This window comes from Streptomyces sp. NPDC090798 (assembly GCF_044768965.1).
GTDB lineage: Bacteria > Actinomycetota > Actinomycetes > Streptomycetales > Streptomycetaceae > Streptomyces.
This window is the reverse complement of the sequence record NZ_JBIVXA010000005.1, coordinates 57,867-173,209: the sequence shown is the minus strand read 5'-3', so window position 1 is coordinate 173,209 and position 115,343 is coordinate 57,867. Positions and strand designations below refer to the sequence as shown.

General features: G+C 70.6%; 82 protein-coding genes and 2 pseudogenes. 46 read left to right on the top strand and 38 right to left on the bottom strand.

The window, feature by feature from the left end; translation table 11 throughout:
- The first annotated feature begins 4 nt into the window (after positions 1-4).
- Entirely contained in the window at positions 5-823 is an 819-nt protein-coding gene (locus ACIQTP_RS13270) for a rhomboid family intramembrane serine protease (RefSeq protein ID WP_402038459.1), read from the top strand.
- A 40-nt stretch (positions 824-863) separates the two neighbouring features.
- Here the strand turns inward: ACIQTP_RS13270 and hemE are convergent, their stop codons facing one another.
- On the bottom strand, positions 864-1,934 hold the full coding sequence (gene hemE, locus ACIQTP_RS13265) for a uroporphyrinogen decarboxylase (RefSeq protein ID WP_402038462.1): 1,071 nt from the start codon (positions 1,932-1,934) through the stop codon (positions 864-866).
- A gap of 204 nt (positions 1,935-2,138) precedes the next feature.
- Here hemE and ACIQTP_RS13260 point away from each other — a divergent pair, with 204 nt between their 5' ends.
- The 3 genes from ACIQTP_RS13260 (at position 2,139) to ACIQTP_RS13250 (ending at position 5,164) form a co-directional block, all read left to right on the top strand.
- Complete coding sequence (locus tag ACIQTP_RS13260; protein ID WP_384917887.1) at positions 2,139-2,765, top strand: DUF3000 domain-containing protein; 627 nt, start codon at positions 2,139-2,141, stop codon at positions 2,763-2,765.
- 336 nt (positions 2,766-3,101) lie between these two features.
- Positions 3,102-3,764: a response regulator transcription factor gene (locus tag ACIQTP_RS13255; RefSeq protein ID WP_054234007.1), complete on the top strand. Its 663-nt coding sequence runs from the start codon at positions 3,102-3,104 to the stop codon at positions 3,762-3,764.
- Positions 3,765-3,886: 122 nt separating this feature from the next.
- Complete coding sequence (locus ACIQTP_RS13250) at positions 3,887-5,164, top strand: ribonuclease D (RefSeq protein ID WP_403399326.1); 1,278 nt, start codon at positions 3,887-3,889, stop codon at positions 5,162-5,164.
- Positions 5,165-5,259: 95 nt separating this feature from the next.
- Here the strand turns inward: ACIQTP_RS13250 and ACIQTP_RS13245 are convergent.
- Positions 5,260-5,346 (bottom strand): annotated as a pseudogene (locus ACIQTP_RS13245) (carbohydrate ABC transporter permease); the annotation flags it as partial.
- Between the two features lie 171 nt (positions 5,347-5,517).
- Here ACIQTP_RS13245 and ACIQTP_RS13240 point away from each other — a divergent pair.
- On the top strand, positions 5,518-6,744 hold the full coding sequence (locus ACIQTP_RS13240) for a thiolase family protein (RefSeq protein WP_402038467.1): 1,227 nt from the start codon (positions 5,518-5,520) through the stop codon (positions 6,742-6,744).
- The gene (locus ACIQTP_RS13235; RefSeq protein ID WP_403399323.1) at positions 6,741-8,867 is read left to right on the top strand and encodes a 3-hydroxyacyl-CoA dehydrogenase NAD-binding domain-containing protein; all 2,127 of its coding nucleotides are present in this window, start codon (positions 6,741-6,743) and stop codon (positions 8,865-8,867) included. The genes ACIQTP_RS13240 and ACIQTP_RS13235 overlap by 4 nt, the downstream gene beginning before the upstream one ends.
- Positions 8,868-9,506: 639 nt before the next feature.
- Here the strand turns inward: ACIQTP_RS13235 and ACIQTP_RS13230 are convergent.
- The gene (locus ACIQTP_RS13230) at positions 9,507-10,523 is read right to left on the bottom strand and encodes a hypothetical protein (protein ID WP_403399320.1); all 1,017 of its coding nucleotides are present in this window, start codon (positions 10,521-10,523) and stop codon (positions 9,507-9,509) included.
- A gap of 196 nt (positions 10,524-10,719) precedes the next feature.
- On the opposite strand from ACIQTP_RS13230, the gene ACIQTP_RS13225 reads away from it, so the two are divergent.
- Positions 10,720-11,094 carry an NTP pyrophosphohydrolase gene (locus ACIQTP_RS13225; RefSeq protein WP_403399318.1) on the top strand — a complete coding sequence of 125 codons (375 nt, stop codon included), beginning with the start codon at positions 10,720-10,722 and terminating at the stop codon, positions 11,092-11,094.
- 90 nt (positions 11,095-11,184) lie between these two features.
- Here the strand turns inward: ACIQTP_RS13225 and ACIQTP_RS13220 are convergent, their stop codons facing one another.
- The 10 genes from ACIQTP_RS13220 to ngcE all read right to left on the bottom strand — a co-directional run bounded on the left by ACIQTP_RS13220 (position 11,185) and on the right by ngcE (position 25,037).
- The gene (locus ACIQTP_RS13220; protein ID WP_403399317.1) at positions 11,185-12,651 is read right to left on the bottom strand and encodes an ArnT family glycosyltransferase; all 1,467 of its coding nucleotides are present in this window, start codon (positions 12,649-12,651) and stop codon (positions 11,185-11,187) included.
- 69 nt (positions 12,652-12,720) lie between these two features.
- Positions 12,721-14,241 carry an amino acid permease gene (locus ACIQTP_RS13215; RefSeq protein WP_403399315.1) on the bottom strand — a complete coding sequence of 507 codons (1,521 nt, stop codon included), beginning with the start codon at positions 14,239-14,241 and terminating at the stop codon, positions 12,721-12,723.
- 153 nt (positions 14,242-14,394) lie between these two features.
- A complete protein-coding gene (gene dxs / locus ACIQTP_RS13210; protein WP_403399313.1) occupies positions 14,395-16,326 on the bottom strand; it encodes a 1-deoxy-D-xylulose-5-phosphate synthase in 1,932 nt (643 codons plus the stop codon).
- Positions 16,327-16,466: 140 nt separating this feature from the next.
- A complete protein-coding gene (locus tag ACIQTP_RS13205; RefSeq protein WP_402038481.1) occupies positions 16,467-17,759 on the bottom strand; it encodes a sugar ABC transporter permease in 1,293 nt (430 codons plus the stop codon).
- Positions 17,756-18,547 (bottom strand): ATP-binding cassette domain-containing protein, encoded by a 792-nt coding sequence (locus ACIQTP_RS13200; protein WP_060899984.1) that lies wholly within the window; start codon positions 18,545-18,547, stop codon positions 17,756-17,758. Before ACIQTP_RS13200 ends, ACIQTP_RS13205 begins: the two co-directional genes overlap by 4 nt.
- A 200-nt stretch (positions 18,548-18,747) precedes the next feature.
- On the bottom strand, positions 18,748-19,845 hold the full coding sequence (locus tag ACIQTP_RS13195) for a substrate-binding domain-containing protein (RefSeq protein ID WP_403399823.1): 1,098 nt from the start codon (positions 19,843-19,845) through the stop codon (positions 18,748-18,750).
- Between the two features lie 133 nt (positions 19,846-19,978).
- Complete coding sequence (locus tag ACIQTP_RS13190) at positions 19,979-21,178, bottom strand: ROK family transcriptional regulator (RefSeq protein WP_402038484.1); 1,200 nt, start codon at positions 21,176-21,178, stop codon at positions 19,979-19,981.
- Between the two features lie 502 nt (positions 21,179-21,680).
- Complete coding sequence (locus ACIQTP_RS13185; RefSeq protein ID WP_403399309.1) at positions 21,681-22,601, bottom strand: carbohydrate ABC transporter permease; 921 nt, start codon at positions 22,599-22,601, stop codon at positions 21,681-21,683.
- A gap of 1 nt (position 22,602) precedes the next feature.
- Complete coding sequence (locus tag ACIQTP_RS13180; protein WP_402038488.1) at positions 22,603-23,526, bottom strand: carbohydrate ABC transporter permease; 924 nt, start codon at positions 23,524-23,526, stop codon at positions 22,603-22,605.
- Between the two features lie 59 nt (positions 23,527-23,585).
- The gene (ngcE, locus tag ACIQTP_RS13175) at positions 23,586-25,037 is read right to left on the bottom strand and encodes an N-acetylglucosamine/diacetylchitobiose ABC transporter substrate-binding protein (RefSeq protein ID WP_403399306.1); all 1,452 of its coding nucleotides are present in this window, start codon (positions 25,035-25,037) and stop codon (positions 23,586-23,588) included.
- 549 nt (positions 25,038-25,586) lie between these two features.
- On the opposite strand from ngcE, the gene ACIQTP_RS13170 reads away from it, so the two are divergent.
- Positions 25,587-29,348 (top strand): GH92 family glycosyl hydrolase, encoded by a 3,762-nt coding sequence (locus ACIQTP_RS13170; protein ID WP_403399304.1) that lies wholly within the window; start codon positions 25,587-25,589, stop codon positions 29,346-29,348.
- Positions 29,349-29,379: 31 nt separating this feature from the next.
- Here the strand turns inward: ACIQTP_RS13170 and ACIQTP_RS13165 are convergent, their stop codons facing one another.
- The 5 genes and pseudogenes from ACIQTP_RS13165 to acnA form a co-directional block, all read right to left on the bottom strand.
- A complete protein-coding gene (locus ACIQTP_RS13165) occupies positions 29,380-29,589 on the bottom strand; it encodes a hypothetical protein (RefSeq protein WP_403399302.1) in 210 nt (69 codons plus the stop codon).
- 292 nt (positions 29,590-29,881) lie between these two features.
- Complete coding sequence (locus ACIQTP_RS13160; RefSeq protein WP_403399300.1) at positions 29,882-33,208, bottom strand: GH92 family glycosyl hydrolase; 3,327 nt, start codon at positions 33,206-33,208, stop codon at positions 29,882-29,884.
- A 474-nt stretch (positions 33,209-33,682) separates the two neighbouring features.
- Entirely contained in the window at positions 33,683-35,245 is a 1,563-nt protein-coding gene (locus ACIQTP_RS13155; RefSeq protein ID WP_403399298.1) for an ATP-binding protein, read from the bottom strand.
- A gap of 65 nt (positions 35,246-35,310) precedes the next feature.
- Positions 35,311-35,634, bottom strand: a pseudogene (locus ACIQTP_RS13150) (response regulator); the annotation flags it as partial.
- A 557-nt stretch (positions 35,635-36,191) separates the two neighbouring features.
- Positions 36,192-38,906, bottom strand: coding sequence for an aconitate hydratase AcnA (gene acnA, locus ACIQTP_RS13145; RefSeq protein ID WP_403399296.1), 2,715 nt, complete (start codon positions 38,904-38,906; stop codon positions 36,192-36,194).
- Positions 38,907-39,207: 301 nt separating this feature from the next.
- On the opposite strand from acnA, the gene ACIQTP_RS13140 reads away from it, so the two are divergent.
- The 3 genes from ACIQTP_RS13140 (at position 39,208) to ACIQTP_RS13130 (ending at position 42,039) form a co-directional block, all read left to right on the top strand.
- Entirely contained in the window at positions 39,208-40,068 is an 861-nt protein-coding gene (locus tag ACIQTP_RS13140; RefSeq protein ID WP_403399295.1) for a helix-turn-helix transcriptional regulator, read from the top strand.
- Between the two features lie 118 nt (positions 40,069-40,186).
- Positions 40,187-40,384, top strand: a complete 198-nt coding sequence (locus ACIQTP_RS13135) for a DUF4236 domain-containing protein (protein ID WP_355307679.1) — start codon at positions 40,187-40,189, stop codon at positions 40,382-40,384.
- A 125-nt stretch (positions 40,385-40,509) separates the two neighbouring features.
- Complete coding sequence (locus ACIQTP_RS13130; RefSeq protein ID WP_101401238.1) at positions 40,510-42,039, top strand: UDP-N-acetylglucosamine 1-carboxyvinyltransferase; 1,530 nt, start codon at positions 40,510-40,512, stop codon at positions 42,037-42,039.
- A 36-nt stretch (positions 42,040-42,075) separates the two neighbouring features.
- Here the strand turns inward: ACIQTP_RS13130 and ACIQTP_RS13125 are convergent, their stop codons facing one another.
- Entirely contained in the window at positions 42,076-42,522 is a 447-nt protein-coding gene (locus ACIQTP_RS13125; RefSeq protein WP_403399291.1) for a DUF6299 family protein, read from the bottom strand.
- A 290-nt stretch (positions 42,523-42,812) separates the two neighbouring features.
- Between ACIQTP_RS13125 and ACIQTP_RS13120 the strand changes: the two genes are divergently transcribed.
- Positions 42,813-43,007, top strand: coding sequence for a DUF5999 family protein (locus tag ACIQTP_RS13120; protein ID WP_095852133.1), 195 nt, complete (start codon positions 42,813-42,815; stop codon positions 43,005-43,007).
- Positions 43,008-43,016: 9 nt separating this feature from the next.
- On the opposite strand, the gene ACIQTP_RS13115 is transcribed toward ACIQTP_RS13120, so the two are convergent.
- A complete protein-coding gene (locus tag ACIQTP_RS13115) occupies positions 43,017-43,415 on the bottom strand; it encodes a RidA family protein (protein ID WP_389599874.1) in 399 nt (132 codons plus the stop codon).
- 22 nt (positions 43,416-43,437) lie between these two features.
- Positions 43,438-44,763 carry an acyl-CoA dehydrogenase family protein gene (locus ACIQTP_RS13110; protein ID WP_403399288.1) on the bottom strand — a complete coding sequence of 442 codons (1,326 nt, stop codon included), beginning with the start codon at positions 44,761-44,763 and terminating at the stop codon, positions 43,438-43,440.
- Positions 44,764-44,940: 177 nt separating this feature from the next.
- On the opposite strand from ACIQTP_RS13110, the gene ACIQTP_RS13105 reads away from it, so the two are divergent.
- Positions 44,941-46,623: an AMP-binding protein gene (locus ACIQTP_RS13105; RefSeq protein WP_403399286.1), complete on the top strand. Its 1,683-nt coding sequence runs from the start codon at positions 44,941-44,943 to the stop codon at positions 46,621-46,623.
- Between the two features lie 15 nt (positions 46,624-46,638).
- The gene (locus ACIQTP_RS13100; protein WP_403399284.1) at positions 46,639-47,460 is read left to right on the top strand and encodes a PaaX family transcriptional regulator C-terminal domain-containing protein; all 822 of its coding nucleotides are present in this window, start codon (positions 46,639-46,641) and stop codon (positions 47,458-47,460) included.
- A gap of 54 nt (positions 47,461-47,514) precedes the next feature.
- On the opposite strand, the gene ACIQTP_RS13095 is transcribed toward ACIQTP_RS13100, so the two are convergent.
- Both ACIQTP_RS13095 and ACIQTP_RS13090 read right to left on the bottom strand, forming a co-directional pair.
- The gene (locus ACIQTP_RS13095) at positions 47,515-49,824 is read right to left on the bottom strand and encodes a bifunctional salicylyl-CoA 5-hydroxylase/oxidoreductase (RefSeq protein WP_403399282.1); all 2,310 of its coding nucleotides are present in this window, start codon (positions 49,822-49,824) and stop codon (positions 47,515-47,517) included.
- Positions 49,809-50,636 carry an enoyl-CoA hydratase family protein gene (locus ACIQTP_RS13090; protein WP_403399280.1) on the bottom strand — a complete coding sequence of 276 codons (828 nt, stop codon included), beginning with the start codon at positions 50,634-50,636 and terminating at the stop codon, positions 49,809-49,811. The genes ACIQTP_RS13095 and ACIQTP_RS13090 overlap by 16 nt, the downstream gene beginning before the upstream one ends.
- Positions 50,637-50,982: 346 nt before the next feature.
- Here ACIQTP_RS13090 and ACIQTP_RS13085 point away from each other — a divergent pair, with 346 nt between their 5' ends.
- Positions 50,983-51,435 (top strand): ATP-binding protein, encoded by a 453-nt coding sequence (locus ACIQTP_RS13085; protein WP_403399278.1) that lies wholly within the window; start codon positions 50,983-50,985, stop codon positions 51,433-51,435.
- On the opposite strand, the gene ACIQTP_RS13080 is transcribed toward ACIQTP_RS13085, so the two are convergent.
- The 3 genes from ACIQTP_RS13080 to ACIQTP_RS13070 form a co-directional block, all read right to left on the bottom strand.
- On the bottom strand, positions 51,395-52,882 hold the full coding sequence (locus tag ACIQTP_RS13080; RefSeq protein WP_403399276.1) for an amino acid permease: 1,488 nt from the start codon (positions 52,880-52,882) through the stop codon (positions 51,395-51,397). The two genes, ACIQTP_RS13085 and ACIQTP_RS13080, sit on opposite strands and share 41 nt — an antisense overlap.
- A 112-nt stretch (positions 52,883-52,994) precedes the next feature.
- Complete coding sequence (gene argF / locus ACIQTP_RS13075) at positions 52,995-54,029, bottom strand: ornithine carbamoyltransferase (protein ID WP_403399274.1); 1,035 nt, start codon at positions 54,027-54,029, stop codon at positions 52,995-52,997.
- A 166-nt stretch (positions 54,030-54,195) separates the two neighbouring features.
- A complete protein-coding gene (locus ACIQTP_RS13070) occupies positions 54,196-55,425 on the bottom strand; it encodes an arginine deiminase (RefSeq protein ID WP_402038525.1) in 1,230 nt (409 codons plus the stop codon).
- Positions 55,426-55,593: 168 nt separating this feature from the next.
- Here ACIQTP_RS13070 and ACIQTP_RS13065 point away from each other — a divergent pair, with 168 nt between their 5' ends.
- Positions 55,594-56,643, top strand: a complete 1,050-nt coding sequence (locus tag ACIQTP_RS13065; protein WP_403399272.1) for an SPFH domain-containing protein — start codon at positions 55,594-55,596, stop codon at positions 56,641-56,643.
- On the top strand, positions 56,640-57,533 hold the full coding sequence (locus ACIQTP_RS13060; protein ID WP_403399269.1) for a hypothetical protein: 894 nt from the start codon (positions 56,640-56,642) through the stop codon (positions 57,531-57,533). The genes ACIQTP_RS13065 and ACIQTP_RS13060 overlap by 4 nt, the downstream gene beginning before the upstream one ends.
- 80 nt (positions 57,534-57,613) lie before the next feature.
- On the opposite strand, the gene ACIQTP_RS13055 is transcribed toward ACIQTP_RS13060, so the two are convergent.
- Both ACIQTP_RS13055 and ACIQTP_RS13050 read right to left on the bottom strand, forming a co-directional pair.
- Positions 57,614-60,163 carry a polynucleotide kinase-phosphatase gene (locus tag ACIQTP_RS13055; RefSeq protein ID WP_403399266.1) on the bottom strand — a complete coding sequence of 850 codons (2,550 nt, stop codon included), beginning with the start codon at positions 60,161-60,163 and terminating at the stop codon, positions 57,614-57,616.
- Positions 60,160-61,641, bottom strand: coding sequence for a 3' terminal RNA ribose 2'-O-methyltransferase Hen1 (locus tag ACIQTP_RS13050; protein WP_403399264.1), 1,482 nt, complete (start codon positions 61,639-61,641; stop codon positions 60,160-60,162). Before ACIQTP_RS13050 ends, ACIQTP_RS13055 begins: the two co-directional genes overlap by 4 nt.
- Positions 61,642-61,940: 299 nt before the next feature.
- Between ACIQTP_RS13050 and ACIQTP_RS13045 the strand changes: the two genes are divergently transcribed.
- Positions 61,941-62,864 carry an LLM class F420-dependent oxidoreductase gene (locus tag ACIQTP_RS13045; protein ID WP_402038537.1) on the top strand — a complete coding sequence of 308 codons (924 nt, stop codon included), beginning with the start codon at positions 61,941-61,943 and terminating at the stop codon, positions 62,862-62,864.
- A 162-nt stretch (positions 62,865-63,026) separates the two neighbouring features.
- On the opposite strand, the gene ACIQTP_RS13040 is transcribed toward ACIQTP_RS13045, so the two are convergent.
- From ACIQTP_RS13040 to ACIQTP_RS13025, 4 genes are all read right to left on the bottom strand, one after another.
- A complete protein-coding gene (locus ACIQTP_RS13040) occupies positions 63,027-63,503 on the bottom strand; it encodes a DUF6099 family protein (RefSeq protein WP_402038539.1) in 477 nt (158 codons plus the stop codon).
- A gap of 263 nt (positions 63,504-63,766) precedes the next feature.
- The gene (locus ACIQTP_RS13035) at positions 63,767-64,105 is read right to left on the bottom strand and encodes a nucleotide pyrophosphohydrolase (protein WP_075030563.1); all 339 of its coding nucleotides are present in this window, start codon (positions 64,103-64,105) and stop codon (positions 63,767-63,769) included.
- The gene (locus tag ACIQTP_RS13030) at positions 64,102-65,259 is read right to left on the bottom strand and encodes an ATP-binding protein (protein WP_403399262.1); all 1,158 of its coding nucleotides are present in this window, start codon (positions 65,257-65,259) and stop codon (positions 64,102-64,104) included. The genes ACIQTP_RS13035 and ACIQTP_RS13030 overlap by 4 nt, the downstream gene beginning before the upstream one ends.
- 123 nt (positions 65,260-65,382) lie before the next feature.
- Entirely contained in the window at positions 65,383-65,772 is a 390-nt protein-coding gene (locus ACIQTP_RS13025) for a cell division protein SepF (protein WP_054234050.1), read from the bottom strand.
- Between the two features lie 193 nt (positions 65,773-65,965).
- Here ACIQTP_RS13025 and ACIQTP_RS13020 point away from each other — a divergent pair, with 193 nt between their 5' ends.
- The 4 genes from ACIQTP_RS13020 (at position 65,966) to ACIQTP_RS13005 (ending at position 74,890) form a co-directional block, all read left to right on the top strand.
- On the top strand, positions 65,966-70,054 hold the full coding sequence (locus tag ACIQTP_RS13020) for a molybdopterin-dependent oxidoreductase (protein WP_403399259.1): 4,089 nt from the start codon (positions 65,966-65,968) through the stop codon (positions 70,052-70,054).
- Positions 70,055-70,179: 125 nt separating this feature from the next.
- A complete protein-coding gene (locus tag ACIQTP_RS13015) occupies positions 70,180-70,599 on the top strand; it encodes a molybdopterin-binding protein (RefSeq protein WP_403399257.1) in 420 nt (139 codons plus the stop codon).
- Between the two features lie 178 nt (positions 70,600-70,777).
- Positions 70,778-72,493, top strand: coding sequence for a hypothetical protein (locus ACIQTP_RS13010; protein ID WP_403399820.1), 1,716 nt, complete (start codon positions 70,778-70,780; stop codon positions 72,491-72,493).
- A gap of 186 nt (positions 72,494-72,679) precedes the next feature.
- A complete protein-coding gene (locus ACIQTP_RS13005; protein ID WP_403399254.1) occupies positions 72,680-74,890 on the top strand; it encodes an MMPL family transporter in 2,211 nt (736 codons plus the stop codon).
- Positions 74,891-74,960: 70 nt separating this feature from the next.
- On the opposite strand, the gene ACIQTP_RS13000 is transcribed toward ACIQTP_RS13005, so the two are convergent.
- Positions 74,961-75,683: a hypothetical protein gene (locus tag ACIQTP_RS13000; RefSeq protein WP_403399252.1), complete on the bottom strand. Its 723-nt coding sequence runs from the start codon at positions 75,681-75,683 to the stop codon at positions 74,961-74,963.
- Positions 75,684-75,752: 69 nt separating this feature from the next.
- Entirely contained in the window at positions 75,753-77,219 is a 1,467-nt protein-coding gene (locus ACIQTP_RS12995; RefSeq protein ID WP_403399250.1) for a WGR domain-containing protein, read from the bottom strand.
- A 732-nt stretch (positions 77,220-77,951) separates the two neighbouring features.
- Between ACIQTP_RS12995 and ACIQTP_RS12990 the strand changes: the two genes are divergently transcribed.
- From ACIQTP_RS12990 to ACIQTP_RS12890, 21 genes are all read left to right on the top strand, one after another.
- A complete protein-coding gene (locus tag ACIQTP_RS12990; RefSeq protein WP_403399248.1) occupies positions 77,952-79,430 on the top strand; it encodes a sugar transferase in 1,479 nt (492 codons plus the stop codon).
- A 73-nt stretch (positions 79,431-79,503) separates the two neighbouring features.
- On the top strand, positions 79,504-80,832 hold the full coding sequence (locus ACIQTP_RS12985; protein WP_403399246.1) for a nucleotide sugar dehydrogenase: 1,329 nt from the start codon (positions 79,504-79,506) through the stop codon (positions 80,830-80,832).
- Entirely contained in the window at positions 80,783-82,087 is a 1,305-nt protein-coding gene (locus ACIQTP_RS12980) for a glycosyltransferase family 4 protein (protein WP_403399244.1), read from the top strand. Before ACIQTP_RS12985 ends, ACIQTP_RS12980 begins: the two co-directional genes overlap by 50 nt.
- Complete coding sequence (locus ACIQTP_RS12975; protein WP_403399242.1) at positions 82,084-83,451, top strand: Wzz/FepE/Etk N-terminal domain-containing protein; 1,368 nt, start codon at positions 82,084-82,086, stop codon at positions 83,449-83,451. The genes ACIQTP_RS12980 and ACIQTP_RS12975 overlap by 4 nt, the downstream gene beginning before the upstream one ends.
- The gene (locus tag ACIQTP_RS12970) at positions 83,448-84,968 is read left to right on the top strand and encodes a Wzz/FepE/Etk N-terminal domain-containing protein (RefSeq protein WP_403399240.1); all 1,521 of its coding nucleotides are present in this window, start codon (positions 83,448-83,450) and stop codon (positions 84,966-84,968) included. The genes ACIQTP_RS12975 and ACIQTP_RS12970 overlap by 4 nt, the downstream gene beginning before the upstream one ends.
- A gap of 2 nt (positions 84,969-84,970) precedes the next feature.
- Positions 84,971-86,899 carry an asparagine synthase (glutamine-hydrolyzing) gene (asnB, locus tag ACIQTP_RS12965; protein ID WP_403399239.1) on the top strand — a complete coding sequence of 643 codons (1,929 nt, stop codon included), beginning with the start codon at positions 84,971-84,973 and terminating at the stop codon, positions 86,897-86,899.
- Between the two features lie 25 nt (positions 86,900-86,924).
- Entirely contained in the window at positions 86,925-89,120 is a 2,196-nt protein-coding gene (locus ACIQTP_RS12960) for a bi-domain-containing oxidoreductase (RefSeq protein ID WP_403399236.1), read from the top strand.
- Positions 89,117-91,093, top strand: a complete 1,977-nt coding sequence (locus ACIQTP_RS12955) for an alginate lyase family protein (protein WP_403399234.1) — start codon at positions 89,117-89,119, stop codon at positions 91,091-91,093. The genes ACIQTP_RS12960 and ACIQTP_RS12955 overlap by 4 nt, the downstream gene beginning before the upstream one ends.
- Before the next feature lie 8 nt (positions 91,094-91,101).
- On the top strand, positions 91,102-92,622 hold the full coding sequence (locus tag ACIQTP_RS12950) for a right-handed parallel beta-helix repeat-containing protein (protein WP_403399233.1): 1,521 nt from the start codon (positions 91,102-91,104) through the stop codon (positions 92,620-92,622).
- 1 nt (position 92,623) lies between these two features.
- Positions 92,624-93,856 (top strand): O-antigen ligase domain-containing protein, encoded by a 1,233-nt coding sequence (locus tag ACIQTP_RS12945; RefSeq protein WP_403399230.1) that lies wholly within the window; start codon positions 92,624-92,626, stop codon positions 93,854-93,856.
- A 2-nt stretch (positions 93,857-93,858) separates the two neighbouring features.
- Positions 93,859-95,100 (top strand): glycosyltransferase, encoded by a 1,242-nt coding sequence (locus ACIQTP_RS12940; RefSeq protein WP_403399227.1) that lies wholly within the window; start codon positions 93,859-93,861, stop codon positions 95,098-95,100.
- On the top strand, positions 95,097-96,332 hold the full coding sequence (locus ACIQTP_RS12935) for a class I SAM-dependent methyltransferase (RefSeq protein ID WP_403399225.1): 1,236 nt from the start codon (positions 95,097-95,099) through the stop codon (positions 96,330-96,332). The genes ACIQTP_RS12940 and ACIQTP_RS12935 overlap by 4 nt, the downstream gene beginning before the upstream one ends.
- Positions 96,329-97,156: a glucose-1-phosphate cytidylyltransferase gene (locus ACIQTP_RS12930; protein ID WP_402038583.1), complete on the top strand. Its 828-nt coding sequence runs from the start codon at positions 96,329-96,331 to the stop codon at positions 97,154-97,156. The genes ACIQTP_RS12935 and ACIQTP_RS12930 overlap by 4 nt, the downstream gene beginning before the upstream one ends.
- Positions 97,153-97,800, top strand: a complete 648-nt coding sequence (locus ACIQTP_RS12925) for a PIG-L deacetylase family protein (protein WP_403399222.1) — start codon at positions 97,153-97,155, stop codon at positions 97,798-97,800. The genes ACIQTP_RS12930 and ACIQTP_RS12925 overlap by 4 nt, the downstream gene beginning before the upstream one ends.
- Before the next feature lie 3 nt (positions 97,801-97,803).
- Positions 97,804-98,829 carry an NAD-dependent epimerase/dehydratase family protein gene (locus ACIQTP_RS12920; protein WP_403399221.1) on the top strand — a complete coding sequence of 342 codons (1,026 nt, stop codon included), beginning with the start codon at positions 97,804-97,806 and terminating at the stop codon, positions 98,827-98,829.
- Entirely contained in the window at positions 98,817-100,100 is a 1,284-nt protein-coding gene (locus tag ACIQTP_RS12915) for a DUF4910 domain-containing protein (protein WP_403399219.1), read from the top strand. The genes ACIQTP_RS12920 and ACIQTP_RS12915 overlap by 13 nt, the downstream gene beginning before the upstream one ends.
- Positions 100,097-101,404, top strand: a complete 1,308-nt coding sequence (locus tag ACIQTP_RS12910; RefSeq protein ID WP_403399217.1) for a hypothetical protein — start codon at positions 100,097-100,099, stop codon at positions 101,402-101,404. Before ACIQTP_RS12915 ends, ACIQTP_RS12910 begins: the two co-directional genes overlap by 4 nt.
- The gene (locus ACIQTP_RS12905) at positions 101,401-102,348 is read left to right on the top strand and encodes a glycosyltransferase family 2 protein (protein WP_403399214.1); all 948 of its coding nucleotides are present in this window, start codon (positions 101,401-101,403) and stop codon (positions 102,346-102,348) included. Before ACIQTP_RS12910 ends, ACIQTP_RS12905 begins: the two co-directional genes overlap by 4 nt.
- Entirely contained in the window at positions 102,345-103,592 is a 1,248-nt protein-coding gene (locus ACIQTP_RS12900) for a polysaccharide pyruvyl transferase family protein (RefSeq protein WP_403399213.1), read from the top strand. The genes ACIQTP_RS12905 and ACIQTP_RS12900 overlap by 4 nt, the downstream gene beginning before the upstream one ends.
- A complete protein-coding gene (gene rfbC / locus ACIQTP_RS12895) occupies positions 103,589-104,140 on the top strand; it encodes a dTDP-4-dehydrorhamnose 3,5-epimerase (protein WP_403399211.1) in 552 nt (183 codons plus the stop codon). Before ACIQTP_RS12900 ends, rfbC begins: the two co-directional genes overlap by 4 nt.
- A 7-nt stretch (positions 104,141-104,147) precedes the next feature.
- Entirely contained in the window at positions 104,148-105,482 is a 1,335-nt protein-coding gene (locus ACIQTP_RS12890) for a glutamate-1-semialdehyde 2,1-aminomutase (protein ID WP_403399209.1), read from the top strand.
- An 8-nt stretch (positions 105,483-105,490) separates the two neighbouring features.
- On the opposite strand, the gene ACIQTP_RS12885 is transcribed toward ACIQTP_RS12890, so the two are convergent.
- Positions 105,491-106,174: a phosphatase PAP2 family protein gene (locus tag ACIQTP_RS12885; protein ID WP_403399207.1), complete on the bottom strand. Its 684-nt coding sequence runs from the start codon at positions 106,172-106,174 to the stop codon at positions 105,491-105,493.
- Positions 106,175-107,251: 1,077 nt separating this feature from the next.
- Here ACIQTP_RS12885 and ACIQTP_RS12880 point away from each other — a divergent pair.
- Entirely contained in the window at positions 107,252-108,991 is a 1,740-nt protein-coding gene (locus ACIQTP_RS12880; RefSeq protein ID WP_403399205.1) for a SpoIIE family protein phosphatase, read from the top strand.
- A gap of 134 nt (positions 108,992-109,125) precedes the next feature.
- On the opposite strand, the gene ACIQTP_RS12875 is transcribed toward ACIQTP_RS12880, so the two are convergent.
- From ACIQTP_RS12875 to ACIQTP_RS12865, 3 genes are all read right to left on the bottom strand, one after another.
- Complete coding sequence (locus ACIQTP_RS12875; protein WP_403399203.1) at positions 109,126-109,329, bottom strand: hypothetical protein; 204 nt, start codon at positions 109,327-109,329, stop codon at positions 109,126-109,128.
- Between the two features lie 555 nt (positions 109,330-109,884).
- Positions 109,885-111,213 carry a class I SAM-dependent RNA methyltransferase gene (locus ACIQTP_RS12870; RefSeq protein ID WP_403399200.1) on the bottom strand — a complete coding sequence of 443 codons (1,329 nt, stop codon included), beginning with the start codon at positions 111,211-111,213 and terminating at the stop codon, positions 109,885-109,887.
- Positions 111,214-111,376: 163 nt separating this feature from the next.
- Positions 111,377-113,428, bottom strand: a complete 2,052-nt coding sequence (locus ACIQTP_RS12865) for an APC family permease (RefSeq protein WP_403399198.1) — start codon at positions 113,426-113,428, stop codon at positions 111,377-111,379.
- A gap of 381 nt (positions 113,429-113,809) precedes the next feature.
- Between ACIQTP_RS12865 and ACIQTP_RS12860 the strand changes: the two genes are divergently transcribed.
- Both ACIQTP_RS12860 and ACIQTP_RS12855 read left to right on the top strand, forming a co-directional pair.
- The gene (locus tag ACIQTP_RS12860) at positions 113,810-114,481 is read left to right on the top strand and encodes a TrkA family potassium uptake protein (protein WP_054237133.1); all 672 of its coding nucleotides are present in this window, start codon (positions 113,810-113,812) and stop codon (positions 114,479-114,481) included.
- The gene (locus tag ACIQTP_RS12855; RefSeq protein WP_054237132.1) at positions 114,481-115,158 is read left to right on the top strand and encodes a TrkA family potassium uptake protein; all 678 of its coding nucleotides are present in this window, start codon (positions 114,481-114,483) and stop codon (positions 115,156-115,158) included. The genes ACIQTP_RS12860 and ACIQTP_RS12855 overlap by 1 nt, the downstream gene beginning before the upstream one ends.
- The last annotated feature ends 185 nt before the right edge of the window (positions 115,159-115,343 follow it).

The window sequence follows — 115,343 nt, the reverse complement described above, 5'->3', positions numbered from 1 at the left end:
CCTCGTGGTCATCCCCGTCCATGACGTGAACCCGGTGCGCCGCACGCCCTATGTGACGTACGCGCTGATCGCCGCCAATGTTCTGGTGTTCCTCTACACGCCCGGCCTCGCGGGATCGGTGGCGGGTGACAGCGGGCTCTCCCAGCTGTGTCATCTGCACGCGTTCCTGGAGCACTACGCCGCGGTGCCGCAGGAGTTGGTCCACCATCAGTTGCCCCGCCTGGTCCCGACCGGCGACGTCGGCGTCGGGGCAGGAGGCCCCGGGTGTCTGGTCGGGCCGCCGGCGTACGACAAGTCGCCGCCGCTCTCGGTCCTCACCGCGATGTTCCTGCACGGCAGCTGGCTGCATCTGCTCGGCAACATGCTCTTCCTGCTGATCTTCGGCAACAACATCGAGGACCGCCTCGGCCATGTGCGGTTCGCGGTGTTCTACGTGGCGTGCGGCTACGCGGCGGCGTACGGCTTCGCGTACCTCAACGCCGACTCGACCGACCCGCTGATCGGCGCCTCCGGAGCGATCGCCGGAGTCCTCGGCGCCTATCTGGTGCTCTATCCGAAGGCCAGGGTCTGGGTGCTCGTCCCGTTCCTGGTCTTCCTGCCGCTGCGGCTGCCCGCATGGCTGGTGCTGGGCTTCTGGTTCGGGTTGCAGGCGGTGTACTCGTCCGGCGGCGGCGTCTCCACCGCCGGAACCGTGGCGTACGAGGCCCACGTGGTCGGCTTCCTCGTGGGGATGCTGCTGGCCTGGCCGCTGCGCCCGGGCACCCCGCCGCCGCCGGAACCGCGCAGCCTGCTGTTCGGCAGACAGGCGCGGCACAGCTGGTGAGGCGCGCGGCGCTGAGCGGTGCGGCGGCCCCCGTACGAGGTCAGCGCGCGGTCTGCTGGTGGACGTGCTCCACGAGGCGGGTCAGCGCGTCCGGGTCGGTGCTCGGCAGGACGCCGTGGCCCAGGTTGAAGACGTGGCCCTCGAGACCGGCGGCGGCGTCCAGCACCTCGCGGGTCTTGGCCTCCACGGCCTCGGTGGTGGAGAAGAGGACGGCGGGGTCGAGGTTGCCCTGGAGCGCCTTGCCGGGGCCGACACGGCGTGCGGCCTCGTCGAGCGGGACGCGCCAGTCGACGCCGACGACGTCCGCGCCCGCCTCGCCGATGAGGCCGAGCAGCTCGCCGGTGCCGACGCCGAAGTGGATGCGCGGCACGCCGTACCCGGCCACGGACTCGAAGACCTTGGTGGACGCGGGCATCACCGAGCGCCGGTAGTCGGCGGGTGCCAGGGCGCCGACCCAGGAGTCGAAGAGCTGAACGGCGCTCGCGCCCGCCTCGATCTGCACCTTCAGGAAGGCGGAGGTGATCTCGGCGAGACGGTCGAGCAGGTCGGCCCACAGCTGCGGGTCGCCGTACATGAGCGCCTTGGTGTGCTCGTGGTTCTTGGACGGACCGCCCTCCACGAGGTAACTCGCGAGGGTGAAAGGCGCGCCCGCGAAACCGATGAGCGGGGTCTCGCCGAGCTCGGCCGTCAGGAGCTTGATCGCCTCGGTGACGTACCAGACGTCCTCAGGGGTCAGATCGCGCAGCTGGGCCAGGTCGGCACGGGTGCGGATCGGGTTCTCGACGACCGGGCCGACGCCCGGCTTGATGTCGAGGTCGATGCCGATGGCCTTCAGCGGGACGACGATGTCGCTGTAGTAGATCGCCGCGTCCACGTTGTGCCGGCGTACGGGCTGGAGGGTGATCTCGGCGACCAGCTCGGGCCGCATGCAGGAGTCCAGCATGGCGATGCCCTCGCGCACCTTGAGGTACTCGGGCAGCGAGCGACCGGCCTGCCGCATGAACCACACCGGCGTGTGCGGCACGGGCTCGCGCCTACACGCCTTCAGGAAGGCGGACTCGTACGTGGCTGTCGGCGGCTGGCCCGTGGCGGGGCGGTCATTGGCACTCACGACGGAAAGTCTCGCACGCCCCGCCGACGCACAGGTGCCGGGCTCCGGCGCCCGGAGTGGAGCGCTCCCGCCTGCGCGTTCACGCGGCGCGATCCGGACAGTGGTCCGGCGCACGGGTGTCTCTCCCTGCGCGCGGGCTCCGTTCCCCTTAATCTTCCCCGCATGGCTGCGGCTCAGGGACGACTGTCGGACGGCGCTGGCGAAATGGACGATGCCAAGGAGGGGGACCGGGATGCGAGGGAGACGGCTCCGCCGCCCTTCCGGGCTGCCGTCGACGCATTGAGGGCCGCGCGGCTGCGGCCCGAGATCGAGATCGATCCGACGCGCCCGCCACAGCGCCTTGCCCCCTACGCCTACGCGCTGGAGGCCGCGGTCGTCGCCGACGACGAGGACCTGGCGGACGGCCGGCTCATCCTGCTGCACGACCCGGCGGGGCACGACGCCTGGCAGGGCTCCTTCCGGCTGGTGACGCTGGTCCGCGCGGAGCTGGAGCCGGAGATGGCGGCCGATCCGCTGCTCCCCGACGTCTCCTGGTCGTGGCTGACCGGCGCGCTGCAGGCCCGCGGTCTGTCGTACGGCGAACCGAGCGGCACCGTCACCCGGGCGAGCTCGCACTACTTCGGGGGGCTGTCCGAGCGCCCCTCCGCGTCCCAGATCGAGATCCGGGCCTCCTGGACGCCTCGTGAGGGCCTGGGCGGCGTACCGGACACGGCCACGCACCTCGCCGCCTGGTGCGATCTGCTCTGCCAGATCGCGGGCCTGCCCCCGGCGGGGCCGGGCGACGGCTCGGTGGTGACCCTCCCGCAGCGCCGGGGGCCGCAGTCCCGCTGAACGCCCTTCTTGCGTTTCTCCGTCTTCCGGGGCGCCCGTGTCCTGTCGAACGGGCGCCCTTTTCGAGCTCGCGGAACGCCGCGCCCTTTGCCGAGTTCCTTGCCGAGGTTTTGTCGATACGGCCACTTTCAGCCGTGTCGCGACATGGAACGACTCGGTTCGATCTTCGGATGATCGATCGCGTGTCCGAATTGCACGGATTGTTACTCACCAAATCGTGATCATTCTCTAAAGGCGGACGGGTTTGATGCCGAAGACGTCTGTGACCTTGAAAGCACGGTTCGCCCCGGCTTCATCCCCACAGCCGGTCCCCGTCCCGCACCCCCAGGAGGCCTGGTGTCCGTTCTCCTCGAGCAGCCCGCAAGCCTGGTCGCCTACCGCCCGAACAAGCCGACCGCCATGGTGGTCGTGGCCGACCCACGGGTCCGATCCACCGTCACCCGCCACCTCTGGGCGCTCGGAGTGCGCGACGTCATCGAGGCGTCGTCCGTCGCGGAGGCCCGTCCCCGAATCGGCAACCCGCGCGACATCTGTGTCGCCGACGTCCACCTGCCCGACGGCAGCGGGCTCACCCTGCTGTCCGAGACCCGAGCCGCGGGCTGGCCCAACGGCCTCGCCCTCTCCGCCGCCGACGACATCGGCGCCGTGCGCAACGCCCTCGCGGGCGGCGTCAAGGGCTATGTCGTCACCGGCACCCGTACGAACGTCGGGCTCCCCACCCGACCCGGTGTCGCGCCCATCGGCTCGGCCGCCGCCCGTATGCACCGCCGCCCCCCGGGTGCCCCGAGCCACCCGGGCGGCTACCGCGAGCTCTCCGGCCGTGAGGTCGAGGTGCTCCGGCTCGTCGCCGAGGGCCAGTCGAACAAGGCCATCGGCGTCTCCATGGGCCTGTCCGCGCTGACCGTCAAGAGCCACCTCGCCCGCATCGCCCGCAAGCTCGGCACGGGCGACCGCGCCGGGATGGTGGCGGTCGCCCTGCGGACGGGGATCATCCACTGAAACGGGGGCACACCCCCACCGGACCGGAACTTTCACCGACCTGACTGGTTTACGACCCTCCTGCGCCCGTCGACGGAACGTTCCGTCGGCGGGCGTAGTCCATACACAGATACCCTTGACAGGTGACCGACGCCCAAGAGACCGCAGCAGACAGCTCACTGCGAACCACCGGAGGCGGCCCTCCGGACGACGTCGAATCGGCGCCGATCCCTTTGCTTGAGCCCCGAGAGGGCATTCCGCCCGTCGTCGCCGACGAGACCTCGCTCGCCGAGGTGATCGCGGCCTTCGCCGCCGGCTCCGGCCCCGTGGCCGTGGACGCCGAACGCGCGTCCGGGTACCGATACGGCCAGCGCGCCTATCTGGTGCAGCTGCGCCGCGAGGGTGCCGGCAGCGCGCTGATCGACCCCGTCGCCTGTCCCGACCTCTCCGGGCTCGGCGAGGCCATCTCCGGCGTCGAGTGGGTGCTGCACGCCGCCACCCAGGACCTGCCGTGTCTGCGGGAGATAGGCATGGTGCCGACGCGGCTCTTCGACACCGAGCTGGCCGGACGCCTGGCCGGGTTCCCCCGAGTGGGCCTGGGCGCGATGGTCGAGAGCGTGCTCGGCTTCGTCCTGGAGAAGGGGCACTCCGCGGTCGACTGGTCCACGCGCCCTCTCCCGGAGCCGTGGCTGCGCTACGCCGCGCTCGACGTGGAACTGCTCGTCGACCTGCGCGACGCCCTGGAGAAGGAGCTCGACCGGCAGGGCAAGCTGGACTGGGCCCGGCAGGAGTTCGACGCGATCGCGCAGGCCGAGCCCGCGCCGCCGCGCAAGGACCCCTGGCGCCGTACGTCCGGGATGCACAAGGTGCGCCGCCGTCGGCAGATGGCGGTCGTACGGGAGCTGTGGGAGACCCGGGACCGGATCGCCCAGCGCCGGGACATCTCGCCGGGCAAGGTACTGGGGGACGGGGCCATCGTGGAGGCCGCGCTCTCCCTTCCGGCCAACGTGCACGCGCTTGCCGCGCTGAACGGGTTCGGGCACCGGATGGGGCGGCGCCAGCTGGAGCAGTGGCAGGCCGCCGTGGACCGCGCGAAGGCGGTGCCGGACGCCGAGCTGCCGCAGCCGGGGCAGCCCGTCACCGGGCCTCCGCCCCCGCGCGCCTGGGCCGACAAGGACCCGGCCGCCGCCGCCCGGCTCTCCGCGGCGCGGGCCGCCGTGTCGGCGCTGGCCGAGCAGCTCAACATGCCGCAGGAGAACCTGATCACTCCGGACACGGTGCGGCGGGTGTGCTGGGAGCCGCCGGCCGGTGCCGACACCCAGTCGGTTTCGGCTGCCCTCGCGGGGTACGGGGCTCGGGCGTGGCAGGTGGAGCTGGTCACACCGGTCCTGGTGGAGGCGCTGGCCGTCAAGGGCGCCTAGTCGCCGTACGAGGTTCCGACGTACGGCGACCGCGGGTTGTTCTGGGTTGCTCGCGCAGTTCCCCGCGCCCCTTTCGGGGCGCGGTTTCGTCTCCCGTGCGCTCCGAAGGGGCCCTTGAAGCGAAAGGGCGACGTCGAGATCACGCCAAGATCCGCGGACGGCATGGGGAGGAATGGGACCCAAGGAGTGAGGGGCCGGGCGCTCCTGCACAGCCTCGTTCCTGTGTGACGTTCGCCGCTCCCGTCGTCGGGGGTGGGCAGGTTGGTTACTCGCAAGTAGCATGAGGGGTGAGCGCGCGCTCAGGGCGTGTGCGTCGCGCAGCAGTGCCATCCCGCATCTGGAGGAGAGCCATCGTGCCTCGTACCGTCAGGGACGTCGTCTTCGTCGACGGCGTCCGCACCCCGTTCGGCAAGGCGGGCCCGAAGGGCATCTACCACGAGACCCGCGCCGACGACCTCGTCGTGAAGGCCATCCGGGAGCTGCTGCGCCGCAACCCGGGCCTCGACCCGAAGAAGATCGACGAGGTCGCCATCGCCGCGACCACGCAGATCGGCGACCAGGGTCTGACGCTGGGCCGCACGGCGGGCATCCTCGCCGGTCTCCCCCAGTCGGTCCCCGGCTACTCCATCGACCGCATGTGCGCGGGCGCGCTGACCGCCGTCACCACCACCGCGGGCTCCATCGCCTTCGGTGCGTACGACGCGGTCATCGCCGGTGGTGTCGAGCACATGGGCCGCCACCCGATGGGCGAGGGCGTGGACCCGAACCCGCGGTTCGTCAGCGAGAAGCTGGTCGACGAGTCCGCCCTGTTCATGGGCATGACCGCCGAGAACCTGCACGACCGCTACCCGCACATCACCAAGCAGCGCGCCGACGAGTACGCCGTGCGTTCGCAGGAGAAGGCCGCCAAGGCGTACGCCGACGGCAAGATCCAGCAGGACCTGGTGCCGATCTCGGTGCGCAACACCAACGCGGAGGTCGGTGAGACCGGCTGGGGCCTGGTCACCGCCGACGAGCCGATGCGTCCGGGCACCACGCTGGAGAACCTGGCCGGACTCAAGACGCCGTTCCGCGTCCACGGCCGGGTCACCGCCGGTAACGCCGCCGGTCTGAACGACGGTGCGACCGCGTCGATCATCGCGAGCGAGGACTTCGCCCGCGAGAACAACCTGCCGGTGAAGATGCGGCTCGTCTCGTACGCCTTCGCGGGCGTCGAGCCCGAGGTGATGGGCTACGGCCCGATCCCGGCGACCGAGAAGGCCCTCGCCAAGGCCGGTCTGTCGATCGAGGACATCAACCTCTTCGAGGTCAACGAGGCCTTCGCCGTCCAGGTCCTTGCGTTCCTGGACCACTACGGCATCGCGGACGACGACGCGCGCGTCAACCAGTACGGCGGCGCGATCGCCTTCGGCCACCCGCTGGCCTCCTCCGGCGTCCGTCTGATGACGCAGCTGGCCCGCCAGTTCGAGGAGCAGCCGGAGGTCCGTTACGGCCTCACCACCATGTGCGTCGGCTTCGGCATGGGCGCCACGGTGATCTGGGAGAACCCGCACCACAAGGACGCCGGAGGCAACAAGTGAGCACCGCTGAACTCCTGAAGGGTGCGGCCGAGCTGTTCCCCGACGAGGTCGTGACGTCCGCGCACGTACGCCACCTCGACCTGCCGTTCGGCGCCGGGCGCTTCGCGCTCATCACGCTGGACAACGGCTTCGACCACACCAAGCCGACGACCTTCGGCCCGGCGTCGCTGGCGAACCTCAACACCGCCATCGACCAGGTGGAGGCGGAGGCCGCGGCCGGCCAGATCGTCGGTGTCGGCGTCACCGGCAAGCCGTTCATCTTCGCGGTCGGCGCCGACCTCAAGGGCGTCGAGCTGCTGAAGAAGCACGACGACGCGCTCGCCATCGGCAAGGGCGGCCACGAGGTGTTCAAGCGCCTCGCGGGCATCGCGGTCCCGACCTTCGCGTACTACAACGGCGCGGCGATGGGCGGTGGCGTCGAGGTCGGTCTGCACTGCCAGTACCGCACGGTGTCGAAGGCCATCGCGGCCTTCTCCCTCCCCGAGGTCTTCCTCGGTCTGGTCCCGGGCTGGGGCGGCTGCACGCTGCTCCCGAACCTGATCGGCGCCGACAAGGCCGTCTCGGTCATCATCGAGAACTCGCTGAACCAGAACAAGCAGCTCAAGGGCAAGCAGGTCTTCGACCTCGGCATCGCCGACGCCATCTTCGAAGGCGCCGACTTCCTGGAGCAGTCGCTGCTCTGGACCGCGTCCGTCCTCAAGGGCGACATCGCGGTCGAGCGTCCCGAGATCGACCGCGGCGAGGCCTGGGACCAGGCCGTCGCCAAGGGCCGGTTCATCGCCGACAGCAAGGTGCACGGGGCGGCTCCGGCCGCGTACCGCGCCCTCGACATCATCGAGGCGGCCAAGGACGGCGACCTCCAGAAGGGCTACGACGCCGAGGACATCGCCCTCGCCGACCTGATCATGGGCGGCGAACTGCGTTCCGGAATCTACGCCTTCAACCTGGTCCAGAAGCGCGGCAAGCGCCCCGCGGGCGCCCCGGACAAGAACCTGGCCCGTCCGGTCACCAAGGTGGGCGTCGTGGGCGCGGGCCTGATGGCCTCGCAGCTCGCGCTCCTGTTCCTGCGCCGCCTCGAAGTGCCCGTCGTGCTGACGGACATCGACCAGGAGCGCGTCGACAAGGGTGTGGGCTACGTCCACGCCGAGATCGACAAGCTGCTGAGCAAGCGCCGCGTCAACCAGGACAAGGCCAACCGGCTGAAGGCCCTGGTCACCGGTGTCCTGGACAAGGCCGAGGGCTTCGCCGACGCCGACTTCATCATCGAGGCCGTCTTCGAGGAGATCGGCGTCAAGCAGCAGGTGTTCGCGGAGGTCGAGGCGGTCGCCCCGGCGCACGCGATCCTCGCGACGAACACGTCCTCGCTGTCGGTGACGGAGATGGCGTCGAAGCTGAAGAACCCCGAGCGGGTCGTGGGCTTCCACTTCTTCAACCCGGTCGCGATCCTGCCGCTCCTTGAGATCGTGCGCGGTGAGCAGACGGACGACGCCTCGCTCGCCACGGCGTTCGCCGTCGCCAAGAAGCTGAAGAAGACCGCGGTGCTGGTGAAGGACGCCCCGGCGTTCGTCGTCAACCGCATCCTCACCCGCTTCATGGGCGAGATCCAGAACGTCATCGACGAGGGCACGCCGGTCGAGGTCGCGGAGAAGGCGGTGGAGCCGCTGGGTCTGCCGATGTCTCCGCTGGTCCTGCTCGAACTGGTCGGCCCCGCGATCGGTCTGCACGTCTCGGAGACCCTCAACCGGGCCTTCCCGGACCGCTTCACGGTCTCCCCGAACCTCGCGGCCGTCGTCAAGGCGGGCAAGCGCGGCTTCTACGTGTACGACTCCGGGAAGCCGGAGCTGGACCCCGAGGTCGCCGCGCTCCTGAAGCAGGGCGCTGTCGTCCTCTCCGAGGAGCAGGTGCGCGCCCGTGTCCTGGACGCGGTCGCCCAGGAGATCGGTCTGATGCTCGACGAGGGTGTCGTCGCCGAGGCCCAGGACATCGACCTCTGCCTGATCACCGGTGCCGGCTGGCCCTTCCACCTGGGCGGTATCACTCCGTACCTGGACCGTGAGGGCGTCTCCGAGCGAGTGACCGGCAAGCGGTTCCTGGAGGTTGGGGTGGCCTCCGTCCCCGCGTAGGCGCTCCGCTCTGTCTCCCGGGTGCCCTGTATGCCGACGTGGCGTACGGGGCACCCGGCGTTTGCTTGCCCCGACGTCTCTCGCCCCCGCCGCCCCTACCCCCGTCCCATCCTCAACCTGAGGGCTCCGCCCCCAGCCCCCCATCGGCCTGAACAGCCTCGTCCTCAAACGCCGGACAGGCTAAAAACGCAAACCGTCACCGACAAGACCAGAGGCAGGCGGGGAATCGGGGCGAAGCCCCACCCAAGGGGCGCGAGGAACTGCGCAACCAGCCCCCACCGGCCCGCAGCCAAGCGCCCAGAGGCAGGCGGAAAATCGGGGCGAAGCCCCACCCAGGGGCGCGAGGAACTGCGCGACCAACCCCCACCGGCCCGCAGCCAAGCGACCAGAGGCAGGCGGGGAATCGGGGCGAAGCCCCACCCAGGGGCGCGAGGAACTGCGCGACCAACCCCCACCCGCCCGCAGCCAAGCGACCAGAGGTGGGCGGGGAATCGGGGCGAAGCCCCGTCCAGGGGCGCGAGGAACTGCGCGATCAGCCCCCACCGGCCCGCAGCCAAGGAACCCACCTGGGGGTCCGGGGGCGGAGCCACCGGGTTCGGGAGGGGACGGGTAGGGGCGGCGGGGGCGAGAAACCGGCCGTCACACCGGGCGCCACGCCTCCAACGCCAAGCCCGGTTCATCCTTGCGTCGGGTGAGGAGAAGCTCCCCGCCGCCCGGGGCCAGGGTCACCGCCACCACACGCCCGTCCTCGTCCTCGGCAAGAGACACCTCGGCCCCGACGGGAAGCCCAGGACCCGACTCGGTCCACCACGCCCCCGCCGACTCCTGCTCGGTGGGATACGCGGCGAAGACGACGCGACCACTCGCCGACCGCTGGGCGAGCAACGTGCAGTCGAAGCCGTCGAGTTCGCAGCGGACGGCGGAGACGGGCCCGGGTCCGGCCGAGGCGAGCAGGGACGCGGGCTTGGTGCCCGGGCGCCACGCGCACACGTCACCCGCCTCGTCGGTGAAGAAGAGGGTGGTGGAGGAGGGGGAGGTGGCGAGGGCACGAAGGGTGCCGGGGCGTACCGGTGTCTCGAGGGACTCCTGGAGCACCGGCTGCTTGCCCGGCTCCTCCTGGCGCCAGTGCGCGATCCCGTCGGGCACGGCCGCGTACAGCTCCACGAGCCCTGACTCCCCCGTCACGGCCGCCAGATCCTCCCGTACGTCACTGCCCTTGAGGTCGCGCCACGGATCCCAGCCGCCCTTCTCCTTCTGGGCGACCATGCTGACCCCGCCGCCCTTGTTGCGCACAAAGACGTGGGCACGCCCCTGCGCGTCGACCGCGACGGCCGGCGTACCGGTTCGGTCACCCGTCTTGTCGGGGTGCCCGATCGAGTGCCAGTCGAGCGCGGCGAGCCGCGGCCGGAAGTGCGTGGTGTGGACGAGCCCGGACTCGCCGGGCACGGTGGGGCGCCAGGAGACGAGATGGGCGTAGCCGTCGGCGCCCTGGCCGACGGCGAGGACGGGGTGCAGGCGCTGGTCGCCGCCGATCGTGCGCGGTGGGTCCCAGGGGCCGCCGGGTCCGCGCTCCGCCCGGCAGTGCACGGCGGTGCCCGACAGCAGGTACACACTGAGCCTGCCGTCGCGACCGCGTCTGAGCCATTCGCCGTTCACCGGTTCACTCTAATCCGGGGCCCGGCCGTCATCGCCAGGGGCCCAGGGGGCTGCCCGCAGCGACACGACGGGGCGGCCACGGGTGCCCCGGTGGGCCACGAGGAGGGCGCCCGGGCGCGGCACGCTGCCCCGTCACAGGGTGGACGTCTCGTGTTCAATCGGATGCTCACACGGCTGTTCATGCGACGCTGGTCGGATGACCGACCAGCCTCTGCTCGTGATCATCGACGCCGCCAACGTCGTCGGCTCCGTCCCCGACGGCTGGTGGCGCGACCGCCGGGGTGCCGCGGAGCGGCTGCGGGACCGGCTCGCCCGGGACGGACTGCCCGGGCACGAGGGTCCGGTGGAGCTGGTCCTCGTGGTGGAGGGCGCGGCCAAGGGCGTGGAGTCCGTCCCCGGTGTAAGGGTCGTGGAGGCACCCGGCAGCGGCGACGACCGCATCGTGGAGCTGGTGGCCGAGGCGGGTGACCGCCCCGTGCTGGTCGTCACCGCGGACCGTGAACTGCGGCGCAGGGTGGCCGAGTTGGGCGCGGAGGTGGCGGGCCCGCGGACGGTACGGGGGCCGTCCTGAGCGGGCGCGCGACTCGTGGGCCGGGGCAGGCCGGCGGGTGAGCAGGTGCGCGGGTGGGGCGAGCCCAGGTGTGCGGCACCGGCCCCGGGGTCAGTCCGGCGGCCCCGTACGGGCGTACAGCACCGCCCCGTCCACCGTGCCCGCCTCCTCGTACCCCGCGGCCAGCAGCCGGCGCAGCGAGCGGACCCGGTCGGGGGCGTACGGCTTGCCCCGGGAGTCGTCGACGACGAGGGCAGGTGGGTGGGCCGCCAGCTCAGCGCGGAACACCGGCCAGGCGCCCTCGACGGCGTACTTCTCGCCGACCTGGGGACCGTCGCGGCCCCCGCTGTAGTTGGTGAGGAGCCCGGCGGTCAGATAGCGGCTGGCGGGGGTCCGGTTCGCCAGCCAGTACGTCTCCGGGTGTATGCCCCAGACGAGAACGCGGTCCCCGGGATCCGTACGGTGGTCCAGGGCGGCGGCGAGGCGCTGGGCGTGCCCGAGTTCGGGGCGTGGCGCGAGCAGGCCCCAGGCCAGGAACAGCGCGCAGCAGCAGACCGAGACGAGGACGGCGGTCACCAGGCGGTCGCGGGGCAGGACCTGGAGTGCGGCCGTCGCCAACAGGGCCACGGACGGGATGAGTTGCAGGTAGTAGTGGCCGAAGAAGTGGAAGCCGACCAGGACCGCCACCGCCGACGAGCCGAACCACAGCCAGAGTTCGCCCGCGCCGGTGCGGGCCACGCGCAGCGCCCGCAGGATCGGCGGGATCAGGCCCGCGCAGGCCGCCGCGAGGATCCCCGTGTTGGTCAACCCGCGTGACAGGACGTGGAGTTCGGAGCCGGTGAAGGAGACGTAGGAGCCCGAACCGGTGACCGTCCAGAACAGGAAGCCCGCCGGGGAGGTGAGCAGCGCCGCGCCGAGGACCGGGGCGACCGCGCCGACTCCGAGCCGCAGCAGGCCCCTTCGGGCCGTCGTCTCCTGTCGCCACAGCATCCAGAGCACCGGCACGAGCACCACCCCGCCGGTCTGCTTGGTCAGGAAGGAGCAGGCCACGGCCGCCCCCGCGGCGCCCCAGCGGCGCCGGTCGGCGCACCACATCGCGGCGGTCGTGCAGGGCAGTATGAAGATCTCGAAGGTCGCCGCCTGCGCGTCCTCGGGGTTGAGCCCGATCGAGACCAGCACGTACAGCACCCCGGCCGTGCGCCCGGCCGGATCGCCCCAGCGACGCCGGGCCAGCGAGGCGAGCAGCACGGCGGTCGACAGCTGGGCCACGATCGCGAGGGCCCGCACCGACGTCAGCGAACCGGAGCCGAACACCGCGAACGCGGCCTCGTACAGCCACGGCACGAGCGGCGGCTTGCGGTCCACGACGGTCTCGTACAGCTCTCCCCCGCCCGCCAGTATCCGCGCCTGTACGGCGAGATAGCCCTCGTCGGGGTTCCACAGCGGCCGTACGAAGGAGGGGGCCCGGGTGAGACAGACGAGCACCCCGAGGACGGGCAGCAGGCGTCTCCAGTAGCCGGGGCCCGGCATCCGTGACGCGGCTACGGAGCGTGGTGTTTCCAGGAGCCCGGCGAGCATACGGTGCACGCTATCCGGCCCAGCGGTCCGAAGCGGGACATACGGGGCCGGGGCATCAATAGAGGCCGATCACCGGGTGTTGGGGCGCGGCGGGTGCACCGCGGCCTCGGCCGTCTCCTCGCGCCGCACGAGACGGCTGTGCGAGCGGCCGTACAGGAAGTAGACGACGAAGCCGATCACCATCCAGATCGCGAACCGCAGCCAGGTCTCGGCGGGCAGGTTGAGCATCAGCCAGAGCGAGGCGAGGACGGAGACGATCGGGACGAACGGGACCAGCGGGGTGCGGAAGGAGCGGTTCAGGTCGGGGCGGGTGTGGCGGAGGATGACGACGCCGATCGCGACGACGACGAAGGCGAAGAGCGTACCGATGTTGACCAGTTCGGCCAGTTCGCTGAGGCTGGTGAAACCCGCGACGATCGCGATGATCACGCCGAGCAGGATGGTCGGCCGGTGCGGGGTGCGGAACCTCGGGTGGACCCGGGAGAAGAACCGCGGCAGCAGTCCGTCCCGGCTCATCGCGAAGAAGACCCGGGTCTGGCCGAGCAGCAGGATCATGCAGACCGTGGTCAGACCGATGGCGGCGCCGAAGCTGATGACGCCCGCGTACCAGGGGTGCCCGGTCGCCTTGAAGGCGTCGGCGAGCGGGGCGTCGATGGACAGCCGGTCGTACCTCTCCATGCCCGTGACGACGATCGACACGGCCACGTAGAGAGCGGTGCAGATGAAGAGCGAGCCCAGGATGCCGCGCGGCATGTCCCGCTGCGGGTTCTTGGTCTCCTCGGCGGCCGTCGCCACCACGTCGAAGCCGATGAAGGCGAAGAAGACGACGGAGGCGGCGGTGAAGATGCCCATCACGCCGAAGTTGGTGGGTGTGTAGCCGAACATGAGCTGGACGAGCGGGGCCTTGAGATTGCTGCCCGCCTCCTGGGCCTGCTCCTTGGGGATGAAGGGCTTGTAGTTGTCGCCCACGATGAAGAAGGCGCCCGCGATGATCACGATCATCACGACGGTGACCTTGATGGCGACGACGACCGTGGTGACGCGGGCGGAGAGCTTCACCCCGACGACCAGGATGGCCGTGAGCACCAGCACCAGCGCCGCGGCGAGGATGTCGAAGCCGAACCCGGAAGACCCCTCACGCCCGCTGAGATAGTCCGGCAGATGCCAGCCCACGTTGTCCAGGAGCGAGCGCACGTACCCCGACCAGCCGACGGCCACCACCGCCGTACCGAGCGCGAACTCCAGCACCAGGTCCCAGCCGATGATCCAGGCGGGCAGCTCACCGAGCGAGGCGTACGCGAAGGTGTAGGCGGACCCCGCCACCGGGACCGTGGACGCGAACTCCGCGTAGCAGAGCGCCGCCAGGGCGCAGACGACACCCGCGACGACGAACGCCAGCGAGACCGCGGGGCCCGCGTTCTCCTTGGCGACCTTGCCGGTGAGGACGAAGATGCCGGTGCCGATGATGACACCGACGCCGAAGACGGTGAGATCCAGAGCCGACAGCGACTTCTTGAGTGCGTGCTCCGGCTCCTCAGTGTCCAAGATCGACTGTTCGACCTTCTTCGTCCTGAAGAGGCTGCTGCTCACTGGCCTACCTCCACGCTTGGTGTCCTCGACATGATCGAGGGGGCGTGTACCGCGCATGCCCGGGTGCGGTCGAGTTCACGCAAATGGGCCGGTTTCGCCACCCGTGCGGGGTGGCCAAACCGGCCCAATGGACCTGCGTTCGATCGTGGTACGTCAGTCGCGGGCGGGCTCCACGGAGTCCACCGCCTGCGCGGCGGCCCCGGGGAAGCGGCCGTCGAGCTTGGAGACGAGGCCGGTGACCTGACGGGCGATGTCCGGTGCGGTCAGACCGATCTCCGCCATGACCTCGGCGCGCGAGGCGTGGTCGAGGAAGCGCGGCGGGATGCCGAAGTCGCGCAGCGGGACGTCGACGCCCGCGTCGCGCAGGGCCTGCGCGATCGTCGAGCCGACGCCGCCGACCCGGGAGTTGTCCTCGACGGTGACGACCACGCGGTGCTGCTCGGCGAGCGGGGCCATGGCCTCGTCGACCGGCTTGACCCAGCGCGGGTCGACGACCGTCGTGGAGATGCCCTGCTGGTCGAGGAGGCCGGCGATCTCCAGGCACATCGGCGCGAGGGCGCCGACGGAGACGAGGAGCACGTCGGGCGCGTCGGTGCCCGGCTCGCGCAGCACGTCCATGCCGCCGATCCGGCCCACCGCGGGCACGGCCGGGCCGACCGCACCCTTGGAGAAGCGGACCACGGTCGGCGCGTCGGTCACGTCGACGGCCTCGCGCAGCTGGGCGCGGACCTGGTCGGCGTCACGCGGTGCGGCGAGCCTGAGGCCCGGCACGACCTGAAGGATCGACATGTCCCACATGCCGTTGTGCGAGGCGCCGTCGGTACCGGTGACGCCCGCGCGGTCCAGCACGAACGTCACACCGCACTTGTGCAGGGCCACGTCCATCAGGACCTGGTCGAAGGCACGGTTGAGGAAGGTCGCGTAGACGGCGAAGACGGGGTGCAGTCCGCCGGTCGCCAGGCCCGCCGCCGACACGGCTCCGTGCTGCTCCGCGATGCCGACGTCGTACACCCGTTTGGGGAAGGCCTTGGCGAACTTGTCGAGGCCGACCGGCTGGAGCATCGCGGCCGTGATGGCGACCACGTCCTTGCGCTCCTGGCCGAGCTTGACCATCTCCTCGCCGAAGACGGAGGTCCAGTCGGCGCCGGACGAGGCGATCGGCAGACCCGTGTCGGGATGGATCTTGCCGACGGCGTGGAAGCGGTCCGCCTCGTCCTGCAGGGCGGGCTGGTAGCCGCGGCCCTTCTCGGTGAGGCAGTGCACGATGACCGGGCCGCCGAAGCGCTTGGCGCGGGCCAGCGCCGACTCCAGGGCCTCGATGTCGTGACCGTCGATCGGGCCGACGTACTTCAGGCCCAGGTCCTCGAACATGCCCTGGGGGGCGATGAAGTCCTTGAGGCCCTTCTTGGCGCCGTGCAGGGTCTCGTAGAGCGGCCTGCCGACGACCGGCGTGCGCTCCAGGAGGTCCTTCCCACGGGCGAGGAAGCGCTCGTAGCCGTCCGTGGTGCGCAGGGTCGCCAGGTGGTTCGCGAGGCCGCCGATCGTGGGGGCGTACGAACGCTCGTTGTCGTTGACGACGATGACCAGGTGGCGGTCCTTGGCGTCCGCGATGTTGTTGAGCGCCTCCCAGGCCATGCCGCCGGTGAGCGCGCCGTCACCGATGACGGCGACCACGTGGTCGTTCCTGTCGAGCACCTCGTTGGCCTTCGCCAGACCGTCGGCCCAGCCGAGGACCGTGGAGGCGTGCGAGTTCTCGATCACGTCGTGCTCGGACTCGGCCTGCGAGGGGTAGCCGGACAGGCCGCCCTTCATCTTCAGCTTCGAGAAGTCCTGACGGCCGGTGAGCAGCTTGTGGACGTAGGACTGGTGACCGGTGTCCCACAGCACCCTGTCCTTCGGCGACTCGAAGACGCGGTGCAGGGCGATGGTGAGCTCCACGACACCGAGATTGGGGCCGAGGTGGCCGCCTGTCTTGGAGACCGCGTCGACGAGAAAGGTCCTGATCTCCCCGGCCAGCTGGTCCAGCTGCTCCAGGCTGAGCCGGTCCAGATCGCGCGGTCCCCTGATGCGGGTCAGCAGCGGCACCCGTGCCTCCTTGCAGTAGAGCTGTTCGAGCTTTGCCGGGCCTGTCGAGTCTAATGTTCCGCCCGGACATGACTGTGCCCGGCACCGCCATTGGCACCGGGCACAGGTTCAAAGGGGGTGGGGCAGCGCCCCGGCGACCGCTACGCGCGACCGGCCGTCTTCTGCGTCTTGCGGGTGACGGCGTCGATGACGACCGTGGCGAGAAGCACACCACCGGTGATCATGTACTGGATCGGCGAGGCGATGCCCTGCAGCGCCAGACCGTACTGGATGGACACGATCACCAGCACACCCAGCAGCGCGTTCCACGTACGACCGCGACCACCGAAGAGGCTGGTGCCACCGATGACCGCCGCGGCGATCGCGTTCATCAGGAGGTCACCCGCGCCCGCGCCCTGGTTGGCGGAGGCGATCTTCGAGGCGATGAACAGACCACCGATGGCGGCGAACGTACCGGAGATCGCGAAGACCGAGATCCGGACCATCTCCACGTTGATACCGGCACGCCGGGAGGCCTCGACACTGCCACCGAGCGCGAAGATCTTCCGGCCGTACGCGGTCCGGCGCAGCACGAAGTCCGTGATCAGCAGCACCGCGATGAAGATCACCACGGCCAGCGGAAGGCCCTTGTACTGGTTGTAGGTGATCGCCACGGCGAAGGCGAGGATCGCCAGCAGCGCGGTGCGCAGGATGGTCTCGCTCAGCGGCCGGGACGGCACACCCGCGGCCTCGCGGCGCTTGTTGCCGTAGAAGGAGCTGAGGAAGAACACCGCGGTGACACCGATGGCGAGCACGTAGGCGGCGGCGACATCGGTGAAGTAGTAGCTGGTCAGCTTGGCGACGAGGCCGTTGCTGTCCAGGTTGATGGTGCCGTTGCTGCCCAGGATCTGGAGCATGAAGCCGTTCCAGAACAGCAGACCCGCCAGGGTGACGGCGAAGGCCGGCACACCGATGCGCGCGAACACGAAGCCATGGATCGCGCCCGCGACCGTGCCCGTGAGGATGGCCAGCACGAAGGCCAGATACTCGTTCATCCCGTGCGTGACGTTCAGCACCGCGAACGCGGCGCCGGCGACGCCGGAGACCGAACCGACCGACAGGTCGATCTCACCGAGCAGCAGCACGAAGACGATGCCGACGGCGATCATGCCCGTGCCGACCATGGCGACGGAGATGTCGGACAGGTTGCCCGCGGTGAGGAAGTTGGAGTTCAGGCTCTGGAAGATGATCCAGATGATGACCAGGCCGAGGACGACCGGGATGGAACCCAGGTCACCGGCCTTCATCTTGCGCTTGAACTCCGAGGCGTAGCCCGCGAAGCCCTGCTCGCGCACGAGGAGCCGGGGGTCGACCGCGGTGACCGCCGCGGCGGCCGCCTCGGGGTTCTCCACGACGTGGTCCTCGGGGGTCTCGGAGGTCTTGTCGATGCTCACTTCTGAGCCTCCCCATTGCTGCGCGCCGCACGACGGGTCACGGCGTTCTCCGTGGCGCCCGTGATGGCGGAGATGATCTCTTCCTGCGAGGTCGACTTGACCTCGAAGATGCCGTTGTTGCGCCCGAGGCGCAGGACGGCGACCTTGTCGGCCACGGCCTTCACATCGGCCATGTTGTGGCTGATGAGGATGACCGCGTGACCGCGCTCGCGCAGCCGCTCGACCAGGTCGAGCACCTGGGCGGTCTGCTCGACACCGAGGGCCGCGGTGGGCTCGTCGAGGATGACGAGCTTGGGCTCGCCGAGCATCGATCGGGCGATCGCCACGGTCTGGCGCTGACCGCCGGAGAGCGAGGCGATCGGGATGCGGACGCTGGGGATACGGATGGACAGCGTGTCCAGCAGCTCGCGGGAGCGGCGCTCCATCTCGACCTCGTCCAGGATGCCGCGCTTCTTCAGCTCCCGGCCCAGGTAGAGGTTGCCGACGACGTCGATGTTGTCGCACAGCGCCAGGTCCTGGTACACGGTCGCGATACCGAGACCCTGGGCGTCCTGCGGCTTGTTGATGTGGACGGCCTTGCCGTCCCACTCGATGGCGCCCTCATCGATGGGGTGCACGCCGGCGATCGTCTTCACCAGCGTGGACTTTCCGGCGCCGTTGTCGCCCACCAGGGCGACCACTTCACCGGCGTGGACCTCAAGCTCGACATCGGTGAGCGCCTGGACGGCACCGAATCGCTTGGAGACCCCGCGCAACGCCAGGACAGGCGTAGCGGACACGTGAACCATCTCCTTCGCCGCCTGACCCGGCGGGAGGTTGTGCAGAAGTTTGTGGAGGGGTGTTCCGTCCGGCGCCCCGCCCTAGCTTTGCGGGGCTGATGGATGCGGGGCGCCGGAGGGGTTTCGATGACGCAAGTCCCGTACGGAAATTCAAGAACGAATTCCCGTACGTGGATAGAGACTTGCGGCGGCTACTTCAGTTGCTCGGACTACTTGATGCCGAGCGCGTCGCACTTGGCCTTGTAGGCGCTCGTGCAGATGTCGCTGACCGTGTAGACGCCGTCCTTGATGACGGTGTCGTTGATGTTGGCCTTGGTCAGCGAGACGACCGGGACGATGACCGAGGGGATCGCCTTGTCGGTCGGGCTGTCGACCTTGTCCTTGGCGACGGTGTCGAGCGACTTGCCCTGGGCGAGCGCGACAGCCATCTCGGCGGCGGCGTCGGCCTCGGGGGCGTACGGCTTGTAGACGCTCATGAACTGCTCACCGGCGATGATGCGCTGCACACCCGCGAGCTCGGCGTCCTGGCCGGTGACCGGGACGGAGATGCCCGCGGCCTTCAGGGCGGTGATGATACCGCCGGCCATGCCGTCGTTGGCGGAGTAGACGCCGACGATGTTCTTCTTGCCGAGGGCGGAGATGGCGCCCTCCATGTTGGCGTTGGCGTTCTCCGGCTTCCAGTCCTTGGTGTCGTACTCCTTGCCGACGTTCACCTTGCCGTCGAGAACGGAGTGGGCACCGGCCTTGAACTGGGCGGCGTTCGGGTCGGTGGAGGACCCGTTCATCATCACGATCTTGCCGGACTTGGCCTTGGAGCCGAGCGCGGTGAGAAGGGCCTGACCCTGGGTCTTGCCGACGGTCGTGTTGTCGAACGACGTGTAGCCGCTGATCGGACCCTGCGCGAGACGGTCGTAGGCGACGACGGGGATGCCGGCGTCCTTGGCCTTCTGGACCGAGTTCTTGATGGCCGCGGAGTCCACAGCGTCGACGATGAGGACGTCCACCTTGTTGGTGATCATCGTGTCGACCTGCTGGTTCTGCGTGCTGGCGTCCTGCTTGGCGTTGGCGTAGACGACCTCGCCCTTGTTGTTCGTAAGCTCCTTGACCTTCTTCTCGATCAGAGGCTTGTCGAACTTCTCGTAACGCGCGGTCTGGTTCTCGGGAAGGAGCAGGCCGACCTTGATCGCGTCGCCCTTCTTGGCGGAGCTGGAGCTGTCGCTCTTGCCACCGGACTCCTTGGCACTGCCACAAGCAGCCAGCGAAACGGCCATCGCACCAGCGGCAACGGCAAACGCGGCACGACGCATACGCGTGTTCACTCTTGAAACCTCCCTGACGAGGCCGCGTCGTTGCGGCCGAGGTGGCTGGAAGTCAACTCGGCCACGCGAGCGACGTCAAGAAGTAAATACTTAACGAGATGGCAACGGTGCCATGCGTTCTCTAAGTGAAGGCAGGGGTGGCTGTAGACAGCGATCCGTCCAAAAGGGTCGAATCGCCCATCTCGCTGAGCGCGAGAGCAAGGGCTCCGAGCACCTCCGCACGGCCGCCAAGTGCCCCTGGCAGCACCGAGAGTTGCCGTGCGGCACTGGGAATCGCGTACCGGCCGACCGACTCCCTGATGGGCCCGAGAACGAGCTCACCGGCCTCGGCGAGGTCGCCGCCGAGGACCACCCGACTCGGGTTGAGCAGGTTGCAGAGATTGGCAACCCCGCTTCCGATGTGACGCCCGACATCGGCGATCACCCGACGACAGCCCGGATCGCCCTCCCGGGCCAGCCTGACGACGCCTTCCATGGTCAGGTCCGTGCCATGACTGGACTGCAGAAGCGGCAGCACATAGCGCGCCGCCGCGAAGGTCTCCAGGCAGCCCCGATTGCCACAGCGGCAGACGGGGCCGGATTCATCGAGAGTGATATGCCCGATCTCACCCGCGGTGCCGCCAGGCCCGCGGTAGATCTTGCCGTCGATCACCAGCCCGGCGCCGACACCGCTCGCGACCTTGATGTAGGCCAGATCCTTGACCCCGCGCCCACTGCCCCAGACCAGCTCGCCGAGCGCGCCCAGGTTGGCGTCGTTGTCCACGTACACGGGCACGCCGAGCCGCCCCCGCAGCTCCTCGGCGGGCTTCGCGCCGGTCCAGCCCGGCAGGATCGCGGTGGACCCCAGGGTCCCGGATTCCACGTCGATGGGGCCGGGCACGCCGAGCCCCACGCCCGCGATCTTGGACCGATCCACCCCGGTCGCCGCGATCAGGCGGCTGACCAGCTCTTCCGCCCGGTCGAAGCCCTGTGCGGCGCTCGCGTCCACGTCCAGCGGCTCGGACTCCTCGGCCAGCACCTGGTGGGCGAGGTTCCCGACCGCGACGCGCAGATGCGTATGGCCGAAGTCGACGCCGATGACGATGCCGGCGTCACCGCTCAGGGACACGCTGCGAGCCCTGCGGCCACCCGCCGAAGTGGGGGTGACCTCGACCGTTCCGCCGTCCTTGAGCTCTCGGACGATATTGGAAACGGTCGCGGCGGAGAGGCCCGTCGTCCTCGCGATCTCCGCCTGCGTGAGCGAACCGGCAAGGCGCACCGCACGTACGACGCGCTCCAGATTGGCTCGGTGCAGCGACGACTGCGACCCCGGAGTCTCCACGACGACCTCCCGCGTACGAGGCCGCCACGATGAGGCCCCGCCTATGTCCAACTAGTGAACTCTAAGCTGAGCTGTTTGGGTTACCTCCCGTCAAGAGGTTGAGCTGCATCCGGCGCGGATGAGCACACGTGTGCGGGACAGACTGGGCCGTAGATCCTTCTATGGCCCAGGTCACACCCAGACTGATTACAAGTTGTCGCCGTCCCCCGGACCTACAAGATCAAGACCACGGCGCCGCCCCGCCGGGCGCGGCTCCCGCGGAATCCCTTCGGGCGGGTGGAGCCGTTTATCGGGGACCGGGGAATGCGGGACCGAATGGGCGGGACCCGGTGGGCTGGATCGGATATGTGGAGCCGAATGCGCGGGACCGGGTACGTGCGATCCCCTCCGCGGATTCGGAGGGGATCACGTGCCTTCGGAGGGGATCACGTGCCATTCGGAAGAGATCACGTGCTCCGGGGAGTTCTCGGCGTCGACGGCTTCGGCCGTTACCTCCCCCGGCCTACTTGAGAGCCCCCGCCGTCAGCCCCTGGACCACCTGTCGCTGGAAGATGATGTACGCGGCCAGCACGGGGAGCATGGCCATCACCAGGCCCGCGAAGAGGCCCGACCAGTCGCCCTTGTAGCCCTGGCTGGTCGCCAGCTCGACGAGGCCTTGGGAGAGGACCTTCTTGTCCGGATCGGTGTTCAGCACCGTCGGGAGCATGTACTGGTTCCACTGGCCCAGGAAGTTGAAGATCCCGACGCTGATCAGACCCGGCTTGGCCATCGGCAGCATGATCTGGAAGAAGGTCCGGGTGTGCGAGGCGCCGTCGACGAACGCCGCCTCGGCGATCGAGGTCGGCAGCGTCCTGAAGAACGAGGTCAGGAAGAAGACCGTGAACGGCAGCGAGTAGGCGATGTAGACGAGGATCAGACCCGGCAGCGTGTTCAGCAGACTCATGTTGTTCAGGACGTAGAACAACGGCACCAGGGCCAGCATGATCGGGAAACTCATTCCTCCGACGAAGAGGAAGTAAATGAAACGGTTGCCCGGGAACTCGAATCGGGCGAGGACGTACGCCGCCATCGAGCCGAGCACGAGCGTACCGACCAGCGAGAATCCCACCACGATGAGCGTGTTGCCGAAGTAGTCGCTCATGTGCGCCTGCGACCACGCGCGCGACCAGTTGTCGAAGTGCAGTTTGTCCGGCAGCGACCAGGGCGAGCTGAAAATGGAGTCGTCGTCCTTGAAAGACGTCATCACCGCCCACAGCAGGGGCAGTACGACCATGATCGCCCAGATGATGAGAATGCCGTGCGAGAAGGCGTTGAGGACGCCGCCCTCACTGCTCTTCGCCTTCTGCGGCGGCGCCTTCTCCTTCGCCACCTGAGGACGGTCCTCGACCGGTTCCACGGGCGGCGGGGTGTCAGTGGTCTTCATGCTAGAACTCCAACCGCTCGCGCCGGCCCAGTCGCATCACGATCGCCGCGAACAGCAGCGTGACGATGAGGAGCGCGACACCGATCGTGGTGGCGTAGGCGGCGTTCGCGTCGCGGAACGCCGATTGGTACACGTACAGCGGAAGGACCGTGGTCGAGTAGTCGGGGCCGCCGGGACCCACGGTCATGATCTGCACGGCGGCGAACGCCTCGGCGCCGAGCGCCAGGATCCCCATGTACACCCAGCCGGACTGCACGGTGTCCCAGAGCAGCGGAAGGGTGATCTTGAAGAAGGTGGTGGCGCGGCTCGCGCCGTCGAGCAGCGCGGCCTCGTAGAAGTCCTTCGGAATCGACGCCATGCCCGCCGAGAACAGCACGACGAAGAACCCGACCGTGCTCCACAGCAGCACCGCCATCACACACCACAGGGCGAGGCTCGGGTCGCCCAGCCAGTCCGGCTGGACACTGCCGAGACCGATGGCCTTCAACGTCCCGTTGATCACACCGTCGTTGGGGTTGTAGGCGAATTGGAAAAGCAGGGAGACGATCGCGATCGACAGCACCTGCGGGAAGAAGTAGGCGATTTTGTAGAAACCCGAACCGCGCACTCCGGTGATGGCGGCGCCCTTTCGGCGCCGCCCACCGACATTGAGCATGAAGGCGAAGAAGAGCGCGAGGCCCAGCGTCACCAGCGGCAGCAGCAACGCGAACACCAGGCTGTGCTGCAACGACTTCCAGAAGATGTCGTCGTGCAGCATTCTGGTGTAGTTGGCGAAACCGACCATCTTGAAGTCGGGGCTCAGACCGGTCCAGTCCGTGAACGAGTAGTAGATGGCCTGGACGAAGGGCCAGATCACGAAGATCGCGTACAACGCCAAGGGGGCCACCAAGAACCCCACAATGAACCGGTACTTGCCGTGTTGCATGGTTACCGACCCCGATCGTTTCGCGGATGCCACCGCCGGCGACGCGTGGACACGCGCCGCTACTGGTGCTTGTAGTGCTTGATGGACTGGTCCTTGGCCGCCGCGTCCGCGTAGCCCTGGATCTTCTTGATGGCCTCGGCCGGGGTCAGCCGCCCTGCCATCATCTCGCCGAGACCGGCGACACCGATCTGCTCCTTCTGCAGCTTCACGTACCAGTCCTGCAGCCGCGGGTTGACCACGTTGGTCCCGGCCTTCTCCAGGGCCGCGACACCGGACTTGAGGCCCGGGGTCAGGGTGATGCCGTCGGTGCCGCCGTTGAAGGCGGTCAGCGACTTCACCTGGCTGGTGAAGTTCTTCGAGGAGGCCTCACTGAGCATGATGCGCAGCTGCTCCATGCCTCCCTCGGGGTTGTTCGCCTTGGCGGGCACGATGAACGGCTCGCCGCCGGAAGCCCAGATGGTGCCGAACGGCATCTTGTCGGAGCTGTCCAGGCCGGTCGGGCCGCTGACGGCCAGGTTGAAGTCCTTCGGGATGACGTTCGCGGACTCGTTCTCCACCCAGGAACCGTTCGGGATGAAGAGCGCCTTGCCCTTGGCCCAGGCGGTCTGCGACTGGATGTGGTCGATGCCCGGGGTGCCCTGAAGGATGTAGCCCTTCTTGTAGAGCTCGTAGTACGCCTCGAACGCCGACTTGACGGCCGGGTCCTTCCAGGCGTTGGGCTCCAGGTTGTCGATCTTGTCGAGAACCTCCCGGCCACCGATCTTGGCGATGAAGGGGTAGAGCGAGAACGGCAGGTAGTACGGGTACTTGCCCGCGTACGTCCAGCCGGCGATGCCCTTCTTCTTCGCCTTCTCGCACAGCGCGAGCATCGCGTCCCAGGTCTCGGGGTACGTCGCGTCGAGCTTGTCGAGGGCGGTCTGCGAGTACCAGACTCCGTAGACGGTGTAGGCGTAGTACATGATCCAGACCGGCGCGCCGTCGAACTGGCCCATCTCGACGATGCCGGGGCGCAGCGTGTCGCGGACCTTCTTCGACGGGTCGTCGACGGACGGCGCGTCGAGGAGCGGGGTCAGGTCGGTGAGCTGCTTCTTGCCGACGAGCACGCCCATGTCCATCTGCTGGGCGCCGGAGTTGTCGATCAGGTCCGGCGGGGTGCCGCCGTTGAACTTGGGCTGCAGTTCGGACTGGATCTTCTGGGTCGCATGGAAGTTGACCTTGGCCTTGGGGTACGCCGTCTTGTACTGGGCGTTGGCGTCGGTCGCGTACTTCGTACCGAATCCGCCGTCGAAGATGACGACGGCGAGCGGGGCCGTCTCGTTGACGCCCAGCGGATTCTTCGTGGTCTTCTTGCCGGCCTTGGCCTTGTCACCGGAACCGCTGTCGCTGCTCGCACAAGCGGACAAAAAGCTCATCGTCGGTACGGAAATCAGGCCGAGCGCCGCGGACCGCTTGATCAGGTCACGGCGGCCGACACCCTCGGTGTTGCTGTTCTCGGCGGAAGTGGATCCCATGCTCAAGTCCTCGCCTTCTCCAGGACTCAGGCGGTGAACCGGATCCTCCCCGGCACCGCGGTTAGGTCAAGCTGGGGTCGTGCGTGAGGGATTCAGTCGGTCAACGCGGCGATCCCTGCCCGTCACACTGGCCGCCGACGCCCGATTCCCCCCGGGACGTGCCTGCCCGCGGCCGTCGAACGGCTGGGCGGGTGCCGACAGGTATAGTCCACTTCCCGCCAGCGGAGCAAGATCGAAAGCGGGTTTGCCCGCGGGTCTTTTCCGAGTTGAGACCTCGCGGAAATATGGGGCGTCCGCGACTTCCCCGGGGGAAGATCGACAGGGCGTCAATCTCCCACCATGGGAGTAATGCGCAGCTCGTCGCACGGTATTACCTCGAGCGCCACATCCAACACCCTTGACACCACTGACAACTTGACTCCCTACTGGTCCTTGCGCAGCAAATCTGACAACGTTGTCCAGGGCCAGGGAGGGTGCTTGCGCATGCAGGACAGAGCTCGGTACAGACGGAGTTCTTCGGCTCGGCTCAGATGGAGTTCGTCGACGATAATGGGGGTGGTAGCGCTTTCTCTGGTAGTTGCCTCGCAGGGCACCGCGATTGCCCTTCCGGCCCAAACGGCGTCCACCGATCGCGAGTTCGCCTCCTCGTTCGAATCAGGCGATCCGGCACCGACCTGGCTCAACACGGTGGACACCGGAGCAGACGGGGCAAAGCGCGCGTCGGGTGTCGACGGCGGCTACAGCACCGGAATTCCCGGCAATGTCACCGACCACGTCACGGACGTCGGCGCGAGCGGCGAGAACACCGGTGCGGGCGAGGTGAAGGAGAACCTCGTCGACGGTGAGTCGAGCACCAAGTGGCTGACCTTCGAGCCGACCGGCTGGGCGGAGTTCGACTTCGACGCCCCGGTCAAGGTGGTCACGTACGCGCTGACGTCGGCCAACGACCACGACGAGCGTGACCCCCGGGACTGGACCCTCCAGGGCTCCACGGACGGCAAGGACTGGAAGACCCTCGACACCCGTTCCGGCGAGTCCTTCGGCGAACGGTTCCAGACGAAGTCGTACGACATCGCGAGCCCCGTCGAGTACCAGCACTTCCGGCTCGACGTCACCAAGAACAACGGCGGCGACATCCTCCAGCTCGCCGACGTCCAGTTCTCGACGGGCCAGAGCGACGACCCGACGCCCAAGGACATGCTCTCGCTGGTGGACCGGGGCCCGAGCGGCTCCCCCACCGCGAAGGCCGGCGCGGGCTTCACGGGCAAGCGGGCCCTGCGCTACGCCGGTACGCACAAGGCGGACGGCCGGGCGTACTCGTACAACAAGGTCTTCGACGTGAACGTGGGCGTCGGGCGCGACACCGAGCTGTCGTACCGGATCTTCCCGTCGATGGCGGACGGCGACCGGGACTACGACGCCACGAACGTGTCGGTGGACCTGGCGTTCACGGACGGCACCTATCTGAGTGACCTGAACGCGGTCGACCAGCACGGGTTCGCGCTGACGCCGCAGGGGCAGGGCGCGGCCAAGGTGCTGTACGTCAACCAGTGGAACAACGTCGCCTCGCGGATCGGTTCGGTCGCGGCCGGGAAGACCGTCGACCGGATACTCCTCGCGTACGACTCCCCCAAGGGCCCGGCGAAGTTCCGCGGCTGGCTGGACGACGTGGCACTGAAGACCGTGGCTCCCGAGAAGCCCAAGGCGCATCTGGCCGACTACGCGCTGACGACCCGCGGCACCAACTCCAGCGGGGGCTTCTCGCGCGGCAACAACTTCCCGGCGACGGCCCTCCCCCACGGCTTCAACTTCTGGACGCCGGTGACCAACGCGGGCTCATTGAGCTGGCTGTACGACTACGCGCGCGCGAACAACGCGGACAACCTGCCGACCATCGAGGCGTTCAGCGCGAGCCACGAGCCGAGCCCCTGGATGGGTGACCGGCAGACCTTCCAGGTGATGCCCTCGGCCGCCTCGGGCACCCCGGACACCGGCCGCACCGCCCGCGCGCTCGCGTTCCGGCACGAGAACGAGACCGCGCGCCCGTACTACTACGGGGTGACCTTCGAGAACGGTCTCAAGGCGGAGATGGCGCCCACCGACCATGCCGCGGCCCTGCGCTTCACCTATCCGGGTGAGGACGCGAGCGTGCTCTTCGACAACGTGACCGAGCAGGCGGGTCTCACGCTGGACAAGGACAACGGGATCGTCACCGGGTTCTCGGACGTGAAGTCCGGGCTGTCGACGGGTGCGACCCGGCTCTTCGTCTACGGGGTGTTCGACGCGCCGGTGACGGACGGCGGCTCGTCCGGCGTCAAGGGGTACCTGAAGTTCAAGCCCGGCGCCGACCACACCGTCACCCTGCGCCTGGCGACCTCCCTCATCAGCATCGACCAGGCCAAGGACAACCTGCGCCAGGAGATCCCCGACGGCACGTCGTTCGGGACGGTCAAGGAGCGGGCGCGCAAGACGTGGGACAAGCTGTTCGGCAAGGTCGAGGTCGAGGGCGCCACGCCGGACCAGCTGACCACGCTGTACTCCAGCATGTACCGGCTGTACCTGTACCCCAACTCCGGCTTCGAGAAGGTCGGTTCGAAGTACCAGTACGCCTCGCCGTTCTCCGCGATGCCCGGTCCTGACACCCCCACCCACACCGGCGCGAAGATCGTCGACGGCAAGGTGTACGTCAACAACGGCTTCTGGGACACCTATCGGACGACCTGGCCGGCGTACTCCTTCCTGACACCCTCTCAGGCGGGCGAGATGGTCGACGGGTTCGTTCAGCAGTACAAGGACGGTGGCTGGACCTCACGCTGGTCCTCCCCCGGGTACGCCGACCTGATGACCGGCACCTCCTCGGACGTGGCGTTCGCGGACGCGTACGTCAAGGGTGTGAACTTCGACGCGGAGGCGGCGTACGACGCCGCCCTCAAGAACGCGACCGTCGTCCCGCCGGCCTCCGGCGTGGGCCGCAAGGGCATGTCGACGTCCCCCTTCCTCGGCTACACCAGCACCGACACCGGCGAGGGCCTGTCGTGGGCCATGGAGGGATACGTCAACGACTACGGCATCGCCGAGATGGGCCAGGCCCTCTACAAGAAGACCGGCAAGAAGCGCTACAAGGAGGAGTCCGCGTACTTCCTCAACCGGGCCCAGGACTATGTGAACCTCTTCGACTCGAAGGCCGGGTTCTTCCAGGGCCGCGACGCGAAGGGCGACTGGCGCCTCGACTCCTCGAAGTACGACCCGCGTGTGTGGGGCTACGACTACACCGAGACGAACGGCTGGGGGTACGCCTTCACCGCGCCGCAGGACTCGCGGGGCCTCGCCAACCTGTACGGCGGCCGGAGCGGGCTGGCGCAGAAGCTCGACGCGTACTTCGCCACCCCCGAGACGGCCTCGCCGGACTTCGTGGGCTCCTACGGCGGGGTCATCCACGAGATGACCGAGGCGCGCGACGTACGGATGGGCATGTACGGGCACTCCAACCAGGTGGCCCACCACGTGAACTACATGTACGACGCGGCGGGTCAGCCCTGGAAGACGCAGAAGAACGTCCGCGAGGTCCTCTCCCGCCTCTACACCGGCAGCGAGATCGGACAGGGCTACCACGGCGACGAGGACAACGGCGAGCAGTCCGCCTGGTACCTGTTCTCCTCGCTCGGCTTCTACCCTCTGGTGATGGGCAGCGGCGAATACGCCATCGGCTCCCCGCTGTTCACCAAGGCGACCGTGCACCTGGAGAACGGCGAGGACCTGGTCGTCAAGGCGCCGAAGAACAGCGCGAAGAACGTGTACGTGCAGGGCGTGAGGTTCAACGGCAAGCGCTGGACGTCGACTTCACTTCCCCACTCGCTCATCTCCCGTGGTGGCGTGCTGGAGTTCGACATGGGTTCCAAGCCGTCGTCGTGGGGCACGGGCAAGGACGCGGCGCCCGTGTCGATCACCGAGGACGACAAGGTGCCCACGCCCCGCGCGGACGTGCTCAAGGGTGACGGCGCGCTCTTCGACAACACCTCGGCGACGGACGCCACGGTGACCTCGGTCGACCTGCCGACGTCCGCCGCGGCCAAGGGGGTTCAGTACACCCTGACCTCGTCCTCGGACCACACCAAGGCTCCGGGCGGCTGGGTCCTGCAGGGCTCCTCCGACGGCACCACGTGGACCGACCTCGACAAGCGCTCCGGCGAGTCCTTCACCTGGGACAAGCAGACCCGGGTGTTCTCGGTCGCGCATCCGGGCTCGTACGCGCACTACCGCCTGGTCCTCGACAACGAGGCGACGCTCGCGGAGGTGGAACTGCTGGGCTGACACCCTCACCTGAGCGGGGCGGGCGCGGAGGTCACTCTCCGCGCCCGCCCTGCTGTGCGGCCGGGGCTCGGCCGGCCTCGGGCAGCGTGTGGAACTCACTCGGGTCGCCTGCGAGGGAAGCCTTGACGCCGGCGCTCCACTCGTCGGCCAGGACCTCGAAACGGCCTGCCTCGACACCGTCGAGGGCGGCACGGACGACGTCAGCGGGGTCGGTCTTCTCGCCGTCGTAGTGCGCCATCATGTCGGTGTCCGCGGACTCCAGGTGCAGGCCGGTGACCTGGGTCCCCTGGCCGTACAGTTCGAGGCGGACGGCGTTGGTCAGACTCCAGTCGGCGGCCTTCGCGGCGCCGCGGCTGAGACCGACGCCGGGTCGGTGATGTCCAGCCGCAGCACCTCCACACCGGGGAGGTCGACGGCCTCGCCCGGACCCGGGACAAGCTCGACGGCATCATCACCCTGGCCGACGCGTCCGCCCGTGCGGGCCGGCCCTGCCTCCGCTGACGAGCGACAGGACCGGCCCTCCTGCGAAGGTCTCAGCTCACCGCGAGGGTGAACACGTGCAGGTCGGCGTCGTCCGGCAGCTTCACGCTCCTGACGGTCTTGCCGGACGGGGCCTGGAAGGGCTTGGTGGCGAAGACGTACGTCGCCACCGGGTCCTTGTCGGCGCCCGCGACATTGCGGTACGCGGTCCTGGCGACGATCTCGTTGCCGTACTGGACGGTGCCGCCTCCGCCGCCGACGGTCCAGTCGGTGAAGGAGAGGTCGACGGAGTCCGTGCTGCCGTCGGTGTAGGTGACGGTCGCGTGGGTCTGCTGGTTGCCGTTGACCGCGCTGCCGATGAAGGACAACCGGTCGGCAGGGTGGGCGAGTTCGATGGTCTGGGCGGTCGCCGAGGCGTTGTCGGGACGGCCGGCGGGCGAGTCGGGCCAGGTGTAGGTGAGGCCGTCCACGGTGCCCTGGGCGCCGGGGGTCAGGCCTCCGGCGGCGAGGGCCTGACGGGAGTAGCTCCAGCCGCCGCCGTCGTAGTCGGCCTCGTCGTGGTCGCCGGTGTCGTCGGAGACGCCGGTGTTGTTGTAGGCGGCCAGGAGGGAGCCGGGCGCCGCGACGGTCAGGGCGACCGGCTGCTCGTACGAGGTGGCGGCCGACGTCACGGTGACCTTGACGTCGTAGAAGCCCTGCTGTGCGGTGTCACCGGCGGACAGGGTGATCTGCTGGGAGCCGTCGGTCACGGTGCCCTCGGCGGGGGTCGCGGTCACACCGGCCGGGGTGTCCACCTTGAAGCGGACCTCGGGGCCGGTGCCGCCGCTCAGCGCGAGGGCACGGATGTCGAGCTTCGTGCTGCCGCCGGGTGCGAGCGTCGCCGTGGTCGGGCCGACACCGATCTGGTACGGCTGCTCGCCCTCGCGGAAGGACGGCGGGGCCGCCGCCGGGTCACTGCCCCAGGCGCGGTTCGGGGTACCGGAGAGGGTGTAGTCGAGCGTGCCGCCGTCGCGGACGAAGGAGGCGGGCAGCCAAGGGCGGTCGCTGGTGCGGCCGTTGACCTTCAGTGACTGCACGTACGGGGCGTCGGCGGCGGCGCCGTTCGCCCGGATCTCGATGTCGTTGCCGTCGGGCCGGTTGATCTCCACCCGTGTGAACAGCGGCGAGGCGAGGACGAGTTCGGCGCGGGAGGGAACCTGCGGATACATGCCGAGCGCGGAGAAGACGTACCAGGACGACATCTCCCCGAGGTCGTCGTTCCCGGGGATGCCACCCGGCTGGGTGGACCACAGTCCGTTCATCGCGGCGCGGACGGTCTCCTGCGTCTTGTAGGGCGCGCCCGCGTAGGCGTACAGGTAGGGCACGTTGATCGACGGCTCGTTGTCCAGCTCCGACTTGTCGCCGCCACTGCCCGAGAAGGCCCAGCTGCCGTCGGCGTTGTGGAAGAAGGTGTCGAGGCGGTCGAGTGCCTTGTCCCGGCCGCCCATCGCGGCGAAGAGCCCGGCCGGGTTGTGCTGCACCATCCAGGTGTACTGGGCGGCCGTACCCTCCACGAATCCGTTGCCGGTCGCCGGGGTGAAGCCGGTGACCCAGCTGCCGTCCGCCTTCCGGTTGGCGACGTAGCCACCGCTCGGGTCGGCGGCGATGTTGAAGTTGTTCTGCCACCACTGGGAGCGCTGGGCGAAGTCGGCGGCCGTCTGCTTCTTGCCCGCCGCCGTGGCGAGTTGGGAGAGCGCGAAGTCCGCGCCGGACATCTCGAGGGTCTCGGCGGCGCCGCCCCAGGCGTTGGACACGGACGGCATGTAGTGCTGCTTGAGGTACTTGTCCAGCGACGGCCGCTGCCCGACGGACAGGACCGGCTTGCCCGAGGAGGAGAGGTCACCCTCGGTCGGTACCGTCGCCGCCTTGACCAGCGAGTCCAGCGCGCCGCGCAGGTCGAAGTCGGTGCCCCCGAAGGCCCGGATGCCGGCGAGCGCGGTCGGGGACGGGTCGCCGTTCATGACATGGGTGCCGCTCGCGCCGTGCAGCCAGCGGTCCCAGACGCCGCCGTTCTGCCGGGCTAGTTCGAGCAGCGACTGCGCGATGTCGGAGCCGGTGTCCGGGCTGAGCAGGGTCAGCAGCTGGACCTGGGAGCGGTAGACGTCCCAGCCGGAGAAGGTGCCGTACTGGGCCCGGTGACCGCGGCTGACGACATGGACCTTGTCGTCGGAGCCCCGGTATCTGCGGTCGGCGTCACTGATGACGTTCGGGTGCAGGAGGGCGTGGTAGAGGGCGGTGTAGAAGGTGGTGCGGTCGGTGTCGCTGCCGCCGCCGACCCTGATCGCGCCGAGCTGGTCGCGCCAGGCCCGGTGGGCGGCGTCCTGGACCGAGGCGAAGGAGCGGGACGGCGGGTTCTCGGCCGCGAGGTTGGCGGCGGCCCCCGCCTGGCTGACGTACGAGATGCCGACCTTGACGTTCACGGGGTCGGCGCCGGGCTCGAACTCCACGTAGCCGCCCGCGCCCTTGCCCGCGACGGGACGGCCACCGCTCGCGAAACCACCGGTGCCGCCGCTCGCCTCCGTGGACCCGGGGCTCAGCCTGTCGTCCTGCCAGGTGCCGGTCGACTTGAAGTCGCGGTCGAAGCGGGCGGTGAAGTAGAGCGTGTAGTAGGCGCGTTGGCCCTCGGGGTCGAGGTAGCCGCAGAAGTTCCCGGAGGTGACGGAGCCGGAGACCGTACGGGTCGCCGGGTCGATCTTCAGGGTCGAATCCGTCGACCCGACCTCGGAGCCGGAGCTGCGGACCAGCAGTGAGGCGGGCTTGTCGGCGGGGAAGGTGAAGCGGCCCGAGCCGGTGCGCGCGGTCGCGGTGAGGTCGGCGGTGACGCCGGAGGCGAGGCCGACCTTGTAGTGGCCGGGCTCGGCGGTCTCGTCGGTGTGCGCGAAGTCGGCCGCGTACACCGCGTCCTTGGTGTCGCTCGCCGGGGAGGACGTGACCTCACCGGCGTACGGGAAGAAGGGGATGTCACCACTGCCGCCCGCGCAGCCCGTGCCGGACATGTGGGTGAGGCTGAAGCCCCTGATGCGGGTGGCGTCGTACTGGTAACCGCCGGGCGCGGCCGTACGGGTCGCGTCGCCGCGGGTGTTCTCGGGGCTCCAGGAGAGCATGCCGAAGGGCACGACGGCGCCGGGGAAGACGTTGCCGCCGTTCTTGGTGCCGATGAGCGGGTCGACGTAGGTGGTGGGGTCCTGGACGACGCGGCCCTGGGGGCGTGCCTGAACATCCCCAGGGCGGCCCGGGTCCGGTGGTGCGGCGGTGGCGGCTGCCGCGGGGGTGACGGCGGGGGTGATCCCGGCGGCCGCCAGGACGACGGCGAGCAGGACGGATGACGGACGGAAACGCATGACGCGGCCCCTCCTCCTTCGGACGGGTCGCGCACCACAGGTCGCACAAGCCGCAGGGACAGTAACGTGCGCCACGGGTACCACGGAAGACCGCGTGCCGCCCCGCTGACGCGCTCGGCGCACACCCCTATGGCGCAACGCGCCCCCCACTGGCCTCTCAACTCGCTTGACATCGTTGTCGGTTGAGGCGGTAGAGTCATGTACAGACCATCCGACAACGTTGTCGCACGCCTCGGTCGTCACAAGCCACGCACCATCCCGGGCAGCACCCCCCCTCGCCCGCCCGGGCTCGCGGACCGGGTGAGTTCCACACCACCCACCCGGTCCGCCCAGAGCCGGTCGGCCGACCTGACAGGGAAGGGCGGTCGCGGGATCACCGCCGGAGCCCGAGACGACGTGGCCGAAGATCGTGTCAACCATTCGGTTGACCGTCAGGGCGGGCGCGCAGGGCGCCGGGAAGCAGGTCGCTGCGGCTCAGGCCGACGCGGGTGCGGGAGCGGGTACCGGAGCGGACGCCGGGTCCGGGGTCCTGGCGCCTTCGGCCGGGGGCAGTTCGAGCGTGAACTCCGTACGGCCCGGGGCGCTTTCCACGCGGATGCGACCGCCGTGGGCGACGGTGACCGCCTCGACGATGGCGAGTCCGAGGCCGGAGCCGCCCTCCGCGGGGCCGCCGCGGGCGCGCGAGACATCGCCGCGTGTGAAGCGTTCGAAGACCGACGGGAGCAGTTGCTGCGGGATGCCGGGACCGTCGTCGCGGACGCGGATCACGCAGGCCGCTTCCGTGGCCTCCACCGAGGCGACCACGGTCGTGCCAACGGGTGTGTGCACACGGGCGTTGGCCAACAGGTTGGCCACCACCTGCCGCAGCCGTGCCTCGTCGCCGACGACCAGGGCCGGGGTGTCCAGCAGCAGCGCCAGCTGCCAGTTGTGGGTGTCCCCGGCGGCCCGCGCGTCCCACACCGCCTCGGCGACCAGTGCCGCGAGATCCACCTCGGCCGCGTGCAGCGGCCGGCCCTCGTCCAGCCGCGCGAGCAGCAGCAGGTCCTCGACGAGGCCGGTCATCCGGGCCGACTCGGCGGAGACCCGGCGCCAGGCCAGGGTCGGTTCGATCCGCTCGGAGCCACGGTTCATCAGTTCCGCGTACCCGGAGATGGACGCGAGAGGCGTACGCAGTTCATGGCTGGCGTCGGCGAGGAAGCGGCGCATGCGCTCCTCGCTGCGGCGCGTCTCCTCCTCGCCGCGCCGGCGTTCGGCGAGCGAGGACTCCACGTGGTCGATCATGCGGTTGAGGGCGGCACCGACCTGGCCGGCCTCGCTGGCGGGGTCCGTGTCGCGTTCGGGGACGCGGGTCAGGGCGGTGACCTCGCCGTGCCCCAGCGGGGAGCGGGAGACCTCGACGGCGGCGGCGACGACCCGTCCCAGGGGGCGCAGTTGGCGCCGTATGACGACCGCGCAGACGCAGCCCGCGGCGGTGAGGCCGACGGCGGTCACCACGCCCTCGACCGCGACCAGCCGACCGATCATGTCCTGTACGTCACCCATGGGGAGCCCGGTGAGCACGGGGACGCCGTCGCCGCCGAGGGCGGTCACACGGTAGCTGCCGAGACCCGGGACGGTACGGGTGTGCAGGGAGCCGTCGGTGGTGATGCCGTCGAGGGCGGCGCGCTGGACGGCGGTGAGGGTCTGCCGGCCGCCGTCGTGGGTGACGACCGCGGCGGCGAGGATGTCCCCGTCCTCGTCGGACCGGGCGGCGAGCGTGCCGACGGCCTGTCCCCGTTCGTTGAGGAACCCCAGGTCCGTGTCGTCGCCGCTGCGGCGCTGGAGGCCGTCCTGGCCGCGCTCGGCGGCGTCGGTGACGCGCTGGTCCAAGTTGCCGAGCAGGTAGGAGCGTTGGGCGAAGACGGTGGTGAGGGCCATCGCGGCGCAGACGGCGACGATGGTGGCGCCGATGAAGAGCAGCAGCCGCGTGCGCAGCGAACACCCGGCCCGCGCCGTGCGTCGGGAGCGTGCGGGGAGCCGGGTCCGTCGCAGGCTCATCTCCCGTCCTCCACGGGGCGGATCGCGTACCCCACCCCGCGCACGGTGTGGATCAGATCGAACTCCAGGACGTCCTCCTCCGGTGAGAAGGGCTTGGTCACGTGGTCGTCGGCGCCCGCGGACAGGCCGTCGACGCGGTGCTCCGGCGCGTCGCGCGCCGTCAGCATGAGGACGGGCAGTCTCGGATTCTCGTAGCGCAGCCGGCGCAGCACCTGGATTTGGTCGAGGTCGGGCAGCATCCCGTCGAGCACGACCGCGTGCGGGGCGCAGCTCCGGGCGGCGCGCGGCGCGCTGTGCCCGTCGGCGACCGGGCAGGGCCCCCGGCCCGCCTCGGTGACGGCCACGGACAGCGGTTCGGTGGGTGCGGGTTCGTCGTCGACGATCAGCACGCGAACACGGTCGCCGGGGGTCCGCTCGCCACGGAGGCGGTCCCCACGGATCCGCTCGCCACGGAGGCGGTCCCCACGGATCCGCTCGCCACGGAGGCGGTCCCCGAGGGCGTATTCGCCACTGTCCCGTCCGACACGGGAGCGCTCGCCACGGAGGCGGTCCCCGCGAACGTACTCGCCACCGTCACGCTCGCGGGCGCCGCGAGCGCGCTCGGGGCGGGCGCCGTCACCGAGGGCACGCTCGCCGGGGACGGGCTCGCCGGAGACGCGTGTGGCGCGGAGACGTTCGCTTCGGGTGCCAGACATATGACGATCCTGTCCCCGTTCGCTGGGAGAACCCTGTGCTCCGACTTTGCCGCAGCCGTGCGAAGGGCCCGCGCGGGAGGACCCGGCGGTCCTCAACCCCCGTGACCGAAGGGGCATTGACACGCCCCGGCCACAGGAATCCCTTGAGCCCCGCATGCGAAGGGCCGCACCCCTCCGAAGACTTGAGCCCCGCATGCGAAGGGCCGCACCCCTCCGAAGAGGAGTGCGGCCCGGCCGCCGTACCGGATCGCCTACTTGCGGATCAGGTTGCGCAGCACGTACTGCATGATGCCGCCGTTGCGGTAGTAGTCCGCCTCGCCGGGGGTGTCGATGCGGACGACCGCGTCGAACTCGACGCCGGTGTCGGTGGTGACCTTCACCGTGCGCGGGGTGGTGCCGTTGTTGAGCTCCTCGACGCCGGTGAAGGAGAAGGTCTCCTCGCCGGTGAGGCCGAGAGTCTCGGCGGTGGCGCCCTCCGGGAACTGGAGCGGCAGGACGCCCATGCCGATGAGGTTCGAGCGGTGGATGCGCTCGTACGACTCGGCGATGACGGCCTTGACACCGAGGAGCGCGGTGCCCTTGGCGGCCCAGTCGCGGGACGAGCCGGAGCCGTACTCCTTGCCGGCCAGGATGACCAGCGGGGTGCCCTGCTCGATGTAGTTGCGCGAGGCGTCGTAGATGAACGCGACGGGCGCGCCCTCGACGGTGAAGTCGCGGGTGTAGCCGCCCTCGGTGCCCGGCGCGATCTGGTTGCGCAGGCGGATGTTGGCGAACGTGCCGCGGATCATGACCTCGTGGTTGCCTCGGCGCGAGCCGTAGGAGTTGAAGTCACGACGCTCCACACCGTGCTCGGTGAGGTACTTGCCGGCCGGGGTGTCGGCCTTGATGGCGCCGGCCGGGGAGATGTGGTCGGTGGTGACGGAGTCGCCCAGCTTGGCGAGCACACGGGCACCGGCGATGTCGGTGACCGGGGACGGCTCGTGCGCCATGCCCTCGAAGTACGGGGGCTTGCGGACGTAGGTGGACTGCGGGTCCCACTCGAAGGTGTTGCCGGTCGGGATCGGCAGCGCCTGCCACTGGGCGTCACCCGCGAAGACGTCCTGGTAGGACTTGTTGAACATGTCCTCGCCGATGGCGTTCGCCACGACGTCGTTGACCTCGGCCTCGGAGGGCCAGATGTCGGCCAGGTAGACCGGCTTGCCGTCCTGGTCGATGCCCAGCGCGTCCTTGGTGATGTCCACCTTCATGGAACCCGCGAGGGCGTACGCGACGACCAGCGGCGGGGAGGCCAGGTAGTTCATCTTGACGTCGGGGTTGATGCGGCCCTCGAAGTTCCGGTTGCCGGAGAGGACCGAGGTGACGGCGAGGTCGTGGTCGTTGACGGCCTTGGAGACCTCCTCCGGCAGCGGGCCGGAGTTGCCGATGCAGGTGGTGCAGCCGTAGCCGACGAGGTTGAAGCCGACCTTGTCGAGGTAGGGGGTGAGCCCCGCCTTGTCGAAGTAGTCGGTGACGACCTTGGAGCCCGGGGCGAGGGTGGTCTTGACCCACGGCTTGCGGGTCAGGCCCTTCTCGACCGCCTTCTTGGCCACCAGCGCGGCGGCGACCATGACGTACGGGTTCGAGGTGTTGGTGCAGGAGGTGATGGCCGCGACCGTCACCGCACCGTGGTCGATCTCGTAGGTCGAGCCGTCGGGGGCGGTGACCGTGGTCGGACGGGTCGGTACGCCGTTGGCGGTGGCCGGGGAGTCGGAGGCCGGGAAGGACTCCTTGCCCGCCTCGTCGTCCTCGTCGACGTAGTTGCGCACGTCCTGCGCGAACTGCTGCGCGGCGTTGGCCAGGACGATCCGGTCCTGCGGGCGCTTCGGGCCGGCGATCGACGGGACGACCGTCGAGAGGTCCAGCTCCAGCTTCTCGGAGAAGTCGGGCTCGGCGGCCGGGTCGAGCCAGAGGCCCTGCTCCTTGGCGTACGCCTCGACGAGCGCGAGCTGCTGCTCGCTGCGGCCGGTCAGCTTGAGGTACTTGATCGTTTCTGCGTCGATCGGGAAGATCGCGGCCGTCGAGCCGAACTCCGGCGACATGTTGCCGATGGTGGCGCGGTTGGCCAGCGAGGTGGCGGCGACGCCCTCGCCGTAGAACTCGACGAACTTGCCGACGACGCCGTGCTTGCGCAGCATCTCGGTGATCGTGAGCACGAGGTCGGTGGCGGTGGTGCCCGGGGTGAGCTCACCGGTCAGCTTGAAGCCGACGACGCGCGGGATGAGCATGGAGACCGGCTGGCCGAGCATCGCGGCCTCGGCCTCGATGCCGCCGACGCCCCAGCCGAGCACACCGAGGCCGTTGACCATGGTGGTGTGCGAGTCGGTGCCGACGAGCGTGTCGGGGTACGCCTGGCCGTTGCGGACCATGACCGTGCGCGCCAGGTGCTCGATGTTCACCTGGTGGACGATGCCGGTGCCCGGCGGGACGACCTTGAACTCGTCGAAGGCGGTCTGGCCCCAGCGCAGGAACTGGTAGCGCTCCTTGTTGCGGCCGTACTCCAGCTCGACGTTCTGCGCGAACGCGTCGTTCGTGCCGAACTTGTCGGCGATGACGGAGTGGTCGATGACCAGCTCGGCCGGGGCCAGCGGGTTGATCTTCGCCGGGTCGCCGCCGAGCTCCTTGACGGCCTCACGCATGGTGGCGAGGTCGACGACACAGGGCACGCCGGTGAAGTCCTGCATGATCACGCGGGCGGGCGTGAACTGGATCTCCTGGCTGGGCTGCGCCTGGGAGTCCCAGTTGCCGATGGACCGGATGTGGTCGGCGGTGATGTTCGCGCCGTCCTCGGTGCGGAGCAGGTTCTCCAGCAGCACCTTCAGGCTGTACGGAAGGCGAGCCGAGCCTTCCACCTTGTCCAGCCGGAAGATCTCGTACGACTCGTCGCCCACCTGCAGCGTGCTGCGGGCGTCGAAGCTGTTCGCCGACACGACAGTCTCCTTCATTGATGTGCGCGTTCCCACCGCATCCTGCCGCCACGACGTCCTGGCCGATCCGCTAAGGTAAGGCTAAGTTAGGTAGCCCTTACCGCCAGATCCGATGACGGCGTGCGGCGCCGGTGCGCCTCGGCAGATATCTCGATGTCGAGATAACTCTAGTACATGGGCGCCCACTGGTCATGCCCGGCATGCTGTCGGCCTGCCGTCGGCCCCTTCGCCGCGCCCGTGAGGTGCGCCTTCCTGGCACTGCCAGTACCAGGCACGGACGGGCGGACCGGTGCACAGTGGGGAGATGGCGAGTACGGAGTTCGGGCGGAGGGTCCGGCGCTGGCGGGAGCGGGTCTCCCCCGAGGCGGCCGGGCTCCCCGTCGGTGGACACCGCCGCGCGGCCGGACTGCGCCGCGAGGAGCTGGCGCTGCTGGCCGGGATCTCGGTCGACTACGTCACCCGCCTCGAACAGGGCCGGGCGAGCAACCCCTCGGAGCAGATCGTCGAGGCGCTCGGCCGGGCGCTGCGGCTGTCCGGCGCCGAGCGCGAACACCTCTTCCATCTCGCCGGGCTGGTCCCGCCGGGACGCGGCACGGTGCCCGCCCACATCACTCCCGGCGTGCACCGGATGCTGGACCGGCTGACCGGAACGCCCGTCGCGGTCTTCGACGCGGCGTGGAACCTGCTGCTGGCCAACCCGCTATACGCGGCCCTGATGGGTGACCCGTCCGGGTGGCGCGGCAACGAGCGCAACGCGGTGTGGCGCAACCTCGTGGGCCCGGGCACCCACGTCCGCCACACCCCCGAGGCCCGGCGCGAGTTCGAGACCACCGTCGTCGCCGACCTGCGCGCGACCGCGCGCAGGTATCCGGCGGACCAGCGGCTGCGGCGCCTGGTCGAGGAGTTGCGCGCGAACAGCGACCGGTTCGCCGAGCTGTGGGAGTCCGAGGCCGTGGGCCACCACGAAACCTCGCGCAAGACCGTAGACCATCCACAGCTGGGTCCCCTGACCCTCGACTGCGACGTGCTCAGCGTCGCGGGCAGCGACCTGCGCATCATGGTCTACACGGCGGAGCCGGGGACGCGGGACGCCGATCAGGTCGCCCTCCTCGGGGTCATCGGCACCCAGACGCTCGTGGAGCGCGGGGCGGCCGAACGAGGCTGAACGCGCCGGGAGTTCACAGGCAACCATCGCCCGCTTCGGGGTACTGGGAACGGGACGCGCCGCAGTCGGCGCCGCGAAACGACCGGAATGCCGTGAACTGCCCCAAGGGGGACCAGCCATGCCTCTCACGTTCCGCAAGAGCTTCCGCATCCTTCCCGGGGTGCGGCTGAACATCAACCGGCGCTCGTGGTCGATCACCACGGGCGGACGGCACGGGCCGCACCACACCCGCAGCAGCACCGGACGCCGCACCACGTCGATGGATCTGCCGGGCCCCTTCGGCTGGCGGCGCACGACGCGTCGGCGGGAGCGCTGACCGAGGTCGCCGAGCCGCCACGGCACCGCACCCGAACTCCCCTGTGGGTGCGGTGTGCCGTAGCCCACTACTCGGACGGGTGCGCTCCGTTTCTCTTTATCTCACATCAGATATACGGTCGCGCCATGGCAGACGACTACCTCGTACGCATCGGCAAGCTCATCCGTGACGCCCGGCAGCACCGAGGCTGGACACAGTCGCAGCTCGCCGAGGCGCTCGGCACAAGTCAGAGCGCCGTCAATCGCATCGAACGCGGCAACCAAAACATCAGCCTTGAGATGATCGCCCGAATCGGTGAAGCCCTGGACAGCGAAATCGTCTCCCTGGGCTACGCGGGTCCGATGCATCTGCGCGTGGTCGGCGGACGTCGTCTGTCCGGCTCGATCGATGTCAAGACCAGTAAGAACGCGTGTGTCGCGCTGCTGTGCGCGACGCTCCTGAACAAGGGACGCACGGTGCTGCGCCGGGTGGCCCGGATCGAAGAGGTCTACCGCCTTCTGGAGGTACTCGGTTCGATCGGCGTCCGCACCCGCTGGATCAACGACGGGGTCGACCTCGAGATCGTGCCCCCGAGTGAGCTGGACATGGAGGCGATCGACGCCGAGGCCGCCCGCCGGACGCGGTCCATCATCATGTTCCTCGGTCCGCTGCTGCACCGTATGGACACCTTCAGGCTGCCGTACGCGGGCGGTTGCGACCTCGGCACCAGGACCATCGAACCGCACATGATCGCGCTGCGGCGGTTCGGGCTCGACATCGCCGCCACCGAGGGGCTCTACCACGCCCAGGTCGACCGCGCCGTCTCCCCCGGCCGCCCCATCGTGCTGACCGAGCGCGGGGACACCGTCACCGAGAACGCGCTGCTCGCCGCCGCCCGCCACGACGGCGTGACCGTGATCCGCAACGCCTCCTCCAACTACATGGTCCAGGACCTGTGCTTCTTCCTGGAGGCACTCGGCGTACGGGTGGAGGGCATCGGCACGACCACGCTCACCGTGCACGGCGTGCCGAACATCGACGTGGACGTGGACTACTCGCCCTCCGAGGACCCGGTCGAGGCGATGAGCCTGCTCGCCGCCGCGGTGGTCACCGAGTCGGAGCTGACGGTGCGCCGGGTGCCGATCGAGTTCCTGGAGATCGAGCTCGCGGTACTGGAGGAGATGGGCCTCGACCACGACCGCACGCCGGAGTACTTCGCCGACAACGGCCGTACGCGGCTGGTGGACCTGACCGTACGGCCCTCCAAGCTGGAGGCGCCGATCGACAAGATCCACCCGATGCCGTTCCCGGGCCTGAACATCGACAACGTGCCGTTCTTCGCGGCCATCGCGGCCTCCGCGCAGGGCAAGACCCTCATCCACGACTGGGTCTACGACAACCGGGCCATCTACCTGACCGACCTCAACCGGCTCGGCGGCCGGCTGCAACTGCTCGACCCGCACCGCGTCCTGGTCGAGGGCCCGACCCGCTGGCGCGCCGCCGAGATGATGTGCCCGCCCGCACTGCGGCCCGCCGTGGTCGTGCTGCTGGCGATGATGGCGGCCGACGGCACGTCCGTGCTGCGCAACGTGTACGTCATCAACCGCGGCTACGAGGACCTGGCCGAGCGGCTCAACTCGATCGGGGCGCAGATCGAGACGTTCCGGGACATCTAAGTCTGCTGGAACGTGGACGGCTGGAACGTGGACGGTTCAGCCCTCCATGAGGGTGATGTCCTGCTGCCGCATCGCGTGGAACAGCGGCAGCGGCAGACCGCCCAGGGCGGGGCTCAGTTCCATCAGGGTGGCCTCGACATGGGCGGCGCCCGGTGCGAGGGTGCCGGGTGTGCGCTTCTCCGAGTTGGTCCAGCGGTGCTCCGCGCCGTCGCAGACCGCCGCGGTGCCGCCGATGCCGTGGCGGATGTGGGGGTCGCGCTGCGACACCGACGAGGAGACGAGCACCGGCCCCGTACCGCTCAGACAGCGGTAGGTGCCGGAGAGGGTGACGGTCCCGTCGGCGGCGAGGTGCCCGGTCGGGTCGACGGTGACCGTCTCGGACGGGGCCGACAGGGTGCCGACGGACACGGCGACGGCGGACGGGGCGAACAGCAGCAGGAGTGCGGCGCCGGTGGCCGCACCGATGACCTGGCGCAAGGGCATGAGGTACCTCCCGGAACGTGGGGGGCTCCACAGGTACCGGGCGCACGGGCCCAAGGCAGTGATCCTCACCCCTTTGGTGGCGAGTCCGGTACGCGGCGAGTCCGGTACGCGGCGGGTCCGGTCCGTCGTGGGTCGGGTCCGTGCGTCATGGGAACGTTCGAGAGTTGTCCGCGTGTTGTCACGCTTCTCGACCGGCGGTTCCGATGAGTTCGCCACGGGAGCATGGTCTTACGTATGCGAGGCGGCCACAGTGCCGTCGACACTCATCGCATCCGACGTGGAGGTGCGTCATGTGTTCCCACCAAACTCTGTGCCCGTCCGCGGACTCCAACGCTCCGCACATCGTGTCGGCCCACCCCGAGCAGGGCTGGAGCCTGCTGTGCAACGGCGCGATCGTCTTCGACGACAGCGGTGAACTGCTCCCCGACGGCAGCGTGGTCGCTCCGCACCGGGTGTTCGCCGAGCGGCTGGCCGTCGCCGCCTAGGGCGGGGTGCTACGGCAGCACCGCGAAACCGTCGAGTTCGACCAGCGCCTGTTCGTCCCAGAGGCGGGCGGCGCCGACGACGGCCATCGCGGGATAGTCCCGGCCCGCCAACCGCCGCCAGACGCGGCCGAGTTCGGGGGCCCGGGCACGGTAGTCCGCGACATCGGTGGCGTAGACCGTGACCCGCGCGAGGTCGGCCGGGGTTCCCCCCGCGGCCCGCAAGGCCGTCAGCAGATTGGTCAGCGCCTTCTCGAACTGCTCCGGGAGGGTCTCGCCGACCACCTTCCCGTCCGTGTCCAGCGCGGTCTGGCCCGCCAGGAAGACCACGCGGGAGCCGGTGGCGACGACGGCGTGCGAGAAGCCGGTGGGCGGGGAGAGCTCGGGCGGGTTGACGCGCTCGGTGCTCACGGGACCTCCAGGCTCTCGACGCTCACGGGGCCTCCACCGACGCGTACAGCTCCTTGGCGATGACCGCCCGCTGGACCTCGCTGGCGCCTTCGTAGATACGGGGCGCGCGGACCTCCCGGTAGAGGTGTTCGAGGAGATGGCCGCGGCGCAGGGCACGGGCGCCGTGCAGCTGGACCGCCGCGTCGACCACGTACTGGGCCGTCTCGGTCGCCAGTAGCTTCGCCATCGCCGCGCGCCGTGGCACGTCCGGGGCCCCTTCGTCGTACGCCGCCGCCGCCGCGTAGACCATCAGGCGGGCCGCCTCCGTACGCAGCGCCATCTCGGCGACCTGGTGGGCCACCGTCTGCAGGTCCTTCAGCCTGCCGCCGAACGCCTCACGCGCGGCCGTGTGCGTGAGCGTCGCCGCGAGGGCCGCCCCCGCCATGCCGACCGCGAAGGCGCCCACGCTCGGACGGAAGAGGTTGAGGGTGTGCATCGCGACCCGGAAACCGCGGTCGGGCTCACCGAGCACGTCGTCCGCCGTCACCGGTACGGCGTCGAAGGCGAGGGCGCCGATGGGGTGCGGGGAGAGCATGTCGAGCGGGGTGCCGGTGAGGCCCGGCCGGTCGGCGGGCACCAGGAAGGCGGTGACGCCACGGGCTCCGGCGCCCGGGGTGGTCCGCGCGAACACGGTGTAGAAGTCGGCCTCGGGCGCGTTGGAGATCCAGCACTTCTCCCCACTGAGCCGCCAGCGCCCCCAGCCGTCACGTTCGGCGACGGGTGAGTCCTGCGGCTCGGCGCCGGGCGATGCCCGGCGCTCGGCAGCCGGCCGGACTCGAGGCTGGGCCACGTGCGGGGAACCGGGCTCCGCGGGCGCGGCTCCAGGGGCTGCGGATGAGGCTTCACGGGCCGCGGGCGAGGCTCCGGGGCGCGCCGATGAGGAACCGGACGCCCGCGGGCCGTCCCGGTCCGCGCGGAGCGCCAGCGCCGCCGCGTCCGAGCCCGCGCCCGGCTCGCTGAGCGCGAACGCGGCCACCGCGCTCCCGTCCGCGACCCGGGGCAGCCAGCGCTCGCGCTGCGCCCGGGTGCCGTACGCGTGCACCGGATGCGCGCCGAGGCCCTGCAGGGCGAGCGCGGTCTCGGCCTCGGTGCAGCCGTGCGCCAAAGACTCCCGCATCAGGCACAGATCCAGCGCGCCCGAGGTGAACAGGCGGGCGAGCAGCCCGAGCCGGCCCAACTCGGCGACAAGTTCACGGTTGACGTGACCCGGCTCGCCCTTCTCCGCCAGCGGGCGCAACCGCTCCTCGGCCAGCGCGCGCAGCTCGGCACACCAGGCGGTCTGTGCCGGATCGAGCGAGAATGCGGTCATTGCCGGTTCCCTCTCCGCCGTCGGACTGCGGAACCCCAGGCTATCGCGGGACGTTGACTGTCGTCACCAACACGATACGCTCCTTGTGCGAGCCGAGAGCACTGAGAGCTGAGCACCGAGAGCCACGAGCTGCGAGCCGAGCGCTGCGAGCCCACCACGACAAGGGGGCGATCCTCCATGGACGGCGACACCCTGGAGCCGACGACCTCGGCCCACGTCGACACCTTCGCCCGCGACCACCTCCCGCCCCCCGAGCAGTGGCCCGAGTTCCTCTTCGACCAGCCCGAGCTGCACTACCCCGAACGGCTGAACTGCGCCGCCGAACTCCTCGGCGACAAGCCACCGCAGCGCCCCGCCTTCCGCACGCCCTCCGGCGACCTGTGGACGTACGGGCACCTCCTCGCCCGGGTGGACCGGATCGCCCACGTCCTGACCACCGAGCTGGGCGTCGTGCCCGGCAACCGGGTGCTGCTGCGCGGGCCCACCACGCCCTGGCTCGCCGCGTGCTGGCTGGCGGTCCTGAAGGCGGGAGCGGTCGCCGTCACGGTGCTCGCCCAGCAGCGCCCGCACGAGCTGACCACCATGTGCGCCATCGCCCACGTCACCCACGCGCTGTGCGACGTACGGTCGGTCGACGACCTGGCGAAGGCGGAGATCCCGGGGCTGCGGATCACGACGTACGGCGGGGACGCGCCCGACGACCTGCTGCTGCGCATCACGGGCGCCCCGGACGAGCCGTTCACGGCGGTCGACACGGCCGCCGACGATGTCGCGCTGATCGCGTTCACCTCCGGCACCACCGGCCGCCCCAAGGGCTGTGCGCACTTCCACCGCGATGTGCTGGCCATAGCGGACACCTTCTCGAAGCATGTGCTGCGGCCGCACGAGGACGACGTCTTCACCGGCAGTCCCCCGCTGGGCTTCACGTTCGGGCTCGGCGGCCTCGTCGTCTTCCCGATGCGCGCAGGCGCCTGCTCCCTGCTGCTCGAACAGGCAGGCCCCAAGCAGCTGTTGCCCGCGATCACCGAGCACCGCGTCTCCGTGCTGTTCACCGCGCCGACCGCCTACCGGGCGATGCTGGCGGAGCTGGACGAGCACGACACGACCTCGCTGCGGCGCTGTGTCTCCGCGGGCGAGAACCTGCCCGCCGCGACCTGGCGGGCCTGGCACAGCCGCACCGGGCTGCGCATCATCAACGGCATCGGCGCCACCGAACTGCTGCACATCTTCATCTCCGCGGCCGACGAGCACATCCGCCCCGGGACGACGGGCGTCCCCGTACCGGGCTGGCAGGCGCGGGTGGTCGACGCCGAGGGGGCGCCGGTGCCGGACGGCGAGCCCGGACTGCTCGCGGTGCGCGGCCCGGTCGGCTGCCGCTATCTCGCCGACCCCCGGCAGCGGGAGTACGTGCGCGGCGGCTGGAACATCACCGGCGACACCTATGTGCGCGACCCCGACGGCTACTTCCGGTATGTCGCCCGCGCCGACGACATGATCGTCTCGGCGGGGTACAACATCGCCGGGCCCGAGGTCGAGGACGCCCTGCTGCGCCACCCGGACGTGGTCGAGACGGCCGTCGTGGGGCGGCCCGACGAGGCACGCGGGCAGGTCGTGGTGGCGTACGCGGTCCTCAGGGAGGGGGCGCGCAAGGACACCGAGGCGCTGCGCGCCTTCCTCAGGTCCGAGCTGGCGCCGTACAAATGCCCCCGCGAGTTCGTCTTCCTCGACGCGCTGCCGCGCACGGCGACGGGAAAGCTGCAACGCTTCCGGCTGCGTACGGACGTCCCGTCGGCGAGCGGGGAGACCCCGTCGGCGCCCGCGCCGGAGGGTGAGTTGTCCGCCGGCAGCGGTCCCAAGTGATCTTCGCGCACTAGAGTGATCAACGTGTCAGAGCAGCACGCCCCCCGGTCCCTCATCGTCACGTTCTACGGCGCGTACGGCCGTTTCATGTCCGGCCCCGTGCCGGTGGCCGAGTTGATCCGGCTCCTCGCCGCGGTCGGCGTCGACGCGCCCTCCGTACGCTCGTCGGTGTCCCGTCTCAAGCGCCGCGGACTGCTCGAACCGGCCCGTACGGCGGTGGGCGGCGCGGGGTACGCGCTGTCGCCGGACGCCCGTCAGCTGCTGGAGGACGGCGACCGGCGGGTGTACGCGACGGCGCCTCCCGAGGACGAGGGCTGGGTGCTCGCCGTCTTCTCCGTGCCGGAGTCCGAGCGGCAGAAGCGGCACGTACTGCGCTCACGCCTCGCCGGTCTCGGCTTCGGGACGGCGGCCCCCGGCGTCTGGCTCGCCCCCGCGCGGCTCTACGAGGAGACCCGGCACACCTTGGCGCGGCTGCGGCTCGACCCTTACGTGGAGCTGTTCCGCGGGGAACACCTGGGCTTCGCGGCGACGGCGGACGCGGTCGCGCGCTGGTGGGACCTGGCGGCGATCGCCAAGCAGCACGAGGCCTTCCTCGACCAGCACGCGACCGTGCTGCGCGACTGGCGGCGGCGCGCGGACACCCCTCCCGAGGAGGCGTACCGCGACTATCTGCTCGCCCTGGACACCTGGCGCCACCTCCCGTACGCCGACCCGGGGCTGCCCGCCGCGCTGCTGCCCGAGGACTGGCCGGGCGCCCGCTCGGCCGCCGTGTTCCGGGCGCTGCACGAGCGGCTGCGGGACACGGGGGCGACCTTCACCGAACCCACCGACGTGTGAGCGCCCAGGACGCCCAAGCAGCCCAAGACGCACAGGACCGCCCTTCGGCCGCTCTCAAGACCCCAGTGAGAGGCGGGGTTTGGGGGCGTCGGTGCGTCCGGTCTGCGGGCGGCGGCTGCCCGCGCGGTAGGGCCCCGGCCAGGCGGCGCCCGGACCCTCGTACCCCTGCTCGGCCGCCGCGTGCAGCGTCCAGTGCGGGTCGTAGAGATGCGGGCGGGCGAGTGCGCACAGGTCCGTACGCCCGGCCAGGATCAGGGAGTTGACGTCGTCCCACGAGGAGATCGCGCCGACGGCGATCACGGGGAGGCCGGTCTCGTGGCGGATCCGGTCGGCGAACGGGGTCTGGTACGAGCGGCCGTACTCGGGCTGTTCGTCGGCGACCACCTGCCCGGTCGACACATCGACCGCGTCGGCGCCGTGCGCCGCGAAGGCCCGGGCGATCGCCACGCCCTCGTCCCCGGTGTTGCCGCCCTCGGCCCAGTCGGTGGCGGAGATGCGGACGGTCATGGGCCGCTCCTCCGGCCACACGGCCCGTACGGCGTCGAAGACCTCCAGCGGGAAGCGCAGTCTGCGTTCCAGCGAGCCGCCGTAGGCGTCGGTGCGCCGGTTGGTGAGCGGTGAGAGGAAGCCGGAGAGCAGGTAGCCGTGGGCGCAGTGCAGTTCGAGGAGGTCGAAGCCGCAGCGGGCGGCACGCCAGGCGGCGGCCGCGAACTGCTCGCGGATGTCCGTGAGTTGGGCGCGGGACAGCTGCCGGGGGGTCTGGCTGCGCGGTCCGTACGGGATCGGGGAGGCGGCCACGAGCGGCCAGTTGCCCTCCTCCAGGGGCTCGTCGATGCCCTCCCACATCAGCTTCGTGGAGCCCTTGCGGCCGGAGTGGCCGAGCTGGAGGCCGATCGCGGTGCCGGGTGCCTGGGCGTGCACGAAGCGGATGATCCGCCGCCAGGACTCGGCCTGCCGGTGGGAGTAGAGGCCCGCGCAGCCGGGTGTGATGCGGCCCTCGGCGCTCACGCACACCATCTCGGTCATCACCAGGCCCGCGCCGCCCAGCGCCCGTGCGCCCAGGTGGACGAGATGGAAGTCGCCGGGGACGCCGTCCACGGCCGAGTACATGTCCATCGGTGAGACCACGACCCGGTTGCGCAGGGTCAGACCGCGCAGCCGGAACGGGGTGAACATCGGCGGTGTGCCGGGCGGGCAGCCGAACTCGCGCTCGACCGCCGCCGTGAAGTGCGCGTCGCGCAGCCGCAGGTTGTCGTGCGTGACGCGGCGGCTGCGGGTGAGGAGGTTGAAGGCGAACTGGCGGGCGGGCTGGTGGAGATACAGCCCCAGGTTCTCGAACCACTCCAGGCTGGCCCGCGCGGCCCGCTGGGTGGACGCGACGACGGGGCGCCGCTCCTCCTCGTACGCGGCGAGCGCCTCGTCGAGGGTGGGCCGCTCCTCCAGGCAGGCGGCCAGCGCGAGCGCGTCCTCGACGGCGAGCTTGGTGCCGGAGCCGATGGAGAAGTGGGCGGTGTGCGCGGCGTCGCCGAGGAGGACCAGGTTGCCGTGCGACCAGCGTTCGTTGACCACCGTACGGAAGGTGGTCCACGTCGACTTGTTGGACCGCAGCTGCCGCCCGCCGAGCGCGTCGGTGAAGATCTTGCCGCAGGCCTCGACGGACTCCTGTTCGTCGAGGTCCGCGAAACCGGCCGCCCGCCACACCTCTTCGCGCATCTCGACGATGACGGTGGAGGCGTCGGCCGCGTAGGGATAGCCGTGCAGCTGCATCACGCCGTGCTCGGTCTCGGCGATCTCGAAGCGGAAGGAGTCGAAGGCGAAGTCGGCCGCGAGCCAGATGTAGCGGCACCGGTGCTCCTCGACCGACGGTCCGAACACCTCCGCGTACGCCGCCCGGGTCGGGCTGTGCACCCCGTCGGCGGCGACGACCAGGTCGTACGCCGCCATCAGTTCGGCGACCGGCGGGGCCTCGGCCCGGAAGCGCAGCTCGACGCCGAGCGAGCGGCAGCGCTCGTGCAGGATCTCCAGGAGCCGGCGCCGGCCGAGCGCCGCGAAGCCGTGGCCTCCGGAGGTGTTGCGCACGCCCCGGTGCACGACGTCGATGTCGTCCCAGCGCACGAACTCGTCCTGGAGCGCCGCGTACACGACCGGGTCGGCGTGCTCGATCCCGCCGAGCGTCTCGTCGGAGAGCACGACACCGAAGCCGAAGGTGTCGTCGGGGGCGTTGCGCTCCCAGACGGTGACCTCGCGGTCCGGATCGAGGCGCTTGAGAAGCGCGGCGGCGTACAGCCCGCCGGGACCGCCGCCGATGACGGCGACGCGCACGGACGCGCACGGCCGGGCCGGCACGGCTATCGCCCCCGCCACTTCGGCGCGCGCTTCTCCGTGAACGCCGCATGGAACTCGGCGTAGTCCTCGCCGGTCATCAGGAGGGCCTGGGTCGAGGCGTCGAGCTCGACGGAGGCGGCGAGTGGCATGTCCAGTTCGGCGGTGAGCAGGCCCTTGGTCTGGGCGTACGCGAGGGCCGGGCCCTCGGCCAGGCGGCGGGCCAGCCGCTGGGCGGCCTCGTCCGCGCTGCCCTCGTCGGCCAGCTCGCTGATCAGGCCGATCCGCTCGGCCTCGGGCGCGCGCACCGGTTCGCCGAGCATCAGCAGCCGGGTCGCGTGGCCGAGCCCGACGACCCTGGGCAGCAGATAGGCGGCGCCCATGTCGCCGCCGGACAGTCCGACGCGGGTGAAGAGGAAGGCGAACCGGGCGCTCGGGTCGGCCACCCGGAAGTCGGCGGCCAGGGCAAGGACGGCTCCGGCGCCCGCCGCGACCCCGTGCACCGCCGCGATCACCGGGAACGGGCACTCCCGTACGGCCCGCACGACCTGTCCGGTCATCCGGTTGAAGTCCAGGAGCTGGGCGGTGTCCATGGACAGGGTCGCGCCGATGATCTCGTCGACGTCGCCGCCGGAGCAGAAGCCGCGTCCCTCCCCCGCCAGCACCAGCGCCCGTACCGCCCGCTCACGGGAGAGCTCGGCGAGCAGATCACGCAGGTCGGCGTAGGCGCCGAAGGTGAGGGCGTTGAGTTTCTCGGGGCGGGCCAGGGTGACCGTGGCGACTCCGTCGGCGACCTCGCACCTCAGATGCTGCCAGTCGGAGGTGCGGGCGGCGGAGCCGGTGAAGGGACTCATGACGGGCGGCCTCCTCGGACGGGGGCGGCGGTCCGCGCCCCAGGGCGCTGGACAGCGGTCGTCGTTACTCCACGAAGTTATCACCAGTCTGTGACTGTCGTCACGACCACGCAATAACCCGGTCGTGAAGTGACCGTTTCCCGTCACCGGGTCACGGGTTCTCGATAGCCCCGTAACGACAGGCGCACCTCGCGGGAGGCGGGGAGTTGAGCTGGGTACGCAGCCTCATGCCGAGCCGAACGCCCTGGGAGGGCGCCCACCGAATGTCCTGGAAAAGTGCCCGCCGGACGCCTCTGTCCGGTCGCGCCGTACCATTCCTCACGTTGAAAGCAGGACAGCCTGCTCCATGAACGGACCCACCTTGCACGACACCCCCGCCCCCGCCTCCTGGCGCATCGCGCTGCCGCACACCTCCGCGGCCGTGCCGGTCGCCCGTGCCCTGGTCCGCACCGCGCTGGCCGAGCTGAAGCACGCGGCCGACAGCGACACCGCGGAACTGCTCACCGCGGAACTGGTCGCCAACGCCGTGGAGCACACCGCGGGCGACGGCCCCATAGAGCTGGTCGTGGAGCTGATGCCGACCGGCTGTCAGGTCGAGGTGCACGACCCGGACCCCGCGCCGCCCGACAACCTCACGGTCCCGGAGCCGCCCGGTGAGCCCGACCCCTGGCAGGAGCACGGGCGCGGCCTCCTCCTGATCCGCACCCTCAGCTCCTCCTGCGGTCACCGCCCCGCCGGCTCCGGCAAGGCGGTCTGGTTCAGACTGCCTGTGGTGCCCGCTCAGCGGCGTCCGGCGTGACCCCGGCGCCGGGAACGACCCCGGCTGCCGCTGCGGCTGCGGCTGCGGCTGCGGCTGCGGCCAGCCGGGAGTTGCGGCGCCCGTAGAGCACGTACACGAGGAAGCCGGCCGCCAGGAAGCACACGAACTGGATCCAGGTCGTCCAGCCCGTCTCGTACATCAGATACAGACAGAAGCCGATGCCGAGCAGCGGCACCACGGGGTAGAGCGGCACCCGGAACGTCCTGGCGAGACCCGGTTCCCGGCGCCGCAGCGCGATCACCGCGACATTGACGGCGGCCATGGTGGCGAGCGTGCCGATCGTCGTCAGGTTGACGACGGCGTCGAGCGGGGCGAAGGCCGCCGGGACGGCGAAGACGATCGCGACGATCAGGGTTCCCGCGACCGGTGTCGAGGTCCTCGGCGAGATCTTCTCGAAGACGCGCGGCACGAGCCCGTCGCGGGACATGGACATGAGGATGCGGGTCTGTCCGTACATCACCGCGAGCACGACCGAGGCGATGGCGACGACCGCTCCGAACGCGACGACCCCGGCGCCGACCGTGGAGCCGGTGACCACGTTGACGACGTAGGACAGCGCCGCGGGCCGCCCGGCGACCGCGTCGCCGCCGACGGCACCGATCGCCGCGAGGGCCACCGCGCAGTACAGCAGGGTGACCAGACCGATGCAGACCAGAATGGCGATCGGGATGTTGCGGCGGGGGTCCTTGGCCTCCTCGCCGGCCGTGGTGATCGCGTCGAAGCCGATGTACGAGAAGAAGGCCGCCGTGGTGCCCGCGCCGATGCCGCCGAGCCCGGCCGGGGAGAACGGCGTGAGGTTGCCGTGCTTGAAGGCGCTGAACCCGATCGCGCAGAAGGCGACGAGCACGACGAGCTTCAGCACGGCCATGGCCGCGGTCGCCCGGGCGCTCTCGCGCACCCCGCGGATCAGCAGGACCGAGGCCAGCGCGATCACGATGATCGCGGGAAGGTTGACGATCCCGCCGTCGGACGGGCCGGCCGAGAGCGCGGCGGGCAGCTGCACGCCCGTGAGGCTGTGCAGCAGTTCGTTGACGTACTGGCTCCAGCCGACCGCCACGGCCGACACGGAGACGCCGTACTCCAGGAGCAGGCACCAGCCGACGAGGAAGGCCGTACCCTCGCCCAGTCCCGCGTAGGCGAAGGAGTACGAGGACCCGGAGACCGGGATCGCGCCGCCGAGCTCGGCGAAGGAGAACGCGGTGAAGACGCAGGTGACCGCCGCGAGGATGAACGACACGACCACGGCGGGTCCGGCCTGCGCGACCGAGTCGGAGAGTCCGACGAAGATCCCGGTGCCGACGATCGCGCCGACGCCGAAGCAGATGAGCTGGAAGAGGCCCATGGTCCGCTTGAGGCCGTGACCTTCACGGTCGGCGCCTGATTCGGCCATCAGCAGCTGGGGGGACTTGATGCGTGGAGCGGACATGCGGGTGGTGCTCATTTCCGGTGGTGCGGGGTGCGACGGGGTCGGTCGCGCGGCGGTCACGGACGGGGTGGCTCCGGACCGCCGGTCAGGATAAGGCCTGCGGAGACGTCCGTCAGGCCAGGACCTCGGGGATTCCCGGTCGGCCCAGCGTGGCGACCATGATCGCCTTGATGGTGTGCAGCCGGTTCTCGGCCTCGTCGAAGACGACCGAGTGCGCCGACTCGAACACCTCGTCGGTGACCTCCAGCGAGTCGAGGCCGTGGGTCTCGTGGATCTCCCGGCCGACCTTGGTGCCCAGGTCGTGGAAGGCCGGCAGGCAGTGCAGGAACTTCACGTCCGGGTTGCCGGTGGCGCGCAGCACGTCCATGGTCACGGCGTACGGGGACAGCGCGGTGATGCGCTCGTCCCACACCTCCTTGGGCTCGCCCATCGAGACCCAGACGTCGGTGGCGACGAAGTCTGCGCCCTGGACGCCCTCGCCGAGGTGCTCGGTGAGGGTGATGCGCCCGCCGTTGCCCTCGGCCAGCTTGCGGGCCCCGGCGACGATCTCCTCGGCGGGCCAGTAGGCCTGTGGGGCGACGATCCGGACGTCCATGCCGAGGAGCGCGCCGGTGACCAGGTAGGAGTTGCCCATGTTGAAACGGGCGTCACCCAGGTAGGCGAAGGCGATCTCACCGAGCGGCTTGTCGCAGTGCTCGGTCATGGTGAGCACGTCGGCGAGCATCTGGGTGGGGTGCCAGTCGTCGGTCAGGCCGTTGTAGACGGGCACTCCGGCGTACGCGGCCAGCTCCTCGACGGAGGCCTGGCTGTCACCCCGGTACTCGATCGCGTCGAACATCCGGCCGAGCACACGCGCGGTGTCCTTCACGGACTCCTTGTGGCCCATCTGCGAACCGGACGGGTCCAGATACGTCGTCGACGCGCCCTGGTCCGCGGCGGCGACCTCGAACGCGCAGCGCGTGCGGGTCGAGGTCTTCTCGAAGATCAGCGCGATGTTCCTGCCCCGCAGGTACTGCGTCTCGGCCCCGGCCTTCTTGGCCGCCTTGAGCTCGGCGGCCAGCTCGACCAGACCGCGGAACTCCTCCTCGGTGAAGTCCAGCTCCTTGAGGAAGTGGCGTCCGGCGAGGGCGGTCGGGACTGTCGCCATGGGGGCGCTCCAGAGGTACGGGGACGGGGGCGAACAAGGGAACGAATGCAAGTCTATACGATCGCCGACATTTCTATACGTGACTTCTTGGGCGCCCTTGCGATCGGCGCCCCTTCAGGGGCGTGGGGAACTGCGCGCCCAGCCACACACCACCCCGCACCCGGCATCAAACCCCCACCCCGTCCCTCTCCACCGGACAGCTCATGCACCGAGGCCCACCCCGCCCCCGCCCCAGCTCACTCCCCGGAATCTCGATCACCTCAATCCCCTGCTTGCGCAGATGCGTGTTGGTGGTCACGTTCCGCTCGTAAGCGACGACGACCCCAGGCTCCACCGCGAGGACATTGCACCCGTCGTCCCACTGCTCCCGCTCCGCCGCATGCACATCCTGCGTCGCGGTCAGCACCCGGATCTCGCTCAACCCCAGCGCCGCCGCGATCGCCCGGTGCATGTGCTCCGGCGGATGGTCGGTGACCTTCAGCTCCTTGTCCTCCGAGCCCGGTTCGATGGTGTACGAGCGGAGCATGCCGAGCCCCGCGTACTGGGTGAAGGTGTCACCGTCGACCATCGTCATCACGGTGTCGAGGTGCATGAGGGCCCGCCGCTTGGGCATGTCGAGCGCCACGATCGTACGGGCCGACCCGGCGGCGAACAGCTTGTGCGCGAGCATCTCGACGGCCTGCGGCGTCGTCCGCTCACTCATGCCGATGAGCACCGCGCCGTTGCCGATGACGAGCACGTCCCCGCCCTCGATGGTGGACGGATAGTCCGCCTGCCCCTCCGACCAGAGGTTGAAGCCCTCGTCCCGGAAGAGCGGATGATGCCGGTAGATCGCCTCGAAGTGCACGGTCTCCCGCTGCCGCGCGGGCCAGCGCATGGCGTTGATGGAGACCCCGTCGTAGATCCAGGCGGAGGTGTCCCGGGTGAAGAGGTGATTGGGGAGCGGGCCGAGGAGGAAGTCGTCGAGGTCCATGACGTGGAAGCGCACGGAGGTCGGCTCCAGGTGCGCGTCCAGGAACTCCCGCTTGGTCATCCCGCCGACCAGCGCGGCCGCCAGTTCCGGAGCGGGCAGGGTCTCGAAGGCCGCCCGGAGGTGGTCGGTGGCGAGCGGCCCGTACTCCTTCTCGTCGAAGACCCGGTCCAGGACGAGCGATCTGGCCGCCGGGATCTCCAGGGCCTCGGTGAGCAGGTCGCCGAAGAGATGGACGGTGACCCCGCGGTCGCGCAACACGTCCGCGAACCCGTCGTGCTCCGCCCGGGCCCGGCGCACCCACAGCACATCGTCGAAGAGCAGCGCGTCCTTGTTGCTGGGGGTGAGCCTCTTGAGCTCGAGGTCGGGTCTGTGCAGGATGACGCGGCGCAGCCGCCCGGCCTCGGAGTCGACGTGGAATCCCATGCCTCCATCCTGACCATCCGGACGCCTGTTCACCCGCGGATCGACGGGAGACGGGCGAGTTGATTTCGTCCCCTTGACGATAAGGGCCCCTCTTCGTTATCGTCACTACGACGACAAAAGCGCATCACAGCGGGTCGCCGGGATCGCCCGGCGACGAGGGGGGTACCCATGGCCGACATCACCCGGCGTCTCGGCTGGCGCCATCTGCGCGGGGCGCCGACCGCCCATGTCCGGCACCACCGGTCGGGCCGGCTGGTGCACGACGGCCCCGGGCTCAGCTTCTGGTACCGCTCCCTGACCGCCACGCTCTCCGAAGTCCCGGTCGACGACCGCGAGTTGGCGATGACCTTCCACGCCCGCACGTCCGACTTCCAGGACGTCGCGGTGCAGGCGACCGTCACCTACCGGATCGTCGATCCCGGGGTCGCGGCCGCGCGGCTCGACTTCTCCATCGACCCCGACACCGGCTCCTGGCGCGGCGCGCCCCTCGAACAGCTGGGTTCGCTGCTGACCGAGACAGCCCAGCAGCACGCGCTGGACGTACTGGCCCGTACGCCGCTGGCGGCGGCCCTGGTGGACGGCGTCGCGTCGGTACGGGAGCGGATCGCGGGCGGGCTCGCCGCCGAACCCCGGCTGCCCGCGACGGGGATCGAGGTGGTGGCCGTACGGGTCGTCGCGCTGCGCCCGGAACCCGAGGTGGAGCGGGCCCTGCGCACTCCCGCCCGCGAGCAGATCCAGCAGGAGGCGGACAAGGCGACGTACGAACGCCGGGCCGTCGCCGTCGAGCGGGAGCGGGCGATCGCCGAGAACGAGCTCGCCAGCCAGATCGAACTCGCCCGGCGCGAGGAGCAGTTGGTCGACCAGCGCGGCACCAACGCGCGGCGCGAGGCGGAGGAGCACGCGGCGGCGGACGCGGTGCGGGCCGGGGCGGAGGCGGCGCGGACCGTGCGGCTCGCGGAGGCGGAGGGCATCCGGACGGTACAGCTCGCCAAGGCCGAGGCCACGGCCGCGCGGGAGGTCGGCGAGGCGCGCGCCGCGGCGCAGGCCGCCTGGCTGAGGGTCCACGGGGACGTGGACGTCGCCACGCTGCACGCCCTGACGGGCACGCGGCTCGCGGAGAACCTGCCCCGTATCGACAGTGTCACGGTGTCGCCGGACGTCCTGACGGGCCTGCTCGCGCGGCTGGGCAACGGGGCCGCCGGGGGGCCGAAGCTGTGAGTCTCGCGCCCCGGGTCGTCCTCGTCCATCGCACCACGGAGTACGAGGAGTTGGTGGCCCGGCACGGGACGCACGGGCAGGCGGCGTTCTTCCTCTCCTCCCGGGGGCGGGACATCGAGGAGGTGGCACAGCGGCACCGGAGGGCGCGGGAGGCGCTGACGGAGGTGGTGTCGGCGGTGCCGCTGACCTGGCGTCAAGCGCGCGTCGAGCGGGGCGACCTGGACCGTTTTCTCTTCGCCCCGGAGGACGTGGTGGTCGTGGTCGGGCAGGACGGCCTGGTGGCGAACGTGGCCAAGTACCTGTCCGGACAGCCGGTGGTGGGGATCGACACCGACCCCGGGCGGAACCCGGGGGTGCTCGTGCGGCACCGGCCGCGCGACGCGGGCGCGCTGCTCGCCGCGGCGCGCGGGGGCCGGGCCGACGAGCTGACCATGGTCGAGGCGGTCGCGGACGACACGCAGCGGCTCCTCGCCCTCAATGAGATCTATCTCGGAACCGCGAGCCATCAGACGGCCCGCTATCGGCTGGGGCTCGACGAGTACGGGGGTGCCGTCGAGCCCCAGGCCTCCTCCGGGGTCCTGGTCGGCACCGGGACGGGCGCCAGCGGCTGGCTCCGCTCGGTGTGGCAGGAGCGGGGCGGTGAGCTGCCGCTGCCAGGGCCCGCGGAGGAACGCCTTCTCTGGTTCGTCCGCGAGGCCTGGCCGTCGCCGGCCACCGGCACGTCCCTCGTCTCCGGCACCCTCACCGCCTCCGCCCGCCTCTCCCTCACCGTCGAGTCCGACCGCCTCATCGCGTTCGGGGACGGCATGGAGGCCGATGCGGTGGAGTTGGTATGGGGGCAGACGGTACGGGTGGGGGTGGCGGGGGTGAGGTTGCGCCTGGTGAGCTGACAAACGCCGGACGACTCCATGCTTTTAGGGGCGCGGGGAACTGCGCGCCCAGCCCCCACCGCCCCGCAGCCGAAGAACGGCTACAGACGTGGGTCCACCGGCTCCGACTCCAGCGCCAACACCCCGAACACAGCCTCATGCACCCGCCACAACGGCTCCCCCTCCGCCAGCCGATCCAACGCCTCCAGCCCCAGCGCGTACTCCCGAAGCGCAAGCGACCGCTTGTGGTTCAGGAACCGCCCCCGCAGCCGGGCGAGGTTCTCAGGACGCGTGTACTCCGGACCGTAGATGATCCGCAGATACTCCCGGCCCCGGCACTTGACGCCGGGCTGGACAAGACGTCCCTGTCCGCCCTGCACCACCGCCCCGACCGGCTTGACGACCATGCCCTCACCCCCACGCCCGGTCATCTCCAGCCACCAGTCCACCCCGCCCCGCACGGACTCCGCGTCCCCGGTGTCCACGAACAACCGCCGAGTCGTCTGCAGCAACCCACTCCCGTCGTGCTCGACCAGCCGGTCGATGAGCGCGAGCTGCTCGTCGTGCGGCAACGCGGCGAGAGCGCGGCCCTGGACGGCGAGGATCTGGAAGGGAGCGAGCCGCACCCCCTCCAGCCCGTCCGTCGGCCAGCAGTACCTCCGGTACGCCTCGGTGAACGCCGCCGCGTCGGCGGCCCGCTCCCGCTGCTTGCCGAGCAGCTCCCGGACGTCGACCCCACGCTCCGCGGCCCCTTCGAGCGCGGCCAGCGCCCCCGGGAACGCTGCCCCGGCCGCGGCACCGACCGCCGCGTACTGGCTGCGCAGCAACCCGGACGCCTTGAGCGACCACGGCATCAACTCGGCGTCGAGCAGCAGCCAGTCCGTGCGCAGTTCCTCCCACAGACCGGCCGCTGTCACGGCTTCCCGCAGTCGCCCGAGGATCTCCTCGGTGACGGCGGAGTCGTCGAAGAAGGGCCGGCCGGTACGGGTGTACAGCGCCCCCGTGGGCCCCTCCGCGACGCCGAACCGCTCCCGCGCCACCCCCGCGTCCCGGCAGACCAGCGCCACCGCCCGCGACCCCATGTGCTTCTCCTCGCACACGACGCGGGCGACGCCGTCCTCCTTGTACTGGGCGAAGGCCTCGGCGGGGTGTTCGAGGTAGCCCTCCACCTGGGAGGTCGCCGTGGGAGCCATCGTCGGCGGGAGGTAGGGCAGCAGGCGCGGGTCGACCGCGAACCGGCTCATGACCTCGAGGGCCGCCGCCGCGTTCTCCTCACGCACCGACACCCGCCCGGCGTACCGCGTCTCGACGACCCGCCGTCCGTGCACGTCGGCGAGGTCGAGCGGCCGCCCCTCGTGTCCGCCGGGTGCCTCGGAGGCCAGCGGCCTCGCCGGCTCGTACCAGACCCGTTCGGCCGGTACGTCGACGAGCTCGCGCTCCGGCCAGCGCAACGCGGTGAGCTTGCCGCCGAACACGGCACCGGTGTCGAGGCAGATGGTGTTGTTCAGCCAGGTGGCCGTGGGGACCGGGGTGTGACCGTAGACGACGGCCGCCCGGCCCCGGTAGTCCTCCGCCCACGGATAGCGCACCGGCAGCCCGAACTCGTCCGTCTCCCCGGTCGTGTCGCCGTACAGCGCGTGCGAGCGCACCCGGCCCGACGTGCGGCCGTGGTACTTCTCGGGCAGTCCGGCGTGGCAGACGACGAGCCGCCCGCCGTCCAGGACGTAGTGGCTGACCAGCCCGTCGACGAACTCCCGCACCAGCGCGCGGAACTCCCCGCTCTCGCCGTCCATCTGCTCGATGGTCTCGGCCAGCCCGTGGGAGTGCTGGACCTTGCGGCCCTTGAGATAACGGCCGAACTTGTTCTCGTGGTTGCCCGGCACGCACAGCGCGTCGCCGGCCGCGACCATGGACATCACGCGACGCAGAACTCCGGGCGTGTCCGGGCCGCGGTCGACGAGGTCGCCGACGAAGACGGCCGTACGGCCCTGCGGGTGCGCGCCGTCGACGTAACCGAGCTTGCCGAGCAGGGTCTCCAACTCCGAGGCACAGCCGTGGATGTCGCCGATGATGTCGAAGGGGCCGGTGAGGTGGGTCAGGTCGTTGAACCGCTTCTCCGTCCGCACCTCGGCGCTCTCGATCTCCGCCACGCCCCGCAGGACGTGCACCTTGCGGAATCCCTCACGCTCCAAGTGCCGTAGCGAACGGCGGAGTTCACGGGTGTGACGCTGGATGACGCGGCGCGGCATGTCGGCACGGTCGGTGCGGGAGGCGTTGCGTTCGGCGCATACCTCCTCCGGCACGTCGAGCACGATCGCGATGGGCAGCACATCGTGCTTCTTGGCGAGTTCGATCAGCTGGCGGCGGCTCTCCTGCTGGACGTTCGTGGCGTCCACGACGGTGCGCCGGCCGGCCGCGAGCCGCTTGCCCGCGATGTAGTGGAGGACGTCGAAGGCGTCGCCGCTGGCGCTCTGGTCGTTCTCGTCGTCGGCGACCAGGCCGCGGCAGAAGTCGCTGGAGATGACCTCGGTCGGCCTGAAGTGCCGGCGGGCGAAGGTGGACTTGCCGGAGCCGGACGCGCCGATCAGGACGACGAGGGAGAGGTCGGTGACGGGCAGGGTGCGCCCCTGGTTGGTGTCGTCGCCGGTCATGCGGCCTTCTCCTCCTTCGTGGTGGTCGGGGCGGTGGCGAGGGTGAAGACGGCCATCTGGGTCGGCGGACCGACCTCCGGGTCGTCGGGGCCGACGGGCGTGAACTCGACCTCGTATCCGTGCCGCCCGGCCACCTGGTGGGCCCAGGTCCAAAACTCCGCCCGGGTCCACTCGAACCGGTGGTCGCCATGGCGGGAGTGTCCGGCCGGGAGGCTCTCCCAGCGGACGTTGTACTCGACGTTCGGCGTCGTCACCAGGACCGTACGCGGCCGGGCCGAACCGAAGACGGCGTACTCCAGGGCGGGCAGCCGGGGCAGGTCGAGGTGCTCGACGACCTCGCTGAGCACGGCGGCGTCGTACCCCTTGAGGCGGTTGTCGGTGTACGCGAGCGAACCCTGGAAGAGCCGCACGCGCGCGGCCTGCCGCTCGCCCATCCGGTCCAGCTTGAGCCGCCGTGAGGCGATGGTGAGCGCGCGTATCGACACATCGACACCGACGATCTCGGTGAACCGCACGTCCTTGAGCAGCGCCTGCACCAGCTGTCCCTGCCCGCACCCGAGGTCGAGCACGCGGGCGGCGCCGGACGCGTGCAGCGCGGCGAGGATGGCGTCCCGGCGCTGGACGGCGAGCGGGATCGGCTTCTCCTCCGTGTCCGCCTCCTCGTCGACCGCGTTGTCGATCTCCTCGACCTCGGTGTCGTCGGCCTCCGCGAGCCGTACGAGCTCCAGCCGCTCCATCGCCTCCCGCGTCAGCGACCAGCGGCGCGAGAGGTACCGGTCGGCGATCAGCCGCTGCTCGGGGTGGTCCGGCAGCCAGCCCTCGCCCGCCCGCAGCAGCTTGTCGACCTCGTCGGACGACACCCAGTAGTGCTTGGCGTCGTCGAGCACCGGAAGCAGCACGTAGAGGTGGCGCAGGGCTTCGGCGAGCGTCAGGCCCGACGCCTCCAGTTCCAGGCGTACGTAGCGGGAGTCGCCCCACTCGGGGAACTTCGCGTCCAGCGCCACGGCCTCGGCCGTCACCGTCCACCCGAGCGGCTCGAACAGCTTGCGTACGAGGTCGGCGCCGCCCCTGGCGGGAAGCGCGGGCACCTCGATCCGGAGCGGCAGCGGGCGCGCGGGCAGGTCCGGCTTCGCCGCGCACCGGCCCTTCATCGCGCTGGAGAACACCGCGCTCAGCGCCACGGCGAGCAGGGACGAGGCGGCGTAAGGGCGGTCGTTGACGTACTGCGCGAGCGCGGCGTCGGGTGCGCCGCCGCGGCCCTTGCCCTTGCCCTTGCCGCGCCGGACCAGCGCCACCGCGTCGACCTCCAGCAACAGCGCGGCCGTGCACCGCTCGACGGACGCCTCGGGGTAGAGGACGTGCGCCGTGCCGTAGGAGGTCGAGAACACCTGCGCGTTGTCGGGATGCTTGTGCAGCAAGAAGCCGAGGTCGGTGGCGGGGCGCTCTGGGGTACCGGTGGTACTGATCGTCAGGAACACTGAAATCTGCCTCGAAACATCTTCTGAGCTGTGCATACCTCACATGCGCCGAGCGCCGGTGAACCACAGCGGGGGGAGAGCGCGCCGGGGATCACTACTCCCGGCCTGTCGTCGGCGCGCCCGCCCCCAACGTATAGCGAACGCCCCTGGCAGGCCCGGAAATTTTTCCTCACCGGTCCTCGCGAAGGGGCCAGGTCCTGCGCGGCCGGGAGAGCGGCCTGTGCCAGATGGGGCCGTGGTTTCCGGGTGGACAGCGGTTCCGGCTGGGTCGGCCGATGTGACCGGTGCATGATGGATGCATGGATCTTCGAGTCTTCACAGAACCGCAGCAGGGAGCGACCTACGAGACGCTGCTCCGCGTCGCCAAGGCCGCCGAAGACCTCAACTACGGAGCCTTCTTCCGTTCTGACCACTACCTGCACATGGGATCCGTCGACGGGCTGCCCGGGCCCACCGACGCCTGGATCACACTGGCCGGCCTCGCCCGCGAGACGAGCCGGATCCGCCTCGGCACGCTCATGACGGCCGGTACCTTCCGCCTGCCCGGCGTCCTGGCCATCCAGGTCGCGCAGGTCGACCAGATGTCGGGCGGGCGGGTGGAACTCGGTCTGGGCTCCGGCTGGTACGAGGCCGAGCACGAGGCGTACGGGATTCCGTTCCCCAAGGAGAAGTTCGGGCGGCTCGAGGAACAACTCGCCATCGTCACGGGCCTGTGGGAGACGCCCGTCGGTGAACGGTTCCATTACGAGGGGAAGTACTACCAGCTCAAGGACTCCCCCGCGCTTCCCAAGCCCGCGCAGTCGAAGGTGCCGGTCCTGATCGGCGGCCACGGTGCCAAGCGGACGCCCGAGCTGACGGCGCGGTACGCCGACGAGTTCAACATTCCCTTCGCCTCCCTCGCGGACACGGAGCAGCAGTTCCAGCGGGTGCGGGCGGCGGCCGAGCGGGCCGGGCGCAAGGGTGACGACCTTGTGTACTCGAACGCGCTCGTCGCCTGTGTCGGCAGGAACGACAGCGAGGTGAAGCGGCGCGCGGACGCCATCGGGCGGGACGTCGACGAGCTCAAGGCGAACGGGCTCGCGGGCTCTCCGGCGGAGGTCGTCGAGAGGATCGCCCAGTATCAGGCCGTCGGGTCGCAGCGCATGTACGTGCAGATGCTGGACCTCGATGACCTGGACCACCTGGAGTTGATCGCCGCGGAGGTCATGCCGCAGCTCGGCTGAGATCGCGTTCCTCGGGCGTCCCATCCCCACCTGGGGGGCGCGGGGATCTGCGCGACCAGCCCCCACCCACCCGCGGGCAACCACCACACCCGCGGGGTCTGGGGCGGAGCCCCAGGAGGATGGGACGGGGTGGGGGCGGCGGGGGCGAGAGAAGGCCCCCGTCTACCCGGCAGCCCGCCCCCGCTCCACCACCCCCTGATCCCGCGCCGCCAACCGTCTCAGCATCTCCAGGACCCGGTCCCGGGACTCGTCCGCCGCGTCGATCGCCTCCATGCACTGCCAGTACGTCCCCTGTTCGTCCGCCGCGCAGGCGATACCGACGAGAGCGATACCGACCTCGCCGAGGAGACCCCCGAGGCACAGCAGGGACTCTCGCGCATCACCCAGCTCGGTGAGCTGAGCGGCGCGTAGGTCGGCCACGTCGAGCGGCGGCGCGTCCAGCACACCGCAGCCCCGACCCGCGAGCTCCGTCAGTCCGAGCGCCTCGCCCCGGAGCTCCGGCGGTCCCGAGACGGCGAAGCGACTCCCTATGGCCTGGGCCAGGGCCTGCGCCTGCCACGCCTCCGCGATCACCTCGACCGTGTCCCCGCTCCCCGCGAGGGCGCGCCTGCTCGCCCCAATGAGCCGCACCGCGTCCATGCGCTGCCCCCGTCTGTCCCGACGCGCTCGTCGCACGTCCGCCCGAACTCCCCTGTCCACTACCCAGAGTGAGAGCCCGCGAGACGAAAAGCCAGAGGAAGACCGAAATCTGTGGACACGGAGTTGAATGTGGACAACTCAACGACTTCGGAGAGTGACAATCGGATCCGCCGCTTCCCCGGCACCCTCACCACGGCCCCTCCGCGAAGCACCGCACACCCCCACCCCGGGCACTCCACAACGGCACCGCGCACCTCCCCCCCCTACGCCCCCTCCCCCACCGGAAACCTCCGCTCATTCCGGTCGATCTTCGCGTCGAGCGCCGCCAGCGCGTCGATGCCGAGCACCTCGCACAGCTGGAGCAGATACGCCAGCACGTCCGCCACCTCGTCCGTGACGCGGTGCGCGGTGTCCGCGTCGTCCATGACCCGCGCCGACTCCTCGGGCGTCAGCCACTGGAAGATCTCGACCAGTTCGGACGCCTCCACGCTGAGCGCGGCGACCAGGTTCTTCGGCGTGTGGTACTGCTGCCAGTTGCGCGCGGCCGCGAACTCGGCCAGCCTGCGCTGCAACTTCGCCACGTCCAGTTCACTTTCACTCACGGCGTCAGGTCTACCACCGTGACCCCCGGCACCTCGCGCACCCGGACGGCATCGCCCACCGCACCCACCAGCCGGATGTGCCCCCGCTCGCACATCCGCGCCGCCAGCTCCACCAACTCCCCGGCCTGCCGCACGTCCAGTCCCCGGTCGAGGCCGTCGGCCAGCACCGTCAGCGTCTGCAGCGCGGCCGGCACCTCCCCCGCCGGGTCGACCTCCAGCACGCCGGGCCCGGTGAGCAGTACCAGGGCCAGCGCCAGATACCTCAACTCGCCGTCCCCGAGCAGCCCCAGATGCGTACGGACGCCGTCCCCGCGGTCGAGGAGCGCGCGGACCGTGCCGTCGCCGAGCGGCTCGGCCAGGACGTCCGTGACGGGGCCCGCGCAGCCGGCCCGTACCGCCGTCACCAGGTGCGCGTAGCGGTGGCCGCACTCCGATCGGGTACGCCACAGCACCTCGGCGAGGTTGTCGCAGCCCCGGAGCAGCCGCCCCGCGCCCAGCGGGGTGGCGGCGCGCATCCGTCGGGGGCTCGGGTCGCAGGCGTACACGGACCGCAGGGCGACCACCATCTGCTCGGCCGCGGCGAGGACCCGCCGTTCGCCCTCCGTCCGGCCTGCGACGCGCAGGGGCAGCAGCGCGGTGCCGAGGCGGTCGTCGGGAAGCGGGCCCCGGGTCACCGCCGACGAGCCCGCCGTGTGCCACGCCGCCTGGACGACACGGCGGCCCGGGTCCCGTAGCGCGGTCTCCAGGAGGGTCAGGCCGCCCGCGGTCAACCGCTCACCGACGATGCGCAGTTCGGGCTCGGCCTGTACGGCGACATCGAGCCGTACGGGTCCTTCGGGGCCGTCGACCGTGCAGCCGATGCGGAAGCCGCGCCGGCGCTGGGCATCGGGCCGGGCGCGTTCGGGAACACAGGCGACCGGGTCCGGGAACACCTCACCCAGCGCGACGCCGCCGCCGAGCCGCGCCAGCGCCTCGTACGCCCGCAGGGCACCGGTCTTGCCGCTGCCGCTGGGCCCGGTGAAGAGGGTGAGGGGGCCGAGCGGGAACCGGGCGCGCCGGTGTGCCGCGAAGGCTGCGAGCCTGAGTTCGGTGGCGCCGGGCCGGTCGGGGCGCGCCCCGGCCTGGGCGGGGGCCGCCAGAGATGACACGGTCATATGTGGACGGTAAGCGCCCCCCGCCGGGCGAACCGCAGGCGAACCGTTACAGCCTGGTGGCCTTCCTACGATCGGGGGACCGGCGCGCGCCCGCGCGCGGGCGCCGGTCCTGGTCGCCCCTGATCAGATCCCGGGAACCCCCGCCCCTTCCATCAGCCCTCGCACCTCGGTCCCGCGCGGTGTCAGCAGGAACACGTTGCGGTCGACCCGGTGCATGCCGCTCGCCAGACCGAAGACCACCCCCGTGCTGAAATCCAGCACCCGCTTGGCGACCTCGGTCTCCGCGCTGGTCAGGTCGAGCAGGACCGGGATGCCCGACATCAGCGTCTCGGCGACATCGCGGGCGTCCGCGAACACATTGACCCGCAGGACCACGAAGCGGCGCCGCGCCTCGGTCACGGCCTCGGGTATCGACCGGTGATTCACCGCCGAGGGCCAGGCGTCCCGGCCCCGCAGCGGAACGACCTGGGCGAGCCCTTCCCACTGCTCGTCGGTGACGTCGTGGCTGTTCACTGGCCCACCCCGTCCTGGCTCGCACTCATTGTCTGCACCGGCCAATTCTTACGCATGGTCACCCGTTCGGCTCAACAGCGACACGGTCCGCGACACCCTCACATCGCCCGTCGGCCTGTTGTGCAGCGGGCGTAACCCGCCAAGATCGGACCGTGTGACCTCCGCGTAACGGGCAATTCGTACTGTCGTCGGCATGACCAAGACCCCCCGCCCGGAGCAGGTCCGGACCGTCTGCTCGTACTGCGGTGTGGGCTGCGGCATGGTCCTCGACATCGGCCGGGGACCGGACGGACGGCGTACGGTCCTGAAGGCGTCCGGGGACAAGCGGCACCCCGCCAACTCCGGCCGGCTGTGCACCAAGGGCGCGACCACGGCCGACATGCTCGCCGCGCCCGGCCGGCTGACCACCGCGCTCGTGCGGGAGGACCGCGGCGAGGAGCCGCGGCCCGTTCCCGTCGACGCGGCCCTCGCCGAGACCGCCCGGCGGCTGCGCGCGATCATCGACGAGCACGGCCCGGACGCCGTCGCCTTCTACGTCTCCGGGCAGATGACCCTCGAAGCGCAGTACCTCGCCAACAAGCTGGCCAAGGGCTTCGTACGCACGAACCAGATCGAGTCGAACTCACGGCTGTGCATGGCGAGCGCGGGCACCGGCTACAAGCTGTCGCTCGGCGCCGACGGACCGCCGGGGTCGTACGACGATCTCGACCGCGCGGACGTGTTCCTCGTCATCGGCTCCAATATGGCCGACTGCCATCCGATCCTCTTCCTGCGGCTCATGGAGCGCGTGAAGGCGGGGGCCAAGCTGATCGTCGTGGATCCGCGGCGCACCGCGACGGCGGCGAAGGCCGATCTGTTTCTGCAGATCAGGCCCGGGACCGACCTCGCCCTGCTCAACGGGCTGCTGCACCTGCTGCACGAGGGCGGCCGCACGGACCCGGAGTTCATCGCCCGGCACACCGAGGGCTGGGAGGCGATGCCCGCGTTCCTCACCGGCTACCCGCCCACGGCCGTCGCCGAGATCACCGGCATCCCGGAGGACGACATCCGGGCGGCGGCACGGCTGATCGGTGAGGCCGGGGAGTGGACGAGTTGCTGGACCATGGGGCTCAACCAGTCCACGCACGGCACCTGGAACACCAATGCGCTCGTCAATCTTCATCTCGCCACGGGCGCCATCTGCCGGCCCGGCAGCGGGCCCTTCTCCCTCACCGGGCAGCCCAACGCCATGGGCGGGCGCGAGATGGGGTACATGGGTCCCGGGCTGCCCGGACAGCGGTCGGTGCTGGTGGACGAGGAGCGCGCCTTCGCCGAGGAGTTGTGGGGGCTGCCGGCCGGGAGCATCCGCAAGGACGGGGTGGGGCAGGGCACCGTCGAGATGTTCCGGAAGATGGCCGAGGGGGACATCAAGGCCTGCTGGATCATCTGCACCAACCCCGTCGCCTCGGTCGCCAACCGCCGGACCGTCATCGAAGGGCTCGAAGCCGCCGAGTTCGTCGTCACCCAGGACGTCTTCGCCGAGACCGAGACCAACGCGTACGCCGATGTCGTACTCCCCGGCGCGCTGTGGACGGAGGCCGAGGGCGTCCTGGTCAACAGCGAGCGGACGCTGACCCTGGCACGGTCCGTCGTCGACCCGCCCGGGGAGGCGCGGGCGGACTGGCGGATCATCGCGGCCGTCGCCCGCGCCATGGGGTACGAGAAGGAGTTCTCGTACGACAGTGCCGAGCAGATCTTCGAGGAGATCAAGCAGGCGTGGAACCCGAAGACCGGGTGGGATCTTCGGGGTGCCTCCTATGAGCGGCTGCGGGGCGGGCCCGTGCAGTGGCCCGTCGCGCGGGAGGACGGGCCCGCGCGGAATCCGATCCGGTACGTGGTGAAGGGGGGCGACGGCGAGCTGTCGTTTCCCACCCCGAGCGGGCGGGCCGTCTTCCATCCACGGCCCCATCTGCCGCCCGCCGAGATGCCCGACGACGACTTCCCGTTCGTGCTCAACACCGGGCGTCTGCAGCACCAGTGGCACACCCTGACCAAGACGGGGAAGGTGGCGAAGCTCAACAAGCTCGATCCGGGGCCGTTCGTGGAGCTGCATCCGCAGGACGCGGCCACGCTCGGGGTCGTGGAGGGGGACTCGGTGGAGGTCGCCTCCCGGCGGGGGCGGGCCGTGTTGCCGGCGGTGGTGACGGACCGGGTGCGGGTGGGGTGCGTGTTCGCGCCCTTTCACTGGAACGACCTGTTCGGGGAGTACCTGAGCATCAACGCGGTGACCAGTGACGCGGTGGATCCGGTGTCGTTCCAGCCCGAGTTCAAGGTGTGTGCGGTGTCGTTGGCGCGCGTTGCCGCCCGAAGGGCTCTTCCGGAGACGCCGGACGGGCGGAGGGCGCCCGACCGAGTCGAAACGACGCCCGGAGGCTTCGGCACGTCACCCGGAGGCTTCGGCCTGGAGCCCGCTCCCCCGCCCGTGCTCTCCTCCGTCGAGCGGCAGTACCTCAGCGGCTTTCTCGCCGGGCTCTCCTCCGGGCTCCCGGGCGTGCCCGTCCTCCCCCCGGACGCCCCCTTCGACCCCGGGCACGCCCTCTGGGTGAACGGCGTGCTCGCCGGGATGTACTCGCGCTCCGCGCCCCCGGCGGCTGCCGCGCCCAAGTCCGCCGAGTCCGCGGGCCGTGAGGTGGTGGTGCTGTGGGCCTCGCAGACCGGGAACGCGGAGGAGTTCGCGACGGCCACCGCCGAGCGGCTCGCCGCCACCGGGCACCGGGCGCGACTGGTCGGCATGGACGAGGCGGACGTCGGCGCGCTCGCCCGCGGCGCCGATCTGCTCTTCATCACCAGCACCTTCGGAGACGGAGACGCGCCCGACAACGGGTCCGGCCTGTGGGACACCCTGTCCGGACGGGAGGCCCCGCGGCTGGACGGCGTGCGCTATGCCGTGCTGGCCTTCGGAGACTCCTCGTACGGCGACTTCTGCGGGCACGGGCGTCGGCTGGACGCGCGCCTGGACGAGTTGGGCGCCGTACGCCTGGCTCCCCGTACGGACTGCGAACCGGACTACGAGCCGAACGCGGGCGCCTGGCTGGAGCTGATCCTCACCGCGCTCGGCGGGCGGCCCGGGACACCCGAGACACCCGGGACACCCGAGGCGCCCCGGACCACCAAGCCCGCCAAGCCCGCGCCGGCCACCGCCCGCCTCACCGGCAACCGGCTGCTCAGCCTGCCCGGCGCCGGCAAGGAAGTGCGCCGGTTCACCTTCGACACCCGGGACAGCGAGAGCCCGCTGCCGTACGAGGCGGGGGACGCGCTCGGCGTACGGCCCGTCAACTCGCCCGGTCTGGTTGCCGAATGGCTGGAGACGGTCGGGGTCGGCGGCTCAACAGCCGTCGATGTGACGGGTGTTGGTGAGGTCACCTTCGGTGAGGCCCTGCTTCGGCATTTCGACATCACACGGATCACGCCGGACCTGCTGCGCTTCGTCGGTGAACGGACACGTGACGGGCGCGAGTTGAGGAAGCTGCTGCGTCCGGACAACAAGGGAGAGCTGGCGCGCTGGTCGTGGGGCCGGCAGGCCGTGGACGTGGTGGCCGAGCATCCGGTGCGCGCGTCGGCGGCGGAGTGGACCGAGGTGTTCAAGCGGTTGCGGCCCCGCCTGTACTCGATCTCGTCGAGTCCGCTCGTCGACCCGTACCTCGTCTCGCTGACCGTCTCCGTCGTGCGCTACGAGAATCCGGGCGGCAGGCCGAGGGGCGGGGTGTGTTCGCCCTTCCTCGCCGATGCCGAGCCGCGGGCGCAGGTCCCGGTCTTCGTACAGCGGTCGCCGCACTTCAGGCCCCCGGCCGACGGGACGACACCCATGGTGATGGTGGGGCCCGGTACCGGAGTCGCGCCGTTCGTCGGATTCCTCGAGGAGCGCCGGGCGCTCGGCCACCGGGCACCGAACTGGCTGTTCTTCGGCGAGCAGCACCGTGCCACCGACTTCTACTACGAGGACGAGCTGGGCGGACTGCTCGACGACGGCACCCTCACCCGGCTCGACACGGCGTTCTCGCGCGACCAGCGCGCCAAGGTCTACGTCCAGGACCGGATGCGTGAGCATGGGCCCGAGCTGTGGCACTGGCTCCAGGACGGCGCCCGCTTCTATGTGTGCGGGGACGCCTCACGGATGGCCAAGGACGTCGACCGGGCGCTGCGGGACATCGCTGTCGCGCACGGCGGTCTGGGCGAGGCGGAGGCCACCGCGTACGTCAAACAGCTGGCGGCGGAGAAGCGGTACGTACGGGACGTGTACTGAGACATGGGAGACACGGGGTGTGGTGAGCCCACCGAGGGCCGCGAGTTGCACATAATTGGTGAAACTCGACGATTGCCACCGCACGGCATCCGTTGTCCCTCCGCACCGCACATTGAGGCGTACCCATGAGCCTGAGCATCCGCAACCAGCTCCCCGGAACCGTCACCTCCGTCACCCCGGGCGAGGTGATGGCGACGGTGAAGGTCCGTCTCGACGGCGGCCAGGATCTCACCGCGGCCATCACCGCGGAGGCGGTCGAGGACCTGGGTCTCGCCGCGGGTTCCACGGTCCGCGCCCTGGTCAAGTCGACGGAGGTGTCCCTGGCCACCGGGCCGGTCGACGGGGTCAGCATCCGCAACCAGTTCCCGGGCACGGTGACGGAGGTCTCCACGGGCGGGGCCATGGCCCGCGTCAAGGTCGAGGTCCCGGGCGGCGAGCTGACCTCCGCGATCACCAAGGACGCGGTGGCGGAGCTGGGCCTGGCGGCCGGATCCACGGTCGTGGCGCTCATCAAGTCCACCGAGGTGTCCCTCTCCAACGCCTGAGACACCCTGGCATGTCCCGTCAAAGCATGAGACGCCCTTATATGAGATGCTCCCGCACGACACGCACCCACATCGGCCGTAAACACTCTTCTTACCGCCCTCATACCGGACTCTTCACGTCCGGCATCACGGCCTTCATCTGCGGGAATTACCGTCCAATCCCGTGTACTTGGCAGAAATGAGGCCGTCGACCACCGGCCAGAAGGCCCTCACGAAGGCGTCGCCCGACGAGACGCCCGCGCAGTGGCACCGCGTCCTGACCCTGCTCGCCGACATCAGCCTCTTCATCGGTACGCGCCCGATGTGGACGGCGGCCGCAAGCCACCGGCTCGCCGTCGCGGCGGTGATCTCGGTCTGCTACGCCTCGATCCTGGTGACGGGCGTCCTGACGCTGACCGTGCGCCGGAGTCGCTCGCTGGCCCGCCTCGACCTGGTGGTCCTGGTGACGGCCGTGACGCTCGCGGTGTGCGGGTTCGCCATCTACCACGGCGGCGGCGACGAGTCCGTCCTCACCGCGCAGGCCGCCCGTGAGTTCGTCGCCGGGCACCAGGTCTACGACCAGCCGTGGCCCTGGCTCTTCGGGCAGCACGGTGTCGCCCTCACCCCGACGATGACCGGCGGCTACGACTACACGTACGGCTATCCGCCGCTGCCCCTGCTGCTCACCGCGCCGCTGCTGTGGGTCGGACACGGGGCGGCCCCCGCGGTCCTCGCCGCCACCGGCGCCCTGATCGTGGGCACGATCGTGATGTGGCGGATGCTGCCGACGCAGTGGCGGTCCGCGGCCACGCTGGTCTGCCTCGGCCTCGGCCTGCTGACCGCGTACGCCCGGCTCGGCTATCCGGCGATCGTCGCCTGCGCCTTCCTCATCCCGGTGGTGGTGGGCTGGCCGCGGATGGGCTACGGCGGGTGGAGCGACTGGGCGCGGGCCGCGTGTCTGGGCGCGGCCTGCGCCTCGCAGCAGCTGCCGTGGTTCCTCACGCCGTTCCTGCTGGCCGGGGTCTACGCCCTGCGCCGCGGCGACCTCGGAGCGCGCGCGGCGGCGGCCGCCGTGGGCCGGATCGTGGGGGTGGCCGCCCTGACCTGGCTGCTGATCAACGCGTACTTCATCGTGAGCGAGCCACGCAGCTGGCTCTCCGGGATCGCGCTCCCGCTCACCCAGAAGGCGAACCTGCACGGCCAGGGCCTGGTCGGCATCTCGCTGTACTTCACCGACGGCAGCGACCGGCTGTCCTGGTACTCGCACGCGAGCATGCTGCTGGCCGCGGGGCTGCTCGGGCTCTTCGTGCTGTTCGTGCGGCGGCTGGGGCCGGCCGCGGTGGTCCTGCCGTGGTGCGCGTTCTTCCTGGCGACGCGTTCGCAGGACGGCTACTACCTGATGATGACGCCGCTGTGGCTGGCCGCTGCCGTGACCGCGCCGCCGTCGGCCTTCACCACGGCGTGGCAGCCCCGGCCCGCCTTCCTGCGCGGCCCGCACCGGCAGCGGGCGCGCATCGCCGCGGGTGTACTGCTGATCGCCCCCGCCCTGGTCGCGTCGACCCTGGCGGTGACGGGCTCACCGCCCCTGAGGATGCGACTGGTCGGCGAGAGGCGGACCACCACCGCCAAGGCCGTGACCGCGCTCACCGTCCGCGTCACCAACCTCGGCGACACGGCCCTCGCCCCGCACTTCACCCTGACCACGGGCCAGGGCATGGGCCGCTACTGGTCCATCAGGTCCGGCCCCGCCACACTCGGCCGGCACGCCTCGGCCAGCTACGAGCTCCTGCCGCCCTCCGGCAGGTTCACCCTCCCCGGCGCCGGAGTACGCATCCGGCTGCGGGCCGTCTCGGGCACGCCGATGACGCTGTCCAGCACGGATCTCCATCTGAAGGCCCCGGCAAGCAGCCGTTAGGTCCCCTGGCGTACGCCGCCGGTCGCGGTTCTCCGCGGCCGGCGGTAGACGTCAGGAGGATGATCCGCAAGCGGCGTACTGCGTTCTCAGTAGCCGGAGATGTCGGCACGCGCACGACGACGGGAGGGGGCTGCCACGGGGAACCTGATGGGGTTCCCGAGATCGGACGAGTGGAGACCTCAGCCCGTGGCTACTTTCCTTTATCGACTGGGCCGTACGGCCTTCCGGCGACGTTGGTACGTCGCCTTGATCTGGGTGGCGGTGCTCGGCGCGGTCGGCTTCGGTGCGGCCAAGGCGCCCGCCGCCCCCGACGACTCGAACTCCATGCCGGGGATCGAGTCCCAGAAGGCGTTCGACCTCATGGAGCAGCGCTTCCCCGGGGCGAAGGCCGACGGGGCGAACGCCCGGATCGTCTTCGTGGCCCCCGACGGGCAGAAGATCACCGCCGCCGAGAACAAGAAGACGATCAACAAGCTGGTGGACGAGGCCGACGACGGCGCGCAGGTCGCGAGCGCGGTCAGCCCCTTCCAGGCGAAGGCGATCAGCAAGGACGCGACGACGGCGTACGCCACCATCACCTACAAGGTGAAGGCCGACGACCTCACCGACGCCGGCAAGAACCACCTCGAGGACGCCATCGCGCAGGCCAGGAAGTCCGGCCTGACGGTCGAGGTCGGCGGCACCGCGCTGGCGACCCAGCCCTCCGCGGGCGGCTCGGCCGAGGCGATCGGTATCGCCATCGCCGCACTCGTCCTGCTGATCACCTTCGGTTCACTGACCGCCGCCGGGCTCCCGCTGCTCACCGCGATCATCGGTGTGGGCGTCTCGATGGCCGCGATCATGGCCCTGTCCAGCGCGTTCGGCCTGTCCTCCACCACCGGCACGCTCGCCACCATGCTCGGCCTCGCCTGCGGCATCGACTACGCCGTCTTCATCGTCTCCCGCTACCGCGAGGAACGCGCCAAGGGCCGCACCCCGCAGGAAGCCGCGGGCCTCGCCACCGGCACCGCCGGATCCGCCGTCGTCTTCGCCGGCCTCACCGTCGTCATCGCCCTCGCCGGCCTCTCCGTCGTCGGCATTCCCATGCTCAGCAAAATGGGCCTCGCCGCCGCCGGAGCCGTCGTCGTCGGCGTCTTCATCGCCCTGACGCTGGTCCCGGCCCTTCTCGGCTTCTGGCCCAACGCCGTACTCTCCCGTCACTCCCGCAAGACCGGAGAGATCAAGGAAAGCGGGGAGAACAACGGCGGCAGCCGCTGGGCTCGCTTCGTCCTGCGCCGCCCCCTCCCGGTACTCCTGCTGTCGGTCGTGGGCCTGGGAACGCTCGCCATACCCGTCATGGACCTCCAGCTGGGCATGCCCGGAGACGAGGCCAAGCCCACCTCCACCACCGAGCGCCGCGCCTACGACGACCTCGCCGAAGGCTTCGGCCCCGGCTTCAACGGCCCCCTGACCATCGTCGTCGACGCCAAGGGCGCCCCGAACCCCAAGACCGCGGTCACGACCATCCAGAAGAAGATCAAGACCACCGACGGAGTCGTGTCCGTCTCACCCGCACGCTTCAACCCCGCGGGCGACACCGCCATCTTCTCCGCCGTCCCCTCCAGCGCGCCCACCGACGCCAAGACCCAGGACCTCGTCAGGACCATCCGCGACGAACGCCCCGCCACCGAAACCTCGACCCACGCCGAGTTCGAGGTCACCGGCACCACCGCCCTCAACATCGACATCGCCCAGAAGACCCAGAACGCCCTGATCCCCTACCTGATCGTGGTCGTCGGCCTGGCCGTCCTGCTCCTGATGGTGGTCTTCCGCTCGATCCTGGTCCCGATCAAGGCGGCCGTCGGCTTCCTCCTCTCGGTACTCGCCGCCCTCGGCTCCGTCGTCGCGGTCTTCCAGTGGGGCTGGCTGGCCTCGCTCCTCGGCGTCGAGACCACCGGCCCGATCATGAGCATGATGCCGATCTTCCTGGTGGGCATCGTCTTCGGCCTCGCGATGGACTACGAGGTGTTCCTCGTCGCCCGGATGCGAGAGGCCTACGTCCACGGCGACAGCCCCAGCCAGGCCGTCCGCAGCGGCTTCCGCCACAGCGCCCGCGTCGTCGTCGCCGCCGCGCTGATCATGATGGCCGTGTTCTCCGGATTCATCGGCGCGAGCGAGTCCATGATCAAGATGATCGGCTTCGGCCTCGCGATCGCCGTCCTGTTCGACGCGTTCATCGTCCGCATGGCCTTCGTCCCAGCGGTCCTCGCCCTGCTCGGCAACGCCGCCTGGTGGATGCCGCGCCGGCTGGACCGGATCCTGCCCAAGGTCGACGTCGAAGGCGAGGGTCTCGTCCACCAGACCGCCGTCGCCCCCGTGCACGACGCCCCAGCCACACAGGAACCGGCCCGCATCTGACCGTCCGGCAGCGGCTCGCCAGGGACCATCCCCCTCGGGCACAACTGCCCTACGCGCCTCGCCAGTTCACTCACCCGTGATACAGCACACGGACGACGTACGCGTCGGGCGGGAGTGCGTCGAGGTACTCGTTGAAGTAGCGGCGTCGCTCGGTGCCCGCGATGGTGAGCCAGCGTCCGTCCAGGGTCAGCCAGGCGTTCGTGGACAGGACGTCGTCCGCGGCTTCGCGTACCAGGGTCTCGAGGTCGTCGCCGAAGCGGGCGACCGGGTCGCCGCCGACGAGGTCCCGCAGTTCCGGGTGGTCCCGAAGCGCCGCGATGACCGGCTGCGTGCGGAAGTCCTCCCGGACCTGTGGCTGCGGGTAGCCCTCGGGATCGGCGAAGTGCCGGCCCCAGAAGTCGCTCGCGGCGCGCGCGGGCGGGTAGGCGGAGGCGAACGCCTGCCAGGCTTCGAAGGCCCGGCGCGCCTTGCCGGCCGCCTGCGCGCGGGGCCATTCGAGGTCCAGCAGCGCACGCGGCCCGCCGTCGCAGAGCGAGGGCGCAACGTTGCGCGGCTCTCCGGAGAGGGCTTTGGACCCACGGATGAGGCGCGGGTCGTCTTCGTCCCCCTGGACGACCGGGAACTCGCAGCCACGGCCGTCGATCCGCCAGTAGTCCCACCAGGTCTCGACGTCCGGTACACCGGGCTCGGCGTCGCGGTTGTAGTCGTACGGCGCCATGGCCGCACCGACGGCCCGGAGGACGTCCCCCGGGGCACACCGGGGGACGCACACGGTCACTCGCTCTTTCGCCATGGCCCTTCCCTCGGCCTCGTCCTCACGCTCATGCCATCGGCGCCGGATCGCACAACACACGACCGTCTGTCACACCAGACGCCGGATCTCTCCGCGCACGCGATAGAAGCCACCCGATGAGGAGTGCAGCGCGTCCACCACATAGCGGGCGCCGGGCTGGCGTATCGCACGCGGGAACTGGACGTTCCAACTGGGCTCATAGCCCTCGGAGACCACGTGCACGCGCACTCGGCCTCCTTCCTGAGTGCACTCCACGACGACCCCGCTCCCCGGTGCGGGGACGGCGCTGACCGTGGCCACGGAGGCGGCGGTGGTCAGCGGTGCGTACGTCGGCAGGGCGGCCGCCAGTTTGATGTCCGCGGCGACCGGGACGGTGCCCGACTGGGCGGCGTTGATCGCGGCCTCGCTCGCGTCGATGCAGGCGAGCGAGCCGTCCGTGGAGACGAGGTAGAGCCTTTCGTCGTGGTACTGCATGGACAGCGCCGAGCCGCCGCCCGTGCCGAGCTTCCACAGCCGGGTGCCGTCGGCGGTGAAGCAGTAGACGGAGGAGGCGGAGTCACCGGCGAAGACGTACCGCCCGCCGGGTGACGTGGCACACGAGTACACCGCGGCGTCGCACGCGTAGGAGGCCTCGATCCGCCCGTCGGACTTGGCGAGCCGCTGGACGACCCGCCGTCCCGTCCCGGCGTAGACCGCGCTCTCCTCCTGCCATCCGAAGAGCACATTGCCGTTGGTCGCGGTGTGCCAGAGCTGGCTGGTGCCGTCCGCCGCGTAGGCCGTCACACCGCGGCTGTGCCCGTGGTACACGGCGTGGTCGTCGGCCCGCACCATCCACGCGTTGTCCCCGGACGAGTTGCGCGACCACTGGAGCTCGTCCTCGTGGTCGATGACCGTCAGACCGCCGTTGCGGTCGGAGACGTTCAGCACGCCCGCGTGAATGTCCAGCCAGAAGATGTCCACCTCGGCCGCTATCTCGTAGGCCGCGAACGGCACCTTCGAGGAGAGGTCGTACACCCGGCCGTCGTCACAGCCCGCGTAGATCCAGAAGTCGTCCGCCACCAGGCACTTCACACCGTCCGGCAGGGAGTAGTGAGCCAACACCTCACCGTCGTGGCTCAGGTTGTAGACGCTGCCGTGCTGGTTGCCGACCCAGCAGCGGTCCTCGTCCACATGGATGCCGAACGCCGAGGCGCCCGTGCGGAACCGCCACAGCACCGGGGCCGTCGCCCGCGCCGTGGACGGGGCGGACGTCACCTGACGACGCGTCACGGGCCGGGCCGCGCGCTGCCCTTGAACGGCGGGCGCGTACCCCTTGCGCACCTTCTCCGCTATCTTCTTCGCCGCCGCCGCGTTCGCCTTCTCGACGGTCGCGAACGCGGAGGCCTGACGCTGCCCGTCCACACCGATCCGTCCGTACCGCACGGAGACGGTGGTCCCCTCGACCGTCACCTCGTAGAACTTGTGGGCACCGCCGCATTCCTGGGACAGCTCCAGATACGTCGTGTTCCCCGACTGTCGTGCCTGCGCAGCGGACACAGCACACCCCTCCCCAAAGGCCCGGTCGGCCGGTTCGGCCGTCTTCCAGTGACTCCAAACTAGTGGTCACCACTGACAACGACGGGGGCGTGACCGAGGCCGCTGCGCGAGGACCTTCAGGTCAGGAGTCCGCCTTCACCGGCTCCGGAATCGCCACGCACTCCACGGAATGCGTCATCGGAAGCGTCCGCCCCCGCGCGACCGCATCACCTCGTCCGCCGGGGACCAGCCGTCCTCGCCGACCGTGGCGTCAAGGGATCCGTAGGCGGTCACCAATCGTGAATCCAGCCTCACAGATCGAGCACAAATTACATACATCCCTCTCTTCATACTGGCCCCGATGGTCTAGATTGACCATGCTTCAGCTGTTCGGACACGAGGCGACCATTAATGATCTATAGGTCCGGCGCTACGGAAAGCCAGCAGTCACGTCCCCGGCGCCAGACGTGGGGGTGATCAGTTCTTGGGGCCCGAGAGGGGCCTTGGGCGCGGGGAGCGCCCGAGGTTTCGACGGGTTCCCGTGCGCCTCGGGAGTCCGGCAGGGCATGCAAGTCTGCTGCCGCCAGGGTGGGTTGTCGAAGTAGCTCTGAAATTGCCGGGATGTCATGCGGGGGGCGGGGGCCGCCCGCGGGGAGGAACAGCGCGGTGCGGGGGGCGGGGGGCGGGGGGCCTCCCGGGGCGAGGAACGGTGCGAGGCGAACACGTCGAAACACTGGGGACCTGGGGGGTTCTGTGCGGCAAGGGGGACTAGTCAGACCGTTTCCGTCGGCGCGCGAGCGTCTGGCGAACGGCGCAATCAGACAGCCCGCGATCGAATGGGAGCAGCGGTACCGCCGTGCCGTGATCACCAGCGATACCGTGGCCACCGCCTTCGTGGTGGCGGCGATCGGCAACTTCTTCGGGGCCCGGGACGCGGCCAACTGGCATGAGAAGTGGGGGATTCTCGCATTCGGCACCGAGCTGCTGGTGCTGGGGACGCTCGCGGTGAGCCGGTCGTGGGCTCCGGCCGTGCTCGGCCAGGGCGCCGAGGAATTCCGCCGGCTCGGACGCTCGTTGTTCACGGCGACCGTCGTACTGGCGCTCGGCGGGATCGCTCTCACCTCGCGCAACATCAAGCTCTGGATCTTCGTCGCGATCCCCGCGATCGCGCTCGTCACCATGCCCGCGCGGTATCTGCTGCGCCTCTGGCTGCACAAACAGCGGAAGGAAGGACGGTGCCTGCGACCCGTGCTCGCTGCCGGGAGCCTGGCCACCGTGCGCGACCTGATCACCCGCACCCGCAAGTTCCCGCACCTCGGCTGGCGGGTGGACGCGGTGTGCACGACGGACGGTCTCGGCTTCGACGGTGACCAACTGGACGGAGTGCGGGTCGTCGGCCGACTGACGGACGTCGCGGGCCACGTCCACCGCGACGGCTACCGTGTCGTCGCGGTCACACCGGACCCGCACTGGTCACCGGACCGGCTGCAGCGGCTGGCCTGGAACCTCGAAGGCAGCGACGCCGAAATGGTCGTGGCCCCCGTGCTGATGGAGGTGGCCGGCCCGCGGCTGCACATCGACGCGGTGCTCGGGATCCCGCTGCTGCGGGTCAGCATGCCGACCTTCACCGGGGGCCGCCGCGCGGTCAAGGGGGTCGTCGACCGGATGGGCGCGGCGATCCTGCTGATGCTGTTCGCGCCGCTGATGGTGTTGGTCGGGCTGCTCGTGCTGGTGGACAGCCGGGGCGGGGCGTTCTACCGCCAGCGCAGGGTCGGCAAGGACGGCCGCGAGTTCACCATTCTCAAGTTCCGCACCATGGTCGCCGGGGCTGACGGGGCACGTGCCGAGCTGGCCGACCGCAACGAGGGCGCCGGCCTGCTGTTCAAGCTCCGCCGGGATCCGCGGGTGACCCGGGTGGGATCAGTGCTGCGCCGGTACTCGATCGACGAGCTCCCGCAGCTTTTCAACGTGCTCACCGGATCGATGTCACTCGTCGGTCCGCGGCCTCCGTTACCGGAGGAGTCCGCCGCGTACGGCCCGGACATCCGGCGGCGTCTGCTGGTCAAGCCCGGACTCACCGGCTTGTGGCAGATCAGCGGACGCAGCGACCTGTCGTGGGAGGAGGCGGTCCGGCTGGACCTGCGGTACGTGGAGGACTGGTCGCTCGCCCTGGACACAGTGATCTTGTGGAAGACGCTGCGTGCGGTGGTCTATGGGCAGGGGGCCTACTGATGCGCGGGAGTCGTCGTCCGGCCGGCGCGCGGACCGCAGGCCGGGAGTGCCTGCCTGGGGGGAGGAACGGGTCATGAAGGTCAGCGTTTTCGGTCTCGGCTACGTGGGCTGCGTGTCTGCCGCGTGCCTGGCCAGCATGGGTCACGAGGTCATCGGGGTGGACGTGAACCAGGTGAAGGTCGACCTGGTCAACGACGGCAAGGCCCCGGTGGTCGAGGAGCGTATCGGCGAGCTCATCGCCGACGTCGTGCGGACCGGAGCATTACGCGCCACCGGCGACGTCCACGAGGCGATCATGGGCAGCGAGGTGTCGCTGGTCTGCGTGGGCACGCCGTCGGAGCCCAACGGCAGTCTGTGCACCACGTACTTGGAGCGGGTCACCGAGCAGATCGGCGCCGCGCTGGCCGAGGGGGCCAAGCAGGGGGGCCGGCACACCGTCGTGTTCCGCAGCACCATGCTCCCGGGCACCTGCCTGAACCTGCTGGTGCCGATCCTGGAGAAGTACGTCGGCGGCATGGCCGGCGTGGACATCGGGGTCGCGGTCAACCCGGAGTTCCTGCGCGAGGGCACGAGTGTGCGGGACTTCTTCGACCCGCCCAAGACCGTCATCGGCGAGCTCGACCCGGCAAGCGGCGACGCGGTGTCGGCGCTGTACGACGGCTTGCCCGGCGAGGTGTTCCGGGTGCCGATCCCGACGGCCGAGGCGATCAAATACGCGGACAACGCGTTCCACGGCCTCAAGATCGGCTTCGCGAACGAGCTGGGCGCGGTGTGCCAGGCGCTCGGGGTGGACTCGCACCAGGTGATGGACGTGTTCCTGGCCGACCACAAGCTGAACATCAGCCCCGCCTACCTGCGGCCCGGCTTCGCCTTCGGCGGCTCCTGCCTGCCCAAGGACCTGCGCAGCCTGGTCCACGCGGCGCAGCGGGCCGACGTCTCGGTGCCCATCCTCGCCCACGTGCTCCCCTCCAACTCCGACCATCTGCAGCGCGCGGTGGAGCTGGTCGAGCGCACCGGCAAGCGCCGGGTGGGCCTGTTCGGGCTGTCCTTCAAGCCCGGCACCGACGACCTGCGCGAGAGCCCGCTCGTCGAGCTGGCGGAGAGGCTCTTCGGAAAGGGCTACGACCTGCGGATCTACGACGCCAACGTGAGCCTCTCCCGGCTGCTCGGCGCGAACCGCGAGTACATCGAGACCCGGCTGCCGCACCTCGCGCAGCTCCTCGCGGACTCCGTCGACGAGGTGCTCGAACACTCCGAGGTGTGTCTGGCCGGGACCAGGGATCCTGCCGTGCTGTCGGCGCTGCCTCATGGCGGCGACGGACCGGTGATCATCGACCTCATCCACCTTCCCGATGCCGACGCGCGACGGACCGAACCGGGGTACATGGGCCTTGCTTGGTAACACGACCAGGGGCGGACGGCCGGGCCGGCGTGCGCTGATCCTGGTGGAGAACCTGTCGGTGCCGTTCGACCGGCGAGTGTGGCAGGAGTGCACGACCCTGCGCGACGCGGGCTGGGAGGTGCACGTCATCTGCCCCCAGGGCAGTAAGCGGGACACGGAGCCGGAGGCCGAGATCGACGGGGTGCGGATCCATCGCTACCCGTTGCGCGCGGCCACCGGAGGGCCGGCCGGCTACCTGCGGGAGTACGGATCGGCGTTGTGGCATACGGTCCGGCTGGCCCGGAAGGTCGGGCCGGTCGACGTGGTCCACGCCTGCAACCCGCCCGACCTGCTCTTCCTGCCCGCGTTGTGGATGAAGCGACGCGGGGCCCGGTTCGTCTTCGACCAGCACGACCTGGTACCCGAGCTGTACCTCTCCCGGTTCGACCGCGGCAAAGATCTGCTCTACCGCGCCGTGTGCGCCCTGGAGCGGCGGACCTACCGGGCCGCGGACGTCGTGCTCGCCACGAACGAGAGCTACCGGGACGTCGCGGTGCGCCGTGGCGGCCGGCGGCCGGAGGACGTCTTCGTGGTGCGCAGCGCGCCCGACATCGACCGGTTCCACCCCGTACCGCCCGAGCCGGAGCTGAAGAGCGGCAAGCCTCATCTGCTGTGCTACCTCGGCGTCATGGGCCCGCAGGACGGCGTCGACTACGCCTTGCGGGCCCTGGCGAAGCTGCGCGACGAGCTCGGGCGGACCGACTGGCATGCGGTGTTCGTCGGCGCCGGCGACACCTTCGACGCGATGGTCGAGCTGTCCCGGCGGCTCGGGCTCTCGGAGCAGGTGCAGTTCACCGGGCGCATTCCGGACGCCGATCTGGTGCGCTACCTGTCCACCGCGGACGTGTGCCTCTCCCCCGACCCGCACAACCCGCTCAACGACGTGTCGACCATGAACAAGGTCCTGGAGTACATGGTGATGGGCCGGCCGGTCGTCTCGTTCGACCTCCGGGAGGCACGGGTCTCCGCAGGTGACGCCGCCCTCTACGCGCCCGCCAACGACGAGGCCGCATTCGCCGAGCTCATCGCGCTGCTGCTGGACGACCCGGAGAAGCGGGCCCTGATGGGCAAGATCGGCCAGGAGCGGATCAGCGGACCGCTCTCCTGGCGGAACTCCCAGCGAGCGCTGCTCGCCGCCTACGCCGCCGCCTGCCGTGACCATGCTCCGGTCTCGGCGGGCGACCAGGACCGTGCAGGGCGGAGGCCGCGCAGTTGAGCGATGACACGATACGCCTGGTCACGATCGGGCGGATTATCCGCCGGCGCTGGCGGCTCCTCACCCTCCTCGCCATGGTGGGTGCGCTCGTCGGCTACGGCACCTCCCTGCTGTTTCCGCCGCGCTACACGACGTCGGCATCGGTACTGCTGCCGGGTGCGTGGGAGGAGCGTGAGCTGCTGACTCAGGCGGAGATCGCGACCAGTTCGGCGGTGGTCGACCGCGCGGCCACCACGCTCCACTGGCCCGGGGTCGGCGGCAACGAGCTGCGGGATCAGGTGAGCGCCACGGCCGCCGACGGGAACATCATCAAGATCTCGGGCACCGCCGACACCCCGAAGCGCGCACAGCAACTCTGCGACCAGGTGGCCCAGCAGTTCGTCACCTTCGCCGCGCGGGTCGTGGACGGCAACACCGACCCCGAAGCGGCCGATCAGCTCGAGGCACTGCGGCAGATGGTGGTGCAGACCAACCGTCGCATCACCGACCTGGCCGACGCGGCCGATCCGGGCCGGACCGTGGAGAGCGTGCAGACCCGCACCGAGCTCGAGAAGCTGCGCACCTCGCTGCAGGAGGCCATCACCAAGCTGGACCAGGCCGGCCCGGCCGCCAACAAGGCCAACATGGTCGTCATGGGGCCGGCGCCCCGGCCGACCGGCGAGGCACCGCCGACGAGGATGCAGCTCATCGTCGGCGGGGCGCTGCTCTTCTTCCTGCTCGCGGTCATCGGCCATCTCACCGCCGCACGGATGAGCCGCCGGCTGCGCACCGAACCGGAGATCGCCGCGGCGCTGGGCTCGACGCTGCTGGGCACCGTCGACGTACCCGGTGCACGGTCCGCGTACCGGCCGGAAGGCCGTGGCCCGCGAGCCCTCCTCCGCCGGCTGCTGGGCGTCGACATCCGGTGGGACATACCGACCCCGCAGACGTACGGCGACGAGGCCGGCCGGCAGATCCGCTACCGGCGGGTGTGCGCTCGCCTCCGGGACCAGCTGCCGGCCCCCCGGCGGCTGCTGGTCGTCGTCCCGGACGGCGACGAGATCGCCCACCGGGCCGCCGGGCAGCTCGTCGCCGAGGCCGAGAGCGATCCGATGCTGCGGGTGGTGAGGGTCTCGATGTCCCAGCCGTTGGTGCCGGACCGCGAGAACGAGTCCGGTGCCCTGGTCGTGCTCAGTGCGGGCGCCTGGACCGCAGTTGAGCTCGCCGGCATCGCCGAGGCGTGTGCGGACGCCAAGCACGAGGTCGTCGGCGTCGTCCTCGCCGGCCCGGTCCGGGCCCGTGCGACGCAATCCGCCGGCCGTCCCCGGGATGCCGCCACGCCGCTACTCGCGGTGGGCGACGACGCGAAGGGAAGTTCAGGGTGACGACGAGTACGACTTCGGAGTCGTCGGCCGCCGCTCCGCTGCTCGACCTGCAGTCTCTGGTGGTGGCGGTGCGGAGGCGGCGCCGCCTCTGGTGCTCCATGGCGCTGCTGGGGCTGCTCGTCGGCGCGGCGGTGTCCGTGCTGCTGCCGTCGCCGCCGACCGCCGTGGCGAAGGTGCTGGTCGCGCATCAGGAGGACCAGCCGAACGACCCCGGAACGCTGATCCGCACCGACGTCGGACTGCTGCAGACCACGCGGATCGCCGCCAAAGCCCTGCGGTCCCTCGGGTCCCCGGAAAAACCGGAGGACTTCATGCAGCACTACGGTGCTGTCGGCCTGACCAACAACCTGTTGCAGATCACTGTGACAGGTGACAGCGACGCGCAGGCGGTGGCCCGCGCCAAGGCGCTGGCCGACGCGTTCGTCGCGGACCATGTGACGCGGATCAAGGACGCCGCCGACGCCGAGGCCAAGGCCCTGCTCGACCAGCGTGACCGGATGCAGGGCGAACTCGCCCAGGTCAACAAGGCGATCGGAGACGGATCGTCGCAGAGCGGGCCGAAGGCGTCGGCGAACCTGGAGTCGCTCTTCGCCAGCCGGGCCGAACTCACCTCGCGGATCACCGATTTCAGCCAGCGCGCCGCGGAGGCGCGCATCGGCACGCCCCAGCTCATCGCCGGCACACAGGTCGTGGACGCCCCGCGCGCGGTGCGGCACTCCCTGCCCAGAACCGCTGCCACCAACGCCGCGATCGGGCTCGTCCTCGGGCTCGTCCTCGGGCTCGCGGTGGCCGCGGTCGGCACGGTGGTGGCGGACCGCCCCGTGCTGCGCCGGGACATCGCGGCGAACCTCGGCGCCTCGGTCATCGCGGAGCTGCCCCGCAGGCCGGGCGGGTTCAGGAGACGCCGACGGATCCGGGCGGCACGCGAACGGCTCACCGCGTCCCTGGCCCGCACCGTGCGCGGCTCCCCGGAGCCGGTGTCGCTGCTGGAACTGGGCTGTGCGCGCGGCGCGAGCGTGATCGCCCTGGACCTCGCCGGGGCACTGGCGGCGGAGGGGCCGGTGGTCATCATCGATGGGCTGCCCGGCCCGCAGCTCGCCAAGCGCCGCCCGAAGCCGGGAGACCCGACCGTGGTCAGCGGCGAGCGTGCCGCCGCTGTGTCGCATCAGGAGCGCCGGCTCGGCGTCGGCTCGGTGGCGCCCGGCACGGCGTGGACCGACCTCCAGTACCTCGGCACTCAGACCGTGCTCGTCGTGCGTGCCGGGCACGGCAGCGCCGCATGGCTGCACACCGTGGCGCGGCAGCTCGCGGACCAGCGCATTCCGGTGATCGGTGTGGTGCTGATCGACCCCGATCCGCGTGACCGGACCGACGGCACGCTGTGGGACGGGCTGCACACCGCGCTGCGCGGCCAGAACGAGCGGCTGGCCCGGCAGAACGGGACGGGCCCGCGGCGGACGGAGCGGCAGCCGATGTGGGCGGCACGCGTCCCGGACAGCGACCAGGAGGCGCGGTAGACATGTGTGGCGTCGCAGGCACTTATCGATGGCCGGACGGGAAGGCCGTGGCCGACCGGCTCACCGACATCCTCGCCCACCGCGGTCCGGACGGGGCGGGCCGTTACAGCCACCCCGTCGGCGACGGCGAAGTGCACCTCGGCCACCGCCGGCTGGCCATCGTCGACCTGTCCGAGACCGGCGCCCAGCCGATGGTCTCGGGCGGCCTCGTCCTGACGTACAACGGCGAGCTGTACAACGCACCCGAGCTGCGTGCCGAGCTGGCGGCCGCCGGGGTGCGCTTCCGCGGTACCTCCGACACCGAGGTGCTGCTGGAAGCCTGGCGGCGCTGGGGCACGGACTGCCTGCCCCGGCTGCGCGGCATGTTCGCGTTCGGGATCTTCGACGAGCGAACCGGTGAACTGGTGCTCGCCCGCGACCAGCTCGGCATCAAGCCGCTGTTCCTGCTCCGGCGCGGCGAGGGTCTGGTGTTCGCCTCCGAGCTCAAGGCGCTCGCGGCCGTGACCGGTGGTTCGCTGCAGGTGGACCATGCGGCGCTGGTGGCCTCGCTGCTGTACTACTGGGTGCCGGACTCGCGGTGCGCGTTCCGCGAAGCGGAGAAGCTGCCGCCGGGGAGCTGGCTGCGGTGCCGGCCCGACGGCCGGGTGGAGCGCGGCCGGTTCTGGCACCTGCGGGACGTCGCCGCCGAGGCCCAGGAGCGGGCCCGGGACGGCGAGCAGCCGGATGTCGCCGCCATCGTCGAGGAGTCGACTCGGCGCCACCTGCTCTCCGACGTCCCCGTGGCGACCTTTCTCTCCGGCGGTCTTGACTCCAGCTACCTGACCGCACTGGCGGCCCGCGACCGGCCCGGGATCTCGGCTTACACGATCGGGTTCCGCGCGCAGGACGCCAGGTTCGAGGCGATGCCGGACGACCTGCGCTATGCCCGGCAGGTGGCCGAGCGGTTCGGCGTCGACCTGCATGAGATCGAGATCGCTCCGAACGTGCTCGACCTGCTGCCGCAGATGACGTACCACCTGGACGAGCCGATCGGCGACCCCGCCGCGATCAACACGTTCCTGATCTGCCAGGCCGCCCGGGAGGCCGGGGTCAAGGTGATGCTCTCGGGGATGGGTGCCGACGAACTGTTCGCCGGTTACCGCAAGCACCTGGCCAACCTGATCGCGCTGCGCTACCAGCGCGTCCCGCGGCCTCTGCGGCGCGGCCTGTCCAGGGCCGTGGACCGGCTGCCGGTCGCCACCGCCCGCCGGGGGTACCGGTCGGTGCGCTTCGCGAAGCGGTTCCTGTCCTTCGCCGATCTGCCGGAGGAGACCGCGTTCCGGCGCAGCTACACCATGTACGACCAGGACGAGCTGCTCGCCCTGGTCGATCCGGACCTGGCCGGGACGGTCGAGGACGTGCTGACCGAGCATGCGGACATCTACGAGGACAACGACCTCGACGACTTCGTCAACCGCATGTGCCTGGGCGACGCCCGGATGTTCCTGCCGGGCCTGAACCTCGCCTACACGGACCGGTCGAGCATGGCCGCGTCGACCGAGGTGCGGGTGCCGTATGTGGACGTCGAGGTGGTCAAGGCGGCGTTCGCCGTGCCCGGCGATCGCAAGATCGTCGGACGGCAGGGCAAGGCCGTCCTCAAGGAGGCGGCCGCCTCGGTCCTGCCCCGGGAGATCGTGTACCGGCCCAAGGGCCTGTTCAGCGCCCCGCTGCGGGCCTGGATGAGCCGGGACCTGGCCCCGCTGGTGCGCGAGGTGGTCAACGACGGCGTGCTCGTCAGTTCAGGGCTCCTGCGCCGCGACGCCCTGGCGCGCATGGTCGCCGAGGACGCCGCCGGGCAGCGGGACTTCTCCAAGCATCTGTGGCATGTGCTGACCCTCGAGTACTGGTATCGCGGCGCGACCTCTGGCTCCGGCCAGAGCCAAGCGGCTTGACGGCGTTGAAACATGAGGAGCTCGGGTGAAACAGGTTGTTCAGAACTACAAGAGCGGCGAGCTGGCGGTGCTCGACGTGCCGGTGCCGGGGTGCAAACCGGGTGGTGTGCTGGTCCGCAGCGCCTACTCGCTGATATCCACCGGGACCGAGCTCATGAAGGTGTCCGAGGCCGGCATGTCGATGCTGGGCAAGGCCCGTTCCCGGCCGGACCAGGTGGCCAAGGTCATGCAGAGCGTGGCCACCAACGGGGTGCCCGCCACCTACCGCAAGGTGATGGGCAAGCTGGACTCCTACACCCCGCTGGGCTACTCACTGTGCGGGGTGGTCGAGCAGGTCGGCGCCGGCATCGACGACGTGAAGGTCGGCGACCTCGTGGCCTGCGCCGGCAATGAGCACGCGCTGCACGCCGAGCTGAACTGGGTGCCGAAGAACCTCTACGCCCCGGTGCCGGACGGCCTCGCGCCGCGGCACGCGGCCTTCGGCACCGTCGGGTCGATCGCGATGCAGGGCGTGCGCCAGGGCGAGCCGCAGCTCGGCGAGGTGGCGCTGGTCATCGGCCTCGGGCTGATCGGGCAGCTGGTGGCGCAGCTCCTCACCGCCTCGGGGGTCCGCGTCGTCGGGGTCGACCCCGACCCGGTGCGCTGCGAGCTCGCCGAGCGCCTGGGCGCCGCGGCCTGCGGCGATCCCGCGTCCGCGGCCGTGGAAGTCGCCGTCGCCGAACTCACCGGCGGTCATGGCGTGGACCAGGTGTACCTGGCCGCCGGCGGCGGCAGCAACCAGCCCGTCGAGCTGGCCGCGCGGCTCTGCCGGGACCGCGGCCGGGTCGTCGACATCGGCAAGTGCCGCCTGGACCTGCCGTGGAACGCGTACTACGAGAAAGAGCTCGACGTCCGCTTCTCGCGCTCGTACGGCCCCGGGCGCTACGACCCGGAGTACGAACTCGAGGGGCGGGACTACCCGATCGGCTACGTGCGCTGGACCGAGCGCCGCAACCTGGCGTGCTTCCTCGATCTCCTCGCCCGCGGCGGCGTCGACGTGGAGCCCCTGGTCTCCCATATCGCCGACTTCGATGACGCCGTCGAGACGTACCAGCGCCTGAAGGACGGCGACCTGAAGGCCGTGGCCGTGCTGTTCCGGTACCCCGAGCAGGAAGAGGAAGCGGAAGCGGGGGAAGCGGAGGCCCCGGCGGTGGCCGTGCCCGCGGTGCGACGCGGCGGCGGAACGTCCACTCCGGCCCGGTCCGCCAAGGCGCCGGTGCGCCTTGCGTTCCTCGGCGCGGGAAACTACGCGACGTCGATGCTGTTGCCGCACCTGGCCCAGCGCGACGGCGTCGAGTTGTCCACGGTCGTCACCACGACGGCGCTGTCCGCGGCCAACGCGCAGCGGAAGTTCGGCTTCGCCGAGGCGACCACCGATCTCGACGCCGTGCTCGGCGACACGTCCATCGACGCGGTGTTCGTCGTCACCCGGCACAGCTCGCACGCCGAACTGACCCGGAAAGCGCTGCTGGCCGGCAAGACGGTGTTCGTGGAGAAGCCCCTGGCCCTCACCGAGGACGAGCTGGCCGGCGTACTCGCGGCGGTGGAGGAGTCCGGCAACGACCGGCTGCAGGTGGGCTTCAACCGCCGGTTCGCGCCGCTGCTCCAGGAGGCCAGGAGGCGGTTCGGCGCCCGGACCGGTCCGGCGAGCCTGCGCTACCTGGTCAACGCGGGCCGGCTGCAGCACGGCAGCTGGTACCTCCAACAGGGCACCGAGGGCTCGCGGTTCGCCGGGGAGGGCGGACACTTCATCGACACGGCGAGCTGGCTGCTCGAGGCCGACCCGGTATCGGTGTACGCGGTCGCCACGTCCGGCAACGAGGACCTGCAGGTCGTGCTGCGCTACCCGGACGGGTCCACCGCCACCATCAGCTACGTCACCACCGGCGCGGCCGGCTTCCCCAAGGAGACGCTGGACCTTGTCGCGGACGGCAAGGTGCTGCGGCTCGACGACTTCGTCCGTGCCTCGGTGTACAGCCGCAAGCGGTGGGTCAGCTCGCGGCTGCCCAAGGCCCGGGACAAGGGCCAGTCCGCCGAGCTGGCCGCGTTCATCAAGGCCGTGCGGACCGGCGGGCCGATGCCGGTGCCGCTGGAGTCGCTGGTCGCCACCACGTCGGCCACCCTCGCGGTGCAGGCCGGCCTGGTCGGCGGCGCGCCGGTGACGCTGGCGAGCGCGCGATGACTGTGAGCTCGGGGAGTCCGGGCTGGTACCTGCGGCGGCTGTCCCGGATGGGACCACGGGAGGTCGGCGGCCGGGTGGGCGACGCGGTGCGCAGGCGGCGGTGGCGGTCGGCGCGGCCCGACTGCCCGAGCGTGACCGGCGCCCGGTTCACCGCGGTGCTGCCCGCCGGGACGATCGCCGCGATACCTCCGGACGCCGCGAAACGTCTCATCGCCGAGGCGGACCGGCTGATGTACGGGCACGTCGAGTATTTCGGGGTGGTCCGCGACGACCTGACCGACCCGGACTGGTGGTGCGACCCGAAGACCGGGCGCCGGGCTCCGTGGGGCTACGCCTTCGACGTGCCGTACCGCAACGAGGACGCGGTCGGGGACATCAAGCAGATCTGGGAGCTGTCCCGGCATCAGTACCTCAGCGTGCTCGCCGCCGCCTACGCGATCACCGGGAACGAGCGGTACGCCGAGCGCGTGGCCGAGCACCTGCGGTCGTGGTGGGCGGCCAACCCACCGCTGCGCGGCGTGCACTGGATCAGCGGCATCGAGCTGGGCATCCGGCTGCTGTCCTGGGTGTGGATCCGCCGGCTGCTCGACGGCTGGCCGGGCGCGGCCGGGCTGTTCGAGGACAACCCGGTGGCGCTGAACCAGATCTGGCACCACCAGCGCTGGCTGGCCGCCTTCCCCAGCCGGGGGTCCTCGGCGAACAACCACGTCATCGCCGAGGCCGCCGGGCAGTTCGCCGGGGCCTGCGCGTTCGGGTGGTTCCCCTCTTCGGCGCGCTGGCGAGCCGGCGCGCTGCGGTCGCTGGAGCGGCAGCTGCGCGGCAACACCTTCGACTCCGGCCTCAACCGCGAACTGGCCACCGAGTATCACGGGCTCGTGCTGGAGCTCGGCCTGGCCGCGGTGGCCGAGGCGGATGCCGCCGGTGTGCCGGTCCCCGCGTCGATCCGGCAGGTACTGCTGCGGATGACCGACGCGCTCGCGGCCATCGTGGACAGCCGGTTACGGCCACCGCGCCAGGGGGACGCGGACGACGGGCACGGTCTGGTCGTGGACGGCGCGGGAACCGACCGCTGGGCCTCGCTGCTGGCCACCGGGGACGCCGTGTTCGGCCGGCTCGCCTGGTGGCCGGCGGTGACCGGCACCGATGTGCGCACCCCGCTGCTGGCCGCGCTCATCCGGCCGTACTCGAAGGAGGAAACCGCACCGGCCGCGTCCCGCCCGGCAAGCCGGCCGGCCCATTTCGCCGACGCGGGCATGACCATCCTGCGTGATCCGGCAGGGATCTGGTGCCGTTGCGACGGTGGTCCGCACGGCTTCCTGTCCATCGCCGCGCATGCCCACGCGGACGCGCTGTCCGTGGAGGTCCGGCACGACGGGGTCGACGTGCTCGCCGACCCGGGGACGTACTGCTACCACGGGCAGCCCGAGTGGCGGCGGTACTTCCGGTCGACCCTCGGCCACAACACCCTGCAACTGGATGGCGGTGACCAGTCCGTCTCCGGCGGGCCGTTCCTGTGGACCCGGCAGGCCCGCAGCCGCGTCCTGGTCGCCGAGACATCCGACGCCTCCGACGGGGGGACGGCCCGCTGGTGCGCCGAGCACGACGGTTACCAGCGCTCCGTGCACCGCCGCCGGGTGGAGCTGACCGGCGCGAGCCAGGAGCTGAGGGTGGTCGACGAGGTGCGCGGCCCGCGCCGGACCGTGCACCTGGCCTTCCACCTCGGGCCGGCGATCGCCGCGGACCTGGCGGGCAACCGCGCAGTGCTCACCTGGACTCGGAACGGCGAGGACCGCTCCGCGGTGCTCGACCTGCCCGGGCAGCTGCGCTGGCGGGCGCATCGCGGCGAGACCGACCCGCCGCTGGGCTGGTACTCCGCCGGTTTCGGGCGCAAGGAACCCACCACAACCCTGGTCGGTACCGGCTTCGCCGACGGCGCGGAGGGCTTCACCACCGTACTCAGGTTCCGCGGCTAGGGGGGCGCGTGGGGATCAAGAGGCGGCACTGGGCGTTGGCGGCGGCACCGCTGGCGCTGTCCCTGCTGGCGGCGACCGGCTGTGAGAGCACGCCCGGCGCCCGGGCGAAGCCGGCCGCTACGCCATCCACGCCCGTGGCCGGGGTGTGCGCCAAGCCCGCGGCCGGCCCGGCGAAGGCGCCGGCGGGCGCGGTGACCGTCGACCCCGCGGTGGTCGGTGACCTGGCGGCGAAGACCAAGAGCAGCCCCCCGAACACCACGTTCTGGCTTCGACCGGGCAAGCACAGGCTCGAGCCGGACCGCTACGCCCAGGTCATCCCCAAGAAGGGGGACAGCTACCTCGGTGCGCCGGGCGCGGTGCTCGACGGCCGCAAGACCAACCAGTACGCGTTCGGCGGCACCGCCCGCGACGTCACCATCCGCTACCTGACGGTGCAGGGTTTCGTCGCGCCGCGCGACGAGGGCGTGGTCAACCACGACTCGTCCGACGGGTGGGTGATCGAGCACGCGACGATCCAGAACAACTCCGGCGCCGGTCTGATGGCCGGTGCCCGCCAGCGGGTCCGCGCCAGTTGCCTGCGGGACAACGGCCAGTACGGCATGAACGCGTACAAGGGCACCGGCCGTATCAGCGGCCTGGTGGTCGAGGGCAACGAGATCGTGGGCAACAACACCGGCGACTGGGAGCGGCGGCAAAAGGGCTGCGGCTGTACCGGAGGCATCAAGTTCTGGGCCGTCAACGGCGCCGACGTACGCGGCAACTGGGTGCACGACAACCGCGGAGCCGGCCTGTGGGCGGACACCAACAACAACGACTTCCTCATCGAGGGCAACGTGCTCGAGGCCAACGACGGTGCCGCGCTGATCTACGAGACCAGCTACAACGCGGTCATCCGGAAGAACACGATCCGGCGGAACAACTGGGTCGAGGGCCGCAGGTACGCCGACAGCGGCGACAACTTCCCGTTCGCGACCATCTACCTGTCCGAGTCAGGCGGCGAACCACGGATCCGAGCCCGCACGGACAAGATCGACATCTATCGGAACGTGCTGGAGAACAACTGGTCCGGGATCACCCTGTGGGAAAACGCCGACCGGTTCTGCAACAGCCCCGCCAACACCTCGTCCGGTGACTGCACGTTGCTGGTGAAGAACACCCACCGCTGCGCACAGCCGGCGATCGCCACCGCGCCGCTCTACGCCGACTGCCGGTGGAAGACCCAGCGGGTGGACATCCACGGCAACCGCTTCGTGCTGGACAAGTCCGTCGTCGACTGCACGGTGAGGTGCGACCGCATGGCGGTGCTGGCCAACTACGGCACCTATCCGGACTGGTCGCCGTACCAGGGCGAGCGGGTGGCCGAGGCGATCACCGGCAAGCAGCACAACCGCTGGCACGACAACGTCTACGTCGGACCATGGAAATTCGTCGCCCACGACCCGAGCCGAATACTCGACTCCGGGCAGTGGCAGGGCACGCCGTACCAGCAGGACGCGGGCAGCACCTTCCGCGCAGGGGACGGTGGTTGAGATGGGCGCGGACCACACGCCGAAGATCGTCGGGACAGTCTGGGGGCTGCTGGTCCTCAACACGCTCGGCTCCGCCGGGGCGAAGACCATCATCCCGCTGCCCCGCTCCCTCATCCAGATGGTCACCATGGGCGCGCTGGTCGCCGCGTTCGCGCTGGCGCTCGCGGTCAATCTGCGGCTGCGCATCCGAGCCAGCGCCTTCCTGTTCCTGCTCACCCTGCTGCTGGTGGAGAGCGTGATCTCCAGCGTGCACCTGGAATCCGGGTTCGGCGCGCTGTTCCGCTGCTTCCGGCTGGCTCTCTTCGTCAGCACGCTGTGGCTGCTCAGCCGCTGGTGGGACGGCGGCCCGACGTTCGTCCGGCACCACATCCGGATGTACCTGGCGGTGCTCGGGACGGTGGCCGCCGGCTTGGTCGCCTCGCCGGGCGCGGCCCTGCCCGACCTCTACGGCGGCCGGCTGGTCGGCGCGTTGTGGCCGCTCACCCCGCCCCAGATCGGACAGTACGCCGCGGTGATCATCGGGCTCACCGTGCTGCTCCTGCTGGGCCGCCGGACCGACAGGACCAGCGCGGCCGTGGTCATCGTGCCGTCGCTCGTCCTGCTCGCCCTGACCCACACCCGCACGGCCACGCTCGGCCTGCTCATCGGGCTGGCGCTGGCGATCGGCTCGCTCATCCTGACCAGCGCCGCCGCCCGCCGGTTCTTCACCTGGGCGGTGGTGATCGGCGCGGTGGCCGCGGTGGGGTTCGCCTCCGCGCTGCAGACGTGGTTTCTGCGCGGACAGAGCCAGGAGAACTTCTCCAGTCTCACCGGCAGGGCCAAGGTCTGGCACGCCCTGCTGACAGCACCCCGGACGACCTCGGAGTACCTGTTCGGCGTGGGCCTGGGCGACAAGTCGTTCAACGGGCTGCCGATCGACAACAGCTGGCTGGCCGTCTACAACGAGCAGGGCGTGATCGGCGTCACCCTGGTGGCGGCGGTCATCACCGTGCTGGGCGGCGTCGCGTTGCTGCGGCCACCGTCACTGTCCAGGGCCTGCGCGATCTTCCTGATCAGCTACTGCGCGATCGCGTCGTACACCGAGGCCGGTCTTGGCGACGCCTCGCCCTATCTGCTGCATCTGGCCGTGGCCGCCTCGCTGCTGACGGCACCTGCCGCGGCCACTCCCCTCGCGGCGCCCGAAGTCCCTCGACGACGCGTCCCGCGATGGGCCCAGAGATCGGAGGTGACCTGAGCATGCACGTCCTCGTGGTGCACAACCGCTACGCCTCGGCGCAGCCGAGCGGGGAGAACAAGGTCGTCGACCAGGAGGTGGCACTGCTGCGCGCGGCCGGCCACCGGGTCGAGGTGTTCGAGCGGCGCAGCGACGACATCGCCGCCCGCTCCCTCCTCGGCAAGGTCGCGGTGCCGCTCCTCGTGCCGTGGAACCCGGCGGTGCGCGCGGAGCTCGCCGCCCGGCTGCGCACCGAGCGGCCGGACGTGGTGCACGTCCACAACGTCTTCCCGCTCCTGTCGCCCGCGGTGCTCGCCGCCTGCGCCGACGCCGGTGTGCCCGCCGTCGCCACGCTGCACAACTACACCCAGGTCTGCCCGCCCGGCACGCTCCAGCGGGACGGCCGGCCGTGCACCGAGTGCGTCGGGTCCGCGCCGCTGCCCGCCGTCCGGCACGGCTGCTACCGCGGCTCCCGCCTCGCGACGGTGCCGCTCGCCGTCAGCATGTCGGTCAACCGACGGCGGTGGTGGTCCGGCGTGGAGCGGTTCTTCTGCATCTCCGCGGCGCAGCGCGATGTCCTGGTGCGGGCCGGCATGCCGGCCGAGCGACTGGCGGTGAAGCACAACTTCGTGCCCGAACCGGGCGCCCGCCGGGATGGCGCAGGCGATCATCTGCTCTATCTCGGCCGGCTCGCGGAGGCCAAGGGCGTACGGCTTCTCATGGCCGCGTGGGACGAGGCAGAGGCGAGCGGCGGTGTGGGCGTCCCGCTCGTGATCGCCGGTACGGGGCCGCTGGAGCCGGAGGTGACCGCCTGGGCGGCGGGCCGGGACGACGTGCGGTACGTCGGCCTTTATGACACGGCGGAGTGCCGGCAGGCCATCGCGCGGTCGGTCGCCGTGGTGGCTCCCTCGACGTGGCTGGAGGCGTTCGGCCTGGTGGTCGTGGAGGCGATGGCGGCCGGGGTCCCGACCGTCGCCGCAGGTCACGGCGCCTTCGTCGAACTCGTCGAGGACGGCGTCACCGGGCTGCTGCACCGGCCGGGCGAGCCCGCCTCGCTCGCGTCCTGCCTGCGCCGGATCACGGCCGAGTCGGCCCGCAACCAGGAGATGGGCCAGGCGGCCCGGCGCCGCTACGAGCAGGGATTCAGCCCGGCCGTAGGCCTTGAGCGGCTGGTCGAGGAGTACCGCACCGCGATCGCGGGTCGGTCAGCACTGGCTCGCGGTGGGGACACCCGCGCGAGCAGGGGGGATGGGGACAGCAGATGACACGATGCCGACTCTGCGGCTCGGAAGCGATGACGAGCGTCGTCGATCTTGGGGCGACGCCACCGTGTGAGAGCTTTCTCGCCGCGGACCAACTGGACCAGCCGGAGCCGGCGTACCCGCTGCACCTGCGGGTCTGCACCGAATGCTGGCTCGCGCAGATCCCTCCGCTGATCACGCCGGAGGAGACGTTCAAGGAGTACGCGTACTTCTCCTCCTACTCGACCTCCTGGGTGGAACACGCGCGCACGTTCGTCGCCGACGCCGTACAGCGGCTGGGTCTCGGCACCGACGCCTTCGTGGTCGAGGTGGCGAGCAACGACGGGTACCTGCTGCGACACGTGGTCGACCGCGGGATCCGCTGCCTCGGCATCGAGCCGTCGGTGAACGTCGGCGCCGCTGCGCGGGAGGCGGGGGTGCCCACGCACACGGCGTTCCTGAGCCCCGACACCGGCTCGGCCGTCCGCGCCGAGCACGGCCCGGCGGACCTGGTCGTGGCCAACAACGTGTACGCGCACATCCCCGACGTGGTCGGGTTCACCCGGGGGCTGCGCGCCCTGGTCGCCGACGACGGCTGGGTCTCCATCGAGGTGCAGCACCTGCTGACCCTGATCGAGGAGAACCAGTACGACACGATCTACCACGAGCACTTCCAGTACTACACGGTCGCCTCCGCGACCCGGGCGCTGGCGAGTGGCGGACTCGCGCTCGTGGACGTCGAGCTGCTGCCCACGCACGGCGGCTCCATCCGGCTGTGGGCCCGGCCGGCCGAGGTGGCCGGCGAGCCGACCCGGCGGGTGGCCGACGTGCTGGACCGGGAGAAGGCCGCCGGGCTGCAGGAGTTGTCCGGGTACACCGAGTTCTCCGCCCGGGTGGCCAAGGTGCGCCGGGACCTGCTGCGGTTCCTCATCGAGGCGGCCGAGCGCGGTGAGACGGTCGCCGGCTACGGCGCCCCGGGCAAGGGCAACACCCTGCTCAACCACTGCGGCATCCGGCCCGACCTGCTCCCGTACACGGTCGACCGCAACCCCTACAAGCACGGCAGGTTCACCCCGGGCACCCGCATCCCGATCCTGCCGCCCGAGCGGATAGCCGCCGACAGACCGGACTACGTCCTCGTCCTGCCGTGGAACCTGCGGGCCGAGCTGGTCGAGCAGCTGTCCTTCGTGCACGAGTGGGGCGGCCGGCTGGTCTTCCCCATCCCGGAACTGAGCATTGTCGAGGCCAAGTCATGAAGGTCGTCCTGTTCTGCGGCGGTTACGGGCTGCGTATGCGCAACGGAGCTTCCGACGACGTGCCCAAGCCGATGGCGATGGTCGGCCCGCGGCCGCTGATCTGGCACGTGATGCGCTACTACGCGTACTTCGGGCACACGGAGTTCATCCTGTGCCTCGGGTACGGGGCCCACCACATCAAGGACTTCTTCCTCAACTACGAGGAGACGACGTCCAACGACTTCGTGCTGCGGGGCGGGCGGACCGAGCTGCTGTCCACCGACATCGCCGACTGGACGATCACGTTCGCGCAGACCGGCATCGAGTCACCGATCGGGGAGCGGCTGCGCCGGGTGCGGCATCACCTGGACGGCGACGAGATGTTCCTCGCCAACTACGCCGACGTGCTCACCGACGCCCCACTGCCGGACATGATCGACCGGTTCGCCCGGCGCGACGCCGGTGCGTCGATGATGGTGGTGCCGCCGCAGTCGTCGTTCCACTGCGTGGACCTGGGCGAGGACGGCCTGGTGGGGGGCATCACCGCGGTGAGCGACATGCCGCTGTGGGAGAACGGCGGCTATTTCGTGCTCCGCCAGGAGGTCTTCGACCACATCCCGGAGAACGGGGACCTGGTCGCCGACGGATGCGCCCAACTGGCCAAGCGCGGCCGGCTGGTGGCGCACCAGCACCGGGGCTTCTGGAAGCCGACCGACACCGTGAAGGAGCGGGCCGCGCTCGACGACGCCTACGCCCGGGGCGACCGCCCGTGGGCCGTGTGGGAACGGGACGGCGCGGGGGCGAGCGCGACCGGCAGCAGGGACGGCTCCGGAGCGAGAGCGTGATCCGGCTCGGGGCGGGGCGCCTGGACCGGATCGTCGCGGTGGGGGCGCACTGCGACGACATCGCCATCGGCGCCGGCGGCACGCTGCTGACGCTGTGCCTCGCGCGGCCGGGTGTCCGCGTCGACGCGCTGGTGCTCTCCGGCGGCGGCAGCGAACGGGAGCAGGAGGAGCAGGCCGCGCTCGCCGCCTTCTGCCCGGGCGCCGACCTGCGGCTGACCGTGCTCAAGCTGCCGGACGGCCGGATGCCCGCGCACTGGGAGGAGGCCAAGGCCGCGGTCGAGGAGCTGCGCGAGCGGACCGAGCCGGATCTGGTCCTCGCCCCGCGTACCGATGACGCGCACCAGGATCACCGCGGCCTGGCACAGCTGCTGCCCACCGCGTTCCGCGACCACCTCGTACTCGGCTACGAGATCGTCAAGTGGGACGGCGATCTCGGCCGGCCGGCGGCGTACCAGCCGCTGACGCCGGAGATCGCCGAACAGAAGGTGCGGCTGTTGCAGGAGCACTACCCCTCGCAACGGCACCGGCCCTGGTACGACCGGGAAGCCTTCCTCGGCCTCGCGCGGATCCGCGGCATCGAATGCCACGCCCGCTACGCCGAGGCGTTCGCCGTCACCAAACTCACTCTCAACCTGGGGGAATGAACCTTGCGCGTACTGCTGACCGGACACCAGGGCTATCTGGGCACCGTGATGGCCCCGGTCCTCGCGGCCGCCGGGCACGAGGTCGTCGGTCTCGATGCCGGGCTCTTCGCCGACTGCGTCCTGGGCCCGCAGCCCGCAGACCCTCCGGGGCGACGGGTGGACCTGCGCGACGTCACGGCCGAACACGTGGCCGGGGTGGACGCCGTGATCCACCTGGCCGCGCTGTCCAACGACCCGCTGGGATCGCTGGCGCCGGACCTCACCTACGACATCAACCACCACGCGTCCGTGCGGCTGGCCCGGCTGGCCCGCGAGGCCGGAGTGCGGCGCTTCCTGTACGCGTCCACCTGCTCGGTCTACGGCGCCGCCGGCGGGGACGACCTGGTGACCGAGGACGCCCCGCTGCGCCCGGTGACGCCGTACGCGGAGTCCAAGGTGCGGGTGGAGGACGACCTGCACGCGCTGGCCGACGGCGACTTCACTCCGGTGTTCATGCGCAACGCCACCGCCTTCGGCTACTCGCCCCGGCTGCGCGCCGACATCGTGCTGAACAACCTGGTGGGGCACGCGCTCCTGTCCGGCGAGGTCCTCGTGCTCTCCGACGGCACCCCCTGGCGCCCGCTGGTGCACGCCGCCGACATCGCACGGGCCTTCACGGCCGCGCTGACCGCGCCGCGCGAAGCCGTGCACGACCGGGCGTTCAACATCGGCAGCGAGGTCAACAACGTCACGGTCGCCGAGATCGCCGAGCAGGTAGCCGAGGCGGTGTCCGGCTCGAAGGTGGTGATCACCGGCGAGACCGGTGCCGATCCGCGGTCGTACCGGGTGGACTTCTCCCGGTTCCGCGCCGCGATCCCCGGCTTCGACTGCGAGTGGACGGTGCAGCAGGGCGCGCTCGAACTCGCCGACGCCTACCGGAAACACGGGCTGACCCGGGAGGACTTCGAGCAGCGCTTCACCCGGCTTGCCGTGCTGCGCGCGGCGTCCGACGCCGGCAACGTCGACGACACTCTGCGGTGGCGCCGATGACCGCGGCCGGCGAGGAGATGCACGCGCTGGTGGAGCGGTTGTACCCGCTGTGCCGGAGCATCACCGGCGACGGTGTGCGCGCCACCCTGGAGATCGTCGGCGAATACGTCCCCCTACAGGTGCACGAGGTGCCGACCGGGACGCGGGTGCTCGACTGGACGGTGCCGCAGGAGTGGAACATCCGGGACGCGTACATCGCCGACAGCGCCGGCCACCGGGTCGTCGACTTCGCCGCGTCCAGCCTGCACGTGCTCGGCTACAGCGTGCCGGTGTCGGCGACCATGCCGCTGGCCGAGCTGCGCGAACACCTGCACACCCTGCCGGACCACCCGGCCTGGGTGCCGTACCGCACCAGCTACTACACCCCGGAATGGGGATTCTGCCTGGCCCAGGAGACCTTGGACGAGCTGCCGGACGGCGAGTACGAGGTGCGCATCGACTCCACGCTCGCCGACGGCCACCTCACCTACGCCGAGCACGTGGTCCCCGGGCAGGTCGCCGACGAGGTGATCGTCTCCTGCCACGTCTGCCACCCGTCGCTGGCCAACGACAACCTGGCCGGTATCGCGGTGGCGACGTTCCTGGCCCGCGCGCTGGCGCAGGAGACGCCGCACTACACCTACCGGTTCATCTACGCGCCCGGCACCATCGGGGCGATCACCTGGCTGGCCCGCAACGCGGAGCGGATCGAACGGGTCAAGCACGGGCTGGTGCTGGCCTGCGCCGGCGACCCGGGCCATCTGACGTACAAACAGAGCAGGCGCGGCGACGCGGAGATCGACCGGGTGTTGCGGCATGTGCTGGCCGCGTCCGAACGCCCGCACCGCGTCGCCGAGTTCACTCCGTACGGCTACGACGAGCGGCAGTTCTGCTCGCCCGGGTTCGACCTGGGCGTGGGCTCGCTCAGCCGGACCCCGTACGCCGGGTACCCCGAGTACCACACCTCGGCGGACAACCCGGACTTCGTCTCCCCGGAGGCGATGGCGGACACCCTCGCCGTCTGCCGCGAGGCGTTCGCCGTCCTCGACCGCAACCGGCAGTACGTCAACCTCAGCCCCTACGGCGAACCGCAACTGGGCCGGCGCGGGTTGTACGACTCGCTCGGCGGCCGCAGCGACGCCAAGCAGGCCCAGATGGCCATGCTCTGGGTGCTCAGCCTGTCCGACGGCGAGCACAGTCTGCTGGACGTCGCCGAGCGGTCCGGGCTCCCGTTCGACACCGTCGCCGCCGCGGCCGGCGCCCTGTGCGGCGCCGAACTGATCAAGGCATGACGCCGATGACCACCCAGGGGGAGAATCCGCAGACAACGGCGCCACCGGCCGGGTCCGCCAGGCGGGCCCTCGTCGGCCGGCTGTCCTGGGGACTGGCCGACCAGGCGGCCTCCAGCATCAGCAACTTCGCGGTGGGCATCTACGTGGCCCGCTCGCTGGGGGTGACCGCGTTCGGCGTGTTCAGCCTCGCCTGGGTGACGTACGGCGTGGTGCTCAACGTCTCCCGCGGCCTTGCCACCGACCCGCTCGTGGTGCGCTTCAGCGGCGTGCCGGACGCGTCCTGGCGCGGGGCGGTGGCCCGCTCGACGGGTACCGCACTCGGCGTCGGTACGGCCCTCGGCGTGGTGTGTCTGGTGGCCGGGCTCGGTCTCGGCGGCCGCGTGGGGCCCGCGTTCGCCGCCCTCGGCGTCATGTTGCCGGGGCTGCTGCTCCAGGACGCCTGGCGGTTCACGTTCTTCGCCGCGGGCGCCGGGCGGAAGGCGTTCCTCAACGACGTCGTGTGGGGCGTCGCGCTCGTCCCGGCCATGGTGCTGGCGGCCCATGTGGGCAGCGTGGCCGCCTTCGTGCTCGCCTGGGGCGCGTCCGCCACGGTGGCCGGGGGGTACGGCTACCTCCAGTCCGGCATCCGGCCCCGGATGACCGAGGCGCGCGGCTGGCTTCGCGAGCAGCGCGATCTCGGCTACCGGTACCTGGTCGAGAACGTCAGCCTCAGTGGCGCGAGCCAGTTGCGGGCGTACGGGCTCGGCGCGATCGTCGGGGTGAGCGCGGTGGGCGCGGTGCGGGGCGCCGAGCTCCTGATGGGCCCGTTCCTCGCCGTGCTGATGGGGCTTTCGCTGGTCACCGTCCCGGAGGCGGCGCGGGTGCTGCGGCAGGCCCCGCATCAACTGGGCAGGTTCTGCCTCCTCCTCGGCGGGGGGCAGGCCACCGGAGCGCTGCTCTGGGGCTCGGCGCTGCTGCTGATGCCCGGCCGGCTCGGCGAGCTGGTGCTCGGCGACGTCTGGCACTCCTCCTCGCAGCTCGTCGTGCAGATCACCCTCAGCGTCGCGGGCGCGGGCCTCGGCACCGGCGCGGCGGCCGGGCTGCGCGCGCTCGGCGCGGCCCGGCGCAGCCTGCGCTGCCAGCTGTTCGCCTCCGCCTGCTATGTCGGCGGCGGGCTCGGCGGGGCGGCCCTCGCCGGTACGGCCGGCTCGGCCTGGGGCGTCGCCGCCGCGACTGTCAGCGGCTCGGCCGTGTGGTGGCTGCAACTGCGGTCCGCCCTGCGCGAGCGCCACCGCGATCCCATCCCCGAAGTGAGGACCTCATGACCGACCGACCGAGGCTGAGCATCGGCCTGCCCGTGTACAACGGCGAGGAGTACCTGGCCGAGTCGCTCGACGCCCTGCTCGGCCAGACCTACGAGGACTTCGAGCTGGTCATCTCCGACAACGCCTCGACCGACGGGACCCAGGAGATCTGCCGCAAGTACGCCGCACGGGACTCGCGCATCCGGTATCTCCGGCTGCCCAGGAACATCGGCGCCACGCCGAACCACAACCATGTGTTCGCCGAGTCCCGCGGCGAGCTGTTCAAGTGGGCCTCGCACGACGACCTGTACGGCCGGGACCTGCTGCGGCGCTGCGTGGAGGCGCTGGACGAGCGGCCGGACATCATCCTCGCGCACACCGGCCAGGCGGTCATCGACGGCGACGGCCAGGTGACGGTCCCCTACGAGTACACGCTGGCCACCGACTCTCCGCGGGCGCCGGAGCGCTTCCGCAGCCTGCTGTTCGAGCCGGGCGGCGACGACTTCTACGGGGTGATGCGGGCCGACATGCTGCGCCGGGTGAAACCGATGGACAGCTACCACCACGCGGACCGCACGTTCGTCGCCGAGATCACCCTGCACGGTCCCTTCCACCAGGTGCCGGAGCTGCTGTACTTCCGCCGCGACCACCCCACCCGCGCCGAGCGGGCGAACCCTTCCAAGCGCTCCCGGTGCGTCAACCTGGACCCGCGCCGGGCAGGCCCGCTGCACCCGACGCCCCGGCTGCTCGCCGAGTACATCTGGGGCTTCGCCTCCGCGATCCGGCGGGCGCCGTTGTCCCCGGCCGACCGGCGCGCGTGCTACCGCCACCTGGCCGCGTGGCTGACCAGCCGGGTCCGGCCGGGCGCCGGTGAGCGGGTCGAGGACCGCGCCCCGGTCGATCCGGGCCTGCTCACGGTCTCCGTCGACGCCCTCGTCGCCGGCCGTGAGGGGAGGCAGGCATGACGTCCGCGGACGAAACCCCGGTGCGCGTCGGGGTGTTCGGCCTGCTCGGCTCCGGCAACCTCGGCAACGACGGATCACTCGAAGCCGTGCTCGGGTACCTCCGCGCCGAACACCCGGAGGCGGTCGTGGACGCGCTGTGCGGCGGACCCGAGGCCGTGACGACCCGGTTCGGGATCCCCGCGACGCGGCTGCACTGGTACCGCGGGGAGTACCGGACCGCGTCGCGCGCGGGCGCGATCGCGGCGAAGGGGCTGGGCAAACTCGTCGACGTCTTCCGCACCGCTGCCTGGGTGCGCCGGCACGACGCGGTGATCGTGCCGGGCATGGGCGTCCTGGAGGCGACACTGCCGCTGCGGCCGTGGGGCTTCCCCTACTCGCTGTTCCTGCTCTGCGCGAGCGGCCGGCTGCTGCGCACCCGGGTGGCGCTGGTCAGCGTCGGCGCCGCGACGATCGGCAACCGGCCGACCCGGGCCCTGGTGCGCCGGTCGGCGCGGCTGGCCGCGTACCGGTCGTACCGGGACGCGCAGTCCCGCGACGCGATGCGGGCGATGGGCGTGGACACCGCGCGCGACGAGGTCTACCCGGACCTCGCGTTCGCCCTGCCGACGCCACGGGCGAGCACGCCCTCGGACCCGTCGGACCCGCCGGGCCCCGTCTGCGTCGGCGTCATGGACTTCCACGGCGGCAACGACGACCGCGCCCGGGCCGACGAGATATACCGGCGCTACCTCGACGGGACGATCCGGTTCGTCCGCGCGCTGGTCGAGGAGGACAGGGCCGTCCGGCTGCTCACCGGTGACGAGTGCGACGCGTCGGTCGTCGCCGCGATCCTCGCCGCGGTGGACTCGCCGCTGGTCACCGCTGCCGAGCCGTCCTCACTGGCCGACCTGATGAAGGAGATGGCGGCTGCCGACACCGTGGTGGCGATCCGGTACCACAACCTGATCTGCGCGCTGAAGACCGGTACGCCGGTGCTCGCTCTCTGCTACGCGGCGAAAAGCGACGCGCTCATGGCGGAGATGGGCCTCGGCGCGTACTGCCACCCGGCGCGCGAGGTCGACGCCGACCGGCTGCTGGAGCAGTTCCGTGCGCTGGAGAAGCGTTCGGCCGAGCTGCGGCAGACCCTCGTCGAGCGGAACCTGGCCGCCGCCCGGCAACTCGAGCACCAGTTCACGGCCTTGACCGCGGCCCTGTTCCCGGCGACCGACCACACCCACGCCCACGCTCGGCAGGAGTCTCCATGAAAGCGACCGAAGTCCCGGAGATCACCGGCGCGTACCTCTTCGAGCCGACGCCGTACACCGACGAACGCGGCTTCTTCTGCCGGACCTTCGACGCCGACGTGGTCCGCTCGGTGGGCCTCGACCCGGAGGCCTTCGTCCAGGACAGCCTGTCCCGCTCGGTCCGGGGCGTGCTGCGCGGCCTGCACCTGCGCTCCGGCGCGGGCGAGGCCAAGCTGGTGCGGTGCTCGTACGGGAGGATCTTCGACGTCGTCGTGGACCTGCGGCCGGACTCGCCGACGTACCGGAACCGGGCCTTCTTCGAGCTGTCCGGCGAGACGCAGGTGACCTTGTACATCCCGGCGGGGTGCGCGCACGGATTCCAGGCGCTGACCGAGACCGCCGACACCTCGTACCGGATCGACCGCCCACACGATCCGGCCGAGGACGTGACGATCGCCTTCGACGACCCCGAGCTCGCCATCCCCTGGCCGCTGCCGGCCGCATCGATGTCCCAGCGGGACCGGGAGGCGCCGAGCCTCGCCGAGGTCCTCAAGCACCAAGAAGGTTGAGGTCGGCGTGCACACCGAAGACACCGGAGAGTTCCTCCTGCCCCGCTCGCGGCTGGCCAACGAGCGGCTGCACGCCCTGATCCCCGGGGGCGCGCACACCTACGCCAAGGGCGACGACCAGTACCCCGACGACCTGGCCCCGGTCATCAGCCACGGCCGCGGTTCCCACGTGTGGGACATCGACGGCAACCGCTACATCGAGTACGGCTCCGGCCTGCGGTCGGTCAGCCTCGGCCACGCCCACCCACGCGTGATCGAGGCGGTGCGGCGGGAACTCGACCGCGGCAGCAACTTCGTCCGGCCGTCCATCGTGGAGGTCGAAGCCGCGGAACGCTTCCTGGCCACGGTGCCGACCGCCGAGATGGTGAAGTTCGCCAAGAACGGCTCCGACGCCACCACCGCCGCGGTGCGCCTCGCCCGCGCCGCCACCGGACGCCCGCGGGTGGCCCTCTGCGCCGACCATCCGTTCTTCTCCGTCGACGACTGGTTCATCGGCACCACGCCGATGTCCGCCGGTGTCCCGGCGGCGACCAACGAGCTCACCGTGGCGTTCCCTTACGGGGACCTGGCCGCCACGGAGGAACTGCTCACCCGGTACCAGGACGAGGTCGCCTGCCTGATCCTCGAACCCGCCACCCACACCGAGCCGCCGCCCGGGTACCTCGCCGGCCTGCGCGAGCTGGCCGACCGGCACGGCTGCGTACTGATCTTCGATGAGATGATCACCGGCTTCCGCTGGTCCGAGGCGGGCGCCCAGGGCCTGTACGGCGTCGTCCCCGACCTCTCCACGTTCGGCAAGGCGCTGGGCAACGGATTCGCCGTCTCCGCGCTGGCCGGGCGCCGCGATCTGATGGAGCTGGGCGGCCTGCGTCACTCCGGCGACCGGGTGTTCCTGCTGTCCACCACGCACGGTGCGGAAACGCACTCCCTGGCGGCCGCGATGGCCGTGCAGGCCACCTACGTCGAAGAGGGCGTCACCGCGCGGCTGCACGCCCTCGGCGAGCGGCTGGCCGCCGGTGTCCGGGAGGCCGCGGCCGGCATGGGCGTCGGCGACCACATCGTCGTCCGGGGCCGCGCCAGCAACCTGGTCTTCGCCACCCTCGACGAGAACCGGCAGCCCTCGCAGCAGTACCGGACCCTGTTCCTGCGCCGGCTCCTCGCGGGCGGGGTGCTGGCCCCGTCGTTCGTGGTGAGCAGCGCGCTCGGCGACGCCGACATCGATCACACCGTCGAGGTGGTGGCTCAGGCATGTGCGGTGTACCGGAAGGCCCTAGACGCCGCTGACCCCACCCCCTGGCTGGGCGGACGACCGGTGAAGCCCGTATTCCGCCGCTTGGCGTGACGTTGACGTCAGCGACGCTCCCGCCGACCGGCGTCGGCCGTCCGATCGGCCAGCCGGTCAGCCGTCCGGTCGACCAGCCACGCGGTCGCCGGTATCACAGCCAGCGCGGTGCACCAGCCGCCCAGGACGTCGGTCGGGTAGTGCGCGCCCAGGGCGACCTGCGCCCAGCCCATGACGGCGCCGGCGACCAGCGCCGCGGCGAGCACGAGTAACGTGCCGGCCGTCCTGCCGAGGCCGAGCCGGCCGGTCGCCGGCAGCGCCACCACGAGAGCGAGCGCGGTGACGAAGGCGGTGTGCCCGCTCGGATAGGACAGGTTGTCGCCGTGGATGGTGCGCCCCACCAAGGACTTGAGCAGCGTCGTCGTCGCCACGGTCATGCCGACGCCGGCCACGACGAGCACCGCCGCGCGAGGACGCCGAAGCAGCAGGCAGCCCGTCACGGCGGCCACGACCAGCATCACCGATCCTGCGGGCTCCCCCAAGAAGTCCATGGCCAGAGCGACGTACCGCCACGGCGGCCGCACGCTGTCCGCCGTCGGCGCCCAAATCCGCGCGTCCACCATGCCGGGCTCGCTGTGGCCGGCGTACAGGACCCCGAGCGCGACGACCACCAGCGCGGCGAGGGCCGCGATCGGCCCGAGCCACACGCGCAGCGACGGGGGCAGCACCGCGGGCGCCGACCGGCCGGTCACACGCCCACCGCGTCCGGTCGACCTGCGGTGCTCTGCCGTGATCGGCAGATGGTGTTCCGGATCTTGACTCCTTGAGACAGGGTGAGGATGCGGCCCTTCATCCGACCGGCGGGCAGCCATTGATCAGCGCCCACCTGGTGGTCGGGGCCCGCGCCGCGACCCCCTCTTTGATGGCGGTCGAGCCGAACACCCGGCTCATGACCGAGACGGGGAAAAGCCCGCACACCGTCGCAGACCATCCGGCAGATGCGATGCACCTCCCCCTCCCGTCGGGGCCGACGCCATGTCACCTGCCGCTACCGCGATACCGCGCCCCCGAGAACTGCCGCTGCCGCCCGCCGACATGGCCGGGATCGTCAGAGGTACGGGCTGCGCACGGCTGGACCGGGCAAGACTGCAAACACGTCAAGCGTGAACTGAGCCGGGCCGACTTCCAGGCCCGCTTTTCCGGCCAAGCGGTCCAACGCCACTGTCGCTGGTCGACGTGGCCTTCGGCCTCCACTGGTGCCAACTCCCCACCAACGAGACCCCGTCGTCCATTTGTCACCCTAACCAACAACGCGGTCACGGCAAACCGCCGTCGGAAAGTCTGGGTGTCGACACTCCGCGAATTTTGGTTCTGGATCGCTTTGACGGCCACTCAGAACGAACGCCATCCGTGCGTCAAGCGGCCCAGTGCCCCCGGCACGCAGCCCACCACCAGGCCGAACCTATGCCGATTCCCGAGAAATCGCAGGTCAGACGGCCTGCCGGACCGGTTCGAGGATGGCGAAGCACTCCACATGATGCGTCATCGAAAAGAGGTCGTCCCGGACGAGTCACGAAGAACACCAGCTCAGGGACCGTTCTCCGGCTCATTGCTCCGCGTGCGTGCGCCGAGAGCGTCAAACGAGCGCCAAGACCAACAGTCCCCTCCTCCTCATCACTCACGACCGGCATTCGTGACGTAAAGGACAGCTTCTTCCTGCACCACCAGAATGTGCTCGAGCAGTCGCAGCAGGGAAGACGAGCCTTCGACGCATGCCCGAATCCAATTGGGGTATTCGCCTCGATTCGGGCTTGAAACAGAGGAGGAACATGGACGACGTCGCCGCTCCCGGCAGGGAAAGCGTCCCCCTGTCCGGGCATCAGGCGCGTTCCGGCGCCCTGCTCGACGGAACGCTGGAAAACCTGCGGGCTTCCGCCATCGCGATCGATGACGATGGCCTCATCGTCGCGGTCAACAGCGCGGCCCAAAGCCTGCTGGGCAGGGAAGCCTCAGAACTCGTCGGTCAGGACTTCCACGACCTGCTGCACCGGGACAGATACGGGCACTCGGTGCCGCGCACGCGCTGCCTGATGAGGAAGGCCATCCTCACGGGGGACACCAGACATGGCGACGCCGAGTGGTTCGCCTGCGGGGACGGCACTCTCGTCCAGTTGTCCTGGCTGGTCACGCCCTACTCACCCGGTCCGGGCGGGACAGGTGCGCTGGCGATGCTGTACGAGCCGAGGCCAGGGGACGTGCGCCACACCGACGGCGGGCACTCCGCGCCGCTGACGGAACTGGACCGCCTGTCCCTGCTGGCGGAGACGACCACGCAGCTCACGTCCACCCTGGACGCGGACGAGGCGCTGCACCGACTGGCGGCCCTGACCGTGCCCCGGCTCGCGGACTGGGCCGTGTTCGACCTGCTCACCGAACGTGACGAAGTACGACGCGTTCTCGTGATGGAGCACAAGGACGGCATTCTCGTCGAGCGGGACGACCTGCAGGGCCCGATGCCTCCCGTGCCGGCAGAGTCACCGATGCCCCTGTCACGGGCCCTGCGCGGCGCCGCCTCCTCCCTCGCCGGCCCCGCCACCTACCAAGGTCCGCCCGACTCCGGCATAGCGGTCGAGCAGCAGCGTCTGTTCACCGCGACAGGTATGCACTCCGCCGTCATCGCACCCATTCGCGGACTGCGGGACGTCCTCGGCGCCCTGACCCTGGGCCGCGCCCAGCGTCATGACGCCTTCACCCCTGCCGACCTGCCGCTGCTGGAGGACCTCACCCGCCGGGCGGGCCTGGCGCTGGACAACGCGCGCCTGTACCAGCGCCAGCGCAAAGTCGCCGAGACCATGCAACGCCACCTGCTGCCCCAGCTGCCCGTCCTGCCCGGGCTGGAGATGACCGCGCGCTACGTACCCGCTCCGGACGCCTCATCCGTGGGCGGTGACTGGTACGACGCCTTCGCTCTGGCCACCCACGCCCACGCACTGGCCATCGGCGACGTCGTCGGACACGATCTCGACGCCGCAGCCGGCATGGCGCAGGTCCGCAACATGCTGCGCGCCTTCGCCTGGTCCCACCCCGAGGCCGCGCCCAGCGCCGTCGTCACACGGCTCGACGATGCCGTGATGCACATAGCCGAGGTACCCATGGCCACCATGATCCTCGCCAGGCTCACCCTCGGGGATGACACACTGTGGCGCCTACGCTGGACGAACGCCGGCCACCCGCCGCCCCTGCTCATCACCCACGACGGTCAGACCCGCTACCTCGACGAGGCTCACGGCATACTCCTCGGAACCGGAGTCACCAGACCTCGCCCCGACGCCGTCACCGTCCTGCCGCCCCAGGCCACGCTCCTGCTCTACACCGACGGACTGGTCGAATCCCCGCACCACTCCATCGATCACGGGCTTGACCGGCTGCGCCGCCACGCGGCCTCGCTCGCCCACCGCCCCCTCGACTCCTTCTGCGACTTGCTGCTGGACCAGGTCCGCCCCAGCGACAACGATGACGACGTCGCCATGATCGCGCTGCGCACACCCCCTCCCGTAGGACCCGCCTGACCCGCGCGTGAGTCAGATCGAGCACCTTCGACGGCGGACCCGGCACAGCACGGCATTCGCCTCAACCACCTGACGCACACCGATGATGGGACAGCCTCCTGGCCGGCAACGAGGGCCCGGGAGGAAGACCGCCCTCACCGTGATCGCCCTGTCTGGACTCTCGTTCTGCGGGACCACGGGAGGCGGGAAGGGCGGTGCGTGTGGAGGACGAGCAGCGCCAGGGCACCGGTCGCCGCGGACCAGGTGAGGGAGAGCAGGCCGTGGGACCAGGGGATGTGCGGGGTGAGGGCTGAGCTCAGCGCCAGCTGGTTCACGCCGTACAGAGGAAGCGCGGACACGCCCGCCACATCCTCCAGCCCGCCGCGGACCAGAGAGCCGAGCAGAAGACCGATGCCGCCGTAAGCAAGGCCGGCGCCCGCAAGGGCCAGCGCCAGGGGTGCTGTGTGGCGTACGGACAGGGAGATCCACAGCAGGATCGTGGTGTAGCCCTACACCGACGTCGAGCCCCGGGGCACGACCCACGGGTTTCCGCTGCTGACGTTCGCCCGCTCGATCACGCAAGGCATAAGCCGACCGCCAGTCCCCCGGCGCCCAGGCTGCGGGATGCTCATCACCGGCTTCGAGCCGTTCCGACTTTCCTGGGACTTCCGGCCGCATCAGCCAGTACGAGCGTGAAACAACCGAAAGGGCATTCATACAGGTCAACGACCTGCGACGGCCAGACATCGCAGGTCACGGCGTTGGCTGGTCTCTTCCGGGACAAGTGATCATCAGGAACCAGCAGCTCCGCGCAGAACGTCGCCCGCCCTCGGCGCCCCATCGATATACGCCACCCGACAGGGCCTGACCGTAACGCCCACACCGCACATCATGCGCACGCACGAAACCGCAGGTCAGGCACCCTTTGCGACCGGTTCAAGGATGGCAACGCACTCCACATGATGAGTCATCGGAAAGAGATCGAACGCCCGCAGCGTCCGCACCTTGTACCCGCCGTCGCGGAAGTACCCGAGGTCGCGGGCCAGCGCCGCCGGGTCGCAGGCCACGTACGCGATGCGGCGGGCGCCCAGGGAGGAGAGGTGCTCGACCGTCTTCTTGCCTGCGCCGGCGCGGGGCGGGTCGAGGACGATCAGGTCGACCTCGGTGATGCCGGTGCGCGGAAGGACCGCCTCGACCTTGCCCTGTTCGATGCGGACCCGGTCGAAGGCGGTGAGATTGTGCCGGGCGTCCTCGACCGCGCGCTTGCCGGACTCGATGCCGAGGACCGCGCCCTTGTCGCCGAGGCGGTCCGCGAGGGCGCCCGCGAAGAGGCCGACGCCGCAGTACAGGTCGAGTGCCATCTCACCCTTGCGCGGCATCAGGCCCTGCATGACGGCCTTGACCAGGGTGTCGGCCGCCATCGGGTGGACCTGCCAGAAGCCGCCGCTGCCGACGCGGTACGTACGGCCGTCGGCCCGCTCGCGCACGAACGCGCGGCCGTGGACGCGGTGGATTCCGCCGTCGTGCTCCTCGACGCGCATCACGGAGACGGGCTTGTCGAGCTCCACGAGGGGCAGGCGGGCGCCGGGGCGGGGCTCCAGGATGACCATGCGGTCCTGGGAGCCGGTCGCGGCGATCGCGTCGACCGAGGCCATGCCGGACCAGTCGCGCTCCTCGATGCCGAGTTCACTCACGCCCGGCGCCGCGATCATGCAGCGCTCGATCGGCTCGACCTCGTGCGAGCGGTGGCGGCGCAGTCCGGCGTTGCCGTCGGCGTCCACGGCGTACTGGACGCGCGTGCGCCAGGCCGGGACCTCGCCGGCGGGCAGCTTGTCGCCCTCGGCGGGCATCACCGTGCCGTCCCAGCCCGCTTCCTCGGGCGTGAGGCCTGCGAGCCGCTGCAGCTGCTCGGCGATGACCTCACCCTTGAGGCGGCGCTGCGCGCCCGGCTTGGCGTGCTGCCAGTCGCAGCCGCCGCAGCGGCCGGGGCCGGCGTAGGGGCAGGGGGCTTCGACGCGGTCCTTGGACGCCGAGAGAATCGTCACCGCGTCCGCGCGCAGGAAGCGCGTGCCCTCCTCGCCCTCCGTGACACGCGCGACGACGCGCTCGCCGGGCAGGGCGTGCCGGACGAAGAGGACCTGGCCCTCGGCCGTACGGGCGATGCAGTGCCCGCCATGGGCCACGGGGCCGATCTCGACCTCGTACTCCTCCCCCACCAGCGATTTCTTCGGTTCTGCCTGCATGGCGGGGTGACTCCAGATGCGAAAGGGGATGAGGAAGGGGTCGCGGAACCGCGAGCGGCCGGACAACAGCCCACCAGTCTACGTGGACGTTGCCCGGCCGCTCACCACAAGCCCGTCAGCCCCCGCGGTCGCAAGGCCGTCAGCCCCCGCGATCGCAGAGCCGTCAGCTCTTGGTGTTCGAGGACTCCTTCGGGCGCTCCTCCGCCGGACCCCGGCGCACCGCACCCGGCGCGTTCCACTCCTGCCGCTTGCGGGCCCGGTTCCTCGCGACCTCCGAGGACTCCAGCTGGTAGGGCACGGAGGTGACCATCACACCGGGCGTGAACAGCAGCCGGCCCTTGAGCCGCAGCGCGCTCTGGTTGTGCAGCAGATGCTCGTACCAGTGGCCGACCACGTACTCGGGGATGATGACCGAGACCGCGTCGCGCGGGGACTCCCGGCGCAGACCCTTCACGTACTCGATGACGGGCCGGGTGATCTCGCGGTACGGCGAGTCGAGGACCTTCAGCGGTACGTCGATGCCGCGCCGCTCCCACTCCTCGCGCAGGGCCTTGGTCTCGGCCGGGTCGACGTTGACGCTGAGCGCTTCGAGGGTGTCGGAGCGCATCAGTTTGGCGTAGGCGAGGGCCCGCAGGGTCGGGCGGTGGATCTTGGAGATCAGGACCACCGAGTGGACCCGGGAGGGGCGGACGCTGTCGTCGGAGGGCCCCTCGGGGGCGGCGATCTCCTCGGCGACGCGGTCGTAGTGCTTACGGATCGCGCTCATCGTCGCGTAGAAGATCACCATGCCGAGCAGGGCGACCCAGGCGCCGTGCGTGAACTTGGTGACGAGGACGACGACCAGCACCAGGCCGGTGAAGAAGGCGCCGAAGGCGTTGATCGCGCGGGAGCGGATCATGTGGCTGCGCTGGGCCGGGTCCTTCTCGGTGCGCAGGTGGCGGTTCCAGTGCCGGACCATGCCGGTCTGGCTGAGCGTGAAGGAGACGAAGACGCCGACGATGTAGAGCTGGATCAGCCGGGTCGAGTCGGCGCCGTAGATGACGACCAGGAGTGTGGCGGCGCCCGCGAGCAGGACGATGCCGTTGGAGAAGGCGAGGCGGTCGCCGCGGGTGTGCAGCTGGCGCGGCAGATAGCGGTCCTGGGCGAGGATCGAGCCGAGCAGCGGGAAACCGTTGTACGCGGTGTTGGCCGCGAGGAACAGCACCAGCGCGGTGGCGGCGGCGAGCACGATGAACAGGAAGCTGCCCTTGCCGAAGACCGCCTCGGCGACCTGCGAGATCACCGGGTTCTGGACGTAGCCGGAGCCGATCGGGACGCCGTTGTGGATCAGGTCGGTGGCCGGGTTCTCGGCCATCCGGACCTTGGTCGACATGGCCAGCGCGATGATGCCGCAGAACATGGTGACGGCCAGCAGGCCCATCGCCGCGAGAGTGCTCGCGGCGTTCTTCGACTTGGGCTTGCGGAAGGCGGGGACGCCGTTGGAGATGGCCTCGACGCCGGTGAGCGCCGCGCAGCCGGACGAGAAGGCGCGCAGCAGCAGGAAGACGAGCGCGAAGCCCGCGAGCCCCTGGTGCTCGGCCTTGATGTGGTAGTCGGAGGTCGGCGCGCGCATGGTGTCGTTCAGGACGAGCCCGCGGAAGGCGCCCCACGCGATCATGATGAAGACGCCCGCGACGAAGACGTAGGTCGGAATCGCGAAGAGCTTTCCGGACTCCTTGACTCCGCGCAGGTTCATCAGCGTGAGCAGCACGATGACGACGACGGCGCACAGCACCTTGTGCTCGACGACGAAGGGGATGGCGGAGCCGAGGTTCTCGATGCCGGACGAGATCGACACGGCGACGGTGAGGACGTAGTCGACGAGCAGCGCGCTGGCGACGGTGAGGCCGGCCCTGGGGCCGAGGTTGGTGTTGGCCACCTCGTAGTCGCCGCCACCACTGGGGTAGGCGTGCACGTTCTGCCGGTAGGAAGCGACCACCGTGAACATCAGCACGACGACCGCGAGCGCGATCCAGGGGCTGAAGTGGTAGGCCGACACGCCCGCGATGGAGAGGACCAGAAGCACTTCCCCAGGTGCGTAGGCCACGGAGGAGAGCGGATCGGATGCGAAGACGGGGAGTGCGATGCGCTTCGGCAGGAGGGTTTCCCCGAGCCGATCACTGCGCAGTGCGCGCCCGATCAAGATCCGTTTGGGCACGTCGGTCAGTTTGGACACGCAGAGGATCGTAAGCGTTCGAACGGGGGGTCGCCCACCCGCCGCTCGACATCTGCTCTCCGAGTGAAAACGGGGAGGGGCCCCGTTGCGGATTCCGCGGCCGCGCACTTCCGCATGTCTATATGACAAAGCCCCTGTTTATCCCACTATGGAGGTTCCATGCACGCGACCGCTGAGCTCATCGGCGCCACCGCAGGACTCGTCGGCCTCGGAATCCTGACTCTTCTCAGCGTGCGCAGCTTCAATCGCCGCTGATCGCCGAGGACGCGCAGGCGAACGTGCACAGGGGTGCCCCTGATCGACCGCGCGTGTGTAGCTTGGGCGGCGGTCTGAGACCCTGTTTAGCCTGAGCCGTAACCATTCACATTCGGAAGGACGGTCGTGCACATCGTCATCATGGGCTGCGGAAGAGTGGGTTCCGCTCTGGCCCAGACCCTGGAGCAACAGGGGCATACGGTCGCTGTGATCGATCAGGACCCCACCGCCTTCCGACGACTGGGTTCCGGCTTCGGCGGCCGTCGAGTCACCGGAGTCGGCTTCGACCAGGACACCCTGCGCGAAGCGGGCATCGAGGAGGCCGGGGCCTTCGCCGCCGTCTCCAGCGGCGACAACTCGAACATCATCGCCGCCCGGGTGGCCCGCGAGATGTTCGGCATCGAGAACGTCGCGGCGCGCATCTACGACCCGCGCCGCGCCGAGGTCTACCAGCGCCTGGGCATCCCGACCGTCGCCACCGTCCGCTGGACGGCCGACCAGATGCTGCGGCGGCTGCTCCCCTCGGGTGCCGAGCCGCTGTGGCGCGACCCCACCGGCGGGGTGCAGCTCGCCGAGGTGCACGCCTCCGCCGCCTGGGTCGGCCACAAGATCAGCCGCCTCCAGGACGAGACCGGGGTGCGTGTGGCCTTCCTCACGCGGCTGGGCGAGGCGATCCTGCCCACCTCTCAGACGGTGCTGCAGGAGGGCGACCTCGTGCACGTGATGATGCGCACGGACGACGTCGAGAAGGTCGAGGCGTCGTTCGCCGAGGGCCCCGAAGAGGAGAGCGGTCACTGATGAGGGTCGCCATTGCCGGTGCCGGTGCCGTCGGTCGCTCCATCGCGGGCGAGCTCCTGGAGAACGGGCACGAGATTCTGCTGATCGACAAGGCGCCGACCGCCATCTCGGTCGAGCGCGTCCCGCAGGCGGAGTGGCTGCTCGCCGACGCCTGCGAGATCACCTCGCTGGACGAGGCGGCGCTGCAGCGCTGCAACGTGGTCATCGCGGCCACCGGTGACGACAAGGTCAACCTGGTCGTCTCACTGCTCGCGAAGACCGAGTACGGCGTCCCCCGCGTCGTCGCCCGTGTGAACAACCCCAAGAACGAGTGGCTGTTCAACGAGGCCTGGGGCGTGGACGTGGCGGTCTCCACCCCGCGTCTGATGTCGGCCCTGGTCGAGGAGGCCGTGAGCGTCGGCGACCTGGTCCGGCTGCTGCGCTTCAGCCACGGCGACGCGAACCTGGTCGAGCTGACCCTCCCGCCGGAGTCGGCCCTGGCCGGCACGCAGGTCGGCGACGTGGAGTGGCCCGAGGACACCTCCCTGGTCACGATCATTCGCGGCACCCGCGTCCTCACGCCCTCCCAGGAGGACTCCCTGGAGGCGGGCGACGAACTCCTCTTCGTCGCCGCCCAGGCCCGCGAGGAACAGCTCGAGGACCTGCTCTCGGTCCGCCGCGACGACGCGACGAGCTAGTGCCGCAACAGGCAACGTCCGCTCCTTGACGGGCAAACGTTGCCTGCCGCGGCACTAGCAAGCTCCGATACGACGTCGGGGGGGGGGGGGCCCCGGGGGGGGGGCCCCCCCCCGCGGGGGGGGGAACCCGGAGGGGGGCGGGGGGGGCGGCGGGGCGGGGGGGCGGGGCCCGGGGGCGTGGGGCG

Excerpts from the sequence above, each read along its gene's own strand:
- ACIQTP_RS13120 (WP_095852133.1), top strand. The coding sequence starts at position 42,813 with ATGTGTTCCCACCAAACTCTGTGCCCGTCCGCGGACTCCAACGCTCCG.
- ACIQTP_RS12880 (WP_403399205.1), top strand. The coding sequence starts at position 107,252 with ATGGACGACGTCGCCGCTCCCGGCAGGGAAAGCGTCCCCCTGTCCGGG.
- rfbC (WP_403399211.1), top strand. The coding sequence starts at position 103,589 with ATGAAAGCGACCGAAGTCCCGGAGATCACCGGCGCGTACCTCTTCGAG.
- ACIQTP_RS13055 (WP_403399266.1), bottom strand. The coding sequence starts at position 60,163 with ATGACCGGCGACGACACCAACCAGGGGCGCACCCTGCCCGTCACCGAC.
- ACIQTP_RS12900 (WP_403399213.1), top strand. The coding sequence starts at position 102,345 with ATGACGTCCGCGGACGAAACCCCGGTGCGCGTCGGGGTGTTCGGCCTG.
- ACIQTP_RS12855 (WP_054237132.1), top strand. The coding sequence starts at position 114,481 with ATGAGGGTCGCCATTGCCGGTGCCGGTGCCGTCGGTCGCTCCATCGCG.
- ACIQTP_RS13155 (WP_403399298.1), bottom strand. The coding sequence starts at position 35,245 with ATGAGCCTGCGACGGACCCGGCTCCCCGCACGCTCCCGACGCACGGCG.
- ACIQTP_RS13130 (WP_101401238.1), top strand. The coding sequence starts at position 40,510 with ATGGCAGACGACTACCTCGTACGCATCGGCAAGCTCATCCGTGACGCC.
- ACIQTP_RS13080 (WP_403399276.1), bottom strand. The coding sequence starts at position 52,882 with ATGTCCGCTCCACGCATCAAGTCCCCCCAGCTGCTGATGGCCGAATCA.
- ACIQTP_RS13200 (WP_060899984.1), bottom strand. The coding sequence starts at position 18,547 with ATGGTTCACGTGTCCGCTACGCCTGTCCTGGCGTTGCGCGGGGTCTCC.
- ACIQTP_RS13010 (WP_403399820.1), top strand. The coding sequence starts at position 70,778 with ATGAGGCCGTCGACCACCGGCCAGAAGGCCCTCACGAAGGCGTCGCCC.
- ACIQTP_RS13110 (WP_403399288.1), bottom strand. The coding sequence starts at position 44,763 with ATGACCGCATTCTCGCTCGATCCGGCACAGACCGCCTGGTGTGCCGAG.
- ACIQTP_RS12945 (WP_403399230.1), top strand. The coding sequence starts at position 92,624 with ATGGGCGCGGACCACACGCCGAAGATCGTCGGGACAGTCTGGGGGCTG.
- ACIQTP_RS13020 (WP_403399259.1), top strand. The coding sequence starts at position 65,966 with ATGACCAAGACCCCCCGCCCGGAGCAGGTCCGGACCGTCTGCTCGTAC.
- ngcE (WP_403399306.1), bottom strand. The coding sequence starts at position 25,037 with ATGGGATCCACTTCCGCCGAGAACAGCAACACCGAGGGTGTCGGCCGC.
- ACIQTP_RS13105 (WP_403399286.1), top strand. The coding sequence starts at position 44,941 with ATGGACGGCGACACCCTGGAGCCGACGACCTCGGCCCACGTCGACACC.
- ACIQTP_RS12935 (WP_403399225.1), top strand. The coding sequence starts at position 95,097 with ATGACACGATGCCGACTCTGCGGCTCGGAAGCGATGACGAGCGTCGTC.
- ACIQTP_RS12985 (WP_403399246.1), top strand. The coding sequence starts at position 79,504 with ATGAAGGTCAGCGTTTTCGGTCTCGGCTACGTGGGCTGCGTGTCTGCC.
- ACIQTP_RS13085 (WP_403399278.1), top strand. The coding sequence starts at position 50,983 with ATGAACGGACCCACCTTGCACGACACCCCCGCCCCCGCCTCCTGGCGC.
- ACIQTP_RS13065 (WP_403399272.1), top strand. The coding sequence starts at position 55,594 with ATGGCCGACATCACCCGGCGTCTCGGCTGGCGCCATCTGCGCGGGGCG.
- ACIQTP_RS12905 (WP_403399214.1), top strand. The coding sequence starts at position 101,401 with ATGACCGACCGACCGAGGCTGAGCATCGGCCTGCCCGTGTACAACGGC.
- ACIQTP_RS12980 (WP_403399244.1), top strand. The coding sequence starts at position 80,783 with ATGCCGACGCGCGACGGACCGAACCGGGGTACATGGGCCTTGCTTGGT.
- ACIQTP_RS13140 (WP_403399295.1), top strand. The coding sequence starts at position 39,208 with ATGGCGAGTACGGAGTTCGGGCGGAGGGTCCGGCGCTGGCGGGAGCGG.
- ACIQTP_RS13170 (WP_403399304.1), top strand. The coding sequence starts at position 25,587 with ATGGGGGTGGTAGCGCTTTCTCTGGTAGTTGCCTCGCAGGGCACCGCG.
- ACIQTP_RS12955 (WP_403399234.1), top strand. The coding sequence starts at position 89,117 with ATGACTGTGAGCTCGGGGAGTCCGGGCTGGTACCTGCGGCGGCTGTCC.
- ACIQTP_RS13125 (WP_403399291.1), bottom strand. The coding sequence starts at position 42,522 with ATGCCCTTGCGCCAGGTCATCGGTGCGGCCACCGGCGCCGCACTCCTG.
- ACIQTP_RS12930 (WP_402038583.1), top strand. The coding sequence starts at position 96,329 with ATGAAGGTCGTCCTGTTCTGCGGCGGTTACGGGCTGCGTATGCGCAAC.
- ACIQTP_RS13160 (WP_403399300.1), bottom strand. The coding sequence starts at position 33,208 with ATGCGTTTCCGTCCGTCATCCGTCCTGCTCGCCGTCGTCCTGGCGGCC.
- ACIQTP_RS13135 (WP_355307679.1), top strand. The coding sequence starts at position 40,187 with ATGCCTCTCACGTTCCGCAAGAGCTTCCGCATCCTTCCCGGGGTGCGG.
- ACIQTP_RS13090 (WP_403399280.1), bottom strand. The coding sequence starts at position 50,636 with ATGAGTCCCTTCACCGGCTCCGCCGCCCGCACCTCCGACTGGCAGCAT.
- ACIQTP_RS13220 (WP_403399317.1), bottom strand. The coding sequence starts at position 12,651 with ATGCTCGCCGGGCTCCTGGAAACACCACGCTCCGTAGCCGCGTCACGG.
- ACIQTP_RS13045 (WP_402038537.1), top strand. The coding sequence starts at position 61,941 with ATGGATCTTCGAGTCTTCACAGAACCGCAGCAGGGAGCGACCTACGAG.
- ACIQTP_RS13165 (WP_403399302.1), bottom strand. The coding sequence starts at position 29,589 with ATGATGGCGCACTACGACGGCGAGAAGACCGACCCCGCTGACGTCGTC.
- ACIQTP_RS13225 (WP_403399318.1), top strand. The coding sequence starts at position 10,720 with ATGACCGACCAGCCTCTGCTCGTGATCATCGACGCCGCCAACGTCGTC.
- ACIQTP_RS13185 (WP_403399309.1), bottom strand. The coding sequence starts at position 22,601 with ATGAAGACCACTGACACCCCGCCGCCCGTGGAACCGGTCGAGGACCGT.
- ACIQTP_RS13000 (WP_403399252.1), bottom strand. The coding sequence starts at position 75,683 with ATGGCGAAAGAGCGAGTGACCGTGTGCGTCCCCCGGTGTGCCCCGGGG.
- ACIQTP_RS13180 (WP_402038488.1), bottom strand. The coding sequence starts at position 23,526 with ATGCAACACGGCAAGTACCGGTTCATTGTGGGGTTCTTGGTGGCCCCC.
- ACIQTP_RS12940 (WP_403399227.1), top strand. The coding sequence starts at position 93,859 with ATGCACGTCCTCGTGGTGCACAACCGCTACGCCTCGGCGCAGCCGAGC.
- ACIQTP_RS13030 (WP_403399262.1), bottom strand. The coding sequence starts at position 65,259 with ATGACCGTGTCATCTCTGGCGGCCCCCGCCCAGGCCGGGGCGCGCCCC.
- ACIQTP_RS13040 (WP_402038539.1), bottom strand. The coding sequence starts at position 63,503 with ATGGACGCGGTGCGGCTCATTGGGGCGAGCAGGCGCGCCCTCGCGGGG.
- argF (WP_403399274.1), bottom strand. The coding sequence starts at position 54,029 with ATGGCGACAGTCCCGACCGCCCTCGCCGGACGCCACTTCCTCAAGGAG.
- ACIQTP_RS12910 (WP_403399217.1), top strand. The coding sequence starts at position 100,097 with ATGACGCCGATGACCACCCAGGGGGAGAATCCGCAGACAACGGCGCCA.
- ACIQTP_RS13070 (WP_402038525.1), bottom strand. The coding sequence starts at position 55,425 with ATGGGATTCCACGTCGACTCCGAGGCCGGGCGGCTGCGCCGCGTCATC.
- ACIQTP_RS12870 (WP_403399200.1), bottom strand. The coding sequence starts at position 111,213 with ATGCAGGCAGAACCGAAGAAATCGCTGGTGGGGGAGGAGTACGAGGTC.
- ACIQTP_RS13195 (WP_403399823.1), bottom strand. The coding sequence starts at position 19,845 with ATGCGTCGTGCCGCGTTTGCCGTTGCCGCTGGTGCGATGGCCGTTTCG.
- ACIQTP_RS13015 (WP_403399257.1), top strand. The coding sequence starts at position 70,180 with ATGAGCCTGAGCATCCGCAACCAGCTCCCCGGAACCGTCACCTCCGTC.
- asnB (WP_403399239.1), top strand. The coding sequence starts at position 84,971 with ATGTGTGGCGTCGCAGGCACTTATCGATGGCCGGACGGGAAGGCCGTG.
- ACIQTP_RS13260 (WP_384917887.1), top strand. The coding sequence starts at position 2,139 with ATGGACGATGCCAAGGAGGGGGACCGGGATGCGAGGGAGACGGCTCCG.